This is a genomic window from Geodermatophilus amargosae (genome assembly GCF_041028265.1).
Lineage (GTDB): Bacteria > Actinomycetota > Actinomycetes > Mycobacteriales > Geodermatophilaceae > Geodermatophilus > Geodermatophilus amargosae_A.
Genome location: NZ_JABGCW010000018.1, coordinates 1 through 91458, shown reverse-complemented (window position 1 = coordinate 91458; position 91458 = coordinate 1). Strand labels below are relative to the sequence as shown.

Sequence of the window (91458 nt, the reverse complement as noted above, 5' to 3'; positions counted from 1 at the left end):
AGGAGGCCGCCCGGGTCGCCGCGGAGCAGGAGGCCGCGCGGGTCGCCGCGGAGCAGGAGGCCGCCCGCCAGGCCGCCGAGGCGCGGGCCGCGGCCGAGCAGCAGGCCGCCGGCGCGGCGTCCGCCGCGCAGGAGTCCGCCGAGGAGCAGTCCGCCGAGGAGGCGGCGCCCCAGACGGCCGCCCCGGCCGCCCGCGGCTCGTTCAAGGACTACGCGATGAGCAAGGTCGGCAGCGCCACGCAGTTCACCTGCCTGGAGAACCTGTGGGGCAAGGAGAGCGGCTGGAACCCGAACGCGCAGAACCCGACCAGCACCGCGTACGGCATCGCCCAGTTCCTCAACTCCACGTGGGCCAGCACCGGCATCGCGAAGACCTCCGACGGCTACCTCCAGATCGACGCCGGCCTGATCTACATCGAGGACCGCTACGGCTCGCCGTGCGACGCCTGGGCGCACTCCCAGGCCAAGGGCTGGTACTAGGAGGACCTCGGTGCCCCCGCGCCTCGCAGGCTCGGCGCGGGACCCTGCACCGAGGCCGGGTGGTGGACTGCCGGCATGCGAGTCGTCCCGTCGGGCTTCGTCCGCGCGCACACCCAGGTGCGCCGGCCCTCGCTCGTCCCCGAGGTGCGGCTGCACGTGGCCGACGACGTCGTCGCCCTGTGGGAGGCGATGGAGACGGCGGCCGGCGGAGCGGGGGAGGAGCCGCCGTTCTGGGCGGCCGCCTGGCCCGGAGGGCAGGCCCTGGCCCGCTGCCTGCTCGACGAGCCGGCGCCGGTGGCCGGCCGCACGGTGCTCGACCTCGGCTCCGGCAGCGGCCTGGTGGCGATCGCCGCCGTCCTGGCCGGCGCCCGCCGGGTGCTGGCCAGTGACGTCGACCCGTTCTCGCGGACGGCGGTGGGCGTCAACGCCGGCCTCAACGGCGTCCGGGGCATCAGCGTCACCGGCGACGTGCTCGACCGCGAGCCGCCCGCCGTCGACCTCGTCGTCGCCGGGGACGTCTGCTACGACCGGGAGATGACCGGGCGGGTGCTGCCCTTCCTCGACCGGGCGCGGGAGCGCGGCTGCCAGGTGCTCGTCGGTGACCCCGGCCGGCCGTACCTGCCGCACGGGCGCCTGGAGCCGGCCGCCGTGTACGACGTGCCCGAGACCGAGGGGCCGGGGCTCCGCCGCACCACGGTGTGGCGGCTGCCCTGACCCGGGCCGGCCCGCTGGGTAGGGTCGCCGCCGTGGCCGCCCCGCTCCCCGCCGCGCCGGGCGGCAGCCGCGGCCGCCGGGCCCGCCGGCCCTCGGGCGACGACCGCGAGCGCGCCATCCTCGCCACCGCCGAGGACCTGCTCGGGCAGCGGCCGCTCCCCGACATCTCCGTCGACGACCTCGCCCGCGGCGCCGGCATCTCCCGGCCCACCTTCTACTTCTACTTCCCCTCCAAGGACGCCGTGGTCCTGGCGCTGCTCGACCGGGTGGTCGAGGAGGCGCGGGAGTCACGCTCGGCGGCGCTGCGCCGGGCCGGCGACGACGTCCGCGCGAGCTGGCGCGGCGCCCTGGAGGCGGTCCGCGGGACCTTCGCCGCGCACCGGGCCCTGACCGCGGCGGCCGCCTCGCTGCTGGCCACCAGCGCCGAGGTGCGGGTGCTGTGGGCGGCGATCATGGACGGCTTCGTCGAGGAGACCGCGGCGGCGATCGAGGCCGAGCGGGCCCGCGGCGCCGCACCGGCCGGGCCGCCGGCGCGCGACCTCGCCGTCGCGCTCAACTGGATGAACGAGCGGGTCATCCACGTCACCTACGCCGGACAGACGCCGGCGCTCGCCGAGGACGACCTGATCGACGTCCTGCTCACCGTCTGGCTGCGTACCGTCTACGGCACGGACACGCCGGGCACCGCACCCGCCTGACCGACGGATCGTCGAGCCGCTCGACACCGTGTCGAGTACCGTGGCCGGGGCCACCCCGGCCGCGACAGGAGAGCCATGACGCAGTCCGTCCCCACGGAGACCACCACCCGGCACGTCGACGTGCTGATTGTCGGCGCCGGCCTGTCCGGGATCGGCGCCGCCTGCCACCTGCAGCGCGAGCTGCCGGGCACGAGCTACGCCGTCCTCGAGGCCCGCGAGGCCATCGGTGGCACGTGGGACCTGTTCCGCTACCCGGGCGTGCGCTCGGACTCGGACATGTTCACCCTCGGCTACTCGTTCCGGCCGTGGTCGCAGCCGCAGGCCATCGCCGACGGCGCCTCCATCCGCGAGTACGTCCGCGACACCGCGCGCGAGTACGGCGTCGAGGAGCGCATCCGGTTCTCCACCCGCGTCGTCTCCGCCGAGTGGTCCACCGCGGACTCGCGCTGGACGGTCACCGCCGAGCGCACCGACACCGGCGGGACCGAGGTCTGGACCTGCTCGTGGCTGTCGGTGTGCTCCGGCTACTACCGCTACGACCAGGGGTACCGTCCCGACTTCCCGGGCGAGGAGCGCTTCGGCGGGCAGGTCGTGCACCCGCAGCACTGGCCCGAGGGCCTCGACTACGCCGGCAAGCGCGTCGTCGTCATCGGCAGCGGCGCCACCGCGGTCACGCTCGTGCCGAGCATGGCCGGGGAGGCGGCGCACGTGACGATGCTGCAGCGCACGCCCACCTACGTCGTCAGCCTGCCCGGGCGCGACGCGCTGGCCGAGAAGCTGCGCCGCCGGCTGCCCGACCGTGTCGTCTACCCGGTCGTGCGGTGGAAGAACGTGCTGGTGTCGATGGCCTCCTACCAGCTCAGCCGCCGCCGGCCGGAGGTCATGAAGCGGGTCCTCGCCAAGGCCACGGCCAAGCAGGTGCCCGCCGACGTCGACGTCGCCACCCACTTCGCGCCGCCCTACGACCCGTGGGACCAGCGGCTGTGCGTCGTCCCCGACGGCGACCTGTTCCGCGAGCTCCGGAAGGGGACGGCGTCGATCGTCACCGACCGGATCGCCACCTTCGACGAGACCGGCATCCGGCTCGAGTCGGGGCAGCACCTGGACGCCGACGTGGTCGTCACCGCCACCGGGCTGAACCTGCTGCCGATCGGCGGGATGGCCCTGACCGTCGACGGCGAGGCCGTGGACCTGTCGAAGACGGTCTCCTACAAGGGCTTCATGGTCTCCGGCGTGCCGAACTTCGCGATGACCATCGGCTACACCAACGCCTCGTGGACGCTCAAGGCCGACCTCGTCGCCCGCTACGTCTGCCGGCTGCTGGCCCACCTGGACCGCAACGGCTACGCCGCGGCCACCCCGCTCGCCCCGGCCGAGGGCGGCGTCGAGCCGTTCATCGGGCTGTCGGCGGGCTACGTGCGGCGCAGCCTGACCGCGCTGCCGCAACAGGGCGCGCGGGCGCCGTGGAAGCTGTACCAGAACTACGTCCGCGACGTGCTGCTCATGCGGCGCGGCCCGGTCGAGGACGAGGGCATCCGGTTCACCCGCCCGGTCCGCGAGCGCGCCACGGCGAGCGCCGGGGAGAGGGCGGCGTGATGCGGCCGTTCGACTTCACCGGCACCGCCGTCGTCACCGGGGCGGCCAGCGGCATCGGCGCCGCACTGGCGCCGCTGCTGGCCGCGCGCGGGATGGACCTGGTGCTGCTCGACCGCGACGCCGAGCGGCTGGAGACCGTCGCCGCGGGCGTGCGCGCGGCCTCACCGGACCGGTCGGTGGACTCCGTCGTCGCCGACCTCGCCGACGCTGCGCAGCTGCGCGAGGCGGCCGACCGGATCGTCGTCGGCCACCCGGGGACGACGCTGCTGGTCAACAACGCCGGCGTGGCCCTGGGCGGGCGGTTCGACCAGGTGACCCTCGAGGAGTTCGAGTGGGTCATGGACGTCAACTTCCGCGCCGCCGTCCGGCTCACCCACGCCCTGCTGCCCGTGCTGAAGGCGCACCCCGGCGCGCACCTGGTCAACGTGTCGAGCCTGTTCGGGCTCATGGCGCCGGCCGGGCAGGCGGCCTACTCGTCGAGCAAGTTCGCCGTCCGCGGGTTCACCGAGGCGCTGCGGCACGAGCTGGCCGAGGACGGCATCGGCGTGACCAGCGTGCACCCCGGCGGCATCGCCACCCGGATCGCCGAGACCGCCCGCGTGGCCAGCGGGGTCGACGCGGCGGAGGCCGAGGAGGGCAAGCGGGAGTTCGCCAAGCTGCTGCGCTACCCGGCCGACCGCGCCGCGCAGCGGATGGTCGAGGCGGTCGAGCGGCGCCGGCCCCGGCTGCTCATCGGCGCCAGCGCCGTCGTCCCGGACGTCCTCGTGCGCCTGGCGCCGGGCTCCTACGGCACGGTGCTGGCCGCCGTCACCCGGCTGGCCGGCCGGCGCCGCGGGGCCTGACCCCGCGGGGTCGACCGTGGCCGTCCACGTCGGCACGTCCGGCTGGAGCTACGACCACTGGGACGGCGTCCTCTACCCACCGGGGACGCCGTCCCGCGACCGGCTGGCCCACTACGTGCGCCGGTTCGGCACCGTGGAGCTCAACGCCAGCTTCTACCGCTGGCCGCGCACCGCGACCTTCGCCGGCTGGCGGCAGCGCCTGCCCGAGGGGTTCCAGCTGTCGGTCAAGGCCCCGCGCGGGCTCACCCACGCCAAGCGCCTGTACGCGCCCGAGGCATGGGTGGAGCGGATCGCCGCCGGCTGGCACGAGCTCGGGCCGAGGCGGGCGGTGCTGCTCGTGCAGCTGCACCCGGCCGCCGCCCGCGACGACGCGCGGCTCGACCACTTCCTCACCGTCCTGCCCGACTGGGTGCGGGTGGCCGTCGAGTTCCGCCATCCCAGCTGGCACGACGAGGCGGTGTTCGCCCTGCTGGAGCGACACGGCGCCGCCTACTGCGTCATGAGCGGCGCCGGCCTGCCGTGCGTGCTGCGCGCGACGGCGCCGTTCGTCTACGTCCGGTTGCACGGCCCCGACCCCGACCACCTCTACGCCGGCTCCTACGCCGACGCCGACCTGCGCTGGTGGGCCGACCGGATCGCGGAGTGGACGGCGCAGGGGCGCGACGTGCACGCCTACTTCAACAACGACGGCCACGGCCACGCCGTCCGGAACGCGGAGACCCTCAAGGGCCTGGTCGGCGGCTGAGCGCGGGCGGCCCGGGGGCGCGAGACTGGAGTCCGGGTCCCGCCGACCGTGGCGGGCGGTGCCGGGGGAGGCGCGCGTGAGCGAGTCGGAGGACAGGCCCCGCGACGGCGGGCTGGTCGCACGGTCGGTCGAGGAGTTCGTCGCGCAGCTGCGCGGGTTCACCGACCGGGCCACCCGGCTGGCCGCCGGCGCCGTCCCGTCGGGGCTGTCGCTGCCGCGGCTGCCGTCCCCGCCGGGCGCGATGTCGGCGGCGCAGGTCCGCTCGATCGCGGCGTCGGTGAAGGCCCAGCGGCAGCTGATCGACGGCCTGGTCGGCCAGCTGCAGGCATTCGACGAGCAGCTCGCCGTCTTCGAGCGGATCCTCGACCCGCTGGTCGAGTGGAGCTCGACCTGGGCGCGGCTGGAGGAGTCCTTCGCCGACGTCGTGCGCCGCGCGCCGGCCGATCCGCCGCCTCAGTCGGAGTAGCAGGCGGTCAGCGCGGCCACCATCAGCGGCACGTCGAGCGCCGAGGCCAGCTCCCGGCAGGAGTGCATCGCGAGCATCGGCGCGCCGACGTCGACGGTCGCCAGCCCCAGCCGGGTGGCGGTCAGCGGGCCGATGGTCGAGCCGCAGGGCAGGTCGGCGCGGGAGACGAAGTACTGGAACGGCACCCCGGCCTCGGCGCACCGCTCGGCGAACCAGCCGCCGCTGGCCGCGTCGGTGGCGTAGGCCTGGTTGGCGTTGACCTTCACCACCGGGCCGCCGCCGAGCTGCGGGGCGTGGGCCGGCTCGTGCCGGTCGTAGCGGGTGGGGTGGACGGCGTGCGCCATGTCCGCCGAGACCAGGCGGGAGCGCGCGACCGTGCGGGACAGCGCCTGCGGGTCGCCGGGGTCGGTGACCGCGACCAGCCGGCGGACGACGTCCTCGAGGAAGCTGCCGCGCGCGCCCGACATCGAGCCGCTGCCCACCTCCTCGTGGTCGTTGGCCACCAGCACCTGGGTGCGCTCGCCGGGGGCCGCGCCGATCAACGCGGTCACCCCGGCGTGGCAGCTGGCCAGGTCGTCCATCCGCGGCGCGGCGATCCACGTGCCGTCGGCGCCGGTGGTGCCCGCGGGCTGGGTGTCGGCCAGCACCAGGTCGTGCCCGACGACGTCGGCGGCCGGCACCCCGGCGGCGTCGGCCACCGCCTCGGTCAGCCCCGGCTCGGTGCCCAGGTCGCGCGACCACACGGGGACCAGGTGCCGCTGCGGGTCGAGCGTGAGCCCCTCGCGCACGCCACGGTCGAGGTGGATGGCCAGCGAGGGCAGCCGCAGCGGGGCGCCGTCGAGCCGCACCAGCGCCGTCCGGCCGCCGCGCAGCGCCACCCGCCCGGCCACGGTCAGCTCCCGGTCCAGCCAGGTGTGCCACAGCCCGCCGCCGTAGGGCTCGACGCCGACCAGCCGGTAGCCGGCCTGCCGGACGTCGGAGCGCGGGCGGACCCTGAACGTGGGGGAGTCGGTGTGCGCGCCCACCAGCCGCATCCCGGCCTCGGCGAGCGGGGCGCTGCCCACCCGGAAGGCGACCAGGCTGCCGTGCCGCACCACGAAGTGCGCCGCGCCGGGCGACAGCGACCAGGCGTCGGCCTCGGCCAGCTCGGTGGCGCCGGCGGCGGTCAGCCGGCGGGCGAGCTCCGCCACGGCGTGGGACGGCGAGGGTGAGGCGTCGACGAAGGCGCGCAGGTCGTCACCGGGGGAGAGGTCGGGCACCGGCCGATCCTCCCCTGACGGTGGTGGCGGCCTGCGGACCCCCGCCGGTGAATGGTCATGCGTCGTCGTGCATAATCTTCCCCGTGTCCAAGGTGCTCACGTCCCTGCCCGCCGGCGAACGCGTCGGGATCGCCTTCTCCGGTGGCCTCGACACCTCCGTGGCGGTCGCCTGGATGCGCGACAAGGGCGCGGTGCCCTGCACCTACACCGCCGACATCGGCCAGTACGACGAGCCCGACATCGACTCGGTGCCCGGCCGGGCCGCCGCCTACGGCGCCGAGATCGCCCGGCTGGTCGACTGCCGCGAGGCGCTGGTCGAGGAGGGCCTGGCCGCCCTGACCTGCGGCGCCTTCCACATCCGCTCCGGCGGGCGCAGCTACTTCAACACCACGCCGCTGGGCCGCGCGGTCACCGGCACCCTGCTGGTGCGCGCCATGCTCGAGGACGACGTCCAGATCTGGGGCGACGGCTCGACGTTCAAGGGCAACGACATCGAGCGCTTCTACCGGTACGGCCTGCTGGCCAACCCCTCCCTGCGGATCTACAAGCCGTGGCTGGACGCGCAGTTCGTCGAGGAGCTCGGCGGGCGCCGGGAGATGTCGGAGTGGCTGACCGCGCACGGCCTGCCCTACCGGGACAGCGCGGAGAAGGCCTACTCCACCGACGCCAACATCTGGGGCGCCACCCACGAGGCCAAGCGCCTGGAGCACCTCGACACGAGCATCGAGATCGTCGAGCCGATCATGGGCGTCCGGTTCTGGGACCCCGCCGTCGAGATAGCGACCGAGGACGTGACCATCGGCTTCGCCAACGGGCGGCCGGTGTCGGTGAACGGCAAGGAGTACGCCTCCGCCGTCGACCTGGTGCTCGAGGTGAACGCCATCGGCGGCCGGCACGGCCTGGGGATGTCCGACCAGATCGAGAACCGGGTCATCGAGGCCAAGAGCCGCGGCATCTACGAGGCGCCGGGCATGGCGCTGCTGCACGCGGCCTACGAGCGCCTGGTCAACGCCATCCACAACGAGGACACCCTCGCGACCTACCACGCCGAGGGCCGGCGGCTGGGCCGGCTCATGTACGAGGGCCGCTGGCTGGACCCCCAGGCGCTCATGCTGCGGGAGTCCCTGCAGCGGTGGGTCGGCATGGCGGTCACCGGCGAGGTCACCCTCCGGCTGCGCCGTGGCGAGGACTGGTCGCTGCTCGACACCACCGGCCCGGCCTTCAGCTACCACCCGGACAAGCTGTCGATGGAGCGCACCGACGACCCCGCGTTCGGTCCCACGGACCGGATCGGCCAGCTGACGATGCGCAACCTCGACATCGCCGACTCCCGGGCCAAGCTCGAGCAGTACGCCGCCCTCGGCATGGTCGGCGGCGGCGGAGAGGCCGCGGTGATCGGCGCCGCCCAGGCGGCGGCCACCGGGCTCATCGACACCATGACCGAGGGGGGCGCCGAGGCGATCGCCGGCCGCGCCACCGAAGGGGTCGACGACGAGCTGCTCGACCGCGCCGCCATGGAGTCGGGCAACGACTGACGGCTCGTCCTGCGGATCGCATCGTCGCGGAGGCTGCCGGTGCCCCCCGGGTGGCTCACCCAGGGGGCACCGTCCCCGCCGTCGGGTCGCTGCCTGGTCCTCGCAGGCAGGTCGCGTCAGCGGCGAGGCAGCCCGATCAGGAACGCGTCCTCGTCGTCCGGCCGGCTCGCTGGGTGGGCATCCACACCGGTGACCTGCCGGACCGTCTGCCACTGGCCCGGTGCCCAGGCGCGTGTCAGCAGACCGTCCTCCGACAGCGCGACCAGGGCTCCGCTCTCCGTCGCGAGCAGCCCGGCCTCGATCTCCTCGTCCCCGCCCTCGGTGATCCGCACCGTCCAGATCGGCATCCCGCGCTCCCCCTCTTGCGGCGCCGCCTCTCGGCGCCCGGTCCGAGCAGACAACGGGGCGGAGGTGGCAGGTGGCAACCACCCCTGGGCGCGCCATCGCTGTCTGTCAGCGGAACGGCATAGGACGGAACCATGGAGGTCGGGACGAGTGATCTCCCCTGCGTCCCGTGGCCGGCCGCCACTCGAGGCAGCGCAGGGTCCTCGCGCAACCGCGTGTCCCGCACGCCACCTCTGCGACGAGGCGGCTCGGCTCGTCGTGTCCCTGAGCGGCCCACTGAGAGACACCTGCTCAGGTGCTGCGCCAGGGGTCCGGAGCCGTCCCGTGTCATGGCACGCGATGACTCCTCCCCGTACCCGACAGATCGGTCAACGGCGCACCCGATAGCGCACGTGGAGCACCCGGTTGCCCCGGATCACCACGTCGGGATCCTCCACCAGGTGCTGCGCGTGGACGGACCCGAAGAAGCGCTTGCCGGACCCGAACACGACGGGTACGACGTCCATGCGCACCTCGTCGACCAGGCCTGCGGCGAGCACCTGACCACCCACCTCGCCGGCGGCGACCTCGACCAGGCGGTCACCCGCAAGCTCCTGCGCCTCGGACACGGCTGCCTCGATCCCGTCCACGAAGTGGAACGGCGCCTCGGGGTCCCAGCCCTCGGGCTGGGGACGGTGCGTCACGACGACCACGTGGTCGATCCCGCTCGGGGGCTTCCCGTCCCAGCCGTCCGCCAGGTCGAAGACGTGGCGGCCGCAGATCGTCACCCCGATCTGGTCCCGGTACGCCCGGACGTGGTCGTAGGACGCCTGCGACACCTTCACCGCGCCGCTCTCGTCCAACGGCACGTCACCGCTGAGGAGCCAGTCGAACAGCGGTCCGGGCTGGTCGTTCTCGTCCGCGACGAAGCCGTCCACCGACACCGAGCTGTACATGACCACCTTGCCCACGGGGCCCTCCTCTGCTGCGGGGCGCCCCAAGTTGGCGGGTCGTCAGCTGTCGCTCCTGTGAGGGAGCGCCAGGGCCAGGCAGCGGCCAGCCGTCCAGCGCACGGCGGGGATGCTCGCGCCAGGACCGCCGCCGGACCTCGACGTACCGGGCCGGCGTCAGCCCGGTGGACGCCCGCGACTCGTGGCCGAGGGAAGCCTGGTCGAAGTGGCCGCGCCACCGGCGAGGTCGCACCAGGCGATCGGTCCGGCGGGGTCGATCGCGAACACGGTGGCGGCCAAGCCTCAGGTGCGGGCCGGCCGCTCCGTCACCGTCGAACGCCTCGAGGAACCCGGCTGATCCGTGGGACCGCGACGGGTCCCTGGAGTCGCCGTCAGAGCCCTGCGCGGTCGGTCAGGTGCTCTGGGGAGGCAGGCCCTGCTCCGGCGTGCGCAGGTCCGTGCGCAGCGGATGTCCGGCGGGGACCTCGACGAGCACGATCGCCACGCCGTCGGGGTCCTCGACCGTGGCCTCCAGCAGCCCCCACGGCTGCAGCACCGGCTCCGCGACGACGGGGACGCCGGCCCGCGTGAGCCGGGCGACCTCCGCGGCGAGGTCGCGCACCTGAACCCACAGCGCCAGGCCGTGGGGGCGCTCGGCCGCGCGGCCGGACACCTCGAGCAGGCCGTTGCCGAGGAAGAACACCAGGCCGCGGTGCTCCGGCGGCCCGAACTCCCGGTACACGGCCAGTCCGAGGACGTCGCGGTAGAAGGCCTGGGAGCGGTCGGGGTCGGTCGGCCGCAGCAGGAGCCGGCTGCTCAGGACGTCCACGCACCCCATCCTGGCCGCCTCCCGTCGGCGAGATCGCGCGACGTCGTACGGGAGGGGCCGCCGGGGCGTACGAGATCGCGCGATCTCGACGCAGGGGACGCCCGCATACCCTCGATCGGTGACCCCTCCCGTCCCGGCCGCGGTCCCCGCCGACCGGCGACGGGACCTGACCGCCGACTGCTCCTCCTGCGCCGGGCTGTGCTGCGTGCTGCCCGCCTTCGCCGCCTCGGCCGACTTCGCGATGGACAAGCCCGCCGGGCACGCCTGCGTGCACCTCACCGGGGACGCCCGCTGCGGCATCCACGCCGACCTGCGGCAGCGCGGGTTCCCCGGGTGCACGGTCTTCGACTGCTTCGGCGCCGGGCAGCGGCTGGTGGCGGCCGCGGCGGTCGAGCGGCCGGCCGGCGACCCCGGCGTCGCCGCGGCGTTCCCCGTCCTGCGGCAGCTGCACGAGCTGCTCTGGTACCTGACCGAGGCCGCCGCCCTGCCGCTGCCCGCGGACCTGCGCGGCGAGGTCGCCGCGGCGCTGGACCGCACGGAGCGGCTGGCCGCCGGCACGCCGGCCGGGCTCGCCGCGGTCGACGCTCCCGCCGTCCGGGCGGAGGCGGGCGAGCTGCTGGGCCGGGTCAGCGAGACCGCGCGTAGGGGCCGGCGCGGCCGCGGGGGGGACCGCCGCGGAACCGACCTGGTGGGCGCCGACCTGCGCCGGGCCGACCTGCGCGGGATCAGCCTGCGGGGTGCCTACCTGATCGGCGCCGACCTGCGCGGTGCCGACCTCACCGCCACCGACCTGCTCGGCGCGGACCTGCGCGCGGCCGACCTGCGCGGCGCGGAGCTCACCGGCGCGCTGTTCCTCACCCGCCCGCAGGTGGCCGCGGCCCGCGGCGACGGCGGCACCCGGCTGCCCGCCGCGCTCGAGCGCCCGGCGCACTGGGCGGCCGGCGCGCCGGTCAGTACAGGTCGTCCCCGTCCTCGGCGCGGCCGCGGCGGCGCAGCAGGCCGGTGACCCCGGCGACCCGCGACTGCGCCTGACGGAGCGTGGCGATCAGCGGCATGAGGTCGTCGTTGATGGTGCGCAGCGTGTCGGGGATCGTCTCCACCGCGGGGTCGTCGAGCACCCGGCCGACCCGCTCGAGCCCGGGCCGCAGCGCCCGCACCGGCTCCTCCAGCTCGCCGACCAGGGTCTCCAGCCGCTCGGCGGTCCGCTGCGCCGACGCGATGGCCGACGTCGCCGTCGACGTCGCGGAGATCAGCTCCCGGACGGCGGAGTTGAGCTCGGCCAGCGTGCGCGGCAGCTGGGCCAGCGCCTCGGTCTGCGCCTGCAGGATGGTCAGCAGCTCGGTGAGGCCGGGGATGCGGGGCATGCCGAGCCGGAAGGGGTCCACGACGGCAACCGTCGCTCCCCGGCCGTCCGGACCGCAACCGCAGCCCTCCTCACAGGGCCCGCAGGATGTCCTCGACCCGCTCCCGCGCGTCGCCGAAGAGCATCCGGGTGTTGGTGCGGAAGAACAGCGGGTTCTGGACGCCGGCGTAGCCGGTGCTCATCGACCGCTTGAAGACGACGACGTGCTCGGCCTCCCACACGTGCAGCACCGGCATGCCGGCGATCGGGCTGCCCGGGTCCGCGGCGGAGGGGTTCACCGTGTCGTTCGCGCCGATGACCAGCACGACGGAGGTCTTGGCGAAGTCGTCGTTGATCTCGTCCATCTCCAGGACGACGTCGTAGGGCACCTTCGCCTCGGCCAGCAGCACGTTCATGTGCCCGGGCAGCCGGCCGGCCACCGGGTGGATGCCGAAGCGCACCACGACGCCCTTGTCGGTGAGCGTGCGGGTGAGGTCGGCGACGGCGGACTGCGCGTGCGCGACCGCCATCCCGTAGCCGGGGGTGATGACGACGCTGTCGGCGTCGCGCAGCAGCTGCGCGACCTCCTCGGCGGTGGCCTCGGTGTGCTCGCCCTCGACGTCGCCCGAGGACGCGGTGCTGCCCTCGTTGCCGAACCCGCCGGCGATCACCGAGACGAACGAGCGGTTCATCGCCTGGCACATGATGTAGCTGAGGTAGGCGCCCGAGGAGCCGACCAGCGCGCCGGTGATGATCAGCAGGTCGTTGTCGAGCAGGAAGCCCGACGCCGCGGCCGCCCAGCCCGAGTAGCTGTTGAGCATGGAGACGACGACGGGCATGTCGCCGCCGCCGATCGAGGCGACCAGGTGCCAGCCCAGCGCCAGCGCCAGCACGGTCACCCCGGACAGCGCCGCCAGGCCCGGCGAGACGACGAAGACCACGGTCAGCACGGCGAACGCCGCCAGCGCGCCGAGGTTGAGCGCGTTCTTCCCCGGCAGCACGAGCGGGTTGCTCCTGATCCGCCCCGACAGCTTGAGGAAGGCGACGATCGAGCCGGTGAACGTGACCGCGCCGATGAAGACGCCGATCGCGACCTCGGCGGAGTGGATGCCCACCGGCAGGCCCAGCTCCTCGGCCTCCCCGGCAGGAGCACCCTCCACCGAGAGGTAGCCGTTCCAGCCGACCAGCACCGCGGCCAGGCCGACGAAGCTGTGCAGCAGCGCGATGAGCTCGGGCATGCCGGTCATCTCGACGATGCGGGCCCGCCAGAGGCCGATGACGGCACCGAGCACCATCGCGACGACGATCAGCCCGACCGACAGGGCGTCGCCGTTGCGCCAGGCCAGCCCGATGGTGGCGACCAGCGCGATGGCCATGCCGGCCATGCCGTACGCGTTGCCGGTCCGGGCGGTCTCGTGCCTCGACAGCCCGGCCAGGCTCAGGACGAACAGCAGGCCGGCGACGATGTAGGCCGCGGACGCGGCGGTGGTGGCGCTCATGGCTCAGGCCCTCCGGAACATGCCGAGCATGCGGCGGGTCACGGCGAAGCCGCCGAAGACGTTGATGCTGGCCAGCAGCACGGCCAGGAAGGCGAGCACCGTGACGACCGTGCTCACGTGCCCGAGTTGCAGCAGCGCCCCGACCACGATGATCCCGGAGATCGCGTTGGTGACGCTCATCAGCGGGGTGTGCAGCGCGTGGTGCACGTGCCCGATCACGTAGAAGCCGACCACGACGGCGAGGGCGAACACCGTCAGGTTGCCGATGAGCTGGTCGGGTGAGAAGGCGGCCAGCAGGAACAGCAGCGCGGCGGCGAGGCCGACCAGCGCGGCCCGCCGTCCGGGCGCCGGGGTCTTCGTCGCCGGCGGTGGCAGCGGCGCCGGTGGGGGAGCGGCCACCGGGGCGGCCGAGACGGCCACCGGCGGCGGGGGCCACAGCACCTCGCCGTCGCGGGTCACGGTCATCGCCCGCTGGACGACGTCGTCCATGTCGAGGACCAGCCGGCCGTCCTTGCCGGGGGTGAGCAGCTTGAGCAGGTTGACCAGGTTGGTGGCGAACAGCTGGCTGGCCTGCGCCGGCAGCCGGGCGGGCAGGTCGGTGTAGCCGATGATCGTGACGCCGTTCGGGGTCACGACCACCTCGTCGGGCACCGAGCCCGCGACGTTGCCACCCTGCGCGGCGGCCATGTCCACGACCACCGAGCCCGGCCGCATGCTCGCGACCATCTCCCCGGTGAGCAGCCGCGGCGCCGGCCGGCCGGGGATGAGCGCGGTGGTGACGACGACGTCGACGTCCCGGGCCTGCTCGGCGTACATGACGGCGGCCCGGGCGTTGAAGTCCTCGCTGGTCACCGAGGCGTAGCCGGTGCCGCTGCTCGCGGCCTCGGCCTCGTCGGCCGGGACGCCCACGTACTCCCCGCCCAGCGAGCGGACCTGCTCGGCTACCTCGGGCCGGACGTCGGTGGCCCGCACGATCGCGCCGAGGCTGCTGGCCGCGCCGATGGCGGCCAACCCCGCCACGCCGGCGCCGGCGACGAAGACCTTGGCCGGCGGGACCTTGCCCGCCGCGGTGACCTGCCCGGTGAAGAACCGGCCGAAGGCGTGCGCGGCCTCCACGATCGCCCGGTAGCCGGCGATGTTGGCCATCGACGACAGCACGTCCAGCGACTGCGCACGGGAGATGCGGGGGACGGCGTCCATGGCCAGCGCGGTGACGCCGCGGGCGGCGAGCGCCTGCACCAGCTCGGGGGAGAGCGCCGGCGCCAGCAGGCTCACCAGGACCGCGCCGGCGCGCAGCCTGCCGACCTCGTCCCCGGTCGGGGCGTTGACGTGCAGGACGACGTCGGCCCCCCAGGCCTCGGCCGCCGACCCCATCCGGGCGCCGGCGGCGACGTAGGCCTCGTCGGGGAAGCTGGCCGCCTCCCCGGCTCCGGACTGGACGAGGACCTCGTGGCCGAGGACGCACAGCGCGCTGACGCTCGGAGGGGTCGCGGCCACCCGCGTCTCGTTCCGCCGGCTCTCTGCGGGCACACCGATGAGCACGCGCACTCCAAGGACAGCTCGGGCCGGCGGCGCTGCCGGCGGGCCTGGGTGGTGCAGCGGGGGACGCGGGCGGCGCCCCCCCGGTGCTGCATCGTGACAGGCGCGCCCGGCATCCCTCGCCTCCCGGGACCCGATCGTGACGCGGATCGCACGCCGGACGGCGCAGGCGCGACGTCACCCGGGCGGGTGAGCGGCGGCCGCGGCCGGCTCCACCGCGACGGCCGCCGTGCCGAGGTTGCCGGGGAGACCCCGTCCAGGGTGCCGGACGACGCCATCCCGAACGACGCCATCCCGAACGACGCCATCCGAACGACGCCATCCCGAACGACGCAGGAGGACGCCCGTGCCCGCCAGCCCGACCGCGACGGGCCCGGCCGGGAGCGTGTCGCCCGAGGTGCTCGCGGCGGTCTTCTCGGCCGCGGCCGCCGGCGACGGCCCCGCGCTGCTCGTCGCCGAGACGGTCGAGGGCACGCCCCGGGTCACCTGGGCCAACGAGGGCGCCGTCCGGCTGCTCGGCACCGCGGCCGGAGACCTCCGCGGGCTGCCCGTCGGCGAGCTGGTCCCCGCCCTCGCCGCCGGCGAGCTGGCGGTCCTGCTGCGCCGTGAGCACGCCTCCCGGCTGGCCCTGCGGGTGCGCACCGGCGGCGGCCTGGTCGACGCCGTCGTGCGGGCGGCCCCCGCGCCGTCCGGCAGCGCCTGGACGCTGGCGGTCGTGCCCGCGGACGCGGGGACCGACCGGGTGTCGCGGGCGACCGCCGACGCCGCCGAGCGGCGCTTCGCCACCCTGACCGAGCGCTCGCCGATCCCGACGCTGCTGTCCGAGCAGGGCATGCGGCTGGCGCACGTCAACGACGCGTTCTGCCGGCTGGCCGGGCGCCCGGCCGCGGACATGCTGGGCACCGGCTGGACCGGCGCCGTGCACCCCGACGACCTGGGCGCCGTGATCGAGGTCGTGGCCGCCGTGCTCGAGGGGGAGGACGGCGAGGTCCGGGCCCGCCTGGTGCGCGCCGACGGCGCCGAGCGGGTGACCGTGATGCGCTTCGGGTACGTCTTCACCCCGGGGGCCGGCTCCGGGTTCCTCGGCACCGTCGAGGACGTCACCGACCGGCTGGCCTTCGAGGCGCGGCTGGCCCACCAGGCCTCGCACGACCCGCTGACCGGGCTGCCCAACCGCACGCTGCTCGACCAGCACCTCGCCACCCGCTTCGCGGCCACCGGCTCCTCCACCGGCGGGCGGCTGGCCTGCCTGTTCCTCGACCTCGACGACTTCAAGGTCGTCAACGACTCGCTCGGCCACGAGGCCGGCGACGAGCTGCTGGTGGAGGTGGCCGGCCGGCTGCGCGCCACGGTGCGTCCCGGGGACCTCGTCGCCCGGTTCGGCGGCGACGAGTTCGTGGTCGTCTGCGAGGACGTCGACGAGGCCGACGCCGCCGCGCTGGCCGAGCGGATCGTCGCCGCGCTCGCCGTCCCGGTGCACCTGGCCGGGGTGCGGTTCCGGCCGCACGCCAGCGTCGGCGTCACCGTGCAGGCGCCCGAGCACGCCGACGCCGCGGACCTGGTCCGCGACTGCGACATCGCGATGTACCAGGCCAAGGCCGGGGGCAAGGGGCGGGTGCGGGTCCTGGACCGCTGCGGCCGCGCCGAGGCCCGGGACAAGCTGCAGCTGGTCGCCGACCTGCGCGACGCGATCGAGCGGCGCGAGGTCACCCTGCACTACCAGCCGATCGTGTCGGCCGCGGACGGGTCGCTGGAGGCCGTCGAGGCCCTCGCCCGGTGGCACCACCCGGTGCGCGGGCCGATCAGCCCGGAGGTCTTCGTGGCCCTGTCCGAGGAGAGCGGGCTGGTCGGCCCGCTCGGCCTGCTGGTCCTCGACGAGGCCTGCCGGCAGGTCGTCGCCTGGGACCGCGACCTCGGCGACCTGGCCCCGCCCCGGATCAACGTCAACGTCTCGGCGCTGCAGCTCGACGGCGGCCTGCGGGCCGAGGTGCTCGCCGCCCTGCACCGCCACGGCCTCGCCCCGGCCCGGCTGTCCATCGAGATCACCGAGTCCGCGCTCATGACCGACCCCGCCGCCGCCCGCGGCGTGCTGCAGGAGCTGCGCGACCTCGGCGTGGCGGTGGCCATCGACGACTTCGGCACCGGCTACTCGTCGCTGGCCTACCTGCGGCACCTCCCGGTCGACTGCCTGAAGGTCGACCGGTCGTTCGTGGCCGAGCTCGCCGAGGGGCACCCCCAGATCGCGACCGCCGTCATCGCGCTGGCCCGCAGCCTGGGCCTGTCCACCGTCGCCGAGGGCGTGGCCACTCCCGGCCAGGCCGCGGCACTCACCGCGCTCGGCGCCACCTACCTGCAGGGCTTCTCCCTGGCCGTGCCGATGGACGGCGCCACCACCGCCACCTGGGCGGGTGCGCGGTGACCGCGCTGTCGCTGGGCGCGCCGCCGGCGGTCGACCTGGACCGGCTGCTGGCCGGCATCGACACCCTCGCCACGCAGCGCCCCGTCGCCGCGCAGGTGGTGGCGGTGGCCAACGCCGAGGACGCCAGCGCCCGCACGCTCGCCGGGGTGCTCGCCGCGGACGTCGCGCTCTCCGGCCGGGTCATGAAGCTGGCCAACTCGGCGTACTTCGGCATGAGCGGTCGGGCGACCACGCTGCAGTTCGCGATCACCGTCGTCGGCTTCACCGCCGTGCGCACCATGGCGACGGTCGCCCTCACCTGTCTCGACGACGAGTCGCAGCTGCCGGACGGCTTCTGGGAGAGCAGCACCGCCGTCGCCCTCGCCGCCTCCGTCCTGGCCCCGCGCTTCGGCAGCCGGTCCCAGGACGCTCTCTGCCTCGGCCTGCTGGCCCAGGTCGGGGTGGCGCTCCTGCACGCCGACGACCCGGCGGGCTACCGGGAGCTGGCCGCGGCGCACCGCCCGTTCGCCGCCCGGCGGGCCGCCGAGGTCGCCCGGTACGGCATCTCGGCGCTGCGGCTGTCGGCCGTCGCGCTGGGGCAGTGGGGCTTCCCGCCGGCGATGGTCGCGCCGCTGGCCGCCGTCGACGACCCCACCTCCGCCGACGGCGCCCTGCTGCGGGTCGCCTTCGAGGTGGGCGCCCGCTGCACGGACCCCGCGCACGCGTCCGAGCCGGTGCAGCGGCTCAGCCGCGGGCTGCTCGGCGAGGAGGGCGTCGCGGCGGTGCTCCAGCAGGTCCGCGACGCCGCCGAGGACCTCCGCCGCGCCGTCGTCGGGGACCAGACGACGACAGCGGCCGGCGTCCCCTCGTCGGGGACGCCGGCCGCCGTGTCGTGCTGCCGCGCTCAGCCGGTGTAGGGAGCGCCCAGGGGGTCGACCGTCGGGTAGCTGTCCACGGTCGCCGCGAGCCGGTCGGCGGCCCAGTCGCCGTCGCCGAGCAGGTGGTCGATCGCGGTCAGCCGGCTGGTGTAGTGCCCGATCGAGTACTCAGCGGTGACGCCGATGCCGCCGTGCAGCTGGATGGCCTCCTTGCCGACGTGCCGGCCGGCGCGGCTGGTCTGCAGCCGGGCGCGGACGGCGGCGGCGACGGCGTCGCCACCGGCGTCGGCCACCATGCTCGCCCACAGCGCGGTGCTGCGGGCCAGCTCCAGGGACACGTACATGTCCGCCGCGCGGAAGGTCAGCGCCTGGAAGCGGTTCAGCGTGACGCCGAACTGCTTGCGGGTCTTCAGGTACTCCGCGGTGGTCGTGATCGCGGTGTCCATCGCCCCCACGGCCTCGGCGCTGTAGGCGATCCGGGCCAGGGCCTGCGCCCGCTCGACGTCGGCGGTGCGGTCGGCCGTGCCGTCACCGAGCAGCTCGGCCGGGGTGCCGTCGAGGGTCACGTTCGCCGCGCGGCCGCCGTCGTGGGTGCGGTAGCCGGTGCGGGTCAGGCCCTCGGCGTCGCCCTGCACGAGGAACAGCGCGGTGCCGCCGTCGGTGACCGCGCTGACCACGAGGACGTCGGCGCGGGCGCCGTTCGGCACCGGCTCCTTGACGCCGCTCAGCCGCCAGGTGCCGCCGTCCTGCGTGGCGGTGACACCGGCCGCCGAGGCGCTCCAGCGGGTGGCGGGCTCGGCGAGTGCTGCGGCGAGCACGCTGCTGCCCTCGGCCAGCGGCCCGAGGACCGCCGCCCGCTGCGCGGCGGTGCCCACCGCGGCCACGAGGCCGCCGGCGAGGACCACGGCCTCGACGAACGGCTCGGGCGCGAGGACCCGGCCGATCTCCTCGGCGACGACGGCCACCTCGATCGGGCCGGCGCCCATGCCGCCGTCCTCCTCGGCGAAGGGCAGCCCGAGGACGCCCATCTCGGCCAGCCGGGCCCAGGTCTTCTCGTCGAAGCCGGGGTCGGCGGCGGTGACCCGGCGGCGCTGCTCGCTGTCGGAGTAGGCACGGCCCAGGAGGCCGGCGACGGCGTCGCGCAGGTCGTTCTGCTCGCTGTCGTAGGTGAAGTCCACTGCTAGCTCACAGCCCCAGGATCGTGCCGGCGATGATGGTCCGCTGGACCTCGTTGCTGCCCCCGTAGATGGAGACCTTGCGGTAGTTCAGGTACTGCGGCGCGGCGACCCGGGCCCAGTCGGGCACCTGCGAGCCGCCGTCGGCGAAGGAGGCCACCGACAGCGGGCCGGCGATGTCGACCAGCAGCTCGGTGGCGGCCTGCTGCAGCTCCGAGCCGCGCAGCTTGAGCACCGAGGAGGCCGGGTGCGGCTTGCCGTCGGCGGAGTTGGCGACCACGCGCAGCGCGGTCAGCTCCAGCGCCAGCAGCTCGTTCTCCAGCTCGGCGATCCGCGCGGTCAGGCGCGGGTCCTCCGACAGCGGCCGGCCGCCGACGACGACGTCGCGGGCGTGCTCCTTGGCCTGCGAGATCAGCTTCTTGGTGGCGCCGACGCGGGCGATGCCCACGCGCTCGTTACCGAGGAGGAACTTGGCGTAGTCCCAGCCGCGGTTCTCCTCGCCGATGAGGTTCTCGGCCGGGACGCGGACGTCCTCGAAGAAGACCTCGTTGACCTCGTGCCCGCCGTCGATCAGCTCGATCGGCCGCAGCGTGACGCCCGGGGTGTCCATCGGGAAGACCAGCATCGAGATGCCGCGCTGCTTCTTCTCGGCGGTCGGGTCGGTGCGGACCAGGCAGAAGATCCAGTCGGCGTACTGGCCGAGGGTGGTCCACGTCTTCTGGCCGTTGACCACCCAGTCGGCGCCGTCGCGGACGGCGGTGGTGCGCAGCGAGGCGAGGTCGGAGCCGGCGTCGGGCTCGGAGAAGCCCTGGCACCACCAGATCTCGAGGTCGGCCGTCTTCGCCAGGAAGCGCTCCTTCTGCTCCTGGTTGCCGAAGGCCGCGATGACCGGGCCGATCATGCTGGCGTTGAACGCCAGCGGCTCGGGCACGCTGGCCAGCTGCATCTCCTCGCGCCAGATGTGGCGCTGCAGCGGCGTCCAGTCCTTGCCACCCCACTCGACCGGCCAGTGCGGCACGGCCAGCCCGGCGGCGTTGAGCACCTGCTGGGCCTGCACGTACTGCTCGCGGGTCAGGTGCCGGTGGGCCGCGATCTTGTCGCGGATCTCCTGCGGCACCTGCGTGGTGAAGAAGGTGCGCATCTCATCCCGGAAGGCCTCCATCTCCGGGGAAAGCTGCAACCGCATGGGACCTCTCTCCTGACGGCGGTGTGACGCCGTCTCGACGTGTTCCCCGACGATCCCACATCTGTTACCGGGCAGTAGATCCGGCTCGGACGGCGCGGGGAGGACGGACGTGCCCGGGCCCCGGCGGCGGCAGCGGCCCTGCCGCCGCCCGGGGCGCGGGGTGCTGCTCAGGCGCCCGGGAACGTGTCCCAGAACGCGCAGTGGGCCTCCGCGGCGACGTCGACCGGACCGACCCCGCCGGCCGAGGCGACGTCCAGGCCCTGGACGTCGGACGGGTCGGAGTAGCGGTGCCAGGCCGGCACCCCGTACCCGTTCGGGTCACCGGTGGCGGCGAAGCCCGTCCAGTACCGGACCATCGTCGTCGCCAGGTCCTGCTGCTCGGCGGTCAGCCCGTCGCCGAACAGGCCGGGGAACAGGTAGGGCAGCTCACCGGCGTGCTGGGCACCCTCGGGGTAGAGGGACTGGGGGAACGAGAACGGCGGTCCCGAGAACTCGAGCAGCGGGTCCGCCCCCTGGTCGCGGAACTGGTACGCCCACACCGGCGTGGTCCGCTCCAGCGTCCCGTGGGCGTCCACGTGTTCGCAGGTCGACAGCGCGCTGCCGGTGTCGCTGGCGACGGCGGCCAGCACGCGCAGCGGCGAGCCGTACTCCGCGAGCGGGTACCGCTGGGCGACCGCCGCCGCGGCCGCGCCGAACCGCTCGGCCAGGATCGCGTCGTGGTTCCTCGGGTCCAGGACCCTCGGCAGCTCGGCCGACGGGATGCTCAGCGGGGTGAACAGCGTGTTCTCGTCCTGCAGGTTGCCGTGGACGACCGGCACGCGGTTCCAGTTGCCCGAGGCGATCGCGTCGGCCGGCTGGACCGGCAGGGACGAGCCGCCGACGACGAACGAGCCGCCGCCCGCCGGCCACGCGGCGAGCAGCGCGGCGACGTCGGCACCCTCCAGGCAGTCGACGACCGCCGGCCCGTCGCCGGTGCACCCGACCGTGGTCGCCACGCCCTCACCGACCGCCTCCGCCTCGTCGAGCGTCGCGTACTCGGTGGTGCAGCTGTAGCTCTGCGCGATGGCCTTGTCGAACAGGCCGCGGGCGGTGGGCGAGGCCAGCTGGGCACACACCGAGGACGCGCCGGCCGACTCGCCGAAGATCGTCACGTTGCGCTCGTCGCCGCCGAAGGCCTCGATGTTGCGCTCCACCCAGCGCAGCGCCGCCTGCTGGTCGAGCAGGCCCGCACTGCCGGACCCTTCGGGGCCGACGGCGGCGGAGAGGTCGTCCTGGGCGAGGAAGCCGAACGGGCCGAGCCGGTAGTTGACCGTCACGACGACGACGTCGCCCTCGAGCGCCAGCTTGCTCGCGTCGTAGCGGTCACCGCTGCCGGTCCGCCAGGAGCCGCCGTGGATCCACACCATGACCGGGAGGTCCGAGCGCGCGGCGTCGAGGCCGGCCGGGGTGGTCACGTTGAGGTAGAGGCAGTCCTCGGTCGTCGACGAGGTGGGGTTGGTCAGGCTCGACACCTGCGGGCAGGGGCTGCCCGGCCGCGTCGCGTCGCGGACGCCGTGCCACGGCTGTACCGGTGCCGGCGGCCGGAAGCGCAGGTCGCCGACCGGCGGAGCGGCGAACGGGATGCCCTCGAAGACCCGGTAGGCGCGGTCGACGGCCTCACCGCGTACCTCGCCGTCGGCGGTGTCGACCACCTCGGGAGCCTGCGCCCCGTGGGCGGGACCCCCGCCGTTGCCACCGGGAGCCGCGGCAGCGGGGCCGGCGGTCGCCAGCACGCCCGCGGTGAGGGCGACCCCGGCGCCGAGGGCGAGCAGGGTCCGGCGCAGCCGGCGGGGTGGAGATGGATGCACGAGTCCTCCAGCGTTCCCGGCCCGCCACGACGATGTGACCCGGCCCACGGACGGCTGGGACAGTAGCCCCCGGTGTTTCACGATCGCCACCGGCCCCCGGGTGCGGCCGGCACGGGCGCGGGCGGAGCAGGATGGCCCCGTGCCGGCCGTCCCGCCCGGTGGCCGGCTGCTGCTGGCCGCCGTCCTGCTGACCGCGCTCAACCTCCGTGCCGGGATCGCCGCCGTCGGCCCCGTGCTCGACGACGTCCGGGCCGACGTCGGCCTCTCGGCGGCGGCCGCCGGGCTGCTGACCACCCTGCCGGTGCTGTGCTTCGCGCTGCTCGCCCCGGCGTGCGCCGCCCTCGGCCGCCGGGTGGGTCCCGGGGCCGCCGTCCTCGGGTCGATGCTCCTGCTCGCGGGGGCGCAGGGGCTGCGGGTCCTCGACGGCTCGCCGGTGCTGCTGGCCGGCACCTTCCTCACCGGTGCCGCGATGACGGTGGGCAACGTGCTGCTGCCGGCCGTCGCCAAGGGCTTCGGACAGCGGGCCGGCACGGTGACCGGCCTCTACACCGCCGCGCTGGTGGCCGGCGCCGCGGCCGGCGCCGCGTTCACCGCGCCGCTGGCGGCCGTGCTCGGCTGGCGGGGCGCGCTGGCCGCGGAGGGGGTGCTGGCCGTCGTCGCGGCGGGGGTGTGGGTCGCGGTGGTGCGGGCGGCGGCCGCCCGGGATGCGGCCCCGGGACCGGCCCCGGCGGCCGCGCCGTCCGGCGGCTCCCCGTGGCGGTCACCGGTGGCCTGGGCGGTCAGCGCGGTGCAGGCCCTGCACTCCACGCTGTACTTCACGCTCACCGCGTGGCTGCCCACCCTGCTGGCCGACCGCGCCGGCACCGACGCGGCCACCGGCTCGCTGGCCGCGTCGGTGTACCAGGTGCTCGGCATCGCCGGGAGCCTGCTGGTGCCCGCCGTCCTCGCCCGCCGGCCGGGGCAGGCCGGGCTGGCGCTCGGGGTGGCCGCGCTGTGGACCGTGCCGGTCGCCGGGCTGCTCGTGCTGCCCGGCGCGTGGCCGGCGTGGGCGGTGGTCGGCGGGCTGGCGCAGGGGGCGGGGATCGCGTTCGCGGTCACCCTCGTGGTGCTGCGGGCCGCCGACGGGGCCGGAGCCGCCCGGCTCTCGGGCATGAGCCAGCTGGTCGGCTACGGCGTCGGTGCCCTCGGCCCGGTCGTCGTCGGTGCGCTGTCGGAGGCCACCGGCGGCTGGACGGGGCCGCTGCTGCTCCTGCTCGCCCTGGGTCTGGGCCTGGGGGCGGCCGGGCTGGTCGCCGCCCGGCCGGTCGAGGTGCGCTGAGCCCTCGAGGCGCGGGGTCGGGGCAGCCGGACGACGTCGGCGAGCACGCCGCCGTCATCGGTGAGCCGCCCCGGTGCCGGGCTGTCGTAGACGACCATCAGCCGGCCGTCCTCCGCCGGGCCGAGCAGGCCGATGCCCTCGGCGTGGTCGTCGCCGTCACCGAAGGGCAGGGCCAGCTCGCGGGTGAGCAGGTCCCCGCGCACGACGGTCGGCCCCTCCGCCGCGCACGCACCGTGCCAGCGGTAGACGTACACCGGCCCGTCGAGGTCCATCGTCGGCCCGGCCAGCACGAGCAGGTCCCCGCCCTGCGGGCACAGGTCGCGCACGCCGAGGCCGGCCAGCCGCAGCACGTGCTTGCGGTAGCGGCGGCCGTCGGGGAACTCCCGCAGGCGCAGCCGCGCGGGGTCGCGCCGGTCGACCTCGGGCCGCAGCTCGAGCACCACCGCCCAGCCGCGCAGCACCGGCCCGCGCAGGCCGAGGTAGACGCGCTCGCCGGAGACCGCGATGCCCTCGACGTCGAGGCCGTTGTCCTTGCCGGGGATGGGCAGGAACGGCGCCAGGTGCTCGTCGTCGGCCAGCAGGTCGCGCAGGTCCCGGCCGCGGGCGCCGAAGACGGCGGCGCAGCGGGTGCCGTCGTCCTCCACCAGGGTGGGCAGCCCGTCGACGTCGACCACCGGGATGCGCACCAGCACCTGCCGGCGCGGCTGGCCGGTCACCCTCGCCAGGCGGCGCAGCGCACGGTCCCCGTCGTGCTCGTCGCGGATGCGGCGCCGCCGCAGGCTGTGCGACCCGACCGCCCACAGCGCGTCGCCGGTGCGGGCCAGGCCCTCGATGTCGGCCTCCTCCTCGATCCCCGGGCCGCGCCCGCCGGGCAGGGGCACCAGGTCGGCGAGGGAGGAGCTGGTCTGGTCGCCGTAGCAGGTGGGGTCGGCGGGGTCGTCGGCCACCAGCCGCTCGATCGTCGCGGTCTCGTCCCCGGCGACCCAGAGCACCGGCCCGTCGCTGCGGATGGCCGAGAGGTTCGTGTGGGTGGCGCTCTCCCGGGCGGCCGTGCCGAACCGGAGGGTCACGGTGCGCTCTGTCGTCACGGGCGGGCACCCTGGCACGCGGTCGCGCTCTCCAGGTGGATCCGCGGCGTCGTACCGTGCGGCATGGATCTCGTCTGTCCCAAGTGCCAGGGCGCGATGCGCACCTACGAGCGCAACGGCGTCCACGTCGACCAGTGCACCGAGTGCCGGGGGATCTTCCTCGACCGCGGGGAGCTCGAGCGGCTGGTCGACGCCGAGAACTCCTGGCACGGCGCCCCGTCGGCCGCGCAGGCCGGTGGCCGGCACTCCGGAGGCCAGGCCGCCCACCAGCCGTCCCAGCAGCACGGCGCACCACAGCAGTACGGCGCACCCCAGCAGCACGGGGCCCAGTACCCGGCCGCCGGCGGCGCGGGGCTCGGCGCCGTCGTGAACGAGGTGCTCGGCGCGGTGCGCGGCTCGTCGCACCCGTCGTCGTCGCACTCGTCGTCCCACGGGTCCTACGGCTCGCACGGCAAGAAGCGCAAGGAGTCCTTCCTGTCCGACCTCTTCGGCTGACCCCGTAGCGTCCCGGCGGTGGCGGCGCGGGAGCTGGTGGTGCTGGGCACGGCCAGCCAGGCGCCCACCCGCACCCGCAACCACAACGGCTACCTGCTGCGGTGGGACGGTCGCGGCTTCCTGTTCGACCCCGGCGAGGGCACCCAGCAGCAGCTGCTCCTGGCCGGCGTCCCGAGCAGTGCCGTGCACCGGATCCTGCTGAGCCACTTCCACGGCGACCACTGCCTGGGCCTGCCCGGGGTGGTGCAGCGGATGTCGCTGGACGGCGTCGCGCACCCGGTGGTGGCGCACTACCCGGCGTCGGGGCAGGTCTTCTTCGACCGGCTGCGGCACGCCACGCCGTTCGCCGACCTCGCCGAGATCCGCGAGGAGCCGGTGGCGGCCGACGGGCCGCTGGCCGAGGACCCCGCCGGCCTGTTCGAGGCCCGCCGCCTGAGCCACCCGGTCGAGTCCTTCGGCTACCGGCTCACCGAGCCCGACGGCGTGCGGATGCTGCCCGACCGGCTCGCCGCGGCCGGCGTCTCCGGGCCCGACGTCGGCCGGCTGCAGCGCGAGGGCGAGCTGCGGGCGGGCGACCGGACGGTGCGGCTCGCCGAGGTCGGCGCGCCCCGGCCCGGCCAGCGGTTCGCCTTCGTCATGGACACCCGGATGTGCGACGGCGTCCCCGCGCTGGCCGACGGCGCCGACCTGCTGGTCGTGGAGTCGACGTTCCTGTCCGCCGACGCGGCGCTGGCGGAGCGGTACGGCCACCTCACCGCCCGGCAGGCCGCCCGGGTCGCCGCGGAGGCCGGCGTGCGGACGCTGGTGCTCACCCACTTCTCGCAGCGCTACGCCGACCCGCGTGCCTTCGAGGACGAGGCGCGGGCGGAGTTCGGCGGCGACCTCGTCGTCGCCGCCGACCTGCAGCGGGTGCCGGTGCCCCCGCGGGCGGGGTAGGGAGGGATCCCGTCCCCGCACCCGAGGAGCGCCGATGACCCGGCTGACCGCCGCCACGCTCGGCGCCCTGCCGGCGTCGGTGGGGACGCCGCGCTACGACCGCGCCGCGGTCCGGCCCGGCGTCGTCCACCTGGGGGTCGGCGGCTTCCACCGGGCGCACCAGGCGCTCTACCTCGACCGGCTGCTGGAGGCCGGCGGCTCGGACGGGTGGGGGATCTGCGGCGTCGGCGTGCTGCCCGGCGACCGGCGGATGGCCGAGGTGATGGCGGCGCAGGACCGCCTGTACACGCTGGTGGAGAAGCACCCCGACGGGCACCGCACCGCCCGGGTGGTCGGCTCGCTGGTGGACTACCGGCTCGCACCGGAGGACCCGGACGCCGTCGTCGAGGCGCTCGCGGCCGCCGGCACGCGGATCGTCACGCTGACGGTGACCGAGGGCGGCTACAACGCCTCGGCCGCCACGGGGGAGTTCGACGCGACGGCGCCCGCGGTGCTGGCCGACCTGCGGCCCGGGGCGGCGCCGGCCACCGTGTTCGGCCTGGTCACCGAGGCGCTGGTGCGCCGCCGGGCGCGGGGGCTGGCCCCCTTCGCCGTCGCCTCCTGCGACAACGTGCCGGGCAACGGCGCGCTGGCCCGGCACAGCTTCGCCGCCTTCGCCGGGCTGCGCGACGACGCGCTGGGGGAGTGGGTGGCCCGGGAGGTGCCGTTCCCGTCGTCCATGGTCGACCGGATCACCCCGGTCACCACCGACGCCGACCGGGCCGACCTCGCCCGGCGCTTCGGCGTCGAGGACCGGTGGCCGGTGGTGTGCGAGCCGTGGACCCAGTGGGTGCTCGAGGACGCCTTCCCGGCCGGGCGGCCCGCGCTGGAGGACGTCGGCGTGCAGGTGGTCGGCGACGTCGTCCCGTACGAGCTGCTCAAGCTGCGGCTGCTCAACGCCGGCCACCAGGTGCTCGGCCACCTCGGCCTGCTCGCCGGGCACACGTACGTGCACGAGGCCACCGGCGACCCCCTGCTGCGGGAGTTCCTCGTCGGCTACCTGGAGGAGGAGGGGACGCCGACGCTGCCGCCGGTGCCCGGCACCGACCTCGCCGCGTACCGGGCGGCGGTGGTCACCCGCTTCGGCAACCCGCACGTGGGCGACACGCTCGCCCGGCTCGTCGAGTACGCCTCCGACCGGCTGCCGCAGTTCCTGTTCCCCGTGCTGCGCGCCAACCTGGCCGCCGGCGGTGAGGTGCGGCGCTCCGCGGCCGTCGTCGCCGCGTGGGTGCACGCGCTCCAGCGCGACCCGGACGGGGGCCCGGTCGACGCCCGCCGCGACCGGCTCCGCAGCGCGGCGCACCGCTCCCGCGAGGACCCGCTCGCGCCGCTGGCCGACCGCGAGCTGTTCGGCGACCTGGCCGGGCAGCCGCGGTTCACCGCCGCCTACCGGGCGGCGCTGGACTCGCTGCGGGCCGCGGGACCGCGGGCCACCGTCGAGGCACTGGTCCGCGGCCCGCTGGGGTAGCGGGGGCAGCGTGGACGACGGCTCCGGGTACGACGGCCCCCTGGGCGACGGCTCCGTGCACGACGGCTCCGTGCACGGCGGCTTCGACGTCGACTGGTTCGGCCTGCTGGGCCGGGAGGTCCTCCGCGAGCGCCGCGCGGCGCTGATCGCCGAGGCCTGCGCGTGGAGCGTGGGCCTGTCCGACCGGCCGCACCACCTGCGGCTGCGCGGGCGGCTGGTGGCCACCGGCTCCACGGTCGGCGACCGCGCCGCCACCGGTCAGGCGCTGTCCGGCGAGGAGGACGGCCGCATCGAGCTCGGTGACGCCCGCCCGGGCAGCTTCCAGGACGCGCTGAACGCCGTCGACGCCGACGGCACCGTCGTCGCCGACCGCTTCGACCGCGAGGTCCTCGAGCCCTTCGTCCACGAGACCTGCCTGCTGGCCGCCGAGCGCGCCCGCCGCACCCGGCCGGGACAGTGGGCCGAGCTGCTCGACGACCTGGGCGAGGACCCGGCCGACGCCGAGCCGGCCGACGTCGTCCGCGCCGGTGAGTGGGAGGAGCCGCTGCGCCTGGAGGCCGAGCACCTGGTGCTCGCGGCGCTGGGCCGCACCCCGCTGCTGGCGGTCGAGTCCGAGGGGCTGCCGCTGTCGCTGGTCCGCGCAGCCGAGGTCGCCACCCGCGCCGCGGCCACGCCGGCGCCCGCGGAGCCCGAGCCGGACGAGGGGCTGGCCGGGGCGCTGTTCCTGGCGCTGGCCGCCCTCCGGGAGGCCGGCCTGCCCTCCCCGGTGCCGCCGGCCGAGGCCCGGGCGCTGGTGGCCGCCCTGCTCGGGCAGGGCCTCGAGCCCGAGGAGGTCCCGCGCGTGCTGCCGCACCTGCCGCTGGCGCCCGGCACCGCCGAGCGGGTGGCGGAGCTGCTCAGCTGAACGGCAGGCCCGTGTAGTTCTCCGCCAGCTCGCGGGCGGCGGCCTCCGAGCTGCACACGCGGCGCAGCTGCGACAGCTGCAGCTCGGCGTCGAACGGGTCGCCGGTGGTGTGCAGCATCGAGGTCATCCACCAGGAGAAGTGGGTGGCCCGCCAGACCCGCGCCAGCGCCGTGTCGGAGTAGGCGTCGACCAGGTCGGTCTCCTTGTCCTGCAGCAGCCGCACCAGCGCGCGGGAGAGCAGGACGACGTCGGCGACGGCGAGGTTGAGGCCCTTGGCGCCGGTGGGCGGCACGATGTGCGCGGCGTCGCCGGCGAGGAACAGCCGGCCGCGGCGCATCGGGGCGCTGACGAACGACCGCATCGGCAGGATCGACTTCTCGGTGACCGTACCGGTGCTGATCTCCCAGCCCTCGTGCGCGAACCGGGTGGCCAGGCCCTCCCAGATGCGGTCGTCGGACCAGTCCTCGATCCGCTCCGACGGGTCGACCTGCAGGTACAGCCGCGACACCGACGGCGAGCGCATCGAGTAGAGCGCGAAACCGTCCGGGTGCCAGGCGTAGATCAGCTCGTCGGTGGCCGGGGCGGCGTCGGCCAGGATGCCCAGCCACGCGAAGGGGTAGGTGCGCTCCCACAGCTGCTGCCCGGCCGCGCCCCCGGCGACGACGGCCCGCGACGGGCCGTGGAAGCCGTCGGTGCCGGCCACGACGTCGCACTCGAGCACCTGCGGGGTGCCCTCGGCGTCGGTGAACCGGATGCGCGGGCTGTCGGTGTCGACGTCCTCGATCGCGACGTCGGAGACGTCGAAGTGCAGCGGCGGGCCGCCGGCGAGCTGAGCGGAGACGAGGTCCTTGACCACCTCGGTCTGCCCGTAGACCCACACCCGGCGGCCGCACAGCGCGGGGAAGTCCAGCTGGTGGCGCACGCCGGGGTACTGCAGGTACACGCCACGGTGCTCCAGGCCCTCGCGGTGCAGGCGGTCGCCCAGGCCGGCCTCGGTGAGCACGTCGACGGTGCCCTGCTCGAGGATGCCGGCGCGGATGCGCGCCTCGACGTAGTCCCGCGAGCGGTTCTCCACCACCACCGAGTCGATGCCCCGCAGGGCCAGCAGCCGTGACAGCAGCAGGCCTGCCGGGCCGGCACCGACGATCCCCACCTGGGTGCGCATGCGGCCGAGTGTGACCCCGGTTCCGCGCCCGGCGACACCGCGGCCTCCCGTTCAGCGGAAGTGCGCCGCGCGGGCCAGCGCCCGCCCGATGCCGCGGGCGGCGACCTCCAGCACGGGCACCATGCGGGGGAGGTCGCGCCGGTGGCTGGGGACGACGATCCCGAGCGCCGCGGCGACGACGGTGCTCCCTCCCCGCTCGACCCGCACCGGGACCGCGACCGAGAGCGTGCCCAGCGACATCTCCTCCGCGGTGCGCGCCCAGCCCCGGCGGCGCACCTCGGTGAGCTCGCGCCGCAGCCGGGCGGGGTCGACGACGGTGTGCCGCGTGGCGCGGGCGGGCGCGGCCAGGGCCTCGGCGACGACGTCGTCGGGCGCCGCGGCCAGCAGCACCTTGCCGACGCCGGTGGCGTGCAGCGGCAGCCGGCTGCCGACCTGGCTGACCACCGTGACCGACTCGCGGCCGGAGATGCGCTCGACGTAGAGCGCCGAGAGCCCGTCGCGGACGGCGAGGTGGACGGTGTCGCGGGTGGCGGTGTGCACGTCGAGCAGGAACGGGGAGGCCACCTGGCGCAGCTCCAGCGAGACGGGGGCCAGCAGGCCGAGGTCCCAGAGCCGACGGCCGATCTCGTAGCGGCCGTCGGGGCGGCGGGCCAGCGCTCCCCAGTCGGTGAGCTCGGCCAGCAGCCGGTGCGCGGTGGTGAGCGGGGTGCCCGACCGCTCGGCGATCTCGGTGAGGGTCAGCCGCGGCGCGTTGGCGTCGAAGGCGTCGAGGACGGCCAGCGCGCGCGAGGTCACCGACCGTCCCCGCTCCGTCGCGCCACCGGCCATGCGGACATGCTCCCACCCAGCGGAAGCGCCAGGGACCTCGGACCCTCCCGCGGCGGTCCCCGGGCCGCTGGACTGGACCGGACCCGGAGGGGGTGGGTATGTCCGAGCCCGTGCGGCTGCCGCTGGCCTACCACGACACGGTGGTCGCCTGCTCCTACCACCTCGCCTCGGCCGAGGCGGTGGCCGCGCTGCTGCCCCGTGACCGGGGCCACCCCCTGCTGCGGCCGCTGCCCGTGCCCGGCGGCCGCACGCTGGTGGCGGTGCACGCCATCCGGTACCGCACGGTCACCTGGACCGGCACCGACGGCGGCACGCGCCGGCTGGCGCCCTACGGCGAGGTCGGCGTGACCGCCGGGGTCCTGGCCGGGCCGGCGGCGCGCGGAGGAGGCCGGCCGGCGACGGGCGGCTTCGTGCTGCAGCTGCCGGTGACCTCCCGCGAGGCCCGCGACCTCGGCCGCACCGAGTGGGGGCTGCCGAAGTGGCTGGCCGACATGGACTTCCTCGACGCCCCCGGCGGCCAGCGCGTGCGGGTGGCGGAGGACGGCGCCGAGGTGCTGGTCCACACCGTGTCCGCCGGGGGTCCGGCGCTGCGCGGCACCCGGTCGCGGCGGCTGTGGTCGGTGCGCGACGGCCGGCTGCTGGAGACGACGACCCCGGTGCTCGCCCGCTGGCAGGCCCGCCCCGGCCCCGGCGCGGGATCCCTCGTCCTGGGCGACTCCCCGGGAGCCGACGCGCTGCGCCGGCTCGGGCTGTCCCCGGCGCCGCTGACCGCCTTCCGGTCCGTGGAGCACCGCAGCACGCTGCCGGCCGGCCGGCCGCTCGGGCCCGCCGATCCACCCGCCGCCATCCATCCCGGGCGCGACGCGGGGTTCGGGCGGTTCACCGTGGCGCACCCGGGCACCGCGCCGCTGTCGCAGTACCCGTCGCAGTACCCGGAGACGGCCGCCGTCTGATCAGGCCGGCGCCTGCTCCAGCGCCTCGTCCAGCGCCGCCCAGGGGCCGAGCGCCGCGCCCGCCGCCCGCGCCCGCCGCTCCGCGTCGTCGCCCATCGCGGCCCGCAGCGCCGCGCGGAGCCGGTCGGCCAGCGTCTGGTTCGGCGACCAGCGCGCCACCCCCAGGCCCGCGCGGGCGGCGTCGGCCGCGCCGGCGAACCGGGCGGCCGCGGCGTTCCGGTCCTCGGCGAGCGCCAGCGCGGCGATCACCTCCAGGCAGGACGCCACGCCCTCCAGGTCGCGGGTGCGCCGGTGGAGGGCGGCGGCCTCCTGCAGCCGGGTGCGGGTGCGCGGCAGGTCGCCGGCCAGCAGCGCGGCGAGGGCGAGGGAGTCGGTGAGCAGCGCGGCGAGCTGGTCGTCGGCGGCCGCGGCGGCCAGGTCGCGCGCCTCACCGGCCACCCGCTCGGCGGCGGCGAGGTCCCCGCCGGCCAGCGCCACCGCCCCGCGCAGCATGCCGCTGAAGGCGACCGACCAGCCGTCCCCGCTGCGCCGCAGGTGCGCCAGGCCCTCGTCGAGCAGCCGGGGGACGTCGGGGTCGCCCGGCGTCAGCGTCATCGCCCGCGCGCCGAGGGCGTGGCCCAGCAGCCACGCGTCGTCCCGCCGCCGCGCCTCGTCGACCACGCCGTCGAGCAGGGGGACGGCCCGGTCGGGGGAGCCGACGGCGATGCGCAGGGCGGCCCGCGCCCAGGTCAGCCGGCCCGCCAGGTCGGTCGGGAGCTCGGTGGCCGACGGCAGCGTCGCGGTCTGCTCGGCGAGGGCGGCCATGTCCGGCAGCAGCCCGCGCGCCCACCACCAGCGGACCAGTGGCGCGGTCAGCCGCACCGCCAGTTCGGCCCGGTCGGTGGCCACCGCCCAGCGCAGCGCGGCCCGCAGGTCGACGGTCTCGGCGTCGAGGCGGGTCCGCCACAACCGGGCCGCCGGGCCGGCCAGCCCGGCGCCGGCCTCGGCACCCAGCTCCGCCAGGTGCTGCGCCCACCGGATCCGGGTGGCCTCCTCCTCGCCGCGCTCGCGCAGCCGCTCGGCGGCGAACGCGCGCACCAGTTCGAGCATGCGGAAGCGCGGCTCGCCGTCGCCGGTGTCGGTCGGGGTCACCAGGCTGTGCCCGACCAGCGCCGACAGCGTCTCCAGCACGTCGAGGTCCCCGCCGTCGGCACCCACGGCCTCGGCGGTGTCGAGCGTGCAGCCGTCGGCGCACACCGACAGCCGGGCCAGGAGCGCCCGGCCGTCCTCGTCGAGCAGGTCGTGGCTCCAGGCGATCGTGGTCCGCAGCGTGCGCTGGCGGTCGGGCACGTCGACGTCGGGGTCACCGAGGTCGAGCGCGCGGTCCAGGCGCGCGAGCAGCAGCCGCGGGGGCAGCGTGCGCACGCGGGCCGCGGCCAGCTCCACCGCCAGGGGCAGGCCGTCGAGCCGGCGGACCAGCTCGGCCACCGGGCCGGCCGTGGCCTCGGTGAGCCGGAACGCGGGATCGGCCTGCCGGGCGCGGGCCACGAACAGCTGCACCGCGGGCGCGTCGGCGGCGCCGTCCCCGCCGGGGTCCGGGGTCCCGAGCGGCTCGATCGGGACGTCGTGCTCGCCGCGCAGCCGCAGCACGGTGCGGCTGGTCGCGAGCAGCTGGGTCCTCGGGCAGCGGGCCAGCAGGACCGCCAGGTCCGGCGCGGCCGCGGCCACCTGCTCGAGGTTGTCGACGACGACCAGAGCCGACCGGCCGGCCAGCCGGTCGGCCACCTGCTCCAGCAGGGGGCGGCTGCCCTCGGCGGACACCCCGACCGCCTCGGCGACGGCCGCGGGGACGTCGGCGGGGTCGCGGACGGCGGCGAGGTCGACGAACCACGTCCCGTCGCGCTCCGGTTCGACCGCCGCGGCCGCGGCCAGCGCCAGCCGGGTCTTGCCGATGCCGCCCGGGCCGGTGAGCACCACCAGCCGCACGGCCGGGTCGCCCAGCAGGCCGGTGACGGTGGCCAGCTCCGCGGTGCGGTCGACCATCGGCGTGGGCGGCGTCGGCAGCCACCCGGCCGCCAGCCCGGGCGGGGCGGCGGCCGGCCGGGCGAAGCGCTCGCTGAGCAGCACGGCGAGGTCGTCGGCGACCCGCTCGGCGAGCTCGGCCGGGTCGCGGTAGGGGGTGGTGGACACCCCGCCCTCGGCCTGCACCCGCTCCAGCAGCCGGGTCAGCCGGGGATCGCGGTCGGGTGCGGGTGTCCGGACGTAGAGCAGCCGCGGCAGGCCCGCCGACAGGTCGATCTCGTCCTCCAGGCCCGAGACCTCCATGTCCGGGCCGACCCAGCCGTAGCGATCGCCGTAGATGCCGACGAAGACCTCGCTCTGCGCGAGGTAGGCGCGGTAGAGGTCCCGCGGCGGGTGCGGGCGCGCACCGAGCTCGAACATGACCGGGGTCAGCCGCAGCCGGGCGACCGCGTCGCGGACCGCGCGGCGCTCGGCGGCCAGCTCCTCGAGCGTGGAGGAGACGAACACGCGCAGCCGCCGGTCGGGGGTGGCGATCGTCGCCGGAGGGGACCCGGGCGCCCTCGCCGGTGCGCTCACGTGCACCTCCCGCCCGTCGACGGGCGCACCGCCCGTCCGGGTCGTCGACGTCGCGGAGTCTAGGGACGGTGGCGGCGTCCCGGTACCCGGTGACAGTGCCCCCGCGGCGGTGGTTGCATGGCGCCGCACGGGGACGCGCGCACTCGGAGACCGTCGTGCACCACGCCCAGGACCAGCCCGAGAGCGGCACCGCGCTGGTCGTCGTCGCCCGGGACGACGGCATGCGGACCGCCACCACCCGCGAGCTCGAGCGCCGCTACGGCAGCGACTACCGGGTCGTCGCCGGCACCGGCCCCGGCGAGGTCGGGGCGGCGCTGCGGGGGGCGGGCGACCCCCTCGTCGCCGTCCTGTTCGGCGCGCTCGGCGAGGGCGACCCCGACGGGTTGGACGTGCTGCGCAGCTGTCACGCCGCGCATCCCGGCGCGACGGCGGTGGCGCTGGTCCGGTGGGGGGACTTCGCGACCGCCCGGCCGATCTTCGAGGCGATCACCGTGGGCCAGCTCGACCGCTGGGTGTACGCCCCGCAGGGCCGCGCCGACGAGGAGTTCCACCGGTCGGTCACCGAGGTGCTCGACGAGTGGTCCTCCCGGCAGGACGGCGGGTTCGAGGCGGTCCGGATCGTCGGCGACCGCTGGGACCCGCACGCCCAGCACCTGCGCGACCAGCTGACCCGCAACCGCATCCCGCTCGGCTTCTACGAGGCCGGCACACCCGGCGGGCGCGCGCTGCTCGAGGACCTCGGCCTCGACCGGCCCCGGCTGCCGGTGGTCGTCGTCCGGTTCAAGCCCGAGCAGACGGTGCTGCAGGCGCCGTCGGACCTGGAGGTGGCCGAGGCGTTCGGCCTGTTCGACCCGCTGGACCCCGACGCCGTGCACGACGTCGTCGTGGTGGGTGCCGGGCCCGCGGGGCTCGGCGCGAGCGTGTACGCCGCCTCCGAGGGCCTGGACACCCTGCAGCTGGAGTGCGAGGCGGTGGGCGGGCAGGCCGGTACCAGCTCGCTGATCCGCAACTACCTCGGGTTCCCCACCGGCGTCAGCGGCAGCCGGCTGGCGTTCTCGGCCTACCAGCAGGCGTGGGCGTTCGGCACCCGGTTCTCCTTCATGCGCACCGCCGCCTCGCTGTCCACCGAGGACGGCCTGCACCGGGTCGTGCTCGGCGACGGCTCGGCGGTGCGGGCGCGGACCGTGGTGGTCGCCACGGGTGCGGCCTGGCGGCGGATCGGCGTGCCGGAGCTGGAGGCGTTCACCGGGCGCGGCGTCTTCTACGGCGCGGCGGTCAGCGAGGCCCCGGCGATGGCCGGCCGGCACGTCTTCGTCGTCGGCGGGGGGAACTCGGCCGGGCAGGCGGCGGTGTACCTCTCCCGCTACGCCGAGCAGGTGACGCTGCTGGTCCGCCGGTCGTCCCTGACCGAGACGATGTCGGACTACCTCATCCGCGAGCTGGTGGCGCTGCCGCGGGTCGAGATCCGCTACCGCGTCCAGGTGGCCGGCGGGCGCGGCAGCGACGTCCTGGAGACCGTCGTCCTGCGCGACCTCGACACCGGCGCGCAGACCGAGGAGCCCGGGATGCTCTTCGTGATGATCGGCAGCGAGCCGCGCACCGACTGGCTGGCCGGCACGCTGGCCCGCGACCGGTGGGGTTTCCTGCTGACCGGGGCCGCGCTCACCGGCGAGGACGTGGCGCCGGCGTGGCCGCTGGACCGGCCGCCGGTGCTGCTGGAGACGTCGACGCCGGGGGTGTTCGCGGCCGGCGACGTGCGGCAGGGCTCGGTCAAGCGGGTGGCCTCGGCGGTGGGGGAGGGGGCGCTGGCGGTGACGCTGGTGCACGCCCACCTCGCCTCGCTCGCCGACGCACACTGACGTCCTTCCGCCCAGCGGAACCGACCGCTTGGGGCGCGACGACGGCGCCCGTAGCTTGCCGCCATGACCGGGACCACACCCGCGGCGCCCGCGCCGGGTCTGCACCTGCCGCGCTACGTCCGCGAGGAGGCCGCCACCCGGACGCCGCTCGCCTTCCCCGAGTACCGCAGCACCGCGCTCCGGGCGCCGCTGCGCACGCCGGTGGACCTGCCGCACCGGCTCACCGAGGTCACCGGCCCGGTGCTCGGCGAGGACCGGGTGCTGCCGACCGACGCCGACCTGACGTGGCGCAACGGCGGCGAGGCGATCGGCCAGCGGATCCTCGTCCACGGGCGGGTGCTCGACAGCGACGGCCGCCCGGTGCCGGGTGCGCTGGTGGAGGTGTGGCAGGCCAACGCCTCGGGGCGGTACCGGCACGTGGTGGACAACTGGCCGGCGCCGCTGGACCCGCACTTCGACGGGCTGGGCAGGGTGGTCACCGACAGCCTGGGCCGCTACGAGTTCCTGACGATCAAGCCCGGCGCGTACCCGTGGGGCAACCACCACAACGCCTGGCGGCCGGCGCACATCCACTTCAGCCTGTTCGGCCGGGCCTTCACCCAGCGCCTGGTCACGCAGATGTACTTCCCGGACGACCCGCTGTTCGGCCAGGACCCGATCTACAACGCCATCCCGCCGGTGGCCCGCCACCGGGCGGTGAGCCGGTACTCCCTCGAGCGGACCCAGGACAACTGGGCGCTCGCCTTCGAGTGGGACGTCGTCCTGCGCGGCGCGGACCAGACCCCCTTCGAGACCGAGGACGACGGAGACGTGGCATGAGGACGGCCGAGGGAGCATCGCAGCGAGGAACGAGCGAGGAGCGGACCGAGGCGCGGGATCGCGTGGGAGGAACGGCGTGATGACGGCTGACCCGCTGGACGTGCCGCCGGACCCGGCGGCCCCCTTCCAGCCACGGTCCGGGCAGCGCGGCAGCGGCTTCCTCAGCGGGCCGCTGCGGCTGGGCACGACCCCGAGCGCGACCGTCGGGCCGTACCTGGCCATCGGCCTGACCTGGGCCGACGGCATCTGGGCCGCGGCCGAGGGCACCGAGGGCGGCATCTGGATCCGCGGCCGCGTGTTCGACGGCAACGGCGACGTCGTCCCCGACGCGATGGTGGAGACCTGGCAGGCCGACCCGGACGGCGGCTTCCCCTCGCCGGAGGACCCGCGCGGCGCGTCGACCTACCCCGGCTTCCGCGGGTACGCCCGTGCCGAGACGCTCACCGGCGAGTTCGAGGTGTTCACCCTCAAGCCGGGCCGGGTGCCCGACGGCGAGGGCGGCCTGCAGGCGCCGCACGTGGACGTCTCCGTCTTCGCCCGCGGCCTGCTCGACCGCGTGGTCACCCGCGTCTACTTCGCCGACGAGCCGGAGGCCAACGCCGAGGACGTCGTCCTGCGGGGGCTGCCGGAGGACCGCCGCGAGACGCTGCTGGCCACGCCCACCGACGACGGCTACCGCTTCGACGTGCACCTGCAGGGGGACCGCGAGACGGTCTTCTTCGCCGTCTGAGTGCGCCGCCGTCCGAGCGCGCAGCTCCGGCCGCCGGTAGGAAGGACGACGTGACAGGTCTGTTCGCCGGCACCTTCGCCCGTGGCGGTGCGGCGGCGGCCGTCTCCGACGACGCCTGGTTCCGCGCGCTGCTGGAGGTCGAGGCGGCGCTGGCCCGCGCGGCGGCCGCGGTGGGCCTGGTGCCCGCGACGGCGGCGGACGCGGTGGCGGCGGCCTGCGCCGACCCGTCGCGGCTGGACCTCGCGACCGTCGTCGCCCGGGCCGCCGACGCGGGAAACCCGGTGCCGCCGCTGGTGCGGGCGCTGCAGGACGCGGTGGGCGAGCGCGACGCCGTCGCCGTGCACGTGGGCGCCACCAGCCAGGACGTCGTCGACACCGCGCTGGTGCTGCTGGCCCGGCGGGCGGTGGCGGAGGTCGACGCCGACCTCGCGGCTGCGGCCGACGTCTGCGCCGCGCTGGCGCGGACCCACCGCGACGACCTCGTCATGGGCCGCACGCTGATGCAGCAGGCGCTGCCCACGACGTTCGGCCTCAAGGCGGCCACCTGGATGACGGGTCTCGACGGCGCGCGGCTGCGCCTGGCCGAGGTGGTCGCCTCGCTGCCGGTGCAGTACGCCGGCGCGGTCGGCACGCTGGCGGCGTCGTCGGGTGCCGGGGTGGCGGTACGCGGGGCGCTGGCCGCCGACCTGGGGCTGGTGTCGCCCGCCGTCCCGTGGTCCACCGTGCGGCTGCCGGTGGCCGACCTCGCCGGCGCACTGGGCGCGGCCGCGGGGGTGGTGGCGACGGTCGCCGTCGACGTGGTGCTGCTGGCGCAGACGGAGGTGGCCGAGGCGGCCGAGGTGGGCGAGGGGCCCGCTGGTGGTGGGCGCGGCGGGTCGTCGGCGATGCCGCACAAGCGCAACCCGGTCGCGGCGATCTCGGCGCGGGCCTGCGCCCGCCGGGCGCCGGGGCTGGTGGCCACGCTGCTGGGCGCCATGGAGCAGGAGCACGAGCGGGCGGCCGGGGCGTGGCACAGCGAGTGGCCCACGCTGACCGACCTGCTGACGACGGTGGGCGCCGCGGCGGCGTGGCTGGCCGAGAGCCTGCGGGGGCTGCGTCCCGAGGTGAGCCGGATGGCGGCCACGGTGGCCGCGGCGGGCGAGGGGTCGCTGGCCGGCGCGCTGGCCGAGGCGCTGACGCCCTCGCTCGGGCGGGGTGCCGCGCACGACGCGGCCGCGGAGGCGACGCGGCACGCCCGCGACACCGGCCGGTCGCTGGCCGAGGTGGTCGCCACCCGGACCGACGTCGACGTCGCCGCGGTGCTCGGCGCGGCCGTTCCGGACCCGGGGGAGGCCGGCGCGCAGGTGGACGCGGCGCTGGCCGAGCACGAGCAGCTGGTGGAAGGGGCACCGTGACGGCGGTCGAGGTCGGCTACACCGAGGACGGGCCGGCCGGCGCACCGGTCGTCGTCCTGTCCAACTCGCTGGGCGCGACCCGCGGGATGTGGGACCCGCAGGTGCCGGCACTGGCCGAGCGCTACCGGGTGGTCACCTACGACACCCGCGGGCACGGGGAGTCGCCGGCGCCGCCCGGGCCGTACACGGTGGACGACCTGGTCGACGACGTCCTCGCGCTGCTCGACCGGCTCGGCGTGCGGACGGCGCACGTGGCGGGGCTGTCGCTGGGCGGGATGACGGCGATGCGGCTGGCCGCGCGCGAGCCCTCGCGGGTGGGCCGCCTGGTCCTGCTGGCCACCTCGGCCAAACCCGACCCGCAGGGGTTCCTCGACCGGGCGGTGCAGGCCCGCTCGGGCGGGACCGCGCCCCTGGCGCCGGCGATCGTGGGGCGGTGGCTGACGCCGGCGTACGCGGCGGCACACCCGGACCTCGTGGCCCGACTGGAGTCGATGATCGCCGGCGCCGACGACGAGGGGTACGCGTCCTGCTGCGAGGCGGTGGGCTCCTTCGACGCCCGCGAGGACCTGGCGCGGATCTCCGCGCGGACGCTGGTGGTCTCGGGAGCCGACGACCCGGCCCTGCCGCCGCCGCACCAGCAGCTGATCGCCGACGGGATCCCGGGGGCGACCCTGGTGTCGATCAGCCCGGGCGCGCACCTGCCCAACCTGGAGCGGCCGCTGGAGGTCACCGGGGCGCTGCTGGCCCACCTCGACGCCGCGGGGAGCCACGCGTGAGCGAGGACCCGACCTCCGGCCTCTCCACCGACGACGGGCGCCGCGAGGCCGGCATGCGCACCCGCCGCGAGGTGCTCGGCGACGCGTGGGTGGACCGGGCGGTGGCGAACACGACGCCGTTCACCGCGGGGTTCCAGGACTTCATCACCCGCGTGGCGTGGGGCGACGTGTGGCAGCGGCCCGGCCTGGAGCGCCGCGAGCGCAGCATCGCCACGTTGTCGATCTGCATCGCGCTGCGGCACTGGGACGAGTTCGCGCTGCACGTGCGCGCCGCCGTGCACAACGGCCTGAGCGACGCGCAGATCGGTGAGGTGATCCAGCACGCCGCCGTCTACGCGGGGGTGCCGGCCGCCAACCACGCCTTCAAGGTCGCCGGGCCGATCCTCGACGAGCTGCGCGCCGGCTGAGCCGGGCTCACCCGCGCTCGGCGGGCTCCCGGGGGCTGGGCACCAGCGCGACGCTGAGCGAGGTCACCAGGCCGACGAGGACCGTCGCGCTGACGTCGTCGTCCAGCCAGTACAGGAGCGCGGCGGCACCCAGGCCGACGAGGACGGCGAGGACGATCCGACGGCGCACACCGTCCCAGTACGTGTCCCCGTCGCCCATGCCGCAGGACGCTAGGTCGAGGCCCGCGGCATCCTGGACCGATCCCGGCTGTGCCGCCGCGCCGGCCGGTCGACGCGGCGCGGCGCTTCCGGACCGTGGCCGCTCGACTGCTCAGGCCGCGGGCACCAGCAGTGGTGCCGGGGTGGTGATCTCGGTGCCGTCGGGTCGCCAGGTGTGCCAGGTGTGCCAGGTGCCGTCGGGTCGTCGTTCGACGCGGAAGCCGTGGTGGACCTGGGTGTGGTGGCGTTCGCACAGCAGGGCTGGGTTCTGCAGCGAGGTCTGGCCGCCGTCGATCCAGTGGACGAGGTGGTGGACGTCGGTCCACCAGGTGGCGGGATCGGCGAGGTCGTCGAGGTCGTCGAGGTCGATGCGGGCCGCGACGTGCGGCTCGACCGTCCGCAGCGTGGGCAGGCTGCCCGCGGCCAGGGCGCTGGGCGCGGCTGCGTTCGTCCCCGGCCGGGCGGTCGGCCTGCGTGGAGGACTCGAGTGTGACGGCGGACCTCTCCCCGCCGACGGCGTCCAGGGAGCCGGAGGAGGTGCGGGACCCGTCGGCGTGCCGCACCACCGCTCGACGAGCGGCCCTCGGTGGGGTCGGGTTCGGGACCGGCGGGGTCGAGGTCGTCGAGTATCCGCAGGTCGAAGACCTGTCCCCAGGTCGGGACCACCCCTTGTGCGGCGCCCGGGAACGCCCTGGACGAGGATCGCCACAGGGACTCCGACGAGAGGGACGACGTGGCACTCCTGGACGACGGCGCGTGGCAGGGCCGGATCTGGACCGGCAGCTGGACCGACGGTGCCGGCGGCACCTACGACGCGGTGGAGCCGGCCACCGGCGACGTCATCGCGCCGGTGGGCAAGGCGACCCCGGAGGACGTGCAGGCGGCCGCCGAGCGGGCGGCGGAGGCGCAGCGCGCGTGGGCTGCGGCGCCGTTCGAGGAGCGCGCCCGCGTGCTGCGCCGGGCCGGGCAGGTGCTCGAGGACAACGCCGACGAGATCAAGGGCTGGCTGGCGCGCGAGTCCGGCGCGATCCAGCCGTTCGGCGACTTCCAGGTCCACACCAGCGCGCAGGAGTGCTACGAGGCCTCGGCGCTGCCCAGCCACCCGTACGGGGAGCTGCTGCGCACCGGCTCGCCACGGCTGAGCTTCGCCCGCCGCGTGCCGGCCGGCGTCGTCGGCGTCATCGCGCCGTTCAACGTGCCCACCATCCTGGCCATCCGCGCGATCGCCCCGGCGCTGGCACTGGGCAACGCCGTCGTCCTCAAGCCCGACCCGCGCACCGCGATCTCCGGCGGTGCGGTGTTCGCGCGCGTCTTCGAGGAGGCCGGGCTGCCGGCCGGGGTGTTCCAGGTGCTGCCCGGGGGTGCCGACGTCGGCGAGGCGTTGGTCACCGTCCCGCAGGTGCGGGTCATCGCCTTCACCGGCTCCACGAGGGCCGGCCGCATCGTGGGCGCGCTGGCCGGCCAGCACCTCAAGCGGGCGCACCTCGAGCTCGGCGGCAACTCCGCGCTGATCGTGCTGCCCGACGTCGACGTGACCGCCGCGGCCAGCGTGGGCGCCTGGGGCACGTTCGCCCACCAGGGCCAGATCTGCATGGCCACCAGCCGGCACCTGGTGCACGAGTCGATCGCCGAGGAGTACACGGCGGTGCTGACCGAGAAGGTGGAGAAGCTGCCGGTCGGCGACCCGTTCCGCGACCAGGTCGCGCTCGGCCCGCTCATCGACGCCGGCCAGCGGGACCGGGTGCACGGGCTGGTCACCGCCAGCGTCGAGAGGGGCGCCACGGTCCGCACCGGCGGCACCTACGAGGGGCTGTTCTACCGGCCGACGGTGCTCGGCGGCGTCGCCGTCGACCACCCGGCCTACCAGGAGGAGATCTTCGGCCCGGTGGCCCCGGTGACGCCGTTCTCCAGCCTCGACGAGGTCGCCGCGCTCGCCGCCGGCACCGAGTACGGCCTGAGCCTGGGCATCCTCACCCGCGACGTCTACGCCGGCCTCGAGCTGGCCGAGCGGATACCCAGCGGCCTGGTGCACGTCAACGACCAGACGGTCAACGACGAGGCGGTGGCGCCCTTCGGTGGCGTCGGCGCCTCGGGCACCGGCTCCCGGCACGGCGGGCCGCAGGCCAACATCGAGGCGTTCACCGAGACGCAGTGGGTCACCGTCCGCGGCGACCTGCCCGCCTACCCCTTCTGACCCGCTGGCGGGCCGGCCGCCTCGGAGGAGCTCAGCCCTCCCGGGCGGCCGCCCGCCGGTCCCGCTCCGCGGGCCAGCGCGCCACGGCGGCGGCCATCTCCGCGCGGAGGAAGGCCAGGAAGTCCCGGGTCTCGGCGAGGCGGCGTCCGCCGGGCCGGTGCGTGCCGAGCACCTCGACGCCGCTCGCCGCGGCCTCCTCGAAGCGCTGCAGCGTCTCCAGCTCCGTGGCCATGAACCGTGACCACAGGTCCCGGTCGTCGAGGACGTAGAGGTCGCTGCGGGTCCCGGGTTCGCGCTCGCGGCCCAGCAGCCGCAGCGAGACGAGCATCCGCACCGCCCCGGAGATGGCGGCAGGACTGACGTCGAGCCCCCGGGCGAGGTCCCCGGCCGTGTAGCGGTCGGCGTCGTCGGCCAACGCGAAGGCCAGCACCCGCGCCGGCATCGGCGGCATGCCGGCCTCCCGCAGCACGAGCGCGAACCGCTCCACGAACCGCAGCAGGACCATCCGCTCGTCGTCCTCGGTCACGACCACCTCCGGTGCGGACCATAGCCCAACCATCACGTGCTCAACACACTTCACGAACTCGTGAAAAATGTGTAGCTTGCTCGGCCATGGCACCCGTCATCGCGGTCTCCGGACTGGTCAAGACCTTCGGCACCTCCCGCGCCCTCGACGGGCTCGACCTCGAGGTCGCGCCCGGGGAGGTGCACGGCTTCCTCGGCCCCAACGGAGCCGGCAAGTCCACCACCATCCGCGTGCTGCTGGGCCTGCTGCGCGCCGACGCGGGCTCCGTGCGGCTGCTCGGGGGGGACCCGTGGCACGACGCGGTGGCGCTGCACCGCCGCCTGGCCTACGTCCCCGGCGACGTCACGCTGTGGCCCGGCCTCACCGGCGGTGAGGCCATCGACCTGCTGGGCCGGCTGCAGGGCGGCCTGGACCCGGCGCGCCGGGCCGAGCTGCTCGAGCGCTTCGACCTGGACCCGCGCAAGCGGGCGCGCACCTACTCGAAGGGCAACCGGCAGAAGGTCGCGCTGGTCGCGGCGCTGGCCTCCGACGCCGAGCTGTTCGTCCTCGACGAGCCCACCTCCGGCCTCGACCCGCTCATGGAGGCGGCCTTCCAGGACGAGGTGCGCGCGCTGCGCGACCAGGGCCGCACGGTGCTGCTCTCCAGTCACGTGCTCGCCGAGGCCGAGCACCTGTGCGACCGGCTGACCATCGTCCGGCGCGGCCGCACGGTGCAGAGCGGCACCCTCGCCCAGATGCGCCACCTCACCCGCACGTCGGTCACCGTCGAGACCGCCCGGCCCGTGCCCGGGCTGGCAGACCTCCCCGGGGTCCACGACCTGCGGACCGAGGACGGCCGGCTGCACGTGGACGTCGACACCTCCGCCCTCGACGACGTCGTCCGGCAGCTGGCCGGCTCCGGCGTCCGGTCCCTCGTCAGCGCACCGCCGACGCTGGAGGAGCTGTTCCTGCGGCACTACGGCGACGACGTCCCGGCCGAGCCGGCCCTGGCGGTGCGGTGATGCGCGCGCCCGGGACGTCCCTGGCCGGCACCGGCACCCTCGTGCGGTTCGCGCTGCGCCGGGACCGCGTGCGGCTGCCCGTGTGGGTCGCGGTCGGCGCGGGCCTGGTGGCCACCCAGTCGGTGTCCAGCCAGGCGCTGTACGACTCGCCGCAGGACCTGGCCGCCTACGCGGCCTCCGTGGGCGCGAACGCCGCGACGATCGCCCTGTCGGGGCCGCCGGTCGGCCTGGACACCGTCGCGGGCGCGGTCGCGTTCGAGATCTCCTCGTTCGTCGTCGTGCTCACCGCCCTCATGGCCGCCTCCACCACCGGCCGGCACACCCGCGCCGACGAGGAGGCCGGCCGGACCGAGCTGGTGCGCGCGGCCCGCGTGGGCCGGCACGCGCCGCTCGCGGCCGCCGTCGTCGTGTCCGCGGCGGCGTGCCTGGCCGTGGCGCTGGCCATCGGGGTCGCGGCCACGGCGACGGGGCTGCCCGCCGGCGGCTCCTTCCTGCTCGGTGCCTCGGTGGGCGCGGCCGGCCTGGTGTTCACCGGCGTCACCGCCGTCGCCGTCCAGGTGGGCGCCAGTGCCCGGGCCGCCCAGGGGGCGGTGCTCACCGTCCTCGGGGCCGCCTTCGTGCTGCGGGCACTCGGGGACGTCGAGGGCTCCTGGGTGTCGTGGGCCTCGCCGATCGGCTGGGCGCAGGCCACCCACCCGTACTCCGGTGACCGGGTGCTCCCGCTGGTGCTCTGCCTGCTGGCCACCGCCGTCCTGCTCGGGATCTCGGTGGTCCTGCTCGACCGGCGCGACCTCGGGTCCGGGCTGCTGGCGGCCCGCCCGGGACCGGCGTCGGCGCCGCGGTCGCTGCGCTCACCCCTGGGGCTGGCCGTCCGGCTGCAGCGCGGCGCCCTCGCCGGCTGGACGGCGGGGCTGGCGCTCCTGGGCCTGGCCCTCGGCGGCCTGGCGGGGTCGGTGGAGACGCTCTTCGCCGACAACCCCGAGGCCCGGGCGTTCCTGCCCGATGCCGCGAGCGTGGTCGACGCCTACCTGGCCACCGCGCTGTCGATGGTCGCGCTGCTGTCGGGTGCCCACGCGGCGTCGGCGGTGCTGCGCGCCCGCGCCGAGGAGGCCGCCGGGCGGGCGGAGCCGGTGCTGGCCACGGCGACCGGGCGGGTGGCCTGGCTGGCCGCTCACGCGGCCGTGGCGTTGGCCGGGGCGAGCCTGCTGCTCCTGGTCGCCGGAGCTGCTCTGGGGACGGTCCGCGCGCTCGCCACGGGGGACCCCGCGGAGCTCGGCCGGCTCCTCGGCGCGACCACGGCGTACCTGCCGGCGGTGTGGGTGCTCGCCGGCCTGGCCGTCGCGCTGTCGGGGTTGCTGCCCCGGCCGGCCGCGACGCTGGCCTGGGCCGCCGTCGCCTACGTCACCGTCATGGCCTTCTTCGCCGGCTCCCTCGACTGGCCGGGCTGGGTCGATGACGCCTCCCCGCTGGCCTGGACCCCGCTCGTGCCGGTCGACGACGCGGCGGCCGTGCCGCTGGCCGTCCTCACCGCCGTGGCCGCGGGGCTGCTCGGGGCCGGTCTGGCCGGCTTCCGGCGTCGGGACCTCGTCGCCGGCTGATCCGTCCACCTCCGCGGGGGTGCACGGTCAGCGGCGCAGCCGCAGGGTCTGGCCGGGGCGGAGCTGACCGCAGCGGTCGACGTCGTCGTCGGCGACGTAGCCGGCCACCGGGTAGCCGCCGGTCACCGGCGCGTCGGCGAGGAAGAGCACCGGCGCGCCGGACGGCGGCACCTGCAGCGCGCCGCGCACGAGCCCCTCGCTGGGCAGCTCGTCGGACACGCGGCGCTCCAGGCGCGGACCGTCCAGCCGCAGGCCGACGCGGTTGCTCTCGGCGGTGACCGTCCACGTGGCCGACCCGAGCACGTCCTGCGCCGCGGCGGTCAGCCAGTCGGTGCGCGGGCCGGGCAGCAGCCGCACGGTCACCTCCCCGCCGGGCGGGTCGGGCACCGGGGCGACGTCGATGCCCGGCACGGCGCCGGTGGGCGGTCCGACCGGCAGCACGTCGCCGGCCCGCAGCGCCGGGGGGCCGAGGCCGGCGAGCAGGTCGGTGGACCGGGAGCCGAGCACCCGCTCGACGGCGACGCCCCCGCGGACGGCGAGGTACGTGCGCAGGCCGGCGGGCGGGGTGCCGAGGGCGAGGGTCGTGCCCGCGCGCAGCAGACCCGGGGCGTCGTGCACCGCGGACCCCGGGCACCGCGCGCCCGTGGTGACGACGAGCAGGTCGGCCTCGGCCCGCAGCACCAGCCCGCCGAGGGTCGCCTCCAGCACCGCCGCGCCCGGCTCGTTGCCGACGAGCCGGTTGGCCAGCGCGGCCGACGCCCGGTCGCAGGCGCCCGACCGCCCCACCCCGATGCCGGCCAGCCCGGGGCGGCCGAGGTCCTGCACGGTGGTCAGCGGGCCGGGAGCCAGGACGGTCAGCACGCTCACGACACCGCCACGAAGCGCACCCGCACCCCGGGCCGCAGCAGCGCCGCGGGCTCGCGGGACAGGTCGAACACCGCCAGGTCGGTGTGCCCGACCAGCTGCCACCCGCCCGGGGACTCACGCGGGTACACGCCGGTGAACCCGCCGGCCAGGGCGATCGAGCCGGCCGGCACCCGGGTGCGCGGCGACGGGCGGCGCGGCAGGTCCCAGGCGCCGTCGGCCGGGGTCAGGTAGCCGAACCCGGGCGCGAAGCCGGAGAACGCGACGGTCCACTCGGTGCCGGTGTGCCGCCGCACGACCTCACCGGGGTCCACCCCCAGGTGTGCGGCGACGTCATCGAGGTCCTCGCCGTCGTAGACGACGGGCACCTCGACCTGCTCCGCGGTGGCCCGGCGCCCGGGCCGGGGCGCCGTCCGACGCACCGCGGCCTCGACGGCGTCCAGCGTGGTCGCTGCCGGGTCGGTCACCACCAGCACCGTGCGCGCCGCCGGCACGAGGTCCACGACGCCGGGCGGCCGGTCCTCCTCCAGCGCCGCGTACAGGGCGAGCACCTCGTCGAGGTCGGTGAGCTCCACCAGCAGGGCCGTCGAGCCGCTGGGCAGCACCCGCATCACGGCGCGAAGGGGGCGAGCGCGACCCCCGCCTCGCCCAGCGCCGTCCGCACCCGCCGGGCGACGTCGACCGCGCCGGGGGTGTCGCCGTGCACGCAGATCGACTCGGGTGCAAGGAGCAGCGGACCGCCCTCGACGTCGGCGATCGGCTCCCCGGCGGCCATGGCCACGCACCGGCGGGCGATCTCCCCGGGGTCGTGCAGCACCGCGCCGGGCAGCCGCCGGGACACCAGCGTCCCCTCCGGCGTGTAGGCCCGGTCGGCGAACGCCTCCGCCACGACGGTCAGCCCCGCCTCGGCCGCCAGCCGCAGCCACGCCGACCCGGGCAGGCCGAGCACCGGCAGGGTCCGGTCGTACTCGACGACGGCGCGCACCACGGCCGCCGCCTGCTCCTCGTGCGCGACGATCGCGTTGTACAGCGCCCCGTGCGGCTTGACGTAGCGGACCCGGGTGCCGGCCACGCGGGCGAAGGCCTCCAGCGCGCCGACCTGGTACAGCACGTCCTGGGTGAGCTCGTCGGGCTCGACGTCGACGAACCGGCGGCCGAAGCCCGCGAGGTCGCGGTAGCCCACCTGCGCCCCGACCGCGACGCCGGCCGCCGCCGCCCGGTCGCAGACGCGGCGCAGGATCACCGGGTCGCCGGCGTGGAAGCCGCAGGCGACGTTGGCGCTGGTGACCACGTCGAGCAGGGCGTCGTCGTCGCCGAGGGTCCACCGGCCGAAGCCCTCGCCGAGGTCGGAGTTCAGGTCCACGGGGCGATCCTGCTCAGGAGAACAGCTCGATGACCGGGCGGACGGAGTTGACCGCCAGGTAGATGGTCCCGAGCCACGCCACCCAGCCGACTCCCAGCAGCCAGCGCGGGTACCGGTAGCCGCCCAGCAGGTCGGTCCGCCGGGTGGCCACCCACAGCAGGACGGCGATGCCGATCGGCAGCAGCAGGCCGTTGAAGGCGCCGGCGAAGACCAGCAGCGTGGTGGGCGCGGCCCCGGCCAGCAGGTACGCCAGCGTGGTGACGGCGATGAAGCCGACCACCAGCAGCGTGCGGGTGCGGTCGCTGGTGCGGGTCCGCGAGGTCACGAAGGACACCGACGTGTACGAGGCGCCGATGACGCTGGTGATCGACGCCGCCCACAGCACGATGCCGAACACCCGCAGGCCCACCTCGCCGGCGGCGGCCTCGAACGCCGAGGCGGCCTGGTTCGCCGGGTCCAGCGCCGCGCCACCGGAGACGACGCCGAGGATCGCCAGGAACAGGACGACCCGCATGATCCCGGTGACGACGATCCCGCTGACCGAGCCGCGGGTGATGTCCCGGACGTGCCCGGGACCGGTGACGCCGGAGTCCAGCAGCCGGTGCGCGCCGGCGTAGACGATGTAGCCACCGATCGTGCCGCCGACCAGCGTGGTGATCGCCAGGACGTCGACCCGGTCGGGCAGGACGACGTTGCGCAGCGCCGTCCCCACCGGCGGGCCGGACGTGACGGCGATGTAGGTGGTCAGCAGGATCATCGCCAGCCCCAGGACGACGACGATCCGGTCGACGGCGACCCCGGCCCGCTTGCTGAGGAACACCGCGATGGCGACCAGCGCCGACAGCGCGCCGCCGATCTTCGGGTCCAGGCCGAACATCGCGTCGGTGCCGAGGCCCGCGCCGCTCACGTTGCCCACGTTGAACACCAGGCCGCCGACGACCAGGAAGGCGGCCATCACCCAGCCGAGGCCGGGGAGGACGAGGTTGCCCAGCTCCTGTGCCCGCCGCCCGGAGACGCCGACCACCCGCCAGACGTTCAGCTGCAGCGCGATGTCGATGAGGATCGAGACGGCGATCGCGAAGGCGAAGGCGGCGCCGAGCTGGACGGTGAACGTCGTCGTCTGCGTGATGAAGCCGGGGCCGATGGCCGAGGTGGCCATGAGGAACATCGCGCCCAGGACGGTCGAGCGGGTGCTCGCCGACATCCGCCCGCCGGGAGGCGCTGCGGTGTCCTCCGTGCTGACGGGGCGGTCGGCCGGTGGTTGCGACATCGGCGCTCCAGGAGCGATCGGCAGCCTGCGGATCGGGGGTCCTGCGGGGCGGGCGGCGGTGCGCGCCGTGCCGGACGCTAACCAGACCGCCGGACGGCGGCAACGTGGACCGGCCGCCGGACGGCGACGACGTGGACCGGCCGCCGGACGGCGACGACGTCGACCGGTTCAGCGCGCGCCGGCACCGGTCCGGGCGGCCGCGCGGACGCGGGAGTTCCGGTAGCCGTAACCGGCGTAGACGACCAGCCCGAGGGCGAGCCACGCCAGGAAGCGCAGCCAGGTCTCGATGCTCAGGTTGAGCATCAGGTACAGGCAGGCGAGCGCGGACAGCAGCGGCAGCACCGGCGACAGCGGCACCCGGAACGGCCGCTCCAGCTCCGGCCGGGTGCGCCGCAGCGCGACGACGGCGACCGACACGAGCAGGAACGCGAACAGCGTGCCGATGCTCACCAGGTCGGCCAGCGTCCCCAGCGGGACGAACGTCGCCAGCACCAGCACCAGGACCGCGAACAGCAGGGTGACCCGCACCGGGGTGCCGGTGCGGGGACTGACCCGGGCCACCGACGGCGGCAGCAGGCCGTCGCGGCCCATGGCGAAGCCGATGCGGCCGATCGTGATCAGGTCGACCAGGATCACCGAGGTCAGCCCGGCCACCGCGGCGATCGACACGAGGGACGACGCCCAGCCCAGCCCCACCTGGTCGAAGGCGTCGGCGATCGGTGCGCCCTCGTCGATGGCCCGGTACTCGACCATCCCGACCACCACGAACGCCACGCCGACGTAGAGCGCCGTGGCCAGCCCCAGGGTGCCGAGCAGGCCGAGCGGCACGTCGCGGGCCGGACGCCGGGTCTCCTCGGAGAGGTTCGCGACCGCCTCGAAGCCGGTGTAGGCGAAGAAGACCACGGCGGCCGCGGTCAGCACGCCGCCCATGCCGAAGGCCACCGGTTCCAGCCCGGCGACCACCTCGATGAGCGGCCGGGTCAGCCCGCTGCCGCCCTCGGCGGGCTCCGACGGCGGCACGAACGGCGTGAGGTTCGCGCCCCGCACGAACCACGCCCCGGCGACGATGACGAACACGCAGACGGCCACCTTGACCACCACGAGCACGCCGGTGACCCGCGCGGACTCCCGGATGCCCAGCACGGCGACGAGGGTGAGCACGACGACGATCGCCGCCGCCCCGAGGTTCACCGTCGACGTCTCGCCGAACAGCGACGGCGGCAGGTCGAGCAGGTTGCCCACGTAGCCCGACCAGCCGCGGGCGACGACGGCGGCGCCCAGGGCGAACTCGAGGAACAGGTCCCAGCCGATGACCCACGCGACGACCTCGCCGGCGGTCGCGTACGCGTAGGTGTACGCGCTGCCCGCCGTCGGCACCGCGGAGGCGAGTTCGGCGTAGCAGAGCGCCGCCAGCAGCGCGACCAGGCCGGCGACGGCGAAGGAGACCACCACCGCCGGCCCCGCGCTCTGCTTCGCCGTGACGCCGGTCAGCGTGAAGATGCCGGTGCCGATCACGATGCCGACGCCGAAGCCGACGAGGTGCCGGGCCGACAGCCGCTTGCGCAGGTGCCCGGTGCCGTCGGGTGATGCGGTGCCGTCCCCGACGTCCGCGCGCACGGCCTCGACCGACTTCGTCCGGAACAGGTCCACGCGGGGACGCTAGGTCGGGCGGCGCACGCCCGCCCGCCGGAGGTCCTTTCTCACACTCATACCTCCTCGACGGGGAAGGTCCGCGACGGCGACACGACCTCGTCCTGGGCGGCCACGAGCAGGATCTCCCGCGAGCCGGCCTCCTCGGTGCGCCGCAGCAGGCCCCAGACGCTGGCCGCGGCCCGGCCCAGCGCCTCGCCGGCCGAGCGGGTGTCGAGCCAGTGCGCGAGGAACAGCGCGGCGATCGCGTCGCCGGCACCGTTGACCGCCACCGACAGCCGCGGCGTGCGCACCCGGAAGTGCCGGCCGCCCTCGGAGGCGAGCAGGTCGACGGCGTCGTCGGGGGTGTCCTCGGCCACCAGCGACGTCGTCAGCACCACCCGCGGGCCCAGCGCCTGCACCGCGGCGACCGCGTCCTGCACCTCGGCGAGGGTCCGCGTCGTCGTCTGCGCGAGCAGGTCGAGCTCGTAGTGGTTCGGCGTCACCAGGTCCGCCACGGGGACGGCGACCTCGCGCATCAGCTCCTCGATGCCGGGACGCACGAACACGCCGCGGCCGACGTCGCCGATGACCGGGTCGCAGCAGTAGACGGCGTCGGGGTTGGCCGCGCGCACCCGCCCGACGGTGCCGACGACGGCGTGGCCGATGTCGGCCGAGCCGAGGTAGCCCGACAGGACGGCGTCGGCGGTGCCGAGGACACCGCGGTCGGCGATGCCGTCGACGACCTCCTCGACGGCCTGCCCGTCGAACACCCGCCCGGTCCACGCGCCGTAGCCGGTGTGGTTGGAGAACTGGACGGTGTGCACCGGCCAGACCTCGACCCCGAGGCGCTGCAGCGGGAAGACGGCCGAGGAGTTGCCCACGTGCCCGTAGGCGACGTGCGACTGGATGGAGAGGACGTTCACCACGGGCACAGAGGCTGCCACGTGCGCCCGGCTCAGCGGCGGTCGGGATCCCGGAGGTGCCGGACCTCGGGCAGCACCCCGTCGCTGTGGTGGACGTTGCTGGTCCACACCGGCTCCGGGTGCGTGTCCTCGCCCGCCGCGACGTCCTCGGCGGTCCGGAGCAGGGCCACCTTGTGCACCAGCAGCCCGAAGCCGACCTTGGCGACGACGTCGGCGGCGGAGTAGGCGACCTGCACCGTGGCGAACCAGGCCGGCGTGACGTCGGCGAACACGGGGACGGCGTAGACCAGCGGGTACACGCCGAAGCTGGCCAGCAGCACGATGGTGGCGTTGCGCAGGCTCGTCCCGGCCTCGCGGCCCATGTGCGGGAGCGAGGCGCGGACCGCCCCGGTCAGCGCCACGTACAGGTAGACGAAGAACGCGGTGCTGACCAGCCCCCAGACCACGAGCGCCGTCCTGTCCCGGCCGTCGGCGACCAGCTGGGCGCCCACGTAGCCGGTGAGGATCATGAGGAAGGCCGCGGCCACGGCCGTGGCCCGCAGGTCGCGGGCCCGCTTCCCGGCCAGCGTGCAGACCGCGAGCAGCTCGACCGTCAGCAGCGGGACCGTGACCGCCCAGTCGGGATACCGGGTCGAGCCGGTGAACCGCGCCTCGGCGTTGGGCTCGTACACGCCGTCGACGAGGGTGAAACCGCTGTCCCACTTGACGAACAGGACCAGGTAGCTGACCGTCGCGATCGCCGCGAGGCACAGGCCCGCGTGCATCGCCGGCCGGTAGCGCCGGCCGACCTCCTGCCGGCTCGCCCAGGTGTAGAGGAAGTAGGCGAACAGGGCGAACCCCGCCGCCATGAGCGCGAAGTGCACCAGGTCGTAGAGGCCCAGCGACATCCTCTGCAGCTCGGGGGTCGGGGTGTCGACTCCGTCCACGGGCGGCTCAGCCGGCCGGCGGCGGCGTGCCGGCGGCAGTCGTCCCGGCGGCGGTGGTCGCCACCCGCACGTCCTCGCGGACGCTGGCCACCGTCCGTTCCGGCACCAGCGACCCGGCCCGGCGCAGCTCCTGCCGCGCGGTGGACGCCAGGGCGGCGGCACCCCCGCCGTAGAGCAGGGTCGCCACGGCCGCGGCGGTGGGCGGGGAGAGGCGGCGCTCGAGCAGCCGGACCAGGAACGCGCTCGACGTCCCGACCGCCAGGACGCCGAGCCCCGCCGCGCCGCCCAGCAGCGCGGCCGCCCGGCCGGCCCGCTTCGCCTTCCCGGTGATCTCGGCCCGCGCCTGCTCCAGTTCGCGCTGGACGAGCGTCGTCAGCTCGGTGGTCAGCGACTGCAGGAGCTCGGCGGTCGAGGCGCTCGCGGGCGGGGTGCTCTCGGTCATCGGTCCTCGCTGCTGGGGTCGGGCGGTCCGGTCAGCTGCCGGGTTACCCGAGCGACCGCGGGCCAACCGATCCCGGACCGGTGGCCGGGCGGTCGAGGACGCCGGTCAGGTCCTCGAGCACCAGCGCCAGGTACGCCCCGCCCGCGCGGACGGCGTCGCCGGGGGAGGAGCGGGCGGTGTGGGCGGGCCGCAGCGCCACCGGCAGCTGCCGGGGCAGTGCGGTCCCGGCGTCGACGTCCCCGGAGTAGCAGGTCTCGGCGTGCTGCGTGAGGTCCACCCGTACGCGCACCAGGTCGCCGGCGACCTCCCGCAGCAGGCCGGCGTCCGGCACGGACGGGCCTGTGCGCTCCAGCAGGGCCGGCCGCAGCGCGAGCGCCCGTCGCCGGTTCAGCGCCGGGTACACCTGCAGCACCCAGGTGACCGCGGCGATGAGCAGCACGAACCCGACGAGCGCCTGCACGGGCACCGCGATCCGCAGCCAGGAGCTCTCCGGGACGATGTCGCCGAAGCCGAGGGTCGCCAGGCTGACGATCGACGGGTACACCGCGTCGATCAGCCGCCTGCGGCCGGCGGGGTCCGGTCCGCTGCCGTGGACGAAGCCCCCGGGCAGGTGCGGCCAGTGGACCAGCCCCCCGCGGCCACGGCCCCCACGCGGGGAGCGTGCCAGCAGGTGGTACCCGGGGGATTGCCTCCCGGAGCGGCAGGGCAGGACGGGCCGGTGACGACGCCCAGCGGAGCACCCGCGACCCGGCCGGTGCGCACGATCGGCGTCGTCGCGCCGGGGGAGCCGGCCGTCCTCGACGACACCGAGCCCGAGCCCGGTCCCGGCCAGGCGTGGGTGACCACCGAGTTCAGCGGCGTCAGCGCCGGCACCGAGGTGGCGCTGGTGCGCGGCACCGATCCCCACCACGCCGCCTCCTGGGACGGCGACCTGCGCTCGTTCACCACCGGCGGCCCGACCGCCGGCTACCCGGTGACCGGCCTGGGCTACATGGAGGTCGGGACGGTCACCGACAGCCGCGCGCCCGGCCTCCCCGAGGGCACCCGGGTGGCCATGGCCTACGGGCACCGCACCGGCCGCTGCGCCGACCCGGCGGTGACGCCGGTGATCCCGGTCCCCGACGACCTCGACCCGCTGCTCGGCGTCTACCTCGCGCAGATGGGCCCCATCTGCGTCAACGGCCTGCTGCACGCCACCGCGCAGTTCGCCGGGCCCGCCGGCGGGGTCGGCGACGGCGTCCGCGACCGGCACGTCCTGGTCACCGGCGGCGGCGTCATCGGGCTGCTGTCGGCGATGCTGTCCGCGCGGCACGGCGCCGCCGACGTCGTCGTCGCCGAGTCCTCGCCCGCGCGGCGTGCGGTGGCCGGGGCACTGGGGCTCGCCACCGTGGACGGCGGCGCCTGGCTCGAGGTCAAGCAGCGCTGGCGGCACGCGCCGGGTGACGCCGGCGCCGACCTCGTGCTGCAGTGCCAGGGCCACGACACCGCGCTGGCCACCGGGCTCAAGGCGCTGCGCCCGCAGGGCGTCGTGGTCGACCTCGGCTTCTACCAGGCCGGCGCGGCGGCGGTCCGGCTCGGCGAGGAGTTCCACCACAACGGCCTGGCCGTGGTGTGCGCCCAGATCAGCCGGGTGCCGCGCGGCATGGCCGGCGACTGGCCGCGGCGGGCGCTGGCCGGCGTCACCCTCGACCTGCTGCGCGCCCGCGGCGACGACGTCCTGCGGCACCTGGTCACCGACGTCGTGCCGTTCGAGGAGGGTCCGCGGCTGCTGGCCGACCTCGCCGGGCGCCGCCTGCCCGCCCCGCCGCTGCAGGCCGTGCTGCGGTTCTGAGGCGCTCCCGGACACCCCACCGGCGTGTCGCGCGGGAAGCCGCGCGGATGGACTTGTCGCGGGGCGGGCGCGGCGGGATCCTCCGGTCACCACCGCGGTTCCCGGTAGCCCGGGCGCGGCGGGGTCCGGGGAGGGCCGCCATGAGGTGGGCAGTCATCAGCGTCGTCGGCTTCCTGCTGTTGACCGGACTGGTCACCTGGATGGCCCGGAGCAACACCGCCCGGTGGGAGCGCGACCACCGGGCGGCCCAGGCTGCCGCGAGGGCGCGCGCGGAGACCGCGCGCAGCGGCTGGGTGGCCGCGCTCACCCACCATGCACACGGACACCGTGCGCACGGGGACGGCGCGGAGGAGCACCGCCCGCACCTGCACCTGCCGCACGTGCACCTGCCGGCCGGCCTCGTCACGCGGCTGCCGCACCCGCACCTGCACCTGCCGCAGGTGCACCTGCCGCAGGTGCACCTGCCGTGGCGGTCCCCGCCGGACGAGCAGGTCGACGAGCCCCCGCGGGCGGGCGCCGACGCCGGCTCCTAGCCTGCGAACGGGAACGGGAGGGGCTCGTCCCCCGGCGGCCGGGGCGCGGTGCCGGCCCGCCGCCCCCGCCGGGCGGCCTGCCCGGCCCGGCGGGCCGCCTCCTCCCGCTCGGCGCTGCGCCGCGTGTGCCGGGCGCGGGCCTCGGCGAGGCCGGGCGCGTCCAGGCCGTCGACGGTGAGCCGGCAGGCGCCGAGCCGCATCCAGCGCGTCGCCCCGCCGTCGTCCCGGACGCCGGCGAGCAGGCCGCGGTCGTGTCGTCGCAGCACCAGCGCGGCGCCGCGGACCCCGGCCTCGGTGGCCGCCGCGGCGTCGGCGCCGGGGCCGTAGAGCCAGGTGACCGAGGGCGTCCCGCGGCGCAGCCGGTCGTCGCGCTCGCGCCAGGCGGTGTCGGGCAGCGGTGCCAGCTGCACCTCCAGGACGCCGACGCCGGCCACGACCACGTGCAGGCCGGGGTGGTCGTCGCGCCACGGCGCCCGCTCGATCCGCGGCGCAGAGCCCTGCGCGGTGAGCCACGCGACGAGCGGACGCCGGTAGCGCAGGGGGTCGTAGGCGGCCCCGGCCGCGTCCTGCCGCCGGACGAAGGCGCACGGCGCGTCCCCGGTGTGCCGGAACGAGGGCAGCGGCCCGTGCGCGACCTCGAGCCGGCCGCCGCAGCCGCCGGCCTCCCGCGCGCACCAGAACCCGCCGCGGGCCTGCTCCTCGAGCAGCCGCGCGGCGGCGTCGTCCCCGGGCAGTTCGACCGCGGCCGTCCCGTCCGGCCCGTCGGTCACCGCCCACCTCAGTCCCCGGACCGTCACGGTCCCGACGCTAAGGCGGGGGTCCGACGGTCCCGGACAGCCAGTCTCGGGACGAAGGCCCCTCCGGGCTACCGGGCGACGGAGCGGAACAGGTCGACGAGCCGATCGGCGTGCGCGTCGAAGACGTGCCGCTCGCGGGCGGCCATCGCCGCGGCGTGCCCGGCCCGGGTCGCCACCTCCCCGGCCAGCACCGCCGCGACGTCGTCGGCCGAGCGGTAGAGCAACCCCGTCCCGTCCTCCCGCAGCACCCGCTCCACCGACACCACGGAGCCCGGGTTGGCCTGCTGCAGCAGCGGCAGCCCGGCGGCCAGCAGGACCGGCAGCCGGGCGGGGGAGTTGAGGTCGTCCCAGGTGGCCCGGCGCAGGTCGCCGCCGTTGACGGCGTCGAAGCGGTGCAGCCACCCGGCGTCGTACCGCGACAGCTCGCGCACCCAGTCCTCCGGACCGACGGCGGGGTGCACGTGCACGAAGCCGGGCGCGCGGGCCAGTGCCTCGTCCAGCCAGCCGGTCCACGACCCCGTCGCCCCGGGTGCGCGCACCTGGCCGTGGAGGTGCGTGTGCACGCCGCGGTCGGCCAGCGCCAGCACCCAGTCGAGGTCCAGCCCCGCGGGCCGACCGACGACGGCGGCGTGCGGCTGCCCGTCGGCGTCCGACAGCCGCGGCGAGAGCGGGGCGTCGAGCCAGTCGCGCTTGGGCAGGTCGCCGTCGAGGACGCCGAGCCGGGCGGGGTCGACCCGGCCGGACAGGGCGAGGGCGAACCAGTCGCGCTCCTCCTCGGTGGCCAGCAGGACGGCGTCGGCGCCGCACACCAGGTCGGCCAGCAGCGGCCACTCCCCGCGCACGAGGCTGCGCTGCGGCGCCTCCTTGAAGTGCCAGACGAACGGCAGGCCGGGGAACGCCCGCCGCACCGTGTGCGCGAACGGCACCGCCCGCCAGTTCAGCTGCGCCCACACCACGTCGGGGGCGAGCGCGGCCACCTCGTCCCGCCAGCGGTCGCGGTCGAGGTCGGGGACGTGCCCGAAGGGCAGCGGTCCCACGGTGGCGTCGCCGAGGCCCTGGTCGGTCCACAGGCCGGTGAGGGAGTGGCCGCGCTCGGCCAGGGCCAGCACCCGCTCGGGGTTGAAGGCGAGCTCGCCGACCACCAGCACCCGCAGCCCGTCGGGCGACGGCGGGTACGCGCGGTCGCGGAACCGCGCGTAGCGGGCGCGCTCGTCGACGTCGGTGCCGTCGGTGGAGGTGAAGCGCAGCGGCTCCGCCACCCGGTAGCGGGTGCGGAACACGTTGAGGCCGCCGTCGGAGGACGCCCGGATCGCGCGTGACCGCTGCCCGGGGTGCCGCGTCCACCCGCAGGTGACCCGGCCGGTGCCCGCCGTCGTCCCGCGGGCGGCCACCCGCGACCACATCAGCCGGTCGAGGTCGTCGGTCTCGACCTCCGCGCGCTCGGTCCAGCGGTCGCCGGTGCGCCGGTGGGCCACCTGCACGAGCTGGGCGTACGGCGTCCCGGCCGGCTCGTCGAGCTCCGCGTGGGCGAGCACCACGGCGTCGTCGGCCAGGCGGCCGAGCAGGGTGGCCAGGTGCGCGGGGTACCAGACGTCGTCGGCCGGCAGGTACGCGACGACCGGCGCGGTCGTCTCGTCCAGCGCCCGGTTGAGGGCCGCGCCGAGGCCGCGGTTGTCGTCGGTGCGCACCAGCCGCACCCGCGGGTCGGCCGGGACGGCGACCGGCTCCCGCGATCCGTCGTCGACGACGACGGCCTCCCACGCCGTCTCCTCCTGGGCGAGCAGCGACTCCATCGCCCGCGGGAGGTGGGCCGCCTGGTCGTGCACCGGCACGAGGACGGCGACCCGGGGCGTCACGCCGCGGGTTCGAGGTCGCCGCGCACGCCGAGCAGCCGCTCGTAGACGGCGGCCACCCGCGCCGACAGCGCCGGCCACGCGTAGTCGGCCGAGCGGGCCCGGGCGCCGGCGGACAGCCGCGCCCGCAGCGCGGGGTCCGCGGTCACCCGGTCGAGCGCCGCGGCGAGCGCGTCGACGTCGCCGGGCGGCACGAGCAGCCCGGTGACGCCGTCGCGGACCACCTCGGGGATCCCGCCGACGTCGCTGGCGACCACCGGCAGGCCCGCGGCCATCGCCTCGGTGAGCACCGAGCCCATCTCCTCGTACGCCGACGGCAGCACCAGCACGTCGAGGGAGGCCAGGACCGCCGGCACGCGGGCGTGCTCGACGAAGCCGGCCAGCGTGGTCCGGCCGGCGCCCGGGCCGGCGGCGGCGAGCCGCTCGACCAGTGCCCGGTCGGGCCCGTCGCCGACGACGACGAGCGACGCGCACTCCCGCATCCGCCCGAACGCCTCGACCAGCCGGTCGGGGCGCTTCTGCGGCGCCAACCGCCCGACGTAGCCGATCCGCGGCCGGGCGACACCGGGGAAGACGTCGCCGGTGGACCCGGCGAACAGCGCCGGGTCGAAGCCGGACGGGATGGTCGACACCCGGTCGGCGGGCACCCCGTCGTCGCGGACGGCCGCGGCGGTGCGCCCGGTCAGGACGACGACGGCGTCGGCACGCCGCAGGGTGCTGCGCTCGACCCAGCCGCCGAGTGCCCGCAGGAGCCGCACCTTGGGGCCGCGGCCGGCCAGCGTGTGCCCGACGCTGCAGTGCAGGGTGACGACGAGGGGACAGCCGTGCACGCGCGCGGCCAGCCGGGCGAGCAGCAGCGTCGCGAGGTCCTCGCCCTGGTGGGCGTGCACGACGTCGACGGGGGCCGGGCGGCCGGCGCGCAGCACGGCCGGCAGGCCCGCGAGCGCCCAGAGCTGGCGGAAGCGGGGGACCGGCACGCCCGTGCGGTGCACGCGGGCGCCGTCACCGAGCGCGGTGCTGCCCCGGGGGCCGGCCAGCCGGGCGGTCACCACCGTCTGCCGCATCCCCCGGGCGTCCAGGCAGCGGGTGAGCGAGGCCGTGTGGTTCTGCATGCCGCCGATGGGGTCGAAGCGCGCGGCGCGGGAGTCGAGTTCCCCGGGGAGTCCGCCCGGCCGCCCGCGACCGGTCGCCGCGGGGGGTTCGAACACGCTGCACAGGCGCAGCACGTGCAGGTCAGCGGCGGGGCGGGTCACGCAGGGGACCTCCGGTTCCGGGAGCGGGACCCGTAGTGCACCACGAGTTAGTCCGTCACACAGCCGGGGCAGAGGGGCGGAGTGCCGCCGCCGCTCGCCGACCCCGCCGTCCGCCGCCTGGCGCTGGTCCGGCTGCGGGTGGGCCTCGGCGACCTGCTGTGCACCGTGCCCGCGCTGCGCCGGCTGCGCGCCGCGCGCCCCGACGTCGAGGTGACGCTGGTGACGTTCGGCCGCATGGCGCCGGTCGTGGAGCGGCTCGGGGTGCCGGTGGCGCTGCTGCCCTTCCCCGGCGCCGAGGGGATCCCCGACGGCCCGGTCGACGCCGCCGGCTGGGCGCCGTTCACCGCCGCGGCCCGGGAGCGCGGCTTCGACCTCGCGCTGCAGGCCTACGGCGACCGCCCCGCCGCCAACCGGGTGAGCGCCGCGCTCGGCGCCCGGCTCACCGGCGGGTTCGCGCCCACCGGCTGGGAACCGCCGGCCGGCACGGAGTCGCTGCACCTGCGGTATCCGCTGACGCTGCACGAGGCGGCGCGGCACGTTGCGCTGCTCGAGCACCTCGGGCTGCCGCCCGGCGGCGAGGCGCGCATGGACTTCCCGCTCACCGACGGCGACTCCGCCGAGCACGCCGCCACCCTCGCGGCCACCGGACTGGAGCCCGGGCGCTACGCCGTCCTGCACCCCGGCGCCTCGGCGCCCACCCGCCGCTGGCCGGTCGCCCGCTTCGCCGCGGTCGGCGACGCGCTGGCCGCCGAGGGGCTGGACGTCGTCGTCACCGGGGTGCCCGACGAGCGGGAGCTCTCCGCGCGGGTCGTCGCGGCGATGCGCGCCCCGGCCGTGGACCTCACGGGCGACACCAGCCTGGGCGGCCTCGCCGCGCTGCTGCGCGACAGCGCGGTGCTGGTGGGCAACGACACCGGCTCGGCGCACCTGGCCGCCGCCGTCGGCGCCCGCAGCGTCACCGTGTTCCTGCCCGGCGACCCGGTCCGGTGGGCGCACCCCGGCCCGCGGCACCGCGCGTTCACCCCCACGGTGGCGTGCGCGCCGTGCCCGCACCTGGCCTGTCCCATCGAGTTCCGGTGTGCGCAGACGGTGGAGCCGGCCGCCGTGGCCGGGGCGGCGCTCGAGCTGGCGTCCTCGTGAGGATCTCCTTCGTCGCCGACTCCGACGCCTGGGGCGGGGCCGAGGTGTGGCTGTCGCACCACCTGCGCCGCGCGGCCGCGTGCGGCGCGACGGCGTCGCTGGTGTGCGCCGAGCCGGTGGCCGCGGGCTTCGCGCGGGTCGGCGTCGACCGCGCCGTGGTCCCGCTGACCCGGCACACCGCCGCGGCGCCGGCCACCCGCGAGGCGCTGGCCGCGCAGCGCCCCGACGTCGTGGTGGTCAACCTCGTCGACCCCGCGTCCAACGGCGCCGCCGTCGACGCCGCGCTGCAGGTGGCACCGACTGCCGGTGTGCTGCACCTGGTGGGCGACACCCGCAGCGGCGGCGAGCGGGCCGCGCTGGCCGCGCGCTACCGGCGGATGGCCGCGGTGATCGGCACGTCGACGGCCGCCCGCGCGCAGGTGGTGGCCGACCTCGGCGTCGACCCGGCGCGGGCGCACGTGGTGCCCAACGGCGTCGACGTCCCGCCCGACCCCGCCGGCCCGGCCGGCAACGCGGTGCCGCGGATCGGCGCCTTCGGCCGGCTGACCGCGCAGAAGGGCTTCGACGTGCTGCTCGAGGCGCTGCGCCGGCTGGACCTGCCCTTCGACGCCGTCGTCGGCGGTGCCGGCCGCGACGGCGAGCGCCTGCGGGCGGCGGCCGCGGGCCTGCCGGTGACCTTCCCCGGGTGGGTCACCGACGCCCGCGCCTTCCTCGCCGGCGTGGACCTGTTCGTGCTGTCCTCCCGGGTGGAGGCGCTGCCGCTGGTGCTGCTGGAGGCGATGGCCGAGGGGCTGCCGTGCGTGTCCACCGACGTCGGCGACGTGCGGCGCGCGCTGGGGGAGGACGCCGTCGTCGTCCCGGTCGAGGACGCCGGTGCGCTCGCCGCGGCCCTGCGCGGCCTGCTCGCCGACCCCGCCGCGCGGGCCGACCTCGGCCGGCGGGCGCGGGCGCGGGCCGAGCGGGACCTGGGCGCCGACCTCATGGCGCGGCGCACCTTCGCCGTCCTGGCGGGGATCGCCGCTGCGTGAGGACGGTCCGGGGACGGCGACGGCCTCCGTCGCGCGGCGCCGCCCCCGGACCGGTCTAGGTGGCGGGACCGCCGGTGGTGGGCAGCCCGGCGGCCACCCAGGCGCGGTGCCCGCCGACCACGTCGCCGGCCCTCGTCAGTCCCAGCGAGCGCAGCGCGTCGGCGGCCAGGCTGGAGGTGTACCCCTCCTGGCACAGCACGACGACGTCGACGTCGTAGCCGGTGGCCTGCGGCAGCCGCGCGTCGCTCTCCGGGTCGAACCGCCACTCCAGGTGGTTGCGCTCGACGACGAGCGCGCCGGGCACCTCCCCGTCGGCCTCGCGCTGCGACTGCGGGCGGATGTCGACGAGCACGGCGCCGTCGGCCATCCGGGACACGGCGTCCTCCGGGGTCACCCGGGTGATCCGCGAGCGGGCCTCCTCCAGCAGCTGGTCGACGCTCTTCGCGCCGGGCGGGCGGCCGCTCACCAGTCGACGCCCGCCTGCTCGGTGCCGGTGCGCAGCAGGGTGCCGTCCTGCAGGCGGTAGCGGTTCATCAGGGACAGGCGCGGGGTGTAGGCGTGCACGCTCACGGCCGGCAGCGTCCCCCGGTTGGTCACCCGGTGCACGTGGTGGGCGCCGAAGGGGCGGACCCGCCCGGCCTCCAGCTCGGTGGCCGCCTCGCGCACGGCGCCGGGGCGGCCGCCGACGACGTCCTCGGTGAGCACCCCGCCGACGAGGGCGAAGGCGCCCGCGGAGCCCCCGTGGTCGTGCAGCGGGGTGCCCTGGCCCGGCAGCCAGGTCAGCAGCCAGACCTGGGCGGCGGCGAGGTCGTCGTGCAGGGAGGGGTCGAGCAGGGCGGCGGCCTCGTCGGGGGGCAGCAGGCCGGTCCAGCGGCTGTCTCCGCGGTACTCGACGCGGGGCAGCCAGCCCTCGGCGGCGGCGAGCAGCGCGGCGGTGAGGGCGGTGGCCGAGGTGCTGGCCGGGGTGGTGCGGGCGGGGGTCGGGGCAGCGGGCAGCAGGGCGGTCACGAGGGGGATCTCCGGGGGTGCGGGCGCGCGGGAGCCCCGTCCCGGGGCGGCGCGGAGTGGCGGTGGGGCCGGACGCTCAGGCGGCCGGACACAGCGCGCTGGCCACCCGCAGCAGGTCCACGGCGGACCGGCGGGTGAGCGTCAGGGCGGGTGCCACGGGTCCATGTGACCCGACCCGGAAATCTCTGTCAAGTCCATCGGTCTGATAGGGATTACGCCGTGTCGTCCCGTCCCGCCCCGCGTCGCGCCTCAGCCGGGGAAGGCCACGGTGCGCAGCTCGTGCGCGCCGTCGGCGCGGGTGGCCTCGTAGAACCAGCGCGCCCCGCCGCCGGGCAGCGCGACGACGTCGGCGTAGCGCAGCCCGTGCGGCGCGTGCGGGCTCTGCAGGCGGGGGCCGCCCGACGCGGCGCGGAAGCGGCCCTCGCCGTCGGACTCGGCGAGCCCGGTGCGCTCCTCCCAGTTCTCCTCCGCGGTGGCCCGGCCGTCGTAGAGCGCCCAGGTGCGCGGGCCGTCGAGGACCACCGCGCTGAACCGCACGCCGCGGGCGTCCCAGCTGCCCTCGGTGCCGGCGAGGGCGGTGCCGCGCCAGGTCCAGGTGACGCCGTCGGGACTGGTGGCGTGCTCGGTGGTCATGCGGTCGGTGGCGCCGGGGTCGTCGAGCGGGTGCACCGAGGCCCACAGGTGCCACTGTCCGCCGTCCCAGCGGACCACCGGGTCCTTGGGTGCGGTGGTCGCGCTGCCCGGGAGGACGGTGCGCGGCTCCGCGGTGGCGAGGTCCTCGACGGTGGCCGCCTCGAGCAGGTCGACCCGCCAGTGCTTGGTCCCCGGCGTCGCGCAGCTGACGTAGAGCCGCCAGCGGCCCTCCGGCGTGTGCACCAGGGCCGGGCGTTCCAGCGACTCGGCGCCGAAGCGGTCCTTGCCGACCGCGACCACCGGCTCGAAGTGCACGCCGTCGGCGGAGCGGGCCACCACGTTGCCGAAACCGCGGCCCTCGCCGACCGGGCGGCGCAGCCGGTAGGCCAGCCACCACGTGCCGTCGACCAGCTGCGCCGACGGGCCGCCGGCCCACGAGCCCGGGCGCGGGTCCTCCGGCTCGACGACGACCGTCGCGTCGGACCAGAAGCGGTCGGGCGCCGGGGGGCGGGGCGCGGACGCGGTCACGCGGCAGCTCCGTTCGGGGGAGGGGACAGGGCTCCCCGTGTGTACACCGGGACACGTCCGGGGCAGGGAGGGGACCGATGACCGCCGACGCCGACCGGCTGCCGCAGTTCGTCGTCGCCGGTGCACCGAAGGCCGGGACGACGGCGCTGCACGCGGCGCTCGCCACGCACCCGGGGCTGTACCTGTCGCCGGTCAAGGAGCCGAAGTACTACCTGACCGACGGCCGGCGGCCGCCGCGCACCGGCCAGCGGGGCCCCGGGGACGCGCACAGCGCGCGGGAGTGGATCTGGCGCCGCGAGGACTACCTGCGGCTGTTCGACGGCGCGCCGCCCGGCACCGTCCGCGGGGAGAGCACGCCGTTCTACCTCCACGACCGCGCCGCGCAGCGCCGGCTGGCCGCCGACGTGCCCGGCGTCCGCGTCGTCGCGATCGTGCGGGACCCGGTGGACCGGGCGTGGTCGAACTGGGTGCACCTGCGCGCCGACGGACTGGAGCCCGAGGCCGACTTCGCCGCCGCCGTCGAGCTGGAGGAGTCACGGGTGGCCGCCGGCTGGGCGCCCTTCTGGCACTACCGCGGCCTGGGGCGGTACGGGGAGCAGCTGCGCGACCTCTACACGGTGCTGCCGCGGTCGCAGGTCCTGCTGCTGCGCTACCGGCAGCTGGTCGACACCCCGCGCGAGACGCTCGACCGGGTCAGCGACTTCCTCGGCGTGCAGCCCGGCGTCGCGCACACGGTGGCGCCGGAGAACGTGAAGCCCTACGTGGCCGACACCGCGCGGTACCGGGCACTGGCCCGGGTCGCCCGCGCCGGTGCGGTCCTGGGAGCACACCTGCCGCCGCGGGTCTGGCGGCAGGTGTCGCGGCCGCTGCTCGCGGCGCTGCACGCCGGGAGGGCGCCCCGCCCGGAGATGCCGGTCGAGGTGCGGCGTGCGGTGCTGGCGCCGCTGCTGCCCGACGTCGCGCTGCTCGAGGAGCTCACCGGCGAGTCCTTCGACGACTGGCGCCGCGACACCGGCCGGGGCGACTTCCGCTCCCGCCGTCCCGCCGGGGCGTGAGTCAGCGCTCCACCGGTAGGTGAAGTGGGTGCACACGGGTGAGGCCTCGACGGCGGACCGGGTGAGCCGGTGCCGGCCGACGCCGTCGATCAGCGGCGTGCCGGCACCGAGCACCTCGGTCGCCAGGTGCCGGCGCAGCTCGTCGAGCAGTCCGTCCCGCAGGCGGGAGCCGACCAGCGCGCCGCCGCTGATGACGACGACGTCGCGGTCGCCCGCCGCCTCCCTCGCGCGCTCCACGGCGGCGGCCGGACCGCCGGTCAGGAAGGTGACGCCGTGGGTGGCCGCAGGCGGTGGTGCTCGGGCGGGCTGCTGGTGACGACGAAGAACGGCGGCCGGGCGTCCTGCGCCGCGCCGTAGCCCATGCCGTCGCTCCACCGCTGGTCGACGACGTCGAGGTGCGGCGTCCCATGACCGCTCGGTGGTCGCTTCCACCTCGACGCCGTGGGCGGGGAGCGGCTGCAGGCGGCACTGGAGGGGCACGTGCGGGCCGACGGCCCGGCCGGTGACGAGCGCACCCTCGCACAGCGGCAGGCCGACGCGCTCGTGCGCCGTGCGACAACGCGCTGGCGTCCGGATCGGCGCCGGTGCTGCGCGGCCGCAGGTCGCCGTCGTGATCGGGCTGGAGGACCTGGCCGGCCTGCGACGGCGCCGTCAGCCGGGTGGTGTCGGGCCCGGACGGCGCCCCGCTGGACCTCGGTCGGGAGCAGCGGCTGGCCACCCGGCACATCCGGAGGGCGGCCGAACTCCGGACGGCGGCGGCGTGTTCGCCGGCTGCCGGGCGCCGACGCACTGGTGCGACGTCCACCTCCTCGTGCCCTGGATCGACGGCGGCGAGACCGGCCTCGACGACTCGGCGCCGCTCCGCGAACGCCACCACACCCAGGTCCACCACGGCTTCCGCGTCGAACGACGACCCGACGGCCGGCGGCACAGCCACCGACCGGACGGCACCGGGACCACCACCCCGGCAGCACTCGTCCCCGCCGCGTGAGGAGGCGGCCGGGTCCCGCGCCCACCCCCGGCTGGACGAGGACGGTGCAACCGTGGTTGCATGCCCGCCGTGACGGGCGAGTGGGTGCTGCTGTCCTACCGCCTGCCGCGGGAGCCCTCCGGCCCCCGCACGACCCTGTGGCGGCGGCTGCGCCGGCTCGGCGTGGCCCAGCTCGCGGACGGCGTGGTGGCCCTCCCCGCCGACGCGCGCACGCGCGAGGCGCTCGAGTGGTTGGCCGACGACGTCCTGGCCGCCGGGGGGAGCGCCGGCACCTGGACCGCGCGCCCGGGCACGGCCGCGCAGGAGCGGGAACTCGCCGCCGGCATGGCCGCGGCCCGGGCGGAGGAGTACCGCACGCTGACCGCGCAGTGCACGGCGGCGATCGAGGGCCCCGGCACCGAGCGTGCCCGCGCCCTGCGGCGGCTGCGCGACGAGTGGCGGGCGATCGGCCGCCGGGACTTCTTCCCCCCGGCCGAGCGCGACGCGGCCGGTGTCGCGCTGCGCGCGCTGGCGACCGCGGCCGGCGAGCCGGTGCCGGCCGGGCGCGGGAGCCGGCCGTGAGGTGGGCGACCCGGGCGGGGATCCACGTCGACCGCGCGGCCTGCGCCTGGCTGATCCGCCGGTTCGTCGACCCCGACGCCGAGTTCGTCTTCGTCTCGGCCCCCGGCGACGTGCCGGCCGACGCCACGCCCTTCGACATGCGCGGCGTCGCGCTGGGCCACGTCGACGGCGGCTGCTCGTTCGAGACGGTCCTGCGCGTCCACGGGCTCGACGACCCGGTGCTCGAGCGGATCGGCGAGATCGTGCACGAGGCCGACCTCGACGACGGCCGGTTCGACGCCCCGGAGGCACCCGGCCTCGACGTCCTGCTGCGCGGTCTGTCGATGACCGGGGACGACGAGCGCACGCTCGCCGTCTCCGGGCCGCTCTTCGACGGCCTCTACGAGTACACCCGCCGCCGCCTGCTGCTCGGCCGCGAGCCGGCCTGACCCGACGGAGACCCGTGACCCCCGAGCCGACCCCGGCAGCGACCCCGGCCGTGACCCCGCCGCCCGCCGCCCCGGTGCCGCCCTTCCGCGAGGCCGTCCGGGCCTGGTTCCTCGTCTCGCTGCAGACCTTCGGCGGCCCCGCGGGCCAGATCGCGGTGATGCAGCGGGAGCTCGTCGACCAGCGGCGCTGGATCGGTCAGCGGCGCTTCCTGCACGCGCTCAACTACTGCACGTTGCTGCCCGGCCCGGAGGCCCAGCAGCTGGCCACCTACGTCGGCTGGCTGCTGCACGGCACCCGGGGCGGCCTGGTCGCCGGCGGCCTGTTCGTCCTCCCGGGCGTGCTGGCGCTGCTGGCGCTCTCGGCGGTCTACGTCGCCTTCGGCACCACCACCGCGGTCACCGCCCTGTTCACCGGGCTCGCCGCCGCGGTACTGGCCATCGTCGTGCAGGCGGTCGTCCGGGTGGCGAAGAAGGCGCTCGACAGCCGCGCCCTCGTCGTCCTCGCGGTGGCCGCCTTCCTCGCGCTGGCGCTGTTCGCGGTGCCGTTCCCCGTGGTGGTCGCGCTGGCGGGGCTGGCCGGCTGGGCGCTGGGCCGGTGGCGGCCGTCCGCGCTGCCCAGCAGGAGGGGAGCCGAGGGGCCCGACGCCGGCCCGCCGCCGGTCATCTCCGACGACGTCCTGCACCACGAGGCCCCCAGCGCCCGGCGCACCGTGAAGGTGCTGGCCCTCGGGTTGCTCGTCTGGGGCCTGCCGGTCGCGGCGGTCGCCGTGCTGACCGGCACCGGCAGCGTCCTCACCCAGCAGGGCGTGTTCTTCTCCGGCGCCGCGGTGGTCACCTTCGGCGGCGCCTACGCGGTGCTGGCCTACGTCGCCCAGCAGGCCGTCGAGGTCTACGGCTGGCTCACGCCGCGCGAGATGGTGCGCGGGCTGGCGCTGGCCGAGACGACGCCGGGGCCGCTGATCATGGTCGTGCAGTTCGTCGCGTTCCTGGGCGCGTACCGGGCGCACGGCGCGCTCGACCCGTGGGTCGCCGCGGTGCTGGCCTCCCTGCTGGTCACCTGGGTGACCTTCGTGCCGAGCTTCCTGTTCGTGCTGCTCGGCGCCCCGTACATGGAGCGGCTGCGCGGCAACCGGTCGCTGTCGGCCGCGCTGCGGGGGATCACCGCCGCCGTCGTCGGGGTGATCGCCAACCTGGGCGTCTACTTCGCCGTCCACACGCTGTTCTCGGGGACGGTCCGCGTGGCCCCGCTGGCGCTGGAGCTGCCCGACCCGGCCACCCTGCGGGTCGTGCCGCTGGTCGTCGCCGTCGTGGCCGCGGTGCTGCTCTTCCGGATCCGGTGGTCGGTGCTGCGCACGCTGGGCGTGTGCGCCGTCCTCGGCCTGGCCGCCGGGCTCGCGGGGCTGCCGGTCGGGTGAGGGCGGGTGACCGGCGGTCGACCGGGTAGGGCCTCCTCCCGGAGAGGCGTGCAGCCCCGCGCGCCGAGACGGGAGGGACCGACATGGCCACGTCCAAGTCCAGCATCGCCACCATCAACCCGGCCACCGGCGAGACGCTCGAGACCTACGAGCCGCTGTCGGACGAGGCCCTCGAGGAGAAGATCGGCCGGGCCGCCGACGCCTTCCGCGGCTACCGGCTGACCAGCCCGGAGGACCGGGCCGGCTGGCTGCGCGCGGCCGCCGACGCGCTCGAGGCCGACACCGACACGGTCGCCGAGCTCATGGTCACCGAGATGGGCAAGACGCTCGCGGCCGCCAGGGCGGAGGCCGGCAAGTGCGTGAAGGCGCTGCGCTACTACGCCGAGCACGGCCCCGCGATGCTCGAGCCCAAGCCCGCCGACGCCGGCGCGGTGGGCGCCGAGCAGGCCTACCTCGTGCACCAGCCGATCGGCGTCGTCCTGGCGATCATGCCGTGGAACTTCCCGCTCTGGCAGGCCATGCGCTTCGCCGCCCCGGCGCTCATGGCCGGAAACGTCGGCCTGCTCAAGCACGCGAGCAACGTGCCGCAGACCGCGCTGTACATGGAGGAGTTGTTCCGCGAGGCCGGCTTCCCCGCCGGCGTCTTCCAGACCCTGCTCATCGGCTCCTCGACCATCGAGCGGGTGCTGCGCGACGACCGGGTGGCCGCCGCCACCCTCACCGGCAGCGCGCCCGCCGGGCAGTCGGTGGCCTCGATCGCCGGGGACGCGCTGAAGAAGACGGTCCTCGAGCTCGGCGGCAGCGACCCGTTCATCGTCATGCCCTCGGCCGACCTCGACCGCGCCGCGGAGGTGGCGGTCACCGCCCGCTGCCAGAACAACGGGCAGAGCTGCATCGCCGCCAAGCGGTTCTTCGTGCACGCCGACGTCGCCGAGGAGTTCACCCGGCTGTTCGCCGAGAAGATGGACGCCCTCGTCGTCGGCGACCCCATGGAGGACGGCACCCAGGTCGGCCCGCTGGCCACCGAGTCCGGGCGGGAGGACGTCGAGCGGTACGTGCAGGACGCCGTCGACAAGGGCGCGACCGTCGTCGTCGGCGGGACCCGTCCCGACCGCGCCGGCTGGTACTACGCGCCGACCCTGCTCACCGGCATCACGCCGGAGATGGACCTCTACGACGAGGAGGTCTTCGGCCCGGTGGCCGCGCTGTGGACCGTCGACACCCTGGACGAGGCCATCGACATCGCCAACAGCCACCCCTACGGCCTGGGCGCGAACCTGTGGAGCGAGGACGAGCAGGAGCGGTCGACCTTCATCCGCGACGTGCAGTCCGGCATGGCGTTCGTCAACGGGATGGTCACCAGCTATCCCGAGCTGCCCTTCGGCGGGGTCAAGCAGAGCGGCTACGGCCGGGAGCTCACCGACCTCGGGATGTACGAGTTCATGAACGCCAAGACGGTGTGGATCGGCCCGCGCGGCAGCGAGCAGGCCCAGGGCGACACCGCCAGCGCGTCGGAGTAGCCCCGCACCCCACGGGTACGCCGGGATCATGACGACGACCACGGACAACCACTTCATCGCGCAGGCCGTGCACGACCTCGGCACCGCCCTGTGGTTCGGCGGGTCGGTGATGGGCATCGCCGGCGTGAACAAGTCCGGCGCCGACCTGACCTCCGGCATCGACAAGGTGCGGGTGGCCAGTTCCGCCTGGAGCCGGTTCTCGCCGGCGCAGTGGGGCGGCATCGCCGCCACGCTGGGCACCGGGCTGCAGCTGACCTCGTCCAACAAGGCGCGGCTGGCGCTGCAGGAGGGCTACGGGGCGGTCGGCACGCTCAAGGCGGCGCTGACCGTGGCCGGCGCGGGCGCCACCGCCTTCGCCGCCTACTCGGGAGCCAAGATCGGCAAGCTCGCGGAGCAGGCGGCGGGTCCGGACGGGAGCCTCGACGTCAAGGACGCGACGCTGCCCTCGGCCGGCACCCCGCCGGAGATCAAGAAGTGGCAGGCCCGGCAGCGGGTCACCCAGGCCGCGGTCCCGGCGCTGGCCGGTGGCGTGATCGTGTGCAACGCCTGGCTGGTGCAGGCCTACCGGCCGATGTCCACCGTCAAGGGCCTGCTCGGCAAGGTGCTGCGCCGGTAGTCGCCGGTGCGGCCCGGCCCCGGCTCAGGCCGGGGCCGGGCTCCCGCCGTCCGCGGTCAGCCGCACCCAGCCGTCCCCCGGGGCCTCGAGCCGCACGGTGGTGACGGCCGCCGCCGCGATCCCGAGACGGTCACCGCCGGCCACCCATCCGCCCACCTGCACCTCCAGGCCGGCGCCGCCGTCGAGCAGCCGCACCGGCCGCGGGCCGACGCGCCCGCCGGAACCCGCAAGGTCGGCGGCCAGCACCTCCGACAGCAGCAGGAGCAGGTCGTCGACGACGGCCGGCGGCCAGCCCTCCGCCTGCCCCGCCGCCCGCACCCACGTCCGCGCCATCGTCGGCCGCCGCGGGTCGACCAGGCCCTCCCGGGCTCCCCTCTCGGTCATCGTGCGACCACCCCCGGTGGGCAACGAGACGCCGGGCGGCGGGGTGCGCGACACGCCGGGAGGAGCTCAGGCCCGGTCGGGGTCCAGCGCCCGGACCACGAGGCGGCTCCCGGCTCCCCACGGCAGCACCGCCAACGACACCGCGGGGGAGACCTTCTCGGCCAGCCACAGCAGGAGCAGCCGGCGGTCACCGGGCACCGCGTGCGGGAGCAGCGGTGGGCACCCGCTGCGGCACCGCACCTCGCAGGCGACCTCGGTGCCGTCCCGGGTGATGCGCACCCGCAGGGCCGGCGGTGCGCCGTCGAGGGCCGCGACCGTGCCGACGGCCTCGTGCAGCACCAGCACCAGCTCCTCGCGCCGGGTCCGGTCCAGGCCGGCCGCGGTCAGGCGCGCGTGCCACCAGCGCCGGTTCTCCGCGGACGCCCCGGGGTCCAGCGTGCTGTCGGCCACCAGCACGCCGCCGGTCGGGGGCGGGCCGGCGGGCGGCACCAGGTCGGGGTTGGGCACGTCGGCGCCGTCGCACCACAGCACCGGGTGCGTCGCGCGGGCCAGCGCCAGCCGCTCGGGCCCGCCCTCGCCGGTGTCGATCAGGCAGGTGACCGCCAGCGGGCGCTCCGCGACCAGGGCGGTCGTCGTCTCCTCGGCCGTGTGCCAGTGCCCGAGGTCGGGCGCGAGGGCGAACGGCTGCTGGCAGACCACCGTGACCACCCCGGCCGGCGCCGTGCCCAGGTGGGAGGTCCAGACGTCGGCCAGCGCCGGCAGCGGCGTCTCGACCAGTGCGCGCTGCGGCGCGAACACGACCGCGCCGGCCGTCCGCCGGGTCAGCAGCGCCTGTACGCCGTCGTCGACGTGGGCCACCACCGGCGAGCCCGCCGCCAGCGCGCGCCGGCAGAGGTCGGCGGCGATCGCGCCGGCCTGCTCTCGGCCGGCGTGGAACGCGCACCGGTGCACCGGCGCGGCGTCCGTCCCGGTCACCGGAGGGCGCCCCCGCCGGCGTCGTCGGGAGGGCCGTCGAGGAGGACGTCCGCCGGGGCGTCGACGAGGTCGACCGCGCGGTCGGGGTGCCGGTCGACGAGCAGGCGCACCAGCCGGGCGGTCAGCCGGGAGGCGCCGACGAGGGTCAGCCCCGGCGGTCCGGCGGCCGCGGCCACCAGCGAGTCGGCGGCGCCGACGTCGAGGAAGTGCAGGTCGGCGACGTCCCACGAGGCGGGGCGGCCACCGGCCGCGAGGGTCGCCTGCAGGACCGCGCGCAGCGCGTCGGCGTTGCCCGAGTCCAGCTCGCCGGCCAGGTACAGCAGCTCGCCGCGGCGGGTGAGGCGGAAGACGCCGTCGTCGTACACCGGAGCCACGTCGACCTCCGTGTCGTGGAGGGCGGTGAGCGCCTCGTGCTGCCCGGGTTCGAGCGTGGAGCGGAAGTACGGGCAGAGCACGGTGAGCGGGTGCTCGGCGGTCAGGGAGGCGACGGCGGCCTCGAAGGCGTTGACGCCGGGGGTGGTGATCGCGCCGGAGAACCGGACACCGGGGTAGCCCTCGGCCAGCGCCCCCGCGACCGCCTCCGGCAGCCGGTCCGGGTCCGGCGGCACCAGCCGCACCGCCGTCGTCGCCGACGGCTGCCACCCCTCGCCGACGACGCCGGCGCGGCGCAGCCGGCTCCACAGCCGCTGCTCGCGTCCGCCGAGGCCGGCGAGCAGGACGCACTCGCCGCGCCGCACGCCCTCGACGACGAAGTCCCCGACGACCTGCGTGTGGGCCTCCTCGCTGTCGAGGAGGACGAAGGCGTGCCCGCCGCCGGTCACGGGAGCTCCTCCGGCGGCCCGTCAGGAGGCGGCGCCTCCCCGGTCTCGGTGACCAGCGCCGCGATGTCGCGGACCTTGCGGCGGGCGTCCTGCGAGGCGCGCACGAGGATGCCGAACGCGGCGTCGGCGGTGATGCGGTACCGCTCCATGAGGACCCCCTTGGCCTGGCCGATGACGTCGCGGCTGGCGAGGGCGACGGCGAGGTGCTGCGTCCGCTGCAGCGTGTGCAGCGCCAGCGCGGCGTGCCCGGCGACCGGCGCCAGGGCCGCCCGGTCGGGTCCGGCGCCCGGGCCGGTCACGTACACCGACAGCGCGCCGACCACCTCGCGCCCGGTGTCCAGCGGCAGCCAGGTCGCCCGCCGCACCCGGGCGGCGCCGGCCGGCTCGGCGAGGGCCGGCCAGCGCGGGTCCCGGCCGAGGTCGGCGCTGCCCGACGGCGTCCCGGCGAGCGCGTCGCTCAGCGGTCCGGTGTCGTGGCGGACCTGCAGGGTGTCGAGCGCGGCGGCCGGCCCGCCGCCCGCGGGTACCAGAGGCACCCGCCCGGGGCCGAGCAGGGTGACGGCCACGCTGCAGGCCGGGGGGAGGACGGCGGCGAGGTCGCCGGCCACGGCACGTCCCGCGGCGACGGCGTCCCCGGCGGCGTGCCACCGCCGGGCGGCGTCGAGCAGCCACCCGGCGAGGTCCGGCTCGGACCGGGGGGTGGGGACGGGCCTCGTCATGGCCGCAGGCCGCACCGCGACACCTCCAGCCGGGGGGAAGGACCCGGAAAGGGCGGCCGCGCCGTCCGGCGTCTCGATCGGCGGGCACCGTGCTGCCATGGTGCCACCGGATCGGGCGACGCGCCGAGGACCGACCCCGCAGGGTGAGGTGCCGCACACCGGAGGCTCAAGGTCCGGGCGTCCCGCGCCGATCCGCCCGAGGTGACCGCCACCCCGAGAACGCCGGCCGAGCGCGAGGACGTCCTGTCCGCGCTGCTGCGCCTGCCCGACGCCGTGCTGGCCGCGATCGCCACCGACGGCGTGGTCCTCCCGATGCCGGCCTCGGTCGGCGTCCCGCCGGAGCGGGTCATGCCGCCGTCGGCCGACCGCGCGACCTTCCTCGACGCCGTGCTCCCCGCCGACGCCATGACCGTCATCACCGCATGGGAGCGCGCCCGCACCCACGGCGTGGGCCTGGCCACGGTGCACGGCCGCCGGGAGCCGGAGGTGCCGCTGTCGCTCACCTTCGTCGACGTCCGCGAGGCGCACGGCGTGTTCGTGGGCGCCCTCGAGGTCCTCGACGCCGCCTCCCCCGAGCGCGGGCCCGCGCCCCTGGCCGGCCTGGAGGTGTCCCGGCGGCCGCGCACGGCGACGGTCTGCAAGACCTCGCTCGCGGTCATCACCGAGATCGACGAGCGCACCACCCGGATGCTGGGCTGGACGGCCGCGGAGATGGTCGGCCAGCGCTCCTCGGAGTTCGTCCACCCCGACGACCAGGAGCGGGCGATCGCCAACTGGCTCGAGCTGCTCTCCCGGCAGGAGTCCCAGCGGGTCCGGCTGCGGCACCGGCGCGCCGACGGCTCGTGGGCGTGGCTGGAGCTGGAGAACCAGTACGTCCCGGCCGACGACCCCGCCGACGCCGTCGTCGTCACGCAGATGAGCGACGTGTCCGACGAGATGGCCGCGCACGAGGCACTGCGGCAGCAGGAGCGCCTGCTGCGCCGGCTGACCGAGGCCCTGCCCCAGGGCATCCTGCAGCTGACCGCCGACCGGGAGGTCGTGCACGCGAACTCCCGGCTGCAGGTGCTGCTGGGCGTGCCCGCCGTGGACGGCTGGGCGGACCTCGCCGCCGTCGCCGACGAGGCCGGCCGCGAGGCGCTGGAGACGGCGCTGAGCCGGGTGCTCGTCGACGGCGAGGACGCCGCGCTCGAGGTCGGCATCCGCACCCCCGCCGGCGAGGCGCGGGTGTGCGCGGTGAGCCTGGTCGCCCTCAGCGACCGGGAGGGCGCCCCGGGCGCGCTGGTCTGCGTCTCCGACGTCACCGACAGCGCCCGGATGCGCGAGGAGCTCACCGCCAAGGCGACCTTCGACCCGCTCACCGGCTGCCACAACCGCGCCTCGACGATGGCGGTGCTGGAGGCCGCGCTCGCCGACCCCGGCGGGCGCCCGACCGCGGTCGTCTTCGTCGACCTCGACGAGTTCAAGCCGGTCAACGACACCCTCGGGCACGACGCCGGCGACGAGCTGCTGGTGACCACGGCGCACCGGCTGGCCGGCGTGCTCCGCAAGGACGACATCGTCGGGCGCCTCGGCGGCGACGAGTTCCTCGTGGTCAGCCGCGGCGTCGACGGCCCCGACGCGGCCGCCGCGCTCGGCAGGCGCATCCGGGCGGCGCTGTCGGTGCCGGCCGAGATCTCCGCGGGCGCGGTGCGGCTCCAGGCCAGCCTCGGCGTGGCGTGCAGCGAGCCGGGCCTCGACGGCGCGGCGCTGACCAAGCGGGCCGACCAGGCGATGTACGCGTCCAAACAGGGCCGCCGCGGCGAGCCGGTGCTGTGGACCGCGGACCTGGGGGCACCCGTCCTCGTCTGATCGCCAGCGTCGCCCGGGTGACCGTGCGCGACGCGACCCCCGAGGACGCCGCCGCCTGCCGGGACGTCTACGCGCCCTACGTCACCGGTGGTGCCGTCTGCTTCGAGGCCGACCCGCCGACGGCCGAGGAGATGGCACGCCGGATCGCCGCAGCCCGGGAGCGCCACGCGTGGCTGGTCCTCGACGACGGCGGGACGGTGCGCGGCGTCGCCCACGGCGGGCCGTTCACGTCCCGGGAGGCCTACCGCTGGTCGTGCGCGGTGAGCGTCTACCTCGAGCCCGGCCGCCGGCGCACCGGTGCCGGCCGGACCCTCTACCAAGCGCTGTTCGAGCGGTTCGCCGGGCGGGGGTACCGCGTCGCGCTGGCCGGCGTCGCCCTGCTCAACGAGGCCAGCCTCGGCCTGCACCGGGCCCTGGGCTTCGAGCCGGCCGGGACCTTCCGCCGGGTGGGCTCCGAGGACGGCGCACGGCACGACGTCGCCTGGCTGCAGCGCGACCTCGGCCCCGGTCCCCGGGGCACCCCCGCCGGGCCGCGCTGAGGCTCCGCCGGCCCTACGCTCCGGCCGTCGGATCGGACGGGGAGGGACCGTGCGCGGACTGCTGACCAACTTCCGGAACTTCGCCTTCTCGGGCAGCCTCGTGGACCTGGCCGTCGGCCTGGCGATCGGGGCCGCCTTCGCGACGGTGGTCGAGTCGCTGGTCGGCGACGTCATCCTGCCGCTGGTGGCGGCGGTCTTCGGCCAGCCGGACTTCGACGCCCTCGTGCTCACCGTCAACGGCTCGCAGATCCGCTACGGGTCGTTCCTCACCGCGTTCGTGTCCTTCCTGCTCCTCGCGGTGACGATCATGTTCCTCGTGCAGGCGATCCGGCGGGCCACCGGCCGGGAGACCGCCGGCGCGCAGGGCAACCGCGAGTGCGACCACTGCAAGAGCTTCATCCCGGTCGACGCGTCGGTGTGCATGTTCTGCACGCGCGACGTCGAGCCCGTCGTCCCCTGAGGCTCAACCCCCGCTGACCTGCAGGCACGGCGCGGAGGCGGCCTCCCCGGTCCGGGCGAAGCCGGCCCACACGCGGCGGACCTCCCGGCCGGCCGCGACGACGTCGTCCCACGGGAGGCCGGCCAGCAGCGGGGAGGCCTCCCAGGTGGACCGGTGCGGGAAGAGCAGCGGCAGGTCGACGGCGTGCGCGCCGGTGAGGGCACCGGCGCCGAAGGAGAGCGTGTAGTGCCACGCCCGGCCACCGGCCGCCCGGTGCCGGCGGGCGAACCGCTCGGCGTCGCGGGCGTAGATCCGGCGGGTCAGCGCCCGTACGAGCGGCTCCACGAGCACCCGCCCGGCCACCGGGACGCGGGCCAGCCGCGCGGCGGGCGGCAGCAGTGCCACGAACAGGGCGACCTCGCGGCTGTTCCTGCCGACCAGCAGGTCGACCTCCGGCGCGGTCCGGGCCCAGGCCGCGGGGAGGTCGGCCTCGGCCGGCAGCGGCGGGAAGCCGTACTGGGTGCCGAAGGGCATCGCCGCGTTCAGGCCGGACCGCCGGGCCCGCGCCGCCACCCGCGCCTGGGCGTCGACGACGTCCTGGACCGGCGCCGCCGCGTCCAGCGACCGCGCCTCCTGGGCCATCGCGGCGCTCATCCGGGCCCGGCCGCGGGACAGCCCGAGCGGCGCGCTCGACACGACGGCGCGGCGGAACAGCCCCCGGGCGCCGCCGGCGGCCATCAGGTGGGCGATCGCGTCGCCGCCGGCGGACTCGCCGAAGAGCGTCACCGTGCCGGGGTCCCCACCGAAGGCCGCGACGTTCCGCCGCACCCAGCGCAGCGCCTGCAGGAGGTCGAGCAGGCCGAGGTTGGCCGGCCGCCCGTCGCGACCGCCGAGGAACCCGAGCACGCCGAGCCGGTAGGTCACGCTGACGACGACCACGCGCTGCTCGCGCACCAGCGCGGCCGGGTCGTGGGCGGGGGCGTCGCCGGCGCCGCTGACGTACGAGCCGCCGTGCACCCACACCATGACGGGCAGACCCGCGCCCGGACCGGCGTCCTCCGGGACGGTCACCGACAGCCGGAGGCAGTCCTCGTCGGCGACCAGGTCGCCCATCGGGTCGGCGACCACCTCCTCGAGCTCCGGAGCCGGCGGCTGCGGGCACGCGGGCGCCCACGAGGTCGCCGCGACGACGCCGTCGGCGGGCGGCTCGGCCACCGGCGGGGCGAACCGCTCCGCCCGCGCGTACCGGATGCCGGTGGCCCGCACGACGCCGTCGGAGCGCCAGCCGGTGAACGTCCCCGCCGGCGCGTCGAAGCGGGGCGCCGTCGCCTGCTGCGTCATGCCCCGCCCCCCGGGCCGGCCGCGGAGCGGATCGTGGTCACCGGAGGCACCGTATCCCGTACGCGGGCACCCGCTGCGGGCCCGCGCGGGCTACGGTTCCCGCCGGCATCGGATCGACCGGGAGGTCTCGTGACCACAGCGGTGCGGCACGGCCAGGGCACCCTGGCCTCGGGGCAGTACTGGCAGGGCTGGGCGGTGCCCGACCCGGTCGGCGTCGTCGTGCTGGTCCACGGCGTGCACGAGCACGGCGGCCGCTACGGGCACGTCGCCGAGCGGCTCGGTGCCGCCGGCTACGCCTGCTACGCCCCCGACCACCCCGGACACGGCCGCTCGCCCGGGCGGCGCGGCAACATCGGCAGCCTCGCCGCCGCCGTCGAGGGCGTCGCGCAGACCGCCCGCGCGGCCGGCGACCGGCACCCCGGCGTCCCGCTGTTCGTCTACGGCCACAGCCTCGGCGGGCTGGTCGCCCTGCAGTACCTCACCGGGGAGCCGTACGAGCGGGTCGCCGGGGCCGTCATCTCGGCGCCGGCCCTGGACACCAGCACCGCCAACCCGGTGCAGCGCGTGGTCGCACCGGTGCTGTCCCGCCTCGCCCCGGACCTCGGCGTGCTCACCCTGGACGCCGAGACGATCAGCCGCGACCCCGAGGTGGTCGCCGCCTACCGGACCGACCCGCTCAACCACACCGGCAAGATGGTCGCCCGCACCGGCAGCGAGCTCATGCTCGGCGCCGCGGGCATGCCGGCCCGGCTGCGCGGCCTGCGCCTCCCGCTGCTGGTGCTCCACGGCGGCGACGACCGGCTCATGCCGCCGTCGGCCAGCGAGGTGGTCCGGCAGCACGCGGGCTCCGACGACCTCACCGTCCGCATCTGGGACGGCCTGTACCACGAGCCGCACAACGAGCCGGAGAAGGAGCACGTGCTCGACGACGTCGTCGCCTGGCTCGATGCCCACCGGCCCACCGCCCACCGCACCGCCGGCTGAGGGAGGACCGATGCCCCAGGCACTCACCGACGGGCTGCGTCTGCTGCGCGCCTTCGTCGGCAACCCCCGCCAGGTCGGGGCGGTGCTGCCCACGTCCGCGATCGCGGTGCGGGCGATGCTCGACCTGGCCGACGTCCCGTCCGCGGACCTGGTCGTCGAGCTCGGCGCGGGCACCGGCGTGGCCACCCGGGAGATCCTCGCCCGGCTCGGCGACGACGCCCGCCTGGTCGCGGTGGAGATCGACCCGCAGCTGGCCCGCCGGCTGACCGAGCGCCTCGCCGACCCCCGGCTGCAGGTCGTCTGCGACTCCGCGGAGGACCTCGGCTCGCACCTCGGCGGCGAGCGCGCCGACGTCGTCGTCTCGATGCTGCCGTTCACCTCGCTGGAGGCCGGGCTGCGCCGCCGGCTGCTCGACCAGCTGCCGCGGGCGCTGCGTCCCGGCGGCACGGCGCTGGTCATCCAGTACTCGCCGCTGGTGCTCGGGGAGCTGCGCCGCCGCTTCGCCGGCGTCCGCACCCGCGTCACGCCGTGGAACGTGCCGCCCGCGTTCCTCTTCGCCTGCACCGGCCCCGTCGAGGGGTGAGCCGGCGCCGACCGGCCGATGAGTCCCGCTCCCGGGACGGGTCGGACACGGCATGACGACCGGACAGATCGACCCGCGCTACGGCGACGCGTCGGCCTCCCCACCCCCGTGGGCGGACATCGAGCGCCTGCTCACCGACGCCCAGCTCTACTGGATCATCACCGTCCGCACCGACGGCCGACCGCACGCCGTGCCGCTCGTGGGCGTCTGGCACGACGGCGCCTTCGCGTTCTGCACCGGCGCCGACGAGCAGAAGCAGCGCAACCTCGACGCGAACCCGCACGTGGCCGTGACGACCGGCAGCACCGGTGCACACGGCTGGTCCAGCGGCACCGACGTCGTCGTCGAGGGGACGGCGGTCCGCGTGACCGATCCGGAGGCGCTCGCGGCGCTGGCGGCGGCCTGGTACGCCAAGTACGGCGAGGACTGGCACTTCGAGGTGCGCGACCAGGAGTTCGTGGAGGTCGGCTCCTCCGGGGCCGACACCGAGGGCGGCGCCCGGGTGTACCGGGTGGCGCCGGACAAGGTCCTCGCCTTCGGCGGACCGCACGGGCAGACGCGCTACCGCCCCTGAGGTCGCGTCCCCGAGGTGCGGTCCTCCTACGCTGCCCGCCGTGGACGCGACGACGACGACGCTGGCCGGCGACCTCGGCTTCCCGGAGGGCCCGCGCTGGCACGAGGGCCGGCTGGTGTTCTCCGACTTCCACGACCGGCGGGTGCGGTCGCTGACCCCCGACGGCGACCTGGCGACGGTGCTCGACCTCGACGACGCCCCCTCCGGGCTGGGCTGGACGCCCGAGGGCACCCTGCTCGTCGTCGCGATGACGCGACGGGTGCTGCTCGAGGTCACCGGCGCCGGACCCGTGGTGCGCGCCGACCTCACCGGCCTGACCCGCTCGCGCGCCAACGACATGGTGGTCGACGCCGCGGGGCGGGCCTACGTCGGCAGCTTCGGCTTCGACCTGGTCGGCGGCGCGCCCGTCGAGCCCACCGGGCTGGTGCGGGTGGACCCCGACGGCACCGCCTCCGTCGTCGCCGACGACCTGCGCTTCCCCAACGGCATGGCCCTCACCGACGACGGCCGCACCCTCGTCGTCGCGGAGACCTACGGCGCCCGGCTGACCGCCTTCGACGTGGCCGGCGACGGCTCGCTGTCGGGCCGCCGGGTGTTCGCCGGGACGCCGGGGCTCGCGCCCGACGGCATCTGCCTCGACGCCGAGGGACACGTCTGGTTCGCCACCGCCCGCACGGCCGAGGTGCTGCGCGTGCGGGAGGGCGGCGAGGTCACCGGGCGGGTCGCCGTCGGGTCGGGGTCGCTGTCCTACGCCTGCACGCTCGGTGGCGCCGACGGCCGCACGCTGTTCGTCTGCACCGCGCCGACCTGGGCCGAGGGCGGCCCGCGGGCCGGCCGGATCGAGGTCGCGACGGTCGACGTCCCCCGCGCCGGCCTCTGAGGTCGGCCGCGCCCGGAGGGCGTGCCGCATCCTCCGGGCCCCTCCAGGGCGTCCCCGAGCGTGCGAGGGGACCCGGGAGGGGGTCCTCGCTCAGAGGGGGCGCGCCGGGAGCAGGTTCTCCTGGTGGTCGAGCTCGCGCTCCAGCGTGCGCAGGCCCTCGTCGGGCAGCCGGCCGAGGTCCCGCCAGCGCAGCAGCTCGTCGCGCTCGGCGTCGATGACCGCGCGCCTCACCCGCAGCGCGGCCTCGTACTGCGGCGACATCGGCACCTCGCCCTCGGCGTCCTCGAGCACCTGCAGCCGCCGCCGGTAGCGCTCCAGCCGGGTGCTCAGCGCGGCGCGCACCGACTCGATGGCGGCGTCGTCGACGTGGTCGTGCTGCTCGGCCTGCAGCTCGTCGAGGCGCGCGAGCCCCGCCTCGACGGCGGCCATCCGCGCCTGGTTGCGCTGCCGGGCGGCGTCGGCGGCGTCGGCCCGCAGTCCCAGCCGGCGCACCAGCGGCGCGAACGTGGCGCCCTGCCCGACGAGGGTGACCAGCACGGCGAGGAACGCGCAGAACAGCAGCAGGTCGCGGTCGGGGAAGGGGTCGCCGCTGTCGGTGACCAGCGGGATGGTGAAGACGGCGGCCAGGCTGATCACCCCGCGGGTGCCGGCCCAGCTGAGCACGGTGATCTCCTTGCCGGACAGCTGCCGCGGCGGGGTGCTCGGGTCGTCGTCCTCGTCGGCGGCCGGGGCGGCGCTCAGCCGCACGTGCAGCGCCTGCGGCGCGTGCTCGGTGAGCCACAGCCACAGCGGCCGGACCAGCAGCACCGCACCCACGGTGATGAGCGCGGCGACGACCACCGTGGACGGCGCGTACGCGCCGAGACCGCCGATGACGGCCGGCAGCTGCTGGCCGATGAGCAGGAACACGACGCCCTCGAGCAGGAAGTCGACCAGCCGCCAGGACGCGTCGGTCTGCAGCCTGGTGGCACCCGAGGTCCAGTAGGGCGCGTTGTGCGCGATCACCAGCCCGGCGACGACGACGGCGAGCACCCCCGACACGTGCACCGACTCGGCCAGCAGGTAGGCGACGAACGGCGTGGCCAGGGAGATGGTGTTGGACGCGAGCGGATCGCGGCGCAGCCGGCGCAGCGGCCGGACGCCGTAGGCGACGACCAGCCCGGCGGCCACGCCGCCGGCGGCGGCCATCGCGAACGAGCCGAGGGCCGCCCAGGTGGAGAACCCGTCGCCGCGGGCCGAGGTGACCGCGACGGTCAGCAGGGTGAGCGCGGTCGCGTCGTTGAGCAGCCCCTCGCCCTGGATGAGCGTGGTCAGCCGGGGTGGCAGCCCCACCCGGCGGCCGATGGCGAGCGCGGCCACCGGGTCCGGCGGGGCGACGGCGGCGCCCAGGGCGATGCCGGCGGCGAGCGTGGCGCCGGGCACCCACAGCGCGAACCCGGCCCCGATGACCAGCGCGGTGACCAGGACCAGCAGCACCGAGAGGCTGACGACGGTGCGGATGTTGGCGCGGATGGCGATGAGGGAGGAGTCCAGCGCGGCGCTGTAGAGCAGCGGCGGGATGAGGATGCTGAGGACGATGTCGGGGTCGAGCGTGAGGTTCGGTCCGGGCAGCAGCCCGTAGACCAGCCCGGCGACGGTGAGCAGGGCGGCCGCGGGCAGGCCGGTGCGGCCGGCCAGCCAGCGGGCCGCCACGATCACCGCGACCGCGGCCAGGACGAGCAGGAGGACGGTCTCGACGTGCACGTCCGCAGTCTCCCGGACCCCCGGGTCTCGCTCACCCCGACAGCCCGGGCGGCCTTCGTGGCGCCATCGGCCCCCCCGGGGGAGCCATGAGCGCCACGAAGGCCGCCGCTCAGGCGGGGACGGACTCCATCGCCTCGGCGGTCAGGCGGACCGAGCGCAGGCGGGCCTCGGTGGTGGACGCCTGGTGGGCGACGATCAGCTCGTCGGCGTCGGCCAGGCGGGCGAAGTCGGCCAGCGCCTCGCGCACCTCGGCGGGCGTGCCGGCGGCGGTGTGGGTGAGCATCCCGTCGACGTGCCGTCCGGCGCCCGAGGACAGCAGCAGGTCCGCGGCGTCGTCGTCGAGGTCGCGGCCCTGGCCGAAGAGCCCGACGGCCAGCCGGCGGCGCGTGGTCTCCAGCGCCTCGCGGGCCGCCTCGGTGGTGTCCGCGGCGACCGCGTTGACCCCGGCGATGACGTGGGGGGCGCCGAGCTGCTCGGAGGGGCGGAAGTCGCGCCGGTAGGCGGCCACCGCCGGCTCGAGCAGCTGCGGGGCGAAGTGCGAGGCGAAGGCGTAGGGCAGACCGAGGGCGGCGGCGAGACCCGCGCCGAACATCGACGAGCCCAGCACGTACAGCGGCACGTGCGCCCCGCGGCCGGGGACCGCCTGCACGCCGGGCACCCGCGACCTCCCCGTCAGGTAGCCCTGCAGCTCCAGCACGTCCTGGGGGAACCGCTCGGCGGAGGCGGGGTCGCGGCGCAGCGCGTACATGGTGTTCTGGTCCGAGCCGGGCGCGCGGCCCAGGCCGAGGTCGATGCGCCCGGGGTACATCGCCTCGAGGGTGCCGAACTGCTCGGCGATCGTCAGCGGCGAGTGGTTGGGCAGCATGACGCCGCCGGCGCCGAGCCGGATCGTCGAGGTGTGCGCGCCCACGTGCGCGATCAGGACGCTGGTGGCCGACGACGCGATCGACGGCATGTTGTGGTGCTCGGCGTACCAGACCCGCGTGTAGCCGGCCTCCTCCGCGGCCTGCGCCAGGGCGACGCTGGCGGCGATGCTGTTGCCGTACGTCTCCCCCCGGGCGACGGGTGCGAGGTCGAGCACGGACAGCGGGATGCGCATGGAGGAACTCCTGGGTCGCGGGGGTGCGTGGTCGGTGCAACGCGCAACGGTCCTCCGCCCTTCCGGCTCCGGGCGGTCGGCTGCGCGTCACGAGCGACCGGTCCGGCGCGTGACCGGGGCTCCCCGCGGGGAGCCCCGGCCCGGTCAGGCGCTGCGGCTGCGGCGGGTGCGCGCGGGGACCGACTCGACGGACTCGACCGGCGCGTCGGGGCCCTCCACGCCCAGGCGCCGCTCGAAGCCCGGCGGCACGACGAGGTCGTCGCGGGACAGGTCGGCGACGGAGTCGCGGCCCAGGCCGGTGAGCGCGGAGCTGAGGCCGTCGCGCACCAGGTCGAGCACGTTCTCGACGCCGGCCTGCCCGTTGGCGGCCAGGCCCCAGAGGTAGGCGCGGCCGATCATGACCGCCTTCGCGCCCAGCGCGAGGGCCTTGGCGACGTCGGTGCCGCGGCGGATGCCGCCGTCGAGCAGCACCTCGACCTGGTCGCCGACGGCCTCGGCCACCGCCGGCAGCGCGCGGATGGAGGCGGGGGTGCCGTCGAGGTTGTTGCCGCCGTGGTTGGAGACGGAGATGGCGGTGACGCCGGCGTCGACGGCCTTCTTCGCGTCGTCGACGCGCATGACGCCCTTGAGCATGAACGGCCCGTCCCACTGCTCGCGCAGCCAGGCGACGTCGTCCCAGCCGGGCATGGGGGAGGCCTGCCACATCCCGTAGGCGCCGAAGAAGGTGGGCGCCTCCTCGCCGGGGGTGGCGACCATGTTGGGGACGGTGAGGTCCGGGATGCGGCCGGTCCTGGCGAAGGCGGCCAGCCAACGCGGGCGCATGAGCACCTGCGGCGCGTAGCGGCGGGCGGCCTCGAAGTCGATCTTCGCGGGGATGAACGGGCTGCCCCAGTCTCGGCCGTAGGCGAAGGACCAGTCGAGGGTGGCGATCATGCCGACGGCGCCGGCGCGCTTGGCCCGGTCCATGCGGGCGAGCATCTCCTCGCGGGTGCCCACCCAGTACATCTGGAAGAAGGTCTGCGGATTGGCCGCGACGACCTCCTCGACCGGCTTGCTGGCGAAGGAGGACAGGCCCATCGCCACGCCGCGGGCGGCCGCCGCGCGGGCGACGGCGACCTCGCCGTCGGGGTGCACGGCCTGCACGCCGGTGGGGCTGATCAGGACCGGCATCGACACGTCCTGGCCCATGACGCGGGTGGCCATCCGGCGCTCGTTGGCCAGGCCCGCGGTGTGCGGCGCGAAGCCCAGTTCCTCGAAGGCCCGGATGTTGTCGTCGACGGTCAGGCCCTTCTCCGACCCGGCCACCAGGGCGCCGTAGACGCCCTTGGGGAGCCGGCGCTTCGCGCGCCGCTGGGCCTCGGCCACCGTCTCGAACCACGCGTTCGCCACGAGCGTCTCCGTTCCTCCGTCCCACCGGGCCGACCCCGGTGGCACTCAGTGCCACCCTAACGGCGGCGTGTGGCGCACACCACCGCCGGGAACGGAGCAGCCCCGCGGCCGGGGGCCGCGGGGCTGTGGGGGAGACGTGCCGGGCGGACCCGGCGGGGTGTTCAGAAGCGGGTGGCCAGCGCGGCGATCTCGTGCGCCGACTCCTGCGTCGGGGCGGTGGCGAAGGCTCGCTGCAGCTCGCGCTCGTCGCGGCGGCGGGCGCGGGCGATGCGGGCGGTGGCCAGGGCGGTGCTCAGGCGGGTCATGTCGGGTCCCTCTCAGGTGGCGCCACGTCCGTGACGGTCCACGGCGGCGGCCACCTCCGGTCGTCGCCGGCGGGCCCGTGCGGGTGCGGCGCCGATCACATCGATCTCGGCTCCGACCTGCTGGGTCTGCATGTCCAACCATCCTCCCGCGTGCGTGGTTCGTCAAGCGAACCCAGCGTGACCTACGCTGCACGCGTGACGGCCGACACACCACCCGCTCCCGACGGTTACGACCGTGCACGCTGCTCGGTCGCCGGCACGCTCGCCGTGGTGGGGGAGAAGTGGAGCCTGCTGGTGCTGCGCGAGGCGTTCCTCGGCGTGCGGCGCTTCGCCGACCTGCAGCGCGCGCTCGGCGCGCCGAAGGCGGTGCTCACCGACCGGCTGAACACGCTGGTGGCCCAGGACCTGCTCGTCCGCGTGCCCTACCGCGACGAGGGCGCCCGTCAGCGCTCCGAGTACCGGCTCACCGAGCGCGGCCGCGACCTCTACCCGGCGGTGGTGGCGCTGATGCAGTGGGGCGACCGGTGGCTGGCCGGCGGCGGTGCCCCGCCGCTGGAGCTCTCGCACCGCGACTGCGGCGCACCGGTGTCGCTGTCCCTGCGCTGCGCCGCCGGGCACGAGGTCGGCGGCCCGCGGGAGGTGGTGGCGACGCCGGCCGGGCAGGACCGGGCCGGGGCGACGGGCGCCACACCCGCGGGCTAGCGTCGGCGCCGCCTGCGCTGCCGCTGCGACCCGGGAGGCCGACCTGCCCACCACCCTGATCCCCGGCGGCGCGAGCGCGCCGGAGCTGTCCGCCCACCTGGCCGTCCCGCCGGTGGGCGAGGGGCCCTGGCCCGGCGTCGTCGTCGTCCACGAGGTCTTCGGCCTCACCGACGACGTCCGCCAGCACGCCGACCGGCTGGCCGCGGCCGGCTACCTCGCCGTCGCGCCGGACCTGTTCACCGCCGGTGGCGCGGTGCGGTGCCTGCGCTCGACGTTCCGGTCGCTCAGCCGCGGCGAGGGCCCGGCCTTCGGCGACCTGGAGGCCGCCCGGCGGTTCCTCGCCGGCCGGGACGACTGCACCGGCCGGATCGGGGTCCTCGGGTTCTGCATGGGCGGGAAGTTCGCGCTGCTGGGCGCCACCCGCGGGTTCGACGTCTCCGCGCCCAACTACGGACCGCTGCCCGCCGACCTCGAGCGGGTGCTCGCCGGCGCCTGCCCGGTGGTGGGCAGCTACGGCCGCCGCGACGTCGCGCTGCGCGGCGCGGCCGGCCGGCTGGACCGCGTGCTCACCGGCCTCGGCGTCGAGCACGACGTGAAGGAGTACCCGGACGCCGGGCACTCGTTCCTCAACCGGCACAACGCCGGGCCCTTCACCGCGCTGGAGGAGGTGGTCGGCGTCGGCTACCACCAGCCGTCGGCCGAGGACGCCTGGGTCCGCATCCTGCGCTTCCTCGACCGGCACCTGCGGAGCGCGGCGTGAGCGGGGGGCCGCTGGCCGGCCTGCGGGTGGTCGAGCTCGGCGGCATCGGGCCGGGGCCGCACGCGGCGATGGTGCTGGCCGACCTGGGTGCCGACGTCGTCCGGGTCGAGCGGCCCTCCGGCGGCCTGTCGCTGGGCGGGGCCGCCCGCGACGTCGTGATGCGCGGCCGGCGTTCGCTCGCCGTCGACGTCAAGACGCCCGAGGGTCGCGACCTGGTGCTGGGCCTGGCCGCGCACGCCGACGTGTTCCTCGACGTCTTCCGCCCCGGCGTGGCCGAGCGGCTGGGCATCGGCCCCGACGCCTGCCTGGAGCGCGCGCCGGGGCTGGTCTACGCGCGGATGACCGGGTGGGGCCAGGACGGGCCGTGGGCCGACCGGGTCGGCCACGACGTCAACTACCTCGGGCTGACCGGCACGCTGGCCGCGCTCGGCCGGCCCGGTGCGGTGCCCCGCCCGCCGCTGAACCTGGTCGCCGACTACGGCGGCGGGTCGATGCTGGTGCTGGTCGGCATCCTCGCCGCGCTGCACGAGCGGTCGCGCTCGGGCCGCGGCCAGGTGGTCGACGCCGCCATGGTCGACGGCGTCGCGCTGATCTCGCAGATGCTGTGGTCGATGCGCGGCATGGGGCTGTGGTCGGACCGGCCGGGCACCAACGTCCTCGACGGCGGCGCGCCCTACTACGACGTCTACGCCTGCGCCGACGGGCGCTTCGTCGCCGTCGGCGCGCTGGAGCCGCAGTTCTACGCGGCGCTGCTGGAGGGGCTCGGGCTGGCCGGGGACGACCTGCCGGCGCAGTCCGACCCGGGCGGCTGGCCGCGGCTGCGGGAGCTGTTCACCGCCGCCTTCGCCGCGCACCCGCGGGAGCACTGGGAGCGCGTCTTCGACGGCACCGACGCCTGCGTCACGCCGGTCCTGACGTCGGACGAGGCCGCCGAGCACCCGCACCTGACCGCCCGCGGCACGCTCGTGGACGTCGACGGCGTCCGCCAGGCCGCCCCGGCGCCGCGGTTCTCCCGCACGCCGGCGCCCCCGCCGGCCCCCGCACCGACCGGCCCGGCCGACGCCGCTGCCGTGCTGGACGAGTGGTCGCGCCCCCGATGACGGGGACGCACGAGCCGCGGTGCGCCGCGGAGGAGGAGGCCCACCAGTGAGCGAGCCCTCAACCGAGTCCGTCCTGGTCGAGCGCCGCGGCGCCGTCCAGGTGATCACCATCAACCGGCCCCAGGCCAAGAACGCCATGGACGGCGCGGTCGCCCGGGGCGTCGCCGCCGCCGTCGACGAGCTCGACGCCTCCGACGACCTGCGCGCCGGGGTGCTCACCGGCGCCGGCGGCACGTTCTCCGCCGGCATGGACCTCAAGGCGTTCCTGCGCGGCGAGCGGCCCTCGATCGAGGGGCGCGGGCTGTGCGGGATCACCCAGACGCCGCCGCGCAAGCCGCTGGTCGCCGCCGTCGAGGGGTGGGCGCTGGCCGGCGGGTTCGAGCTGGTCCTGGCCTGCGACCTCGTCGTCGCCGGGCGGTCGGCGCGCTTCGGCGTGCCCGAGGTGTCCCGCTCGCTGATCGCCGCCGGCGGTGCCGCGCTGTTCCTGCCGCGGCGGGTGCCCTACGCCGTGGCCATGGAGATGCTGCTGACCGGGCAGCCGGTCGACGCCGAGCGGGCCGCGGCCGTCGGGTTGGTCAACCGGGTCGTCGACGACGGCGGGGCGCTCGATGCCGCCGTCGCCCTGGCCGAGGTCATCGCCGCCAACGGCCCGCTGGCGGTCGCGGTGACCAAGCAGATCGCCCGCAGCACCGCCGACTGGACCGCGCAGGAGGCCTGGGCGGAGCAGCAGCCGCTCATCGAGCCGGTGTTCGCCTCCGAGGACGCCCGCGAGGGCGCGACCGCGTTCGCCGAGCGCCGCAAGCCGGTCTGGCGGGGGCGCTAGGAGGCCGGGGCCGGGCCGGTCGTCGTCCGGACGACCAGCCCGGCCGGCAGGGCTGCCGGCGGCGGGCCGGGCCGGCCGGCCAGCAGGTCCAGCAGGGCCTGACCGGCCGCCCGGCCCTTCTCGCGGGTCGGCTGGCGGACGGTGGTGAGGCCGAGCCCGGCGGCGGTCGCGGCGTCGTCGAAGCCGGCCACCGACAGGTCGCCGGGCACCCGCAGGCCCAGCCGCGCCGTCGCCCGCAGTGCCCCCTCGGCGAGCCGGTCGCTCAGGCACAGCAGCGCCGTGGGCCGCGGGTCGGTGGCCAGGACGGCGTCTGCGCCGGCCTCCCCGACCCCGGGCGTGCTGTCGCCGCCGTGGAACACCGGGACCCCCGCCCAGTCGAGCCCGGCGCGCCGTGCGGCGTCGCGGTAGCCGGCCAGCCGGTCACGGGTGACGGCGTACGTGGCGGCCGCCTGCGCCCGCCCGTCCACCAGCCCCGGGGTGATCGGGTCCCGGTACATCCCGAAGGAGACGACGGCCAGCCGCCGGTGCCCGAGGTCGAGCAGGTGCCCGGCCACGGCCGCCGCGGCGGCGCGGTCGTCCACGCCCACCCACGGCGTCCCCGGCGCCCCGAGCGCGGCGAGCCGGTCCGGACGGGGCTGGTCGACGACGACCAGCGGAAGCCCGCGGGCGATCGCGGCCGCCAGCAGCGGGTCGTCGTCGCCGACGGAGGACACGACCAGCCCGTCGACGACGGCGTCGCCGACCGCGGCGAGGCGCCGCGCGGGGTCCGAGGAGCCGGGCACCAGCAGCAGTCCGGAGCCGGCCGGCTCGGCCGCCGACGCGACCCCGGCGAGCAGGGCGACGGCGACCGGGTCGTCGAAGGCGTAGGACAGCCCGTTGTCGTAGGCGACGCCGATCGCGCCGACGCGGCCGCGCCGCAGCCCGGCAGCCAGTGGGTTGGGCCCGGGGTACCCGAGCCGGCGCGCGGTGGCCAGGACCCGCTCGCGCAGCGCGGCGGAGAGCTGGTCGGGCCGGGAGAACGCGTTGGACACCGTCTTGGCCGAGACGCCGACCGCCACGGCCACCTCCTGGAGGGTGCCCGGACGGGGGCGGTCGGGCGGCACGGGACCATCCTCGCGTGCTTCATCGATGAAGAAGGCGGGTAGCCCCCGGAGCATGACGGCGGTGGTCCCGCTCTGCGCGGTGCAGTTCGTCGACGTGCTCGGCACCACGCTGGTGATCGCGGCGTTGCCGACGATGCTGGCCGACCTCGGCGCGCCCGCGTCGGCGGCCACGCCCGTGGTGACCGTCTACGCCGTCCTCTTCGGCGCGCTGCTGGTGCTCGCGGCCCGCCTGGGCGACCGGTTCGGGCACGCACGGGTGCTGTCGGCCGGGCTGGCCGGCTTCGGGGCGGCGTCCCTGGCGGCGGCGGTGGCGCCGTCGGTGGGGGTGCTGGTGGCCGCCCGCGGCGCCCTGGGCGTGGCGGCCGCGCTCTCGGTGCCCACGGCGCTGCGCCTGCTGACCGCCGCGACGCAGGAGGGGCGGGCGCGGAGGCGGGCGCTGGCCGCGTGGAGCGCCACCGGGGCGGCCGCCGGCGCCAGTGGGCTGGTCCTCGGCGGCGTGCTCACCGACCTCGCCGGGTGGCGGGTGCTGTTCTGGATGAACCTGCCGCTGGCGGTGCTGCTCGCGGTCGCCGTGCGCCGGACCGCGCCGCCCACCCCGCGGGAGCGCGGCGGGTCCCTCGACCTGGCCGGCGCGGCGGTGCTCGTCGTCGCCGTGGCGGCGGTCGTGGCCGGCGCGTCGCTGCTCGAGGACGGCGCGCACCGGGTCGCCGGCGCCGGGCTGCTCGTGGGCGGCCTCGCCGTCGCGGCGGCCCTGCCCGCCGTCGAGCGCCGGGCCCGCGACCCGCTGCTGCCGCGGGCCGCCGTCGGGCACCCGGGCCTGCGCCGCGGCGTGCTCGCCTCGGCGGCCAACACCGCGACGACGAGCTCGGCGGTCACCGTGGCCACCCTGCACCTGCAGGGCAGCGAGGGGCTGGGCGCGACGGCCACCGGTCTGGCGCTGCTGCCCTTCAGCGTGTGCGTCGTCATCGGCGCGGCCCTCGCCGCCCGGGTGATGCGGTCGGCCTCGGCACGGATGACCGCCGCGGCCGGCCTGGGCGTCATCGCCGCCGGCACCGCGGTGCTGCTCGGGGCGGGGCTGGGGCCGGCGGTGGTGTCGGCCGGGGTCGCCGTCTCGGGGCTGGGCATCGGGCTGTCCTCGGTGGCCGCCACGTCGCTCGGCACCGACGCCCCCGCGCAGCTGCAGGGGACCGCGGCCGGGGTGCTCAACACGGCCGCCCAGCTCGGCACCGCGCTGGGCGTCGCCGTCGTGCTGCTCGTCGTCCGGGCGAGCGAGGGGACGGCGCTGCCGCTGGCCGGTGCGGGGCTGGGGTGGCTCGCTGCCGCGCTGCTGGCCGCCCTCGCCGCGGCCCTCCTGCTGCGGCGTCCCTCCCGGGCTGCCGTGGCCGCCGGGAGCGCGGGTTAGTGTGCCGGGAACCAGACCTGGTCGAGGGGAGCAGACATGCGTGACGCGGTGATCGTCGAGGCGGTGCGGGCGCCCGTGGGCAAGCGCAACGGTGGGCTGTCGGGGGTGCACCCGGTCGACCTGTCCGCGCACGTCCTCACGTCCCTGGCCGAGCGGGCCGGCGTCGACCCGGCCGAGATCGAGGACGTCATCTGGGGCTGCGTGTCCCAGGTCGGCGAGCAGACGTTCGACATCGCCCGCACCGCCGCGCTGGCCGCGGGCTGGCCGGAGACGGTGACCGGCGTGACCGTGGACCGGCAGTGCGGGTCCTCCCAGCAGTCGGTGCACTTCGCCGCTGCCGGGCTCGTCGCCGGCCACTACGACGTCGTCGTGGCCGGCGGGGTCGAGTCGATGAGCCGGGTGCCCATGGGGACCGCGCGCAAGGACGCCGATCCCTTCGGCAGCCGGTTCGCCGAGCGCTACGCGGGCGCGAAGATCAACCAGGGGCTGGGCGCGGAGACCATCGCCGAGCGCTGGGGCCTGTCCCGCCAGCAGTGCGACGAGTTCTCGGTCGCCTCGCACGAGAAGGCCGCCGCCGCCCGCGCCGAGGGCCGCTTCGACGCCCAGATCGCGCCGGTGACCACGCCCGACGGCACCGTGGTCAGCCAGGACGAGGGCATCCGCGAGTCGACGGTGGAGAAGCTCGGCACCCTGAAGACGGTGTTCAAGCCCGAGGGCGGCGTCATCACCGCCGGCAACTCCTCGCAGATCTCCGACGGCTC

At 76.5% G+C, this 91458-nt stretch carries 91 protein-coding genes and 2 pseudogenes; 51 read left to right on the top strand and 42 right to left on the bottom strand.

The genetic code is table 11. From position 1 onward, the window contains the following. The 7 genes from HLV61_RS20515 to HLV61_RS20485 form a co-directional block, all read left to right on the top strand. The coding region (locus tag HLV61_RS20515; protein ID WP_369258790.1) for a transglycosylase SLT domain-containing protein at window positions 1-479 on the top strand (479 nt) is incomplete at its 5' end. Window positions 480-554: 75 nt separating this feature from the next. Further along, entirely contained in the window at window positions 555-1193 is a 639-nt protein-coding gene (locus HLV61_RS20510) for a class I SAM-dependent methyltransferase (protein WP_369258788.1), read from the top strand. A gap of 32 nt (window positions 1194-1225) precedes the next feature. After that, complete coding sequence (locus HLV61_RS20505) at window positions 1226-1891, top strand: TetR/AcrR family transcriptional regulator (RefSeq protein ID WP_369258786.1); 666 nt, start codon at window positions 1226-1228, stop codon at window positions 1889-1891. 75 nt (window positions 1892-1966) lie between these two features. Further along, window positions 1967-3487: a flavin-containing monooxygenase gene (locus HLV61_RS20500; protein WP_369258784.1), complete on the top strand. Its 1521-nt coding sequence runs from the start codon at window positions 1967-1969 to the stop codon at window positions 3485-3487. Beyond that, on the top strand, window positions 3487-4329 hold the full coding sequence (locus tag HLV61_RS20495) for an SDR family NAD(P)-dependent oxidoreductase (RefSeq protein ID WP_369258797.1): 843 nt from the start codon (window positions 3487-3489) through the stop codon (window positions 4327-4329). The genes HLV61_RS20500 and HLV61_RS20495 overlap by 1 nt, the downstream gene beginning before the upstream one ends. 16 nt (window positions 4330-4345) lie before the next feature. Further along, the gene (locus tag HLV61_RS20490) at window positions 4346-5074 is read left to right on the top strand and encodes a DUF72 domain-containing protein (RefSeq protein ID WP_369258782.1); all 729 of its coding nucleotides are present in this window, start codon (window positions 4346-4348) and stop codon (window positions 5072-5074) included. A 76-nt stretch (window positions 5075-5150) separates the two neighbouring features. Next, window positions 5151-5540, top strand: a complete 390-nt coding sequence (locus HLV61_RS20485) for a hypothetical protein (protein WP_369258780.1) — start codon at window positions 5151-5153, stop codon at window positions 5538-5540. Here the strand turns inward: HLV61_RS20485 and HLV61_RS20480 are convergent. Beyond that, window positions 5528-6799, bottom strand: coding sequence for a M18 family aminopeptidase (locus tag HLV61_RS20480; protein WP_369258778.1), 1272 nt, complete (start codon window positions 6797-6799; stop codon window positions 5528-5530). The genes HLV61_RS20485 and HLV61_RS20480 overlap by 13 nt on opposite strands. 83 nt (window positions 6800-6882) lie before the next feature. Between HLV61_RS20480 and argG the strand changes: the two genes are divergently transcribed. Further along, window positions 6883-8334: an argininosuccinate synthase gene (gene argG / locus HLV61_RS20475; protein ID WP_369258776.1), complete on the top strand. Its 1452-nt coding sequence runs from the start codon at window positions 6883-6885 to the stop codon at window positions 8332-8334. Between the two features lie 116 nt (window positions 8335-8450). On the opposite strand, the gene HLV61_RS20470 is transcribed toward argG, so the two are convergent. The 3 genes from HLV61_RS20470 to HLV61_RS20460 all read right to left on the bottom strand — a co-directional run bounded on the left by HLV61_RS20470 (window position 8451) and on the right by HLV61_RS20460 (window position 10437). After that, entirely contained in the window at window positions 8451-8681 is a 231-nt protein-coding gene (locus HLV61_RS20470) for a hypothetical protein (RefSeq protein ID WP_369258774.1), read from the bottom strand. Window positions 8682-9047: 366 nt separating this feature from the next. Further along, entirely contained in the window at window positions 9048-9629 is a 582-nt protein-coding gene (locus tag HLV61_RS20465; RefSeq protein ID WP_369258772.1) for a dihydrofolate reductase family protein, read from the bottom strand. 391 nt (window positions 9630-10020) lie between these two features. Next, the gene (locus HLV61_RS20460; protein WP_369258770.1) at window positions 10021-10437 is read right to left on the bottom strand and encodes a VOC family protein; all 417 of its coding nucleotides are present in this window, start codon (window positions 10435-10437) and stop codon (window positions 10021-10023) included. A 118-nt stretch (window positions 10438-10555) separates the two neighbouring features. On the opposite strand from HLV61_RS20460, the gene HLV61_RS20455 reads away from it, so the two are divergent. After that, a complete protein-coding gene (locus tag HLV61_RS20455; protein WP_369258768.1) occupies window positions 10556-11443 on the top strand; it encodes a pentapeptide repeat-containing protein in 888 nt (295 codons plus the stop codon). On the opposite strand, the gene HLV61_RS20450 is transcribed toward HLV61_RS20455, so the two are convergent. The 3 genes from HLV61_RS20450 to HLV61_RS20440 are packed head-to-tail and all read right to left on the bottom strand — an operon-like array spanning window position 11388 to window position 14808. Next, window positions 11388-11822 carry a hypothetical protein gene (locus HLV61_RS20450; RefSeq protein ID WP_369258766.1) on the bottom strand — a complete coding sequence of 145 codons (435 nt, stop codon included), beginning with the start codon at window positions 11820-11822 and terminating at the stop codon, window positions 11388-11390. The genes HLV61_RS20455 and HLV61_RS20450 overlap by 56 nt on opposite strands. 49 nt (window positions 11823-11871) lie before the next feature. Beyond that, window positions 11872-13278 (bottom strand): Re/Si-specific NAD(P)(+) transhydrogenase subunit beta, encoded by a 1407-nt coding sequence (gene pntB / locus HLV61_RS20445; RefSeq protein WP_369258764.1) that lies wholly within the window; start codon window positions 13276-13278, stop codon window positions 11872-11874. 3 nt (window positions 13279-13281) lie between these two features. Beyond that, window positions 13282-14808: a Re/Si-specific NAD(P)(+) transhydrogenase subunit alpha gene (locus HLV61_RS20440; protein WP_369258795.1), complete on the bottom strand. Its 1527-nt coding sequence runs from the start codon at window positions 14806-14808 to the stop codon at window positions 13282-13284. Between the two features lie 355 nt (window positions 14809-15163). Between HLV61_RS20440 and HLV61_RS20435 the strand changes: the two genes are divergently transcribed. Both HLV61_RS20435 and HLV61_RS20430 read left to right on the top strand, forming a co-directional pair. After that, a complete protein-coding gene (locus HLV61_RS20435) occupies window positions 15164-17236 on the top strand; it encodes a putative bifunctional diguanylate cyclase/phosphodiesterase (protein ID WP_369258762.1) in 2073 nt (690 codons plus the stop codon). Next, complete coding sequence (locus HLV61_RS20430) at window positions 17233-18132, top strand: HDOD domain-containing protein (protein WP_369258760.1); 900 nt, start codon at window positions 17233-17235, stop codon at window positions 18130-18132. Before HLV61_RS20435 ends, HLV61_RS20430 begins: the two co-directional genes overlap by 4 nt. Here HLV61_RS20430 and HLV61_RS20425 read toward each other — a convergent pair. The 3 genes from HLV61_RS20425 to HLV61_RS20415 form a co-directional block, all read right to left on the bottom strand. Then, window positions 18120-19271 carry an acyl-CoA dehydrogenase family protein gene (locus HLV61_RS20425; protein ID WP_369258758.1) on the bottom strand — a complete coding sequence of 384 codons (1152 nt, stop codon included), beginning with the start codon at window positions 19269-19271 and terminating at the stop codon, window positions 18120-18122. The two genes, HLV61_RS20430 and HLV61_RS20425, sit on opposite strands and share 13 nt — an antisense overlap. Window positions 19272-19278: 7 nt before the next feature. Further along, the gene (locus HLV61_RS20420; protein ID WP_369258756.1) at window positions 19279-20454 is read right to left on the bottom strand and encodes an acyl-CoA dehydrogenase family protein; all 1176 of its coding nucleotides are present in this window, start codon (window positions 20452-20454) and stop codon (window positions 19279-19281) included. Between the two features lie 167 nt (window positions 20455-20621). Next, window positions 20622-22301 carry a carboxylesterase/lipase family protein gene (locus HLV61_RS20415; RefSeq protein WP_369258754.1) on the bottom strand — a complete coding sequence of 560 codons (1680 nt, stop codon included), beginning with the start codon at window positions 22299-22301 and terminating at the stop codon, window positions 20622-20624. Here HLV61_RS20415 and HLV61_RS20410 point away from each other — a divergent pair. Beyond that, window positions 22234-23433 (top strand): annotated as a pseudogene (locus tag HLV61_RS20410) (MFS transporter); the annotation flags it as partial. The gene HLV61_RS20415 and the pseudogene HLV61_RS20410 sit on opposite strands and share 68 nt — an antisense overlap. A gap of 35 nt (window positions 23434-23468) precedes the next feature. Here the strand turns inward: HLV61_RS20410 and HLV61_RS20405 are convergent. Continuing rightward, window positions 23469-24707, bottom strand: coding sequence for a DUF3616 domain-containing protein (locus HLV61_RS20405; RefSeq protein WP_369258752.1), 1239 nt, complete (start codon window positions 24705-24707; stop codon window positions 23469-23471). Window positions 24708-24770: 63 nt separating this feature from the next. On the opposite strand from HLV61_RS20405, the gene HLV61_RS20400 reads away from it, so the two are divergent. Genes HLV61_RS20400 through HLV61_RS20385 form a run of 4 tightly spaced genes read left to right on the top strand, consistent with a single transcriptional unit; the run spans window position 24771 to window position 28549 of the window. Then, window positions 24771-25202, top strand: a complete 432-nt coding sequence (locus tag HLV61_RS20400) for a zf-TFIIB domain-containing protein (protein ID WP_369258750.1) — start codon at window positions 24771-24773, stop codon at window positions 25200-25202. Window positions 25203-25220: 18 nt separating this feature from the next. Beyond that, window positions 25221-26138 (top strand): ribonuclease Z, encoded by a 918-nt coding sequence (locus tag HLV61_RS20395; protein WP_369258748.1) that lies wholly within the window; start codon window positions 25221-25223, stop codon window positions 26136-26138. A gap of 34 nt (window positions 26139-26172) precedes the next feature. Continuing rightward, the gene (locus tag HLV61_RS20390; protein WP_369258746.1) at window positions 26173-27645 is read left to right on the top strand and encodes a mannitol dehydrogenase family protein; all 1473 of its coding nucleotides are present in this window, start codon (window positions 26173-26175) and stop codon (window positions 27643-27645) included. A 10-nt stretch (window positions 27646-27655) separates the two neighbouring features. Next, window positions 27656-28549, top strand: coding sequence for a hypothetical protein (locus tag HLV61_RS20385; RefSeq protein WP_369258744.1), 894 nt, complete (start codon window positions 27656-27658; stop codon window positions 28547-28549). On the opposite strand, the gene HLV61_RS20380 is transcribed toward HLV61_RS20385, so the two are convergent. Further along, window positions 28542-29714, bottom strand: a complete 1173-nt coding sequence (locus tag HLV61_RS20380; RefSeq protein ID WP_369258742.1) for a 4-hydroxybenzoate 3-monooxygenase — start codon at window positions 29712-29714, stop codon at window positions 28542-28544. The two genes, HLV61_RS20385 and HLV61_RS20380, sit on opposite strands and share 8 nt — an antisense overlap. Before the next feature lie 51 nt (window positions 29715-29765). Further along, window positions 29766-30542, bottom strand: a complete 777-nt coding sequence (locus HLV61_RS20375) for an IclR family transcriptional regulator (protein WP_369258740.1) — start codon at window positions 30540-30542, stop codon at window positions 29766-29768. Between the two features lie 98 nt (window positions 30543-30640). Between HLV61_RS20375 and HLV61_RS20370 the strand changes: the two genes are divergently transcribed. Continuing rightward, window positions 30641-31495, top strand: coding sequence for an acetoacetate decarboxylase family protein (locus tag HLV61_RS20370; RefSeq protein ID WP_369258738.1), 855 nt, complete (start codon window positions 30641-30643; stop codon window positions 31493-31495). Here the strand turns inward: HLV61_RS20370 and HLV61_RS20365 are convergent, their stop codons facing one another. Continuing rightward, window positions 31496-34072, bottom strand: coding sequence for an ATP-binding protein (locus HLV61_RS20365; protein WP_369258736.1), 2577 nt, complete (start codon window positions 34070-34072; stop codon window positions 31496-31498). A gap of 155 nt (window positions 34073-34227) precedes the next feature. Between HLV61_RS20365 and HLV61_RS20360 the strand changes: the two genes are divergently transcribed. From HLV61_RS20360 to pcaC, 6 genes are all read left to right on the top strand, one after another. Further along, window positions 34228-35931, top strand: a complete 1704-nt coding sequence (locus tag HLV61_RS20360) for an FAD-dependent oxidoreductase (RefSeq protein ID WP_369258734.1) — start codon at window positions 34228-34230, stop codon at window positions 35929-35931. Window positions 35932-35994: 63 nt separating this feature from the next. Beyond that, window positions 35995-36750: a protocatechuate 3,4-dioxygenase subunit beta gene (gene pcaH / locus HLV61_RS20355; RefSeq protein ID WP_369258732.1), complete on the top strand. Its 756-nt coding sequence runs from the start codon at window positions 35995-35997 to the stop codon at window positions 36748-36750. Between the two features lie 79 nt (window positions 36751-36829). After that, window positions 36830-37480: a protocatechuate 3,4-dioxygenase subunit alpha gene (gene pcaG / locus HLV61_RS20350; RefSeq protein WP_369258730.1), complete on the top strand. Its 651-nt coding sequence runs from the start codon at window positions 36830-36832 to the stop codon at window positions 37478-37480. Between the two features lie 50 nt (window positions 37481-37530). Next, window positions 37531-38874 (top strand): 3-carboxy-cis,cis-muconate cycloisomerase, encoded by a 1344-nt coding sequence (gene pcaB, locus HLV61_RS20345; RefSeq protein WP_369258728.1) that lies wholly within the window; start codon window positions 37531-37533, stop codon window positions 38872-38874. Next, window positions 38871-39650, top strand: a complete 780-nt coding sequence (gene pcaD, locus HLV61_RS20340) for a 3-oxoadipate enol-lactonase (protein ID WP_369258727.1) — start codon at window positions 38871-38873, stop codon at window positions 39648-39650. The genes pcaB and pcaD overlap by 4 nt, the downstream gene beginning before the upstream one ends. After that, window positions 39647-40057 (top strand): 4-carboxymuconolactone decarboxylase, encoded by a 411-nt coding sequence (gene pcaC / locus HLV61_RS20335; RefSeq protein ID WP_369258725.1) that lies wholly within the window; start codon window positions 39647-39649, stop codon window positions 40055-40057. Before pcaD ends, pcaC begins: the two co-directional genes overlap by 4 nt. 7 nt (window positions 40058-40064) lie before the next feature. On the opposite strand, the gene HLV61_RS20330 is transcribed toward pcaC, so the two are convergent. Next, window positions 40065-40256 (bottom strand): hypothetical protein, encoded by a 192-nt coding sequence (locus HLV61_RS20330; RefSeq protein WP_369258723.1) that lies wholly within the window; start codon window positions 40254-40256, stop codon window positions 40065-40067. 183 nt (window positions 40257-40439) lie between these two features. On the opposite strand from HLV61_RS20330, the gene HLV61_RS20325 reads away from it, so the two are divergent. After that, entirely contained in the window at window positions 40440-40748 is a 309-nt protein-coding gene (locus HLV61_RS20325) for a hypothetical protein (protein ID WP_369258721.1), read from the top strand. 240 nt (window positions 40749-40988) lie between these two features. Then, on the top strand, window positions 40989-42449 hold the full coding sequence (locus tag HLV61_RS20320; protein WP_369258719.1) for a benzaldehyde dehydrogenase: 1461 nt from the start codon (window positions 40989-40991) through the stop codon (window positions 42447-42449). Window positions 42450-42480: 31 nt separating this feature from the next. On the opposite strand, the gene HLV61_RS20315 is transcribed toward HLV61_RS20320, so the two are convergent. Next, window positions 42481-42975 (bottom strand): GbsR/MarR family transcriptional regulator, encoded by a 495-nt coding sequence (locus HLV61_RS20315; protein WP_369258717.1) that lies wholly within the window; start codon window positions 42973-42975, stop codon window positions 42481-42483. 86 nt (window positions 42976-43061) lie between these two features. Between HLV61_RS20315 and HLV61_RS20310 the strand changes: the two genes are divergently transcribed. Both HLV61_RS20310 and HLV61_RS20305 read left to right on the top strand, forming a co-directional pair. After that, window positions 43062-43976, top strand: coding sequence for an ABC transporter ATP-binding protein (locus HLV61_RS20310; RefSeq protein WP_369258715.1), 915 nt, complete (start codon window positions 43062-43064; stop codon window positions 43974-43976). Beyond that, window positions 43976-45574 (top strand): ABC transporter permease, encoded by a 1599-nt coding sequence (locus HLV61_RS20305; RefSeq protein WP_369258713.1) that lies wholly within the window; start codon window positions 43976-43978, stop codon window positions 45572-45574. Before HLV61_RS20310 ends, HLV61_RS20305 begins: the two co-directional genes overlap by 1 nt. 27 nt (window positions 45575-45601) lie before the next feature. Here HLV61_RS20305 and HLV61_RS20300 read toward each other — a convergent pair whose 3' ends face one another. The 9 genes from HLV61_RS20300 to HLV61_RS20260 all read right to left on the bottom strand — a co-directional run bounded on the left by HLV61_RS20300 (window position 45602) and on the right by HLV61_RS20260 (window position 53538). Further along, the gene (locus HLV61_RS20300) at window positions 45602-46441 is read right to left on the bottom strand and encodes a biotin-dependent carboxyltransferase family protein (protein WP_369258711.1); all 840 of its coding nucleotides are present in this window, start codon (window positions 46439-46441) and stop codon (window positions 45602-45604) included. After that, entirely contained in the window at window positions 46438-47049 is a 612-nt protein-coding gene (gene pxpB / locus HLV61_RS20295; protein WP_369258793.1) for a 5-oxoprolinase subunit PxpB, read from the bottom strand. Before pxpB ends, HLV61_RS20300 begins: the two co-directional genes overlap by 4 nt. Further along, complete coding sequence (locus HLV61_RS20290) at window positions 47049-47801, bottom strand: LamB/YcsF family protein (protein WP_369258709.1); 753 nt, start codon at window positions 47799-47801, stop codon at window positions 47049-47051. The genes pxpB and HLV61_RS20290 overlap by 1 nt, the downstream gene beginning before the upstream one ends. Before the next feature lie 13 nt (window positions 47802-47814). Beyond that, window positions 47815-49071 (bottom strand): NRAMP family divalent metal transporter, encoded by a 1257-nt coding sequence (locus HLV61_RS20285; RefSeq protein WP_369258707.1) that lies wholly within the window; start codon window positions 49069-49071, stop codon window positions 47815-47817. A 168-nt stretch (window positions 49072-49239) separates the two neighbouring features. Then, the gene (locus HLV61_RS20280) at window positions 49240-50721 is read right to left on the bottom strand and encodes an amino acid permease (RefSeq protein ID WP_369258705.1); all 1482 of its coding nucleotides are present in this window, start codon (window positions 50719-50721) and stop codon (window positions 49240-49242) included. A gap of 56 nt (window positions 50722-50777) precedes the next feature. Next, window positions 50778-51647 carry a pyridoxal kinase PdxY gene (gene pdxY / locus HLV61_RS20275; protein ID WP_369258703.1) on the bottom strand — a complete coding sequence of 290 codons (870 nt, stop codon included), beginning with the start codon at window positions 51645-51647 and terminating at the stop codon, window positions 50778-50780. An 11-nt stretch (window positions 51648-51658) separates the two neighbouring features. Next, complete coding sequence (locus HLV61_RS20270; RefSeq protein ID WP_369258701.1) at window positions 51659-52552, bottom strand: bacteriorhodopsin; 894 nt, start codon at window positions 52550-52552, stop codon at window positions 51659-51661. 7 nt (window positions 52553-52559) lie between these two features. Further along, window positions 52560-52994, bottom strand: a complete 435-nt coding sequence (locus HLV61_RS20265; protein ID WP_369258699.1) for a phage holin family protein — start codon at window positions 52992-52994, stop codon at window positions 52560-52562. A 43-nt stretch (window positions 52995-53037) separates the two neighbouring features. Next, entirely contained in the window at window positions 53038-53538 is a 501-nt protein-coding gene (locus HLV61_RS20260; RefSeq protein WP_369258697.1) for a potassium channel family protein, read from the bottom strand. A 174-nt stretch (window positions 53539-53712) separates the two neighbouring features. Here HLV61_RS20260 and HLV61_RS20255 point away from each other — a divergent pair, with 174 nt between their 5' ends. Continuing rightward, window positions 53713-54825: a zinc-dependent alcohol dehydrogenase gene (locus HLV61_RS20255; protein WP_369258695.1), complete on the top strand. Its 1113-nt coding sequence runs from the start codon at window positions 53713-53715 to the stop codon at window positions 54823-54825. A gap of 140 nt (window positions 54826-54965) precedes the next feature. Beyond that, the gene (locus HLV61_RS20250; RefSeq protein WP_369258693.1) at window positions 54966-55358 is read left to right on the top strand and encodes a hypothetical protein; all 393 of its coding nucleotides are present in this window, start codon (window positions 54966-54968) and stop codon (window positions 55356-55358) included. On the opposite strand, the gene HLV61_RS20245 is transcribed toward HLV61_RS20250, so the two are convergent. The 3 genes from HLV61_RS20245 to HLV61_RS20235 form a co-directional block, all read right to left on the bottom strand. Next, window positions 55355-56155, bottom strand: coding sequence for a hypothetical protein (locus HLV61_RS20245; protein WP_369258691.1), 801 nt, complete (start codon window positions 56153-56155; stop codon window positions 55355-55357). The genes HLV61_RS20250 and HLV61_RS20245 overlap by 4 nt on opposite strands. Before the next feature lie 68 nt (window positions 56156-56223). Next, window positions 56224-58011: a glycosyltransferase family 2 protein gene (locus tag HLV61_RS20240; RefSeq protein WP_369258689.1), complete on the bottom strand. Its 1788-nt coding sequence runs from the start codon at window positions 58009-58011 to the stop codon at window positions 56224-56226. After that, window positions 58008-59261 carry a glycosyltransferase family 4 protein gene (locus HLV61_RS20235; RefSeq protein ID WP_369258687.1) on the bottom strand — a complete coding sequence of 418 codons (1254 nt, stop codon included), beginning with the start codon at window positions 59259-59261 and terminating at the stop codon, window positions 58008-58010. Before HLV61_RS20235 ends, HLV61_RS20240 begins: the two co-directional genes overlap by 4 nt. Before the next feature lie 81 nt (window positions 59262-59342). On the opposite strand from HLV61_RS20235, the gene HLV61_RS20230 reads away from it, so the two are divergent. After that, window positions 59343-60401, top strand: a complete 1059-nt coding sequence (locus HLV61_RS20230; protein ID WP_369258685.1) for a glycosyltransferase family 9 protein — start codon at window positions 59343-59345, stop codon at window positions 60399-60401. Continuing rightward, entirely contained in the window at window positions 60398-61429 is a 1032-nt protein-coding gene (locus HLV61_RS20225; RefSeq protein WP_369258683.1) for a glycosyltransferase, read from the top strand. The genes HLV61_RS20230 and HLV61_RS20225 overlap by 4 nt, the downstream gene beginning before the upstream one ends. 55 nt (window positions 61430-61484) lie before the next feature. On the opposite strand, the gene HLV61_RS20220 is transcribed toward HLV61_RS20225, so the two are convergent. From HLV61_RS20220 to HLV61_RS20210, 3 genes are all read right to left on the bottom strand, one after another. Continuing rightward, the gene (locus HLV61_RS20220) at window positions 61485-61895 is read right to left on the bottom strand and encodes a rhodanese-like domain-containing protein (RefSeq protein ID WP_369258681.1); all 411 of its coding nucleotides are present in this window, start codon (window positions 61893-61895) and stop codon (window positions 61485-61487) included. Continuing rightward, on the bottom strand, window positions 61892-62437 hold the full coding sequence (locus HLV61_RS20215) for a cysteine dioxygenase (RefSeq protein WP_369258679.1): 546 nt from the start codon (window positions 62435-62437) through the stop codon (window positions 61892-61894). Before HLV61_RS20215 ends, HLV61_RS20220 begins: the two co-directional genes overlap by 4 nt. Window positions 62438-62686: 249 nt before the next feature. Next, a complete protein-coding gene (locus HLV61_RS20210; RefSeq protein ID WP_369258677.1) occupies window positions 62687-63598 on the bottom strand; it encodes a hypothetical protein in 912 nt (303 codons plus the stop codon). Between the two features lie 77 nt (window positions 63599-63675). Between HLV61_RS20210 and HLV61_RS20205 the strand changes: the two genes are divergently transcribed. Beyond that, a complete protein-coding gene (locus HLV61_RS20205) occupies window positions 63676-64653 on the top strand; it encodes a sulfotransferase family protein (protein WP_369258675.1) in 978 nt (325 codons plus the stop codon). Window positions 64654-64776: 123 nt separating this feature from the next. On the opposite strand, the pseudogene HLV61_RS20200 reads toward HLV61_RS20205, so the two are convergent. Further along, window positions 64777-64890: pseudogene (locus tag HLV61_RS20200) on the bottom strand (hypothetical protein); the annotation flags it as partial. 523 nt (window positions 64891-65413) lie between these two features. Here HLV61_RS20200 and HLV61_RS20195 point away from each other — a divergent pair. The 6 genes from HLV61_RS20195 to HLV61_RS20170 all read left to right on the top strand — a co-directional run bounded on the left by HLV61_RS20195 (window position 65414) and on the right by HLV61_RS20170 (window position 70184). Continuing rightward, window positions 65414-65644 carry a hypothetical protein gene (locus HLV61_RS20195; RefSeq protein WP_369258673.1) on the top strand — a complete coding sequence of 77 codons (231 nt, stop codon included), beginning with the start codon at window positions 65414-65416 and terminating at the stop codon, window positions 65642-65644. A 60-nt stretch (window positions 65645-65704) separates the two neighbouring features. Further along, window positions 65705-66205, top strand: coding sequence for a Chromate resistance protein ChrB (locus tag HLV61_RS20190; protein WP_369258671.1), 501 nt, complete (start codon window positions 65705-65707; stop codon window positions 66203-66205). Next, window positions 66202-66633 (top strand): chromate resistance protein ChrB domain-containing protein, encoded by a 432-nt coding sequence (locus HLV61_RS20185; RefSeq protein WP_369258669.1) that lies wholly within the window; start codon window positions 66202-66204, stop codon window positions 66631-66633. The genes HLV61_RS20190 and HLV61_RS20185 overlap by 4 nt, the downstream gene beginning before the upstream one ends. A 50-nt stretch (window positions 66634-66683) precedes the next feature. After that, the gene (gene chrA / locus HLV61_RS20180) at window positions 66684-68048 is read left to right on the top strand and encodes a chromate efflux transporter (protein ID WP_369258667.1); all 1365 of its coding nucleotides are present in this window, start codon (window positions 66684-66686) and stop codon (window positions 68046-68048) included. An 83-nt stretch (window positions 68049-68131) separates the two neighbouring features. Beyond that, window positions 68132-69568 (top strand): NADP-dependent succinic semialdehyde dehydrogenase, encoded by a 1437-nt coding sequence (locus HLV61_RS20175; protein WP_369258665.1) that lies wholly within the window; start codon window positions 68132-68134, stop codon window positions 69566-69568. A gap of 28 nt (window positions 69569-69596) precedes the next feature. Further along, window positions 69597-70184: a hypothetical protein gene (locus HLV61_RS20170; RefSeq protein WP_369258663.1), complete on the top strand. Its 588-nt coding sequence runs from the start codon at window positions 69597-69599 to the stop codon at window positions 70182-70184. Between the two features lie 24 nt (window positions 70185-70208). Here HLV61_RS20170 and HLV61_RS20165 read toward each other — a convergent pair whose 3' ends face one another. From HLV61_RS20165 to HLV61_RS20150, 4 genes are all read right to left on the bottom strand, one after another. Continuing rightward, window positions 70209-70568, bottom strand: a complete 360-nt coding sequence (locus HLV61_RS20165) for a hypothetical protein (RefSeq protein WP_369258661.1) — start codon at window positions 70566-70568, stop codon at window positions 70209-70211. Between the two features lie 66 nt (window positions 70569-70634). Next, on the bottom strand, window positions 70635-71543 hold the full coding sequence (locus tag HLV61_RS20160) for a hypothetical protein (protein ID WP_369258659.1): 909 nt from the start codon (window positions 71541-71543) through the stop codon (window positions 70635-70637). After that, a complete protein-coding gene (locus HLV61_RS20155) occupies window positions 71540-72364 on the bottom strand; it encodes an MEDS domain-containing protein (RefSeq protein WP_369258657.1) in 825 nt (274 codons plus the stop codon). Before HLV61_RS20155 ends, HLV61_RS20160 begins: the two co-directional genes overlap by 4 nt. Continuing rightward, window positions 72361-73083, bottom strand: a complete 723-nt coding sequence (locus tag HLV61_RS20150) for a GAF and ANTAR domain-containing protein (RefSeq protein WP_369258655.1) — start codon at window positions 73081-73083, stop codon at window positions 72361-72363. Before HLV61_RS20150 ends, HLV61_RS20155 begins: the two co-directional genes overlap by 4 nt. A gap of 201 nt (window positions 73084-73284) precedes the next feature. Between HLV61_RS20150 and HLV61_RS20145 the strand changes: the two genes are divergently transcribed. The 3 genes from HLV61_RS20145 to mscL are packed head-to-tail and all read left to right on the top strand — an operon-like array spanning window position 73285 to window position 75930. Then, window positions 73285-74931, top strand: coding sequence for a diguanylate cyclase domain-containing protein (locus tag HLV61_RS20145; protein WP_369258653.1), 1647 nt, complete (start codon window positions 73285-73287; stop codon window positions 74929-74931). 17 nt (window positions 74932-74948) lie between these two features. Further along, window positions 74949-75470 carry a GNAT family N-acetyltransferase gene (locus HLV61_RS20140; protein ID WP_369258651.1) on the top strand — a complete coding sequence of 174 codons (522 nt, stop codon included), beginning with the start codon at window positions 74949-74951 and terminating at the stop codon, window positions 75468-75470. 49 nt (window positions 75471-75519) lie between these two features. Further along, entirely contained in the window at window positions 75520-75930 is a 411-nt protein-coding gene (mscL, locus tag HLV61_RS20135; protein ID WP_110006234.1) for a large conductance mechanosensitive channel protein MscL, read from the top strand. Between the two features lie 3 nt (window positions 75931-75933). Here mscL and HLV61_RS20130 read toward each other — a convergent pair whose 3' ends face one another. Continuing rightward, window positions 75934-77250 (bottom strand): carboxylesterase family protein, encoded by a 1317-nt coding sequence (locus HLV61_RS20130; protein ID WP_369258649.1) that lies wholly within the window; start codon window positions 77248-77250, stop codon window positions 75934-75936. 129 nt (window positions 77251-77379) lie between these two features. On the opposite strand from HLV61_RS20130, the gene HLV61_RS20125 reads away from it, so the two are divergent. The 4 genes from HLV61_RS20125 to HLV61_RS20110 are packed head-to-tail and all read left to right on the top strand — an operon-like array spanning window position 77380 to window position 80271. Next, window positions 77380-78234: an alpha/beta hydrolase gene (locus tag HLV61_RS20125; RefSeq protein ID WP_369258647.1), complete on the top strand. Its 855-nt coding sequence runs from the start codon at window positions 77380-77382 to the stop codon at window positions 78232-78234. Between the two features lie 10 nt (window positions 78235-78244). Beyond that, window positions 78245-78817, top strand: coding sequence for a class I SAM-dependent methyltransferase (locus tag HLV61_RS20120; RefSeq protein ID WP_369258645.1), 573 nt, complete (start codon window positions 78245-78247; stop codon window positions 78815-78817). Window positions 78818-78869: 52 nt separating this feature from the next. Continuing rightward, window positions 78870-79391, top strand: coding sequence for a pyridoxamine 5'-phosphate oxidase family protein (locus tag HLV61_RS20115; protein ID WP_369258643.1), 522 nt, complete (start codon window positions 78870-78872; stop codon window positions 79389-79391). Window positions 79392-79431: 40 nt separating this feature from the next. Beyond that, complete coding sequence (locus HLV61_RS20110) at window positions 79432-80271, top strand: SMP-30/gluconolactonase/LRE family protein (protein ID WP_369258641.1); 840 nt, start codon at window positions 79432-79434, stop codon at window positions 80269-80271. 90 nt (window positions 80272-80361) lie between these two features. On the opposite strand, the gene HLV61_RS20105 is transcribed toward HLV61_RS20110, so the two are convergent. The 4 genes from HLV61_RS20105 to HLV61_RS20090 form a co-directional block, all read right to left on the bottom strand. Next, window positions 80362-82014 (bottom strand): Na+/H+ antiporter, encoded by a 1653-nt coding sequence (locus HLV61_RS20105; protein WP_369258639.1) that lies wholly within the window; start codon window positions 82012-82014, stop codon window positions 80362-80364. Between the two features lie 109 nt (window positions 82015-82123). Beyond that, window positions 82124-83113 carry an LLM class flavin-dependent oxidoreductase gene (locus HLV61_RS20100; protein ID WP_369258637.1) on the bottom strand — a complete coding sequence of 330 codons (990 nt, stop codon included), beginning with the start codon at window positions 83111-83113 and terminating at the stop codon, window positions 82124-82126. A 144-nt stretch (window positions 83114-83257) separates the two neighbouring features. Continuing rightward, complete coding sequence (gene mftD, locus HLV61_RS20095) at window positions 83258-84502, bottom strand: pre-mycofactocin synthase MftD (RefSeq protein WP_369258635.1); 1245 nt, start codon at window positions 84500-84502, stop codon at window positions 83258-83260. Window positions 84503-84663: 161 nt separating this feature from the next. Continuing rightward, a complete protein-coding gene (locus HLV61_RS20090; RefSeq protein ID WP_369258633.1) occupies window positions 84664-84807 on the bottom strand; it encodes a hypothetical protein in 144 nt (47 codons plus the stop codon). 195 nt (window positions 84808-85002) lie between these two features. On the opposite strand from HLV61_RS20090, the gene HLV61_RS20085 reads away from it, so the two are divergent. The 4 genes from HLV61_RS20085 to HLV61_RS20070 all read left to right on the top strand — a co-directional run bounded on the left by HLV61_RS20085 (window position 85003) and on the right by HLV61_RS20070 (window position 88192). After that, window positions 85003-85509: a winged helix-turn-helix transcriptional regulator gene (locus HLV61_RS20085; protein ID WP_369258631.1), complete on the top strand. Its 507-nt coding sequence runs from the start codon at window positions 85003-85005 to the stop codon at window positions 85507-85509. A 112-nt stretch (window positions 85510-85621) separates the two neighbouring features. After that, window positions 85622-86269 (top strand): dienelactone hydrolase family protein, encoded by a 648-nt coding sequence (locus HLV61_RS20080; protein WP_440285159.1) that lies wholly within the window; start codon window positions 85622-85624, stop codon window positions 86267-86269. Continuing rightward, a complete protein-coding gene (locus tag HLV61_RS20075) occupies window positions 86266-87369 on the top strand; it encodes a CaiB/BaiF CoA transferase family protein (protein ID WP_369258629.1) in 1104 nt (367 codons plus the stop codon). Before HLV61_RS20080 ends, HLV61_RS20075 begins: the two co-directional genes overlap by 4 nt. A gap of 46 nt (window positions 87370-87415) precedes the next feature. Beyond that, complete coding sequence (locus HLV61_RS20070) at window positions 87416-88192, top strand: crotonase/enoyl-CoA hydratase family protein (RefSeq protein WP_369258627.1); 777 nt, start codon at window positions 87416-87418, stop codon at window positions 88190-88192. Here HLV61_RS20070 and HLV61_RS20065 read toward each other — a convergent pair. Continuing rightward, the gene (locus HLV61_RS20065) at window positions 88189-89295 is read right to left on the bottom strand and encodes a LacI family DNA-binding transcriptional regulator (protein ID WP_369258625.1); all 1107 of its coding nucleotides are present in this window, start codon (window positions 89293-89295) and stop codon (window positions 88189-88191) included. The genes HLV61_RS20070 and HLV61_RS20065 overlap by 4 nt on opposite strands. 52 nt (window positions 89296-89347) lie before the next feature. Here HLV61_RS20065 and HLV61_RS20060 point away from each other — a divergent pair, with 52 nt between their 5' ends. Then, window positions 89348-90697 (top strand): MFS transporter, encoded by a 1350-nt coding sequence (locus HLV61_RS20060; protein ID WP_369258623.1) that lies wholly within the window; start codon window positions 89348-89350, stop codon window positions 90695-90697. 36 nt (window positions 90698-90733) lie between these two features. Next, window positions 90734-91458 (top strand): thiolase family protein (locus HLV61_RS20055; RefSeq protein ID WP_369258621.1); only part of this gene is annotated, 725 nt, incomplete at its 3' end.

Bases quoted from the DNA above. Each gene is read 5' to 3' on its own strand.
- HLV61_RS20370 (WP_369258738.1), top strand. From the start codon at position 30,641: ATGTCCGAGCCCGTGCGGCTGCCGCTGGCCTACCACGACACGGTGGTC.
- HLV61_RS20170 (WP_369258663.1), top strand. From the start codon at position 69,597: ATGACGACGACCACGGACAACCACTTCATCGCGCAGGCCGTGCACGAC.
- HLV61_RS20420 (WP_369258756.1), bottom strand. From the start codon at position 20,454: ATGCGGTTGCAGCTTTCCCCGGAGATGGAGGCCTTCCGGGATGAGATG.
- pcaH (WP_369258732.1), top strand. From the start codon at position 35,995: ATGACCGGGACCACACCCGCGGCGCCCGCGCCGGGTCTGCACCTGCCG.
- HLV61_RS20165 (WP_369258661.1), bottom strand. From the start codon at position 70,568: ATGACCGAGAGGGGAGCCCGGGAGGGCCTGGTCGACCCGCGGCGGCCG.
- HLV61_RS20250 (WP_369258693.1), top strand. From the start codon at position 54,966: ATGAGGTGGGCAGTCATCAGCGTCGTCGGCTTCCTGCTGTTGACCGGA.
- HLV61_RS20060 (WP_369258623.1), top strand. From the start codon at position 89,348: ATGACGGCGGTGGTCCCGCTCTGCGCGGTGCAGTTCGTCGACGTGCTC.
- HLV61_RS20205 (WP_369258675.1), top strand. From the start codon at position 63,676: ATGACCGCCGACGCCGACCGGCTGCCGCAGTTCGTCGTCGCCGGTGCA.
- HLV61_RS20400 (WP_369258750.1), top strand. From the start codon at position 24,771: ATGGATCTCGTCTGTCCCAAGTGCCAGGGCGCGATGCGCACCTACGAG.
- HLV61_RS20120 (WP_369258645.1), top strand. From the start codon at position 78,245: ATGCCCCAGGCACTCACCGACGGGCTGCGTCTGCTGCGCGCCTTCGTC.
- HLV61_RS20115 (WP_369258643.1), top strand. From the start codon at position 78,870: ATGACGACCGGACAGATCGACCCGCGCTACGGCGACGCGTCGGCCTCC.
- HLV61_RS20375 (WP_369258740.1), bottom strand. From the start codon at position 30,542: ATGGCCGGTGGCGCGACGGAGCGGGGACGGTCGGTGACCTCGCGCGCG.
- HLV61_RS20100 (WP_369258637.1), bottom strand. From the start codon at position 83,113: ATGCGCATCCCGCTGTCCGTGCTCGACCTCGCACCCGTCGCCCGGGGG.
- HLV61_RS20190 (WP_369258671.1), top strand. From the start codon at position 65,705: ATGCCCGCCGTGACGGGCGAGTGGGTGCTGCTGTCCTACCGCCTGCCG.
- HLV61_RS20090 (WP_369258633.1), bottom strand. From the start codon at position 84,807: ATGACCCGCCTGAGCACCGCCCTGGCCACCGCCCGCATCGCCCGCGCC.
- HLV61_RS20330 (WP_369258723.1), bottom strand. From the start codon at position 40,256: ATGGGCGACGGGGACACGTACTGGGACGGTGTGCGCCGTCGGATCGTC.
- HLV61_RS20265 (WP_369258699.1), bottom strand. From the start codon at position 52,994: ATGACCGAGAGCACCCCGCCCGCGAGCGCCTCGACCGCCGAGCTCCTG.
- HLV61_RS20500 (WP_369258784.1), top strand. From the start codon at position 1,967: ATGACGCAGTCCGTCCCCACGGAGACCACCACCCGGCACGTCGACGTG.
- HLV61_RS20150 (WP_369258655.1), bottom strand. From the start codon at position 73,083: ATGACGAGGCCCGTCCCCACCCCCCGGTCCGAGCCGGACCTCGCCGGG.
- pcaG (WP_369258730.1), top strand. From the start codon at position 36,830: ATGACGGCTGACCCGCTGGACGTGCCGCCGGACCCGGCGGCCCCCTTC.
- HLV61_RS20380 (WP_369258742.1), bottom strand. From the start codon at position 29,714: ATGCGCACCCAGGTGGGGATCGTCGGTGCCGGCCCGGCAGGCCTGCTG.
- HLV61_RS20310 (WP_369258715.1), top strand. From the start codon at position 43,062: ATGGCACCCGTCATCGCGGTCTCCGGACTGGTCAAGACCTTCGGCACC.
- HLV61_RS20285 (WP_369258707.1), bottom strand. From the start codon at position 49,071: ATGTCGCAACCACCGGCCGACCGCCCCGTCAGCACGGAGGACACCGCA.
- HLV61_RS20495 (WP_369258797.1), top strand. From the start codon at position 3,487: ATGCGGCCGTTCGACTTCACCGGCACCGCCGTCGTCACCGGGGCGGCC.
- HLV61_RS20470 (WP_369258774.1), bottom strand. From the start codon at position 8,681: ATGCCGATCTGGACGGTGCGGATCACCGAGGGCGGGGACGAGGAGATC.
- HLV61_RS20130 (WP_369258649.1), bottom strand. From the start codon at position 77,250: ATGACGCAGCAGGCGACGGCGCCCCGCTTCGACGCGCCGGCGGGGACG.
- pxpB (WP_369258793.1), bottom strand. From the start codon at position 47,049: ATGCGGGTGCTGCCCAGCGGCTCGACGGCCCTGCTGGTGGAGCTCACC.
- pntB (WP_369258764.1), bottom strand. From the start codon at position 13,278: ATGAGCGCCACCACCGCCGCGTCCGCGGCCTACATCGTCGCCGGCCTG.
- HLV61_RS20390 (WP_369258746.1), top strand. From the start codon at position 26,173: ATGACCCGGCTGACCGCCGCCACGCTCGGCGCCCTGCCGGCGTCGGTG.
- HLV61_RS20510 (WP_369258788.1), top strand. From the start codon at position 555: ATGCGAGTCGTCCCGTCGGGCTTCGTCCGCGCGCACACCCAGGTGCGC.
- HLV61_RS20175 (WP_369258665.1), top strand. From the start codon at position 68,132: ATGGCCACGTCCAAGTCCAGCATCGCCACCATCAACCCGGCCACCGGC.
- HLV61_RS20305 (WP_369258713.1), top strand. From the start codon at position 43,976: ATGCGCGCGCCCGGGACGTCCCTGGCCGGCACCGGCACCCTCGTGCGG.